We start from the raw sequence: 115,343 nt of genomic DNA, 5'->3' as shown, positions 1-115,343 counted from the left end.
GAAAAAGATCATGAGCTGGGAAGAAGCCATTTATAAAATGACCGGTTTGGCAGCAGAACATACAGGAATTAAAAATCGTGGTATTATTGCGCCGGGATATTTTGCTGATCTTGTTTTGATAGATCCTGCAACAGTAAAAGATAATGCAAGCATTAAAGATCCAAGAGCATTATCAGATGGTATTTTAAAAGTATGGGTGAATGGTGTGCTGGTGTATAAAGACAAAACTTCACAACAGAAATACCCGGGAGAGTTTATTAAACGGTAATTAGAAACAGTCCGGATATTATTGAAAGAAAAAGCAAACGATCAAATAAAAATGACAGGTAAACCAAAAGCAATTGTATTAACAGATGGCATGCTGCATGATTCAGATGCCAAAACAGCTCACGGACTCATAAGAGGAACAGAACGTTTTGAAATTGTTGCCATCATTGATTCATTGCATGGAGGGAAAGATGCAGGTGAGGTATTAGATGGAAAACACCGAAGCATTCCTGTGCTCGGAAATATTGAGGAAGCAACCACATCCATTCAGGATATTAAATATTGTATCATTGGTATCGCCACTGTTGGCGGAATTCTTCCTGCACATTTTATTCCTGTATTGGAAGCATGCATCAGGAAAATATTTCATTGGTGAATGGCCTGCATGATTTCTTATCAAATATCCCTCGCTTGCAGCATTGGCAAAAGAGTACAATGTTGAATTGATTGATGTACGCAAACCAAAAACAGAAAGGATTTGCATTTCTGGAATGCAGAAATCTATTCTGTGAAAGCACCCATCATTGCAGTCATCGGCACCGATTGTGCATTGGGCAAACGAACAACCTGCCGTATGGTGAAACAGGCTTGTGCTGATGCAAAGATCAATGCGCAGATGATCTATACCGGCCAAACAGGCTGGTTACAGGGCGGACAATATGGTTTTATTTTTGATTCAACGCTGAACGATTTTATTTCGGGTGAACTGGAACATACAATTGTTTCCTGCTGGAAAGAAACCAATGCTGATGTGTTATTAATCGAAGGACAGTCAGCCTTACGTAATCCCAGCGGGCCATGCGGTGCTGAAATGCTGGTGTCAGGTAATGCAAAACATGTTATTCTTGTGCATGCACCAAAGCGAAAACATTATGAACATTTAGCTGAGTGGGGAGCCATTCATTCTGTTGCTTCAGAAATTGAATTGATAAAAATGTACGGATCTAATGTAATTGCTGTTGCGTTAAATACTGAACAATGCAGTTTGGAAGAAGCTTTCCAATTTCAGAAAGAATATGAAGCAGAGTTATACATCCCTGTTTTATTACCATTGCAACAGGGAGTGGAAAAAATTATTCCAGTTATTCAATCGCTGCTTAAACAACCTGTATGAAAATTAAATCAATCAATGTATGGTTGCAGCAATTGCCTTTAACCAAACCATATACCATTGCTTACAAAGTAATTGATGATACAGAGATTATTTTTCTTGAAATTATATTAGAGAATGGCATTACTGGAATCGGAGCTTCCAATCCATTTACTGAAGTAGTTGGAGAGTCACCCGCAGATACATTAAGGAATCTGCAAACAGATTTTGTGCAGCAGATGGCTGGAAAAGATATCAATGACTTCAATCAACTCATTGATGAAGCTGTCACCCACTTCCCGCATCTGCCCGGCACAGTCGCAGCCATTGATCTTGCATTGCATGATGCGTATTGTCAGTTGAAAGGAATTCCTGTTGTAGATTTATATGGACGAAAGATTGATGCACTCCCGACATCCATCACCATTGGTATAAAAGAAACCGCTGCCATACTTGCAGAAGCAAAAGAAAATTATGCAGCCGGTTTCAGGATCATCAAGATCAAAACAGGATTGAATGTAGAAGAAGATATTGAACGGGTTACAAAACTCAATGAATTGTTTGGCAACAGAATGCTGATCCGTGTTGATGCCAACCAGGGTTATGATTTGCCTCAACTGAAACAGTTCATTAATAAAACAAAGCATCTTTCACTTGAACTGATTGAGCAACCTTTACCAGTTGGTAAAGAACATGAGTTGGCAACCTTAGATGAAGCCGACAGGAAATTATTAGCTGCTGATGAATCATTGATTGATGCAGAGTCAGCAACAACTCTCTCCCGCTCTCCTCAGCCCTTTGGTATTTTCAATATTAAACTAATGAAAAGCGGCGGTATAAAAAGCGCCAGGAAAATTGCTGCAATTGCTGCCAATGCAAATATTGATTTATTCTGGGGTTGTAATGATGAAAGTATGGCAAGTATCACTGCTGCACTTCATGTGGCTTACAGTTGGAGTAATACAAAATATCTTGATCTCGATGGAAGCTTTGACCTCAGCAGAGACTGGGTGAAAGATGGATTTATTTTGAGAGACGGATATATGTACTGCAGCAATCAACCCGGTCTTGGGCTGAACAGAATCTAAATACAAAAGAGTAAAACTGACCATCATCATTTTACAGTACTACTTTTGATTTTACTTTTCCGGTGCTTATTGAACCGTTATGCTCCGGAAAAAAATATTTGACCCGCTCAACCGTGAACCTTTCCGTCACAGAAGTATTGAAATAGTAAGAATAGAAGCATTGAGTGATGCTGTATTTGCTTTCTCTGTTTCCTTATTGGTTGCTTCACTGGAAGTGCCGCAAACTTTTGAAGAATTAAAAATAATTGTACAGGGCGCCCTTCCATTTTTGCAACTGTTGCAATTATATTTCTTCTGGTACCAGCAGTATATGTATTTCCGCCGCTATGGTTTAAATGATTTGCCAACGATTGTTCTGAACCTTTGCTACCTCGCTATTATCCTTTTTTATATCTATCCTCTAAAGTTCCTGTTTTCTGTTCTGCTTACAAGCTGGACAGGTATTGACCTCTTTCCAAAAGCTGCAGAAAAAGGACTGGCTGTGCTTCACACAGAAGATTTTGCTCAGTTAATTATTTTATTCAGCATTGGTTATTTTTTAATCTGGATGATTATTTTCCTCCTGTACAAAAGAGCTTTGCATTTCTCCAGTAAACTCGAGTTAAATCAATATGAAATACTTTTCACCAGGAAAGAAAAAAGAGGTGCATTATGGAATGCCTTGATTGGGATATCAGCAATTATCCTGGCATGGTCAGGAGCAGAAGGGATTGCAGGTTTATGTTATTTATCTATACCCATTCTATTATTCCTCAACCAGCAGTTATTCAATCATCAACTGAAAAAGAAAATTAAACCAGGAAAATAAGTAAATAGTTGAGGCTGGCTAAATGAACTACCTTGTTTCATTAACTGAAAAAATGAACAACCCGTTTGACTTACTGATTGACAGCTACCTCGATAATAAGATTGGAATTGATCCCGGCTTTATGTCAAAGTCACTTTCCGATGGTCTGCAGCAAAATATTCTGCAATTGCAAAACGATAAGATGATGACCGTTGCCGGAATCGGAAATGAAGCAATGAAAGATCAGCATCAGAAAATGCGGAGCGATAAAATTTACTGGATGGACAAAAGTCACAACAATCAATACGAACAGGAGTTTTTACAACTGGCTGAAGATTTTATTGACCGGCTGAACAGTACCTGCTATACCGGCATCAATGGATATGAATTTCATTATGCCGTTTATGAAGAAGGCAGTTTTTACAAACGGCACAGGGATCAGTTTCAAAACGACAGTAACCGGAAGTTTTCACTGATCAATTATTTAAACAACAACTGGCTGGAAGAAGATGGCGGACAATTGCGGGTATATCAAAATGAATCAACTCAAACAATAGAACCCCACGCACAAACAGCAGTATTCTTTAAAAGCGATGAAATGGAACATGAAGTATCAAAAGCAAACCGCAGCAGAATGAGCATTACCGGCTGGTTGAAGAGAATGTAATGTTTCTGCTGTGTTACTTACAATTTTCTTACTTCTTTCAGATAATCATACTGCAAATCTTCATGCAGGGTTTCAATGGCTTTATTCACTTTCTTGAGTTGGTTTTGGTAGATATTCGTAAGCACGGGATTTTTCTCAATGGGAATATTCAATCCCTTCATTGTTGCCAGGAAATAAATCAACAGTTCAATTTCCACAGTAGCAAGCCCACTGTACCGGGTATATTTAGCGGCAGTACGGATGATCTTCCGCAAAGTTTTCTTCACAAAATAAACGTTGCTTTTGTTCATTCCTTCAAACTGAGAATCCATCTCCTCTTTTACACTTTTAATATAGTCAGCTGTATCATGGGCCTCAAAAAGCAAATAGGTCAGCAGTTCTTTATTCTCCTTTTTAAACCGGGCAAGCCGCAGGCAGAGTTCAGTTAACTGCGAGGACGGGCTGTTACTTAGCTCCTGTTTAATTTCATTAATTGTTGCAGCTTTCATATTATCAATTTTTCCTGTCTGTTACCTGCTAAAATACAGATTCCCAGTTATTATTTGATACTGTGGAAAAGCAACTAAGAAATATAACTCCCCTGAGATAGGGCTTTAAATTTCCTGCCAAAAAAATCATGAAATTCTTATATTGTGGGCATAACGTTGTTTCCCACAGGCATTTATCTTCAACAAACAATCAACCAAAATACAACAAACACCCTTTTCAATGCAAAATTTCACGAGTGAAGCCGACCAGATCAAATCCCTGAATGAGAATGAATTCAACTCCAGGAACCGTTTAGCAGAACTGATGTTCAAGGCTCCCATTCCCAAAGAGGAATTAATGAACAATGTTGGTCTGTTTATTGACCGCAGACTGATCTCCCGTATGCTGTTTATTAATGAAATGTACACACAGATAGTTGGCTTACATGGCTCTATTATTGAATTCGGAACCCGTTACGGCACCAACTTATCTCTCCTAAGTTCTTTACGTGGCATATATGAGCCCTTTAACCATAACCGCAAGATCATTGCATTTGATACATTCAGCGGCTTTCCAGAAGTTGGAGAGCATGATGTAAACAGTGTACAGAAATGGTCAACCGGCGATTACAGTGTTCCTGATCAATATGAGAATTTCCTGGAAGATGTATTACTTACATGAGCAACTGGCTCCTTTACCAAACATCCGCAAGTTTGAACTGGTAAAAGGCGATGTAAATCTCACACTCGGACCCTATCTTGAAAGCAGACAGGAAACCATCATTGCAATGGTATATATTGATTTTGATATTTACAAACCAACCTATACAGCACTGGAACAAATTGTTCCTTATTTAACCAAAGGTGCAGTGATTGGTTTTGATGAAATTAATGTGCGTGAATGGCCCGGCGAAACAAAAGCATTACGTGATGTACTGGGAACAAAGAATTTCAAAATACGTCATTCAGCCTTCCGTGCTAACTCAGCATACCTTATTTACGAATAAGCGTATCTCAAAATTGATAATTTTTATATAAAAATATTTTCAAAATCGTCTTCAAAGAAAGAGGTCCGCTTTAAAGCGGACCTCTTTAGATTTCATGAGTTCCCTTTAGTTTTTCACCAACCCTTTTAAAGACAGAGCATAATAAAACCATATATGAGTGAAAAGGAAAAGAAGTTATACTTTGTATTAAACTCAGGCAAATTACCGTATGAGCGTTACCGTACCTTTTCTGAAATAAATTTTATTGTCAATGCCCACACCTTTCATATACCAAACATATACACCGGGTTCCTGCTGAATATTTTTATAGGTACCATCCCAGTCGGTATCGCTTTTACCCATTGAATAAACCTCACGGCCCCAGCGGTTTACTACACTGAATGAATACATTTCTTTAATGCCAATTGTTACGGGAAAAAAAACGATCATTCAGCTGGTCGCTGTTAGGGAGTAAATGCCGTTGGCACAAATACTTTTACTTCTTTAATGGATCTTACAATCTGTGTATCTGTTGTAAAACATCCGCCAACTGTAATGAAGTCGATGAGATATCTCTGGATTGTTTCACTGCTTGTACTGAAATTTGGGTTATAGGTTAACGGCTTATCCAGGTATACAGCCGGCCTCCATAACACCGACACCCCTATCGATCTCGCCTGAAGAGGTAACTGAGTATCTAAGAAAGTATATTGAATTGGATAAGTTATGCCGGGAATCGGATTTTCAATATTAATTACTACAGAACGTGTTGGCAAATTACATCCGTTCAGGTTTGTTACTACTGCATAATAAGTACCAGACTCTGTTACTCTGAACCGGAAAGGTTGAAAACCGGATAAAGCTGTTCCATTTCTATACCATTGAATTTTATTTGTATTGGATAATACCAATACTGCACTGTCTGATGATTGACTGCAAAAGTCAGTCTTCCCGAAAAACCGCATGGTGGTGTCGGGTATAGAAGTTGTGACTATAATTGAATCAGTATGACTGCAGCCTCCTCCTCCGCTGGTTGCTGTTACATAATATTTTGTAGTAACAGACGGGCTTGCAAATGGATTTGAAATATTTGGATCTGATAAACCGGGCAGCAGGTGTCCATTGATAACGGATACCCGGCTTGGAATTCTCACCAATTAATACAGGCTCAGGCGCACAGTAAACAAGATCAGGCCCTGCCTGTGCCCTCACTGTTAATGTATCTACAAGTCGGGCATATAACGTGTCTTTACATCCATATCCATTATAAGGAGTTACTTCAACTGCCAGTAATGAACCAGCTGCTGGTGCCGGCTGCAACCTGAGCGTTTGCTGGCTACCCAATACCTGTGTAAATCCATTGTTAAACCATGTATATGATTGAAAACCGAAAGGCGCCACAACACTTACAGCTGTATCTCTTGGGCAAAAAGTTGCACCTGTAAATTCACCGGTGCATTCAGAATTAACGTCAATGTACGCATACCCAAAATGCCGTCTGAATGTGCAATCAGCTGTCTTAAAAAAAAGACGGATCGTTTTTCCGGCTTTCCCATTTAAATTAATGGTAACAGCAGTCCAATCCTTACACCATACAGCAGTTGTATCAATACCCTGTGGTGATATAAAAAAACCGGGCAATGGTGAGCCGAATGGAATAAATGTAAAAGAAGAACAATCGATCAACTGGTTGTCGGTTGTATTCATTACTTCAATTTCAAGCCTGGGCTGTTCATATATCTGATGCCTGGGATCCTGAAATACAACCGCATAGTGATAGGTTAATGAATAGGTATTCATGTTAGCAGGAATCGTAAACTCATAAGATAACCCATCGGCCTGTGCACCCCCCTGGTTATTACCAAGCTTAACTGAATGACCGCTGCCATTGGGACACAATACAGGAAACCCGCCATAATAATCTGTAACGCCTGTATGGTTTGCACGGGAAAACATTTCATGCTGATCGAAAACAGGACCTCCGGAAGGACTTAGAAAGATTTGATTTTGTCCGGTAGCTGCAGATACATTTCCTGTATAGGTTGTCCAGTTTGAAAAATCACCTTTTTCAAAGTCAATGTTTGGTGGACAAACCTGTGCATTCGTGTGAAAACATGACAGTAAAATAGCAAGGGTGCTTAATAAAAATCCTCTATTTTGTAAGGGTTGATTAAATCTCATATTAACTTGTAGCTTTCTGTACACACACAACTGAATTTCCCGGAAACTAACATAAGCAAAACTATCTATCTGTAATATACAAATTTACTGAGTCGGTACAAAGAGTTGTTGAACCGGCCAGATTAAGCCGCTGAGAGGCATTTTTTGTGTTTTTTGAGGAATTCCGGGAGTTGCCGGATTGCTGTTAATTAATTCAGAAAACAGCCAGCTTCAACAAAACCTGCCTGACTGTATTATTTTTCAGTAAAATCCAGATCCCTACTAAATGTTTCTTTTGTTTTTCCAGACCGTTTCACAAAGCAATACAATCAGGGATACAGCAGGTATTTCTTCCGCATGGCTTTATACTTTGATAACCCGGGTTCCCAGGAATCCTGAATTTCTTTGATTGATTTGCCTGCAATGATTTGCTTCCTGAAATCAGAACTGCCGGACAATTTATCAATATCACCCATCTCCTTACTCTGGCTCCTGTCAAAAAACTTTTCTTTGGCGGGAAAAGCTGCGTACAGATCTTTCATCCATTGAATATTGATCCGCTTTGCTTTACGGAGCTTGTTGATATCATAAGCCCTGAGGTCAAGTCCATAACAAACTGTATTCATATGCAAAGGCGTTTCACTCATACCGGGAATACTTACCGGTGTATAAGAAAAACTGAATTTACCTTTTAAAAATGGGCTGCCGAATACAGTAAAAGGAAAGTAAGTACCACGTCCATGATTCAAGGCAGTTCCTTCAAACAAACAGGTTGAAGGATACAGCATAATACTTTGCTGCGTATTTAAATTGGGAGAAGGTTTTACCGGCAAAGTATAAGCCAGATCATGATTGTAATTGGCAACTGTGATAATTTTCAGTTTGCATTTCATTTTTCCGGGCAACCATCCCTCTCCGTTGATCATTTGAGCAAATTCCGCAATGGTCATTCCATGGGCAACAGGAATTGGAAACATACCAATGCCCGATTTCAGTTTCATATCCAGCACAGGGCCGTCAACTAAATATCCATTGGGATTGGGTCTGTCAAGAATCAGAAGTTCCTTATTATTTTCTGCACAGGCTTCCATGATATGACTCAGCACATTGATGTAGGTATAAAACCTGCAACCAACATCCTGAATATCGAAGATCATAATATCAACATCGGCCATATCCTCTTTGGAAGGTTTGCGTTTCGGGCCATATAATGAAATCACTTTTACTCCTGTTACGGGATCTTTTTCATCTTTTACTTTCACACCTGCACTTGCATTTCCACGGAAACCATGTTCAGGCCCGAATACTTTCACAATATTGATACCTCTGGTAAGCAAACTGTCAACCAAATGTTTTTGCCCGATGATAGTGGTTGGATTAGCCAGCACAGCAACACGCTTATCTTTCAGGTAAGAAATATATTTATCGGTTTGATCGGCACCTGTGAAGATCTGATTTTTAGTTGTTTCAATCAAGTGCCTGTCCTGCTTAACAGCAATTGATTGAAACATAAACAAACCTGCAACTCCTGCTATCAGTACGTATATAACTTTCATGTAAAAATTTTGAACAACTAAAATATTGATGTTTTGTGAAACTTGATCTGCCGCTAAACAAAAACATCAGTTAAACTTACATAACACCCGGGTATTGTATCATCAGCCTTTACCTGCCTGCCAGATAAAGAAAGTATTTAAAAGAATATATACAAACAAAACAAGTATAGCTATCCGGTTATCAAATCTTACGGCCTTTTCAACCTTGTTCTTTTTTATCAGTTTCAGCGAATAGGCATTTGCTGCTATAATTGCCATAATAAAAAACAGTGTAATACCATGCAGAGTATCAACCAATGTAAAAGAAGACGATTCAGGCAGAGAAGAATCAATAATATATTTATTACCAATTACTGCAAACAATGAACCAACACTTAATCCAAAACGGGAATCCATACTGTCTGCATGAATATAGAAACAGATAAAGGCAATAAGAAAAGCAATGTACATACCTAAAAACATTTTCCAGAATAAACCACCGGCATCTCTTGTAATCACCAGTCTTGTACGGTAAGCACTGTACTTAGCCTGTGGTTTTTTAGGCTTTCATCACCAAACCCTGTTTCATATGTTTTAATGTTGCTTGATATAATACAACTGTCAATCGTCCACCCTCTTAATGTGAACCGTTTATCAAAATGCTGACCAACTGTATCTGGAATAAAAATCAGTGAACTTGAATCGAATTGAGAATTTTCAATCGATAGCCTGAGTGTTTGCCTGTCAAAAGGAAAATTCTCAATCCTCCATGAATCTTTCATTACACATTGAAGTTTCATTTGCATCGACACACGTTCACCTGAGCTGTCAATTGTAGAAAAGGATTTGTCAACACTTTTTGCCTGGGGTACTTCAAGATTGTTCACGAAGTCAAAATCCCTGTTTTTGTACTTAAGCCACAACCAGAATGTAATTGTATATTCCTTTTGTTTGAAATCGATATCATGAATACTGGTAATATAAATTCCAACCCTAACGGTATCGGGTGGAGCATCCTGTGCATTGGATTTGAAACTGATACTCAGAAGAAAAACAAGAAACAAAGAAGAAACCAACTGTAAACTTTTCATAGAATTATTTTAACAATGGAAAGATAGAAAAGAGGTAAGGAAAAAACAAAGTATTCTTACCCGATTGAGGCTCTTTTGCTATTTTCACCGCATGCATCTGCACATCCAGACATTATTACAATGCATCAGCCTGGAGGAAAAAGAACAGGCACAGCGTTACAGCTTAGATCAGCAACACACGTTAAAGCAACTGAAAGCCGAAGGACTTGCCCTGCACCCCATCATTGTTACGAGGAAAAACTTTGGCTACGCCGACTATCCGGAAATCAGTTTTAAACTCAGCTTTCCACCCGAAGCAAATATGTTTAAAGATGGTGCAGCCATTGAATGTTTTATTTCTGGTGAAGACCCGGTGAAAGGAATATTGATCAGTTTAGATGGCAAGAATGGTGAGTTCCGTTTGTTTGCTCCCGATTTTCCTGACTGGATTGAAGATAATGGTGTTGGAATTAAACTGGCACCTGATACAAGAACCAGCAGCATCATGAAAAAAGTGTTGAATGAACTGGACAAGAATCAGGCACTGTATAAACTGTTTGAGCAGTTGCATGAAGATGCATCAAAAACTTCTGTATCACCTGTAATTAAAAATGCACAACTCACTTTCATAAATCAAAAGCTGAATGAAAGTCAACAGCAGGCAGTTACTGCAATTACTCAAAATGAACAGATCACTATTGTACATGGCCCGCCCGGCACAGGAAAAACAACCACTTTAATTGAAGCCATTCTTCAATTAATTAAAAACAGTGAGAAAGTGTTGGTATCAGCACCAAGTAATACTGCCGTTGATAATATTTCTAAAGGGCTCATTGAAAAGGGAGTGAAATTATTAAGGGTTGGTAATACAAGTAAAGTTGATGAAACTATTTTTCCTCATACACCTGAAGGAAAGCTATCAAACAGTAAACAGCAGAAAGAAATTAAGCAATTAAAAATAAGAGCAGAAGAATTCCGTAAGATGGCGTTGAAATATAAACGCAGTTATGGCAAGGCTGAACGGGAACAACGGAATCTTCTGTTTAAAGAAGTAAAAAACATCCGAACAGAAATAAAAAAACTGCAGGCTTACAATGAAGAAAAATTATTTGAAGAAGCTGATGTAATTGCAGGTACCCCAATTGGATTGTATGATGCAAGACTGAATCATCTCCTCTTTCAAACCATTGTAATTGACGAAGCCGGGCAATTTATTGAACCATTAGCCTGGTGTATTTTTCCAATGGCAAATAAAATTGTTTTGGCAGGTGATCACTGGCAACTCCCTCCTACTGTATTAAGTAATGAAGCAGCAAGGCTTGGTTTTAACCGATCAATTTTAGAAACAGCTATTGAAAAAGTAAAAGCTGTTTTTCTGCTGAACATACAGTACAGGATGCGGGAGGTAATTGCAGGGTTCAGCAGCAATTATTTTTACAATAGTCTGTTATTAACAGCTGCTCATTTAAAAAACAAAGGAGTTCATCTAACATTTATTGATACAGCTGGCTCAGGTTTTAATGAAGTGCACGGACCTGATGGAAGCAGTTTGCAAAACAAAGGCGAATTGCAGATTATTCAGAAATTAATTGAAACAGAATCGCTTGATCTGTCAACCACTGCAGTCATTTCTCCCTATGCCGGACAGGTAACAGCCGCCAAAGAATTATTCCCAAAACAACTCCGCATCAGCACCATTGACAGTTTCCAGGGACAGGAAAAAGAAACCATTATCGTATCACTTGTACGCAGCAATGATGAAGGGATCATTGGTTTTTTAAATGATTACAGAAGAATGAATGTTGCCATCACCCGTGCAAAAGAACAATTGTTTGTAATTGGCGACAGCGCTACTCTGGGTGGAGATAATTTTTATAATTCTTTTTTAACTTACATTGAAAAGGCAGGTATGTACAGGACAGTTTGGGAATTTGAGCTGTAAAAGAATCATCTGTTACAATCTGCATGATTTCACTCATTCCATAAATTGACAACACTCATCTCAACGTATCAAATAAAACATCAATTTTACAGTTGAGTTACTGAAACAGCTTCATCCTTTAAATACAAAATCATTGAACTGTTTCCTGATTAAATAAACAAAAAAATATGACTACTATTCTCGACACGAAATTGATGCACCCAAGAGACCAGATTACATTAGTAATTGCAAGGATATACGGCATGGGTTTAACAACCACCAGCGGTGGTAACATTTCTGTAATTGATGATGATAAAAATATCTGGATCACACCTTCCGGTATTGATAAGGGTTCATTAAAACCAGATGATATTATTTGTGTAAAAGCTGATGGTACAATTATTGGGAAACATAAGCCTTCTTCTGAGTTTCCGTTTCACCGGTCCACTTATAATATCCGCCCCGATATTAAAGCAGTAGTTCATGCTCACCCGCCTGCATTGGTATCCTTCAGTATTGTACGGGATATACCCAATACCAATATCATTTACCAGGCAAAAAAAGTTTGCGGTGAAATTGGTTATGCTCCGTATGCTTTGCCGGGCAGTGAACAGTTGGGTGAAAAGATAGCTGCCGAATTTGCCAAAGGATTTTCTGCTGTTATTATGGAAAATCATGGAACTGTTGTTGGCGGATCCGATTTATCAGATGCCTTCCAGCGTTTTGAAACACTGGAATTTTGTGCAAGAACACAGATCTATGGAAGCCAGATCGGCAAGCCACGCTTTTTAACAGAAGCTATGATTGCTGAACACAACACACATATGCGTCTTGAATTTCCGGAGATGAAAGAAGTTTTTTACCCAAGCCTGGAAAGAGAAAAGAGACTGGAAATTTGCCAGATTGTTAATAGGGCCTGTCAGCATGGATTAATGAAAAGTTCATACGGAACAGTTTCTGCAAGGTGGCAGGGAAATGATTTTTTAATTACTCCAAACGGTGTTCCAAGATGGGATTTAAAAGCAGAAGATATTGTTCAGATAAAAGATGGCAAACGGGAACCGGGAAAACATCCAAGCCTTACAGCTTTTCTGCACCAGCAGATTTATGCACTTCACCCTGAAGTAAATGCAATCATCCTTGCTCAGTCACCGTATCTCATAGCTTTTGCTGTTACAGGTGTTGAAATTAATGTAAGAACCATTCCTGAAAGCTGGATCTTTTGAAAGACATGCCGCAGTTAAAATTCGGTGCACAGGATAATGGATCGAATGAAGTTGCAAAATGTATTTCAAGAGAAAAGCCTGCGGTCTTAATTCAAAATGAATGTGTGGTAGTTGTAGGTGATAAACTGTTGCAGACTTTTGATTATTTAGAAGTGGCAGAATTCAGCGCCAAATCAATTGTGATGGCATCTTCATTGGGACAAATGGTGCCTATTAACGACGAACAAACAGAAGAATTGAGGATAGCCTTCTTAAAATAATGGAACACTTGTCAGATTGTTCCCGGGTTTAAATTGAATATGATAAAAATGGTTTCCTCCCGGAAACCATTTTCTATTTTAATGTATTTCTGCCCACTCCTTCAAAACTGATCTTAACCGGTTTGATGAATCCTTTTTCATCAAAATACATTCTGTCAATACAGGTTGCCCTGTGATTGTGGTGTGTTTCTCCCAATGGTCTTCTGTGATAAACAATATACCAGCTGTTATCTTTCGGATTATGTATTACGGAATGATGCCCGGCTCCTGTTGCAACTGCAGAATCCTGCTGCAGAATTTTATCAATGCGCTGAAAAGGCCCGAAAGGTGAATCAGCAATTGCATAGGCAACTGAATAATTGGGCCCACCCCAGCCTCCTTCACTCCACATAAAATAATACTTATTTTTACGGATAAACATGATGGGGCCTTCCACATAATTATCAGGAGTAATTTCTTTAAACACTGTTCCATCTTCAAACGGAATAAAACCGGTGAAATCATCTTTCAGTCTTGCAATATTGCAATGCTTCCATCCCCCATAGATGATATAATATTTCCCGTCTTTATCTTTAAATACAAACTGATCAATTGGCTGTGCTCCATTGTGAAATTTATCAATCAATGGTTTGCCCAGGTAATCACGGAATGGGCCTTCAGGTTTATCTGAAACTGCTACACCAATTCCACCATACTCATTGTTGTTTTGAATATCATTGGCAGCAAAAAACAAAAAATACTTTCTATCCTTTTTGATGATTGCCGGTGCCCATACTGCACGCTTTGCCCATTTGATGGAAGACGTATCAACAATGCGGCTGTGTTTTTTCCAATGAACAAGATCAGTTGAAGAAAATGCATCAAAGAAAACCTGTTCTTCATACGCAGCAGAATACGTTGGATAGATCCAGTATTGTTTCCCAAACACTGCCGCTTCAGGATCGGCATACCAGCCTTTTACAATTGGGTTACCTGATGTTGCAGGTTTCATTTGTTGTGCAGGTAAAATTTTTACAGCAGTAAGCAACAGAATAACGCTAATTATTTTTTTCATGGTTCATTATTATCTAAAATACCGGTTCCACACAACTGTTTTACCTGTTTTTGCAGAAAGCTTTGCAGCCTCCAGTATCTTCATCACAATTTCATTGTTCATTGGCGATGAAAGATCATAATTGTCAACCTTTATTTTTCCATTAATCACATTGGCAAAATATACAAAAGGATCATTCCTGTCTTCTGGTAATTTACCTGCTACTAAAGTTTGCGTTTCTTTCTTTTCATTTTCTTTCCAAAGCATGTTCGTACCATCTTTACAAAACACAAAACCGGTTTTTCCATATACTTCCATGTCTTTACGGCTGTAGGGCCAGTTCCATGATGCCTGTATAATAACCTGTGCTTTTTTATACGTTAATAGGATAGTTGCTTCATCTTCCACTTTTGGATAAAGACCAGGTTTCATCTGCTGTGTAATGGCTGTTACTGTTTCAGGGGTTTCGCCTTTCATCATCTAGGTGCTGATGTTGGCTCCATAACATCCAAAATCAGTTAATGCTCCTCCTCCATTTAAAACAGGGTCAGTCAGCCATTCAAGAAATTCAGGATTGCAGCCAATTTCAATTGGCCCGGGATGACCGGTATGAAAAACAATCTTCACAATATCGCCGATCTGCTGTTTTTCATGCACGATCTCATATGCCCGGGCATTACTTCCATACCAGCTTGTTTCATAATTGGTGAGTAAATGAATCTTGTACTTCGTAGCAAGTGAAAGCATTTTTTCTGCATGATTCATGTTTACAGCCAGTGGCTTTTCCACCATTACATGAATACCACGTGGAGCACAATACTCCACCACTTTTAAATGATCATAAATGGTATTAAAAGCAAGTACAGCATCTGGCTTTGTTTTTTCAATCATCTCTTCCATTGAACTGAACACCAACCCCATGCTGTACCCATGCTGTTTTGAATACGCTTCAGCTAATTTCCGGTTGGGTTCAGCAATCCCCACAATTTCTACATCTCCCCTGTTTTCCCGGCCAAGTATCCAGTGTACATGGGTATGTACCAACCCAATTACTCCAATCCGTAAAGGTTTTTGCCGAACAGAATTGTTTTTAGCAGTGAGATGAAAAGCAATACCCTGTACCAGGAGTATCATGATAATTAATCTTGGCAGCATGGAAAAGGTTTTAACAAAAGTAGATAAAGCGATGGTTAATCCTGATACAAATCATCAGCAGTTCGATTCAGCATCATTGTTTATTGCTGATACCATAGTTTATATTTAAATGGAATAAAACTTACCACCCTTTCCATAAATAATTACACAGCGTTAAAAGATATTTCAATTACTCCTTCACTTAATTCTTAGTGTATGAAAATTAGATTTATAGCCGTTTCTCTTTTATTCATTGCAATAAGCAGCACCCAAACATCAGCCCAGATACTCAACCCTAAAAAAGTGCTTGAAAGAAAAGCCATTAATAAAACCAACCAGATCATTAATAAAAAAGCCGACCAGGTGGTTGACAGTGTTTTCGACAATAAGAAAGATCCTAAGGCAACTGTAAAAAAAGACACAATAGTCAATCCTTCACAGGGTGAGCAGGCTTCGCTGCAGGCATATTCAAAATTTGATTTTGTACCCGGAGAAAAAGTAATCTATTTCGATGATTTCAGCCAGGATGCAGTGGGTGATTTTCCTGCCCTATGGACTGCAAATGCTGCCGGTGAAATAAACACATTGAATATTGCCCCGGGAAAATGGTTTAACCTGAACAGTACAGATGGAAATTATTTCTATTTAAAAAGCATTGAGTTCCCCAAAAACTTTATCATTGAATTTGATATTGTTCCTAAAAAAACCGGAGGCCGTATTGCCGCAGGTCTCATACTGTATGGAGAAAGTACACCTAAGGAAATGGATAACAGTCCTCATCCCGGGAACGGCGGTCTGTTTATATCCATCGAAAAAGCAAACTGGAACACGATGGGATACAAAGCAGGGGCAGTTGAACAACTCAGAGGGTCGTCTGTATTAAATCCAGTTGAACAGGAAAAAGTGAATCATGTCATTATCTGGGTACAGAACCGGAGAGTCCGGATTTATCACAAAGCAGCAAAAGTGCTTGACATGCCAACGAATATTTATGATGGAACCAAGTTTAACCGCCTTTGCTTCCGGCTATCAAGAGGAGCTTCTTGTGGATCATATATTTCCAACTTCAGAATTACCGATGCATCACCTGATATGCGCAGCAAACTCATTACTGAAGGAAAACTTGTGAGCTACGGAATTTATTTTGATGTGAATAAGGATGTGGTAAAACCTGAATCATATGGCACACTCAAAAATATTGCGGATGTGCTTACTGAAAATCCGGATGTTAAAATTAAAATCATTGGGCATACTGATGCCGACGGAGCAGACGCAGCCAACCTTGATCTTTCAAAACGCAGGGCCGCTTCTGTGAAAAATGAACTGGTGAAGATTTTTGGTATTGATGCAGCCCGCATTGAAACAGACGGTAAAGGTGAAGTACAACCCGTGGCACCAAATGATACCCCATCCAACAAGGCACTCAACCGAAGGGTGGAATTTATAAAACAGTAAACAAAAAGATCATGAAACCACTGCAACTCCTGATTGCTGTTTCCGGTATATTTCTTTTAACCGCAGCACTAACTTTCAATAAAACAGAAAGCAGCAGTTTAAACACTCAAACAGATCTTGCATTGATGCAGATTCAATACATCACTGCCAACAGTGCCAGCTGTGAGTATGTCATCAGTGGAACTGACATAGCCTCACACGGTGTTTGTGCTAATGAAAATGGCAGCCCGAATATCAATTCAAAATACAAAGCCACGGGTATGCAGCAATCCACTTCAGGTGCAAAAAAAATTTACAAAGCTTCCCTTAAGGGATTGACACAAAAGACAAAATATTTTGTCAGGGTCTATATCAAAAAACAGACGGCACCGTCATTTACAGTGGAGAAAAAAGCTTCACCACTTTACCTGCAAAATAAAACAAGATGAAACGGTTTCTTAAACTGCCGGCACCTGATAAAAAAATACTGGCATACAATAAAACTTATTGGCTGTTTTTATTCCTCCTCCTGTTTTATTGCACTTCTGCATCTGCCCAAAAGAAATTTAAACCGGCGCCTGATGCACCGGGCAAATGGAATTACACCTATCTGAACGAAGCAAGAGGAGGTTACAGAAGCGATGCCAATTATGTACTGTCTGCTACTGAATTAGCAACATTCAAAAAGAAAATAAACCAGGTGGTGGAAACCCTGAAAAAAAATCCTGTAACTACCAATCCCGTTGGTTATGAGCCTACGGTAACCGCCGGTATTTTTGCCAATATGTATCGCTACAAATATAACCCGGCTAACATCGCCGGGAGAATTCCACAGTCTGAAATCGTTATCCGCTTTTGCATCCTGCACCAGGAAATAGCTACGGGAAAGCTCACCAAAGATTGTATAGAAGTGCAACATTGTGATGTATGGCTCAATTGTATGGACAGAACTATGAGCAGTAGTGGATATCATTCCTATGAAACTTTAGGAGCTCCCAAACCCATTGATGAAGCTTTTGGCAAAATGAATGAAGTATTTCAGGCGCCGGAACCATTTCAAACACTCGCTGAAGGAGTAGTTCTTTATACGAATGGCGTGATAGTGGTTGCCCGAAAAGACCGGCCTTACTGGATACCCGTAACTGCCGGTGAATATTTTGATCTGCAGATCCGTTACTGGACATTAAAATCAGTTGAAGATGGAAATTCATATTTCCTGGATATGCTGAAGCAGGAAAAAGAAAGCTTTTCGGAAGCTAATTTAAAACTACCTGCCTACAACGGAGAAAACCCGGCTTCCTTAATTACAGTGAGCCCCAACAACAGGCCTTACATGCGTTTCAACCCCAATTACTTTGATAAAAAAATACCCCGCACCGCCCTGCAGCTTCTTACTATTAAAATAAACGACGATCTCTTAATTAACAACTTCAATCCAAAACAATACCTCGCAGGTGAACACTATATGGACATCCTGCGTTACTTCGAATTTTCAAAAGCTATTGATGCTGTTGAAATGAAGGCTTTGTTAGATGTGAAATAAAAAGATTCCGCCTCTTCAGTGAATACAATTTGAAGCAGGGGTATTTGGTTAACTTTTCTACAGTGAGAACAATAGCATTTGTTTCATTACATTTATTAAATGGAACAAGCTTATATCATCGCCCGACTTAAAGAAATTACAGTGCCTGAATTACTGAATGCACTTGCTGAAGCAAATGCCGGTAAAAGAGTGGATATTTATGAACATCTGGATCCGGGTTTAATTGACAAAATAACCGATACACTTTATGAATTTATTGATGCAGTAAAGCTGATAAAAAACTAATCAACCAATCTTCAAACCTTAACATCAAAAAAATACATTCCATGACTGATCGTATAAACATTCTTAAAACCGAAATCCTTTCCGACAACTGGTATGTGCTGAAAAAAATCACTTATGAGTATACAAAAAAAGATGGCAGCACCCAGGTACAGAACAGGGAAGCATACGATCGTGGAAATGGAGCAACCATTTTGCTATATAATAAAGAACAGCAAACTGTTATTCTCACACGGCAGTTCAGGTTACCTACTTTCATTAATGGGAATGAATCGGGAATGCTGATTGAAGCATGTGCTGGTTTGTTAGACAAAGATAACCCGGAAGATTGCATCCGCAGGGAAACCGAAGAAGAAACCGGTTACAAAATCACTGATGTACGTAAAGTATTTGAAGCCTATATGTCGCCGGGATCTGTAACAGAAATCCTTTATTTCTTTGTTGCTGAATATCATCATTCAATGAAGGTTCATGAAGGTGGCGGTATTGAACATGAACAGGAAAATATTGAAGTGCTGGAACTGCCTGTTGCGAAAGCAATGGAAATGATCAGCACAGGTGAAATTAAGGATGGCAAAACAATCATGCTGCTGCAATATATTAAGCTGCATAACCTCTTATAATAAGCAGAAGCAAAAAAGGATGATTACTATCAGACCCATACAAAGATTCAAAATCAATATTTAGAATTACTTTTAACTGCAGTAAACTTACAATTCTCCTCTGCACATCATTAACTAAAAAAGTATACAATGAAAAAGTCAGCATTGCTCCTCATGACAGTTTTTACCGTTTTTTCTTTTACTGCCTTTGCGCAGGACACTTCAAAGCATAAAGAAAAAATGAAAATGAAGATGGAACAGTCAAAATACAGCTGTCCCATGCATGCTGATGTTACAAGTGACAAGCCGGACAAATGTTCCAAATGCGGAATGGATTTAAAGAAGAAAGAAATGAAAGCCTATTCCTGCCCCATGCATGCTGATGTTGTAAGTGATCAACCCGGCAAATGTTCTAAATGTGGAATGGACCTGAAGAAAAAAGAAGTAAAAACTTATATATGCCCCATGCATGCTGATGTTACCAGTGATAAGCCCGGCAGCTGTTCCAAATGCGTGATGGATTTAAAAGAAAAGAAAAAGGACTAAACTCAACTGTATATTAAAAATCCCGGAGCCATTTAACTGGCCCGGGATTTTTTGTTCCCCCTAAAGCTGACCAGAATCAGCTATCTGCCGGTTTTTTACATTTCCGATAACAGCTCAATGTTTTACTTTTGTGCTGAACATGAAAAAGCTGCTGGTATCGATATTAGTGTTACTGTATGGATTATCCTCTTCGGGGATGTCTGTGTATGTGCATTATTGCTGCGGCAAAATTGATAAAGTAGATTTTTCTGCTGATGGAAAAATGAGTTGCCCTGCAGGTGACGATCCCCAAAAAAAGGCTGTTGCGACAGCAAAGAATTCAGTCTTAAAATAAAAGACACCTATACCAACAGCGCATTACAGTTTTCGTTTAAGCAACTGCAACCGGAAATGGTTCTTGCTCCCGTTTACATTAAAGCTCCGGTTCTCTTTAGCGGCAGCAGGCTTTTCTGCAGCAACAGTTCCCCACCAATTCTTCCCTGCCCTGATCTTACCGTTTTATACAGTGTATTCCGCATTTGATTGACAGATTGATTTTTTTGTTAACAGGAGTTCCTGTTGACAGATGAATATTCAATTGTATCAATCAAACCATTTTTTATGAAATCATTTATTTATTCAGCGCTTGCAATGATGTTTCTGTTCTTTTTACAGCAACCACTCATTGCTCAACAAGTAAACAGCACTAAAGACACTACGATAATATTTAAAGTATCAGGTGCCTGTGAAATGTGCAAAGATCGCATTGAAAATGCGGCAAAGGGAAAAGGTGTTATTAACGGCACATGGGATGTTAACAGTAAACTTTATACACTGGAATATAACCCGGCACTCACATCTCCCGAAAAAATTAAAAACAGAATTGTATCTGTTGGTCATGATATAGAAAATAAAAAAGCAAATGATAATACTTACAAAGCTTTGCCCGCATGTTGCCATTACCGTGAAATGCAGGAGGTAATTCACCAGGAGAAAAAAGATTCAGCAGCAATACAGTATGCAGACAGTTCTCACATAAATCAGCCCGCTGCAATTGAAGTACATATTATAAGAGGCGTTGTGCTCGAAGAAAATTCAAAAGGAGATTTAAGTCCTTTACCCGGAGCAACGGTGCAGTGGCTTCAATCGGCAATTGGCGGAGTAACCGACAGTTCAGGAGTTTTTTCAATTAAACACGATGGCAGCAGCAGGTTAATCATCAGTTATACAGGTTATAAAGCTGATACTGTTTCCATCACTGATATGAAAGAACTGGTAATAGTACTGGCGAAAGGAAAACAACTTGGTGAAGTGGTTGTTACTGCTAAACAGCGTTCGATGTACATCGCAGCATTGAGCCCTGTGCGTACACAGATCATGACCGAAAAAGAATTATTCAAAGCTGCCTGTTGCAATCTCAGTGAAAGTTTTGAAACAAATCCTTCTGTTGATGTTTCGTATAACGATGCAGTAACAGGATCGAAACAAATTCAACTGCTTGGATTAAGCGGTAACTATACACAATTAACTATTGAAAATTTACCCGGCCCGAGAGGGATAGCAACACCACTGGGTTTAAATTTTATTGCCGGACCATGGATTGAAAGTATTCAGCTCACCAAAGGAATCGGTTCTGTTGCCAATGGATTTGAAAGCATTGCCGGGCAGATTAATATTGAATTAAAAAACCGGAAAAAGCAGAGAAGCTCTACTTTAACCTGTATGAAAACAATATGGGTAAAACAGATCTGAACCTGAATCTTTCACAAAAGCTTGGAAAGAAATGGAGCACTACCCTGTTACTGCACAATGATTTTTTATACAATAAAGAAGTTGATTTCAACGAAGATGGTTTCCGTGATATGCCAACCGGTGCATTATGGAGTGGTGTTAACCGCTGGAAATATGAAGATGGCAAAGCATGGATCATCCAGTTTGGAGTAAAGGCTTTGATTGATAAAAGAACCGGAGGTGAAACTGCATTTGATCCGGGCAAAGATAAATTTACCACCAATCATTATGGCCTGGGCATTAATACCAGCCGGTATGAAGCATTTGCAAAAACAGGTTATGTATTTCCTGAAAAAAAATATAAAAGTATCGGTTTACAGTTAGCAGCATTTAATCACAAACAGGATTCCTATTTTGGCTTAACAAAGTATAATGCACAGCAGCAAAACTTTTACAGCAATTTAATTTATCAATCTATTATTGGAACTACCGCTCACAAATTCAGAACAGGTTTGAGTTTTATGTTTGATAAATACAATGAAGATTTCAATACTGCCAATTACAAACGTACTGAAGCAGTGCCGGGTGCATTTTTTGAATATACCTACGACTATCTTACCAAGCTGAGTATTGTTGCAGGTTTACGTGCAGACGATAACAGCTTATACGGTTGGTTTGTAACTCCACGTTTGCATCTGCGTTATGAACCCGTAAAAGGAACAACGATCAGGATCAGTGCAGGACGTGGTCAACGCACTGCAAATATTTTTGCTGAGAACACAGGTGTGTTGGTGAGTTCACGGCAGTTGCAGATTATTCCTTCAACTGCAGGTAAAGCCTATGGATTGAATCCGGAAGTGGCATGGAACAAAGGCATCAGCGTTGATCAGCAGTTTAAACTGTTTGGCAGAACTGCTTCTTTAGCTCTGGATTTTTTCAGGAATGATTTTCAGCAGCAGTTAGTTGCTGATCTTGAAACTGCGGGACAAATAAAATTCTACAACCTAACCGGTAAATCTTATTCAAACAGTTTCCAGGCTGAATTGAATACACAACCAATCCGCAACCTTGAAGTACGTATAGCTTACCGTTTATTCGATGTGAAAACAACTTATGGTAATACACTTCTGCAAAAACCTTTTACTGCAAAGAACAGGGCATTTGTCAATCTTGGATATGAAGTAAAAGGATGGAAGTTTGATTATACTGTTAACTATAACAGTCAAAAAAGAATTCCATCAACAGCTGCCAACCCGCCGCCCTATCAACGCAGTACGACATCGCCTGATTATGTATTGATGAATGCACAGGTAAGCAAAGCAGTTGGGAAAAAACATCCGGTTGAATTTTACCTGGGTGGTGAAAACCTCACGAACTTCTTTCAGAAAGATGCCATCATTGCCGCAGAAGATCCGTTTGGATCACACTTTGATGCATCACTGGTTTGGGGACCAATTGCAGGCAGACAGTTTTATGGAGGACTTCGTTTTAAATTGAAATAAAATGATGATGGAACAGGTGTGAATAATAACGATATTTGAACAACGGTTTCATCAACGAATTATATATACATGCATAAGAAAAAAGTACTCTGCTTTGGCGAATTATTGTTCCGCATTTCACCTGCATCCAATGAAGATATGGTAGATAAGAATCCGATGCAGTTATACATAGGTGGCGCAGAAGCCAATGTTGCTACTGCACTTGCCGGCTGGAATGTACCGGTAAAATATTTTACAGTACTGCCCGATAATTTTATGAGCAGGCATGTAATTGATTATTTAGAGTACAAAGGAATTTATACATCTTCTATTTTGTTTTCGGGCAACAGAGTTGGCGTGTATTATCTTGAACGTGGTGCAGATCTGAAAGGTAAGATGGTGTATGACCGTGACCATTCCTCTTTTTCAGAATTAAAAAGAGGAATGGTTGATTGGGACAAAGTGCTGAGAGATGTAGAGTGGTTCAACTTAACAGCTATCAGCCCGGCATTGAATGAAAATGTTGCTGATGTTTGTCTCGAAGCACTGGAAGCAGCTTCACAGAAAAACATCATGATTTCTATGGATCTGAATTATCGTGCACGACTATGGAAATATGGGAAAAATCCTGTTGACATTATGCCAAAGCTGGCTGCTCATTGCGATGTTCTGATGGGCAATATCTGGAGTGCAAACAGCTCGCTGGGTACAAAAATTGATGACCACATTCATGAAAAGAAAAGCAAGCAGTCTTATCTCGATCATGCAGAAGTAACATCAAAAGAACTGATGCAGATGTTTCCCAAATGCAAAGTAGCCGCCAATACATTTCGGTTTGACGGAGATAATAATCACATCAACTATTATACGGCTTTATTCATGAACGGAAAGCTATACCACTCTCCCGAATTCTCCTGCCAGGGAGTAATGGACAGAAGCGGCAGTGGCGACTGTTTCATGGGCGGGGCTGATCTATGGCCTCTATCATCAGCAGGAACCGCAGGAAATACTGGATTATGCAACAGCCGCTGCTTTTGGTAAACTCCAGGAAAAAGGTGATGCTACCGGCCAGGATATCTTTACTGTAAAAAAACTGAAACAGGAAGCAGAAGATTAACTGATTATTCCAGTCTTTAAAATTGATTTATCTTAACCGCAAATTCATGCAACATGAAATTTGCGGTTTCTTTTTTGCTTTACTTTTTTATTTGCACTCATGCCGTTGCACAAAACAGGCTTATTACAGCCGGTATGAAGATCACTAAATCTGCAAGTTTCAAAAAAAGTAATTACGCTTTTACTACTGGCAAAGAAAAATATGTGATATTGATTGAAGGAAATAATATCGTTATTGATTTCAATAATGCAACACTGAAAGGAAGCAATCAAACAACCAGGCCGGATGAATTTTCCGGCATTGCAATCCTGGTACAGAACAGCAAACATGTAACCATTAAGAACCTGAAAGCAAAAGGCTATAAAGTAGCATTACTTGCAAAGAATGTACAATCGCTTACACTGGAAAATTGCGACCTCAGTTATAATTACCGTCAGCATTTAAACAGCACGCAGGAAAAAGAAGACATCTCCGACTGGATGAGTTATCACCAGAATGAAAAGATGAATGGCTACGCTATGGTGCAGCTATCTATTTATCGGGTTGCGATTCTGCCATCATCAAAAACTGTAAAGTAACCGGCGGACAGAATGGATTGATGATGACGAACTCAAACAACGGAATGATTTACAACAATGACTTTTCATTCAACTCAGGTATTGGCATTGGTTTATACCGCAGCAGCAATAACAGGATTATGTACAACCGTGTTATTTTTAATGTGCGTGGTTACAGTCATGGTGTGTACAACCGTGGCCAGGACAGCGCCGGTATGCTTGTGTATGAGCAGAGTAACAACAACTTTTTTTATGGAAACAATGTAACACATGGCGGAGATGGCTTTTTTCTCTGGGCCGGACAGACAACAATGGATAATGGCAAAGGAGGCTGTAATGATAATGTATTATATCAAAACGATTTTTCTTATGCTCCCACCAATGGCATTGAAGTAACATTCAGCCGTAACAAAATTATACAGAACAAAATGATTGAATGTGATCACGGTATATGGGGTGGTTACAGTTTTGAAACAATGATTGCTGAAAATCAATTTGGTCAGAATCGGATTGCAATTGCAATTGAGCATGGATTACATAACAGTATTCAGCAAAACAGTTTTACAGCAGATAAAGAAGCGATCAGGCTTTGGGCAAGAAAAGAACAGCCTGCGGATTGGGGTTATGCAAAATACCGTGACACAAGAAGTGCAGCATATCATATTACCGGAAATACATTTACAAATATTCCGCTTGCCTTTAATCTCAACAGAACGGATTCGCTTTTTGTCTTTGGCAATTCATTCAGCGGAACAATCAATACAAAATATAAAACTGATTCAACTGTGCTGCATTTGGACACATCGTCTGTAAGCCCGGTTGCTATTCTAACCCCACCCATCAAAGAAATAAAATTACCTGCCGGCGAAATTCCAAATGATGTTTTTTCTGACTCAAAACAACTGGCAGGCAGAAAAAATATTCACATTACAGATTGGGGACCTTATGATTTCCGTTACCCCATCATCTGCAATATTAATCCGACAGACAGTTCAGGTATCATGAAATTTGATTTGATGGGGCCAAAAGGTAACTGGAAAATAAAATCAGCAAAAGGTGTAAAAAACATTTCGGCACTAAGTGGAAGCTTTCCTGCAACCATTACTTTAGAGAAAATAAAATCAACAGTTACCGATATCCAAATTGTACTTGAATATACAGGTGAAGCATTTACAGATGCATTTGGAAAATCAATATCAGCAGGGCAAACTCACAGCTTTTCTTTTTCAAAGTTTTTTCAGCCAATTGACTGGGCAGTTCGCTTTTTTGCACTTGACACTTCCAGCTATAATCCCATCAGAGAAAAAATTTTGTTTGCACCCAATGTAAGAATGCGGCCTGTTAAAACAGAACAGGTGAACAAAATTGACTATGCATGGTGGGGAGGCATTAAGGCTGATGAGCTGCATAAACAGTTCATTACATTGTCGGAAGCAACAGCAAAGATTTTACCCGGTATGTATGAACTCTCAGTTACATGGGATGATGCAGTTCGTATTTATATTGACAACAAACTCGTACTGAACGAATGGAACCCTGCCTTATATAAATTCGACGAATCACCCAACAGGAAAATAAAAATCAAACTGGGAGGAACACATTCTTTCCGTGTTGAGCATCTTGAGCTGGGAGGTTTTGCAACTCTATCGGTTAAGCTGAACCGTTTGAAGTAGACTGCTATTGAGATTTCGTTGATAAAAAAATTATGAAATCATCAAAAGAGAAACTATCTTACTTTATCGATTATAACTACCTCTGTTTATCTCCGGGCCCTCTTACTTTCTGTACAACTTGATTTACGACATCCAATCCTGACCGTTTGTAATTGTTTAATTGTCTGTTGTAAAACAGATTTTATTTATAAACCAAAATAACCAGCCATGCGTAAACCAGTTCTACTGGTGGCAATCACTGTGATTGTCATCTTCCTTATTAATTCCTGTAACACCCAGCCGGTTGAACAAAAAGAAACAGCCGCAGCCCCCAGTGCTGAAGACAATTTAAAAGAAGGTGAACGTCTTGTTGCTGCTCTTGATTGTGAAATCTGTCATTCGCCCAAGCGTATGGGGCCGAAAGGTCCTGAAGTGATTCCTGAATTTCGTTTCGGCGGACATCAGGCCGGCACACAGCTTCCTCCTATTGAGGAAAAGGCTTTAAAGTCGGGCTGGGTATTGTTTGCCCCTGATTTCACTTCTTTTGTTGGCCCATGGGGACAGTCATACTCAGGCAATATCAGCAGCGATTCAACCGGTATTGGCATGTGGACAGAAGATCAGTTTAAAAAAGTTATCCGTGAAGGAAAGTTCAAAGGGCTTGATAATACAAGACCTATTTTGCCCCCCATGCCATGGGAAGCTTACAAAAATTTAACAGATGACGAGATCAGTAAAGTATTTGCATTTTTAAAAACAACCAAACCGGTTAAGAATGTTGTACCCCAGGCAAAGATTAATCCTCCGCCGAAAATGTAATAGCAGGGAAACAGGTTAATATAAAGGGGATCGCATTCTGCGATCCCTTTATATTGTTCAGAAAATTATTTCATCAAATCTTTTGTTGCCTCAATAATTGGATGCCTGTCGATGTACTGTGCAATAAAATCAACCTTACCCACATCATTATAGTGCGTTGCATTATGTGCCCAGAATGTAATACTCTTACCGTTCTTATATTTTGCATCAACTCTGTGCCACGACAGCATCCATTTGCCGGTTTGAGCTATGCCGTTAGGACTTTGATTTGCCTTGATGGGTAACCAGATATCCTCAGAAAACTTTAATGTTTCCAGTAATTTCCATCTGCCTTTGTAATAATCAGTAATAGCCTTTTTCCCTACGAGAGTATCGCCCCCGCTAAAATTGATCCGGGCATTGTCATCAAAGTTGGCAGTCATTGCATCAACATCTCCTTTGGAAAAGTTGTCCCAGATGGCTTTGTAACCTGCATTGAGTTCATCGCCCAGTAATTCAACGGGGGCCTGTTTTGCAGCAGCTGCTGTGTCAGTTCCTGAAGTAGTGGCATCAGTCGTTTTGTTTTCGTTGTTGCAGGCAGTAAACAGGAATGCAATCAACAGAATCATGAAGATTTTTTCATGCTTTTTGTTTTAAAGTGAGTAAATAAAAGGTACTTCAGCTAATCAGGGGAAGGATGGCAAGGATTGACCCGGTGCGGAGAACAGGAACCAATGTAGGAACAATATTGAAAGATTGCAAATGCGGTTGTAAACAATTCAGCTGATTTTTTACATGATTCAGTTTACTGTTCTATATTTATAGGCCATGTAAAATCAGTAACCCCGCTTTTTAATATCCTGAACAACAATGGAACGGATCAGATCACAATACAACAGCTTAGCAGCAATTATTTTTGCACTGTTAATTATTGCTGCACACCTGGTGGCTCCGGCCACTTACGACATGGTTAAAAATACCATCAGTGATTTAGGATCACAGGGCTACGAATACAAAGCCATAATGCAGACGGGCTTTATCCTCTTCGGTGTAATTCTGATGATGGGCATCAGTTTAAATGAAATAAGTCTGCGTACAATGCCCCTTTTAATTTATGCTTTGCTGGTTGCCTTATCAGGGATTTTCTGCGCCAGGCCAATTTTAAACGAAGAAGCGCTTATCTCCTCAGAAATGCAATCGATCCTGCATCCAATTTTTGCACAGGCCGCAGGTGTTGCATTTAGTATAGGTATTTTACTGCAGATCTTTTATGCAGAAAGTAAAAAACGGAAAACAATTCATTTTCTTTTTTTGATAGCGGTCATTGGTCTTTCCATTGCATTTGGATTGAATCATGAGTTCCCCGGTATTATTCAGCGGGTTTTGTATTTGGTGAGTTTACTATGGCTGGCGGTGTTTTATAAACCATAATTAAAGAACTCAACTTTCATAAAATAAAAAAGACCGGCATTACTTACTGCCGGTCTTTCTATTAAAACCTTTTATCTTTTACTGCCCTGCCTGTTTTACCATCAGTGCCTGTATCTGTTTCATTGTATTTTCCATACCGCTTGCACTTCCATCTAAGAAAATAATATTTCCTTTTCCGTACTCGGCAAAATTCTTCACAGCTTCTGTCCACATACTGAAGAGGATCACATTGGTATCAAGATTGGCCTGCTTCATTTGCTCAGCCGCTTCTGTCATACCCTTGGCCACTTCCTGGCGGAAGAGAGCAACACCCTGTCCACGCAAACGGGCAGCTTCACGTTCTGCTTCTGCAGCAATTTTAATGGCATTACCTTCTGCTTCTGCACCTTTTGTTTTGGTGATGAGCAAAGCCTGTCCTTCATTTTCTGCAGCAGCTTTTAAGTTGTTACTTGCCACTACACGGCTCATACTTTCCATGATCTGCTGATCGAACGTAATATCATTGATCTGCAGATCCTGCAGGTGATATCCCCACTCTTCGAGTGAATGATCAATCTGTTCTTTTACATACTCCACAATTTCACGGCGGGCAGTTAAAATTTCTGCCTGGCGCTTTGTTGCAACAAATGCACGGATAGAACCTTCTACTGTGCGGATCAACGCCTGCATCAGGTCTTTATCACTTACGAATTTGAAGGCTACTTTCTTAATCGTTTCTTCATCAGGATTCTGAACGGAATAAAGCAACATACTTTTGAAATACACATTCGCCTGGTCAACGGTTACCGCCTGGAACTCCAGTTCCACGCTGCGGTTCTGAATACTGATCCGCTTATAAATCTGCTCCAGCACCGGAACTTTAAAACCCAAACCCGGGCGCAGAATACGGCGGTATTTTCCAAAAAGAGTAATAACGGCAATGGTTCCCTGGTTAACTGTTACCAACCCGCTGAAAATGATAAACAGCAGAACAAGAACCCACCAATAACTGACAAGAAATTGCATAACTTAAAAATTTGATCCAAAGTAAATCATTCCGTTTGATAAATGGAAAGAAACTCTGGTTCATGTTCATTAATTTTATAGAAACAAACCTGCTATGTCAAAGAGTAAAAAAATCTGGATTGGTATATTATCCTTCCTCCCGCTTTTCTTCGCTGCAATTTTATTGATTTACATGTTTACAACTTTTTTACCTACCATATTTGAGCTGGATCGTCACGGAGACGGCGATATTCCACCGGCATTGTTTTTCAGTCACTTTATGCCGTTTATTTTACTGTGCATTTTCCTTGGCATACTTCATCTCGGCTTAATGATTTACTTTATCATTAGTGCCATCAATAATCCAAGGGTAAAAAGTGAAGAGCGCATCATCTGGGTACTGGTCTTCATCTTTACCAGCAGCATCGGTTTTCCTATTTACTGGGGAATCCGCATCTGGCCGGAAGAAAAGCCGGAAAGCAATTTTGTGAAGATGTAATTAAGTTTTTTCTTCCCATACCTGTACAAGCCGCACCAGCATGTTGGCACTTTGTTCCATGTCTTCTACTCCAATCCATTCATGTTTGGAATGAATTGCCTGCATACCCGTAAATAAATTGGGGCAGGGCAAACCCATATAACTGAAACGGCTTCCATCAGTTCCGCCACGGATGGGTTCTTTTACAACTCTCTTACTATAAATTCAATGGTTGCCTTTTCAGCAATTCCATTCAATGCAAGCGGATGTACAAAGCCTTCACGTTTTTCTGTTGTTTCAGGGCTCCATTCTGTTTTAGGAAGTGCTGCTAAAATTTCAGCTGCAATCTTTAATGCATTCACCATAATTCCTTTTGCATAACCCGGGTGTACAATTACTCCGTGTACAGTAATCTTTACTCCGTCAGCACTGAATGTTTCATCTTCCAAAGTTCCCAGTTCTCCGCCATCTAATGTATAACCAACAGTTGCGCCGAGTTTTTTAAGGTCGGCTTTATCAGTTCCTTTCCCAACTTCTTCATCGGGTGTAAATAATAATTTAATTTCTCCGTGTTTTATTTCCGGATGCTGAAGCAGGTAATTCGCCATGCTCATGATGATGGCAACTCCGGCTTTGTCATCTCCTCCAAGCAATGTTGCTCCGCTGGCGGTGATGATATCTTTTCCAATATGTTTTTTGAGATAGGCATATTTAGTTGCGCTGATGATCTGTGCCGGATCATCGGGCAAAACAATATCAGCACCGTTATAATTTTTATGCAGAATGGGTTTTACATTGGTGCCGCTGCAATCAGGAGCTGTATCTACATGGCTGCAGAAACAAACAACCGGAACTGCCTTAGTGCTGTTAGATGCAATGGTTCCGTACACATATCCAAACTCATCCATATGGGCATCAGCAATCCCCATTGCAATCAATTCAATCACCAGTATTTTTGAAAGATCCTTTTGCTTCTCTGTTGTAGGTGATGTGCTGGAATTGGGGTCACTCTGGGTATCAACCTGTACATAACGCATCAAACGATCTGCTGTTCCGTAATTGTTTTGTAAAACCATACGCTTATTTTTGAGGATGTAAAGTAAAAGAGTTCCGGGCTCTTACCAAAATCAACTGTATGCAATCTGCTTCTATTATCAAAAAAGGCTGGCTCAGGGTTCTCCTGTTTCTTATTGCGTATTTTCTTGTAACTGTTTTTGGTGCAACACTGGTTGGAATTGTTGCAGCTTTTGCATTTCCCAATCCCGGAGAACTGAACCTGTTTTACACAACTATCCTTCTTAGTTTTTTTGTTGGATTACTCCTGGTCCTTTTTTTCAGAAAAACATTCGACAGGCAGAGTTTCAACAGCCTTGGTTTTGAATGGAAGGGTTTTGGTAAAGAAAGATTTGCGGGTTTTGTTGCAGGCATTTTATTAATCACAACTATGGCTTCGATTTTATGGCTGATGAATTTATTGCAATGGTTTACAGTTGATGCAGATATACAGGGCATGTTCCTTGTTATTGGTTTGCTTATCATTATTGCTGTTGGCGAAGAACTTGTGTTTCGTGGATATATCCTTAACAACCTGATGCAATCCATGCCAAAAGAAGCTGCGCTTATACTGTCGGCTGTTTTATTTGCAGTATTTCATTCACTCAATCCCAACTTCAATCTCATTGCATTTATTAATATTTTCCTGGCGGGTATTTTACTCGGCATCAATTATATCTACACAAAAAATTTATGGTTTTCCGTCTTCTTTCATTTCAGCTGGAATTTTTCCCAGGGACCGGTACTTGGTTTCCAGGTAAGTGGTATTGAGTTACCGACCTTATTACAGCAAAACATCAAGGGATCAATTTTATTAACCGGCGGACAATTTGGTTTGGAAGCATCCTGGCTTGCAACAGTTGCCATGAGTATTACAGCAATCATTCTATACTTCATTTTTCAGAAGAAATACAGTATAACGCCTGTTGAATAATAGTTTCCTGTTTACTTGTTATTGCTGAACAGATTCTCTAATTTTCTATTTCATCAAAACCAACTTAAATGAAGAAGATTCTTATCGGCGGCCTTGTAGGCGGCATTTTATTATTTGCATGGCAAACCGTGTCATGGACAGTTGCTAATCTTCATGTGAAAGGACAACAGTACACTCCGAAACAGGACAGCATTTTAAATTACCTCAACAACAGCGGTCTTGCTGAAGGTTCATATTACTTACCTAATTCAGCTCCGGGCACTTCCATGGATGAGATGCAGAAGCAAATGGATGCAAGTATGGGCAAGCCCTGGGCCATGATCCGTTATTACAAAGAGATGAATTTTAATATGGGTATGAATATGGCAAGAGGGGCCATTTCAAACATCATCATTGTTTGCTTGCTCTGCTGGATCTTTGCAAAGATTGGTTCAGGAAGTTTCAGCACATATTTAATTGCAAGCATTGCAGTTGGAATTATCTGCTTTACCAACGGTGCTTATACCGGGCATATCTGGTACCCGATGCACGACATCAACGCACACTTTATTGATGCACTGGTTTCATGGGGATTAGTAGGCGTTTGGCTGGGTTGGTGGATGAGCAGAAAGTAGATAGCCATTAGCCGGTAGTTGTAAGTAAGAAATACAAAAAAGTCCACAGTAGAATTAAATTCTGCTGTGGACTTTTTTACTATCAGCTAACTACTAATAACTATCGGCTGTTCTTACGGCATAATAATTAATCCTTTCGAATCAATCTCTACCATTTCAATATCAAATACCAATTCTTTTCCTGCCAGTGAATGATTGGCATCCAGGATAACCACTTCTTCACCTACTTCAATAATGGTAACAGGGAACTGCTGTCCGGCACTGTTATTCATCATCAACTGCATCCCAACTTCAGGAGCCATATCATCGGGGAAGTTTGAACGGGGGAAATCAATCACCATCTGATCATTGCGTTCGCCATATCCTTCATGAGGAGGAATATTAATTGTTTTTTTATCACCAATGGTCATACCCACCACTGCGTCATCAAAACCTTTGATCATCATACCTGCGCCCACTTCAAATTCAAGTGGTTCACGACCAGTGCTTGAATCAAACTGCTCGCCACTTGTTAATTTACCGGTGTAATGCACACGTACGGTATCACCTTTTTTTGCCTGTTGCATAAACGTTTAAATTTTGTGCAATTTACTGCCAAAAGCAGCCCGTACCAACAATTTTTTTACCCAAAACATTTCTGCAACTTTGCCCTTATAATTGGATAAAAAATGAAACAATTCCTTCTCCTGGCAGCATTGTTTATTTCCTTTTTCAGCAAGGCCCAGGTTCAACGGGGAACCGGTGGTTATACCCGTGGAAATATAAAAAATCAGGGATTACAAACCGGTGCTGAAAACATGACTCAATATCTTTCTCTGCTGAAGGGAAAAGGGGTTGCTATTTTTGCCAATCAAACTTCAACTGTTGGTAACTCGCACCTGGTTGATACCCTGCTGAAACTTGGTATCAATATCAAAGTAATCTTTGGACCCGAACATGGTTTTCGTGGTACTGCTGATGCAGGCGAAAAAATCGGCAACTATACCGATCAGCAAACGGGGGTTCCTGTTGTTTCTTTATACGGCAGCAAACACAAGCCTTCTAAAGAAGATTTGGCAGGTGTTGATGTAATGATCTTTGATATACAGGATGTGGGTGTCCGTTTCTATACATTCATTTCATCGCTGCAATATTATATGGAAGCAGCCATGGAAAATAATAAACACCTGATTGTATTGGATCGTCCAAATCCAAATGCACATTATGTGGATGGTCCTGTATTAGAACCTGCTTACAAATCATTTGTTGGCATGCAGCCAGTGCCTATTGTGTATGGCATGACGATTGGTGAATATGCACAAATGATTTATGGCGAAAACTGGTACGATAAGAATGCCTATAAATGGAGTAATAATAAAGGTGAATTTGAATTAACAGTTGTTCCCTGCAATAATTATACGCATACAACGAAGTATGAATTACCGGTAAAGCCTTCACCCAACTTACCTAACAATCAATCTATTTATCTCTACCCTTCCACCTGTTTTTTTGAAGGCACAGTATTAAGTGAAGGAAGAGGAACAACAAAACAGTTCCAGTTATTTGGTCATCCATCATTAGCAAAAACATTAATCTCATTTACACCACGCAGTATGGATGGAGCAAAAACACCCAAGCTGCAGGATCAGTTATGCTATGGCTGGGACCTCAGCGGAACAAATGAAGAAGTATTGAAAAAAGTGAACGGCAGAATTCAATTGAAATGGTTACTGGAAGCGTATAAATCATTTCCCGATAAAAATGCATTCTTCATTTTACCTAAAAGTGGTAAAGAAGAAGATTGTTTTTTCAACAAGCTGGCCGGCAACAGTACATTAATGCAGCAAATGAAAGATGGTAAGAGTGAAGAAGAGATCAGGAAGAGCTGGGAACCTGCACTCAGTAACTTTAAAAAAAACCGGAAAAAATATTTGCTGTATAAAGATTTTGAATAACGTTAAAAGGTATGCCATACTTTTAAAGTATGGCATACCTGATTATAAAAGATATTGAATAGCTATAATAACTGTAATTGTGCGGCAGTTTTAATTAACGAAGCAGTATTTTTCACATCAAATTTTGCCAGTAGATTTTTCCGGTGTGTATCAACAGTTGATGTGCTGATAAATAATTTCTGTGCAATTTCTGCATTGGTCATTCCTTCTGCAATCAGCTCCAGTACTTCTTTTTCACGACGGGTAATGACAGGTACATCTGATGCTGCATACTTCCGTAAAGAGGTAGCTGCCTCATCGCTTAAATACGTATTGCCTTTTGCAACGGCTTCAATCGCTTCCATCAATTCTTCCTGCGATGCATTTTTTAATACATAACCGGATGCACCATTATCCATCATCTTCTGAATAAAACTCTGCTGGTTAAAGGTGCTTAGACCAATCACAAATACAGAAGGATATTTTTCTTTTACTTCCTTACACAATTCAATGCCGCTTTTACCTGGCATGTTAATATCCATTAAAATGATATCAGGCAGTTGCTGCTGTAAAAAAGCAAGACAGGAATCTGCATTCGATGCATGACCAACCCATTCAACCGATTCTTCATTCTGCAACAAAGAGCGGATGCCTTCCACCACCATATAATGATCATCCGTTATAAAAACTTTAGTTTTCGTCATACCGTCAGTTCAATTAATACCGAAGTTCCTTTTCCAGCTTCTGAATTTACATCTAATTTTCCTTTTAGGAAGTCTACACGGTTCTGAATATTTGTCCAGCCAATGCCTTTTGACTGGTTCAGTATAGCAGTATCAAACCCTTTTCCATCATCTTCCACTGTAACCGAAATTTGATTACCGGATTTTGTTACCTGTACAATGGCAGCTTTAGCAGCTGCATGTTTCATTGTATTATTAATGAGCTCCTGCACAATACGGTAAATGGTAATGGCTGTTGTTTGATTGATCTCCTGACCTTCCAGTCCAATTGATTGATACGTTAAACTTAAAGCTCCTGTTTGATTGATATCGTTGCAGAAATCTTTTAACGCAGTATCCAGTCCAAACTTCACCAGCGCTTCAGGCATCATGTTGTGTGCCACTCTGCGCATTTCTTTTATAGAACTGTCCAGCATATCCATGCTGCGTTCAAAAGCCTGTGCATTGTCAGGCGTCATGATCAGATTTCCTTTCATGGTATTGAATGAATATTTAATTCCTGATAGCATTCCTCCCAGCCCATCGTGCAGATCTTTTGCTAAACGGGTTCTTTCCTGCTCTTCACCTTTTAATACTGCTTCGGTTGCTGTTAACTGTTGTTGAGTTTCCAGTTCACTGATTCGCTGCTGCTGCAACTTTTGTTTTTGCCTGTAAGTACGGAAACTGAGAAGTAAAATCAACAACAGTGATGCAAATCCTCCAATGAGAATATAGTTGAAAATGTTTTTTTGTTTGATAGACAACTGCTGCACTTTTTTTTCTGCTTCCAGTTGTTTTATCTGTGATTCTTTCTTTTCTGTTTCATATTTTTTTTCCAGGTTGGCAGAACTCTCCGAGAAAACATCTTTGATCATTGCCTCTAAAATGTTCAGTCTCTCCTGGTCATATTTTAATCCATTTTTTACATCATTTTCGCATAAGCAAATTACTGAAAGAACTCTCAACACCGCAGACTCTTCCTTTTAAATTTGTTTTTCCTGTCAATTAACAATGCCTGCTCTGCAAACTCTTTTGCCTTTAGCAAAATTTCTATCCTGCAGATTACAAATAGCCAATGCCCTGAGTACGCTGGCTACCCCATCAACTGAACCAATTTGTCTGTGCAAAATCAAACTGCGTTCAGCATATGTTTTCAATTGTACATAATCACCTTTTTTGAGAAATATACCTGCCAGGTTCTGCAATGCAGTTGCTTCATATCTTACATCTTTCAACTCCACTGCAATTTGTAATGCTTCTTTAACCAGCTCCTCCGCTTTTTTCAGAATCTTTTTCCCTGCATAGCTCAAAGAAAAGTTGATCAGCGTTTGGGCAAGAAATAGTTTCAAATTTAATTCCCTGCTTTGCTGAACTGCTTTTTCTCCAAATACAATTGCCTTATCATATTCAGTACGGGCTGCGTATAAAACCTGCAGTGCATCATTCATTTGTACTTCTATCTTCTTATTACCTTTTTTTTCCATGATGATCCTGCCTTCCAGGCAAAAGTGCATGGCTTTTTCAAAATCAGATTTCTCCCTGTAAGCAACACCAACATTAAATAAAGAAATCCCAATACTCAGGAATCATTCAATTCTCTGGCAATGAGCAAGCGCCTGTTCGCTGAAAGCATTGAATCCTGTATTGCCCTGAATAAGAAACGTATTACCTATTCTTGAAAGCGATTTGTAATACCAGTTCCTGTCTTTTATTTTTTGCTTAATACTGAATAGCTTTCCGGTAATATTGCCTGGCTGTTTCAGGTTCATTATTTTCATACTCATTGGCAATTTCGATATATAATTAACTTTTGAAGTATCCTCTTTTGCAGCAGGCAACAGCTTCAATAAACTGTCTGAAACAGCTGTCTGCGCATCAACTGCCAGTGAACATAAAATATAGAAACTGGTAAATAATAAGTTCTTTCTCATACAGTAAAATAATCCTTTACTCCCGATTTACAAATAAAACCAATTGGCAAAGAATAACGCCTCCCCTTTTTACATGATTTTTTAAAACAGAGCCTAAATAAATTAAAAGGTTCATTCATTTACAGGAATGAAGAAGCTGCCACTTTGCTGCTTTATAATGCTGCTCTGCTTAGTAAACATTAAAGGAGCCTGAAGCAATCAACAAAATTATGGCAAGTAACCACTTAGTGGTAGTAATCTTTTTTTATATCTCCCCTTTTTTAGGGATTGACTGCTGTTGAACAGAATAGCAATTTTACAGCCATTAATAACTGTAAAATTTTTTTTATGAAAAAGATGTCAACTCTTCTTCTTGTTCTTTCAGCACTTTTCCTCTCTTTACAAACACAGGCTAAAGTGTGGCGGATTAATAATACGCCGGGTGTGAATGCTAATTTTACCACTGTTGTGGCTGCTTTGGCAAGCGCTTCCGTAGTAAATGATGATACCTTATATGTTGAAGGAAGCAGCATAGCCTATGCTGGATTTACATTAAACAAAAGATTAGTCATTATTGGTACCGGCTATTTTTTAAGTGGTGCAAACAGCAATACCGGATTGCAGGCCAATCAATACCCGGCAACATTTGCCAGTGCTGCCATTGCCTTTGACTCAACTGGTTCAGGCTCCGTCATAATGGGGCTGGATAATTTTTTTATGGGCATTGGTCCAAACCTTGGTTCTGCTACAGATAACATTACTCGCCTGCAGGTTTCACACCTTATGTTGGTACAAATGGAAATCTGAACAACCAAACAGATGCAGCACTCTTTCAGGGCTTAACAGGCAACAGCACAGATGGGCAATGGCGCTTAAAAGCAGGCTCACCAGCTATTGGATCGGGCCTTACAATTGGCACAGTTGTAAGTCCTGATTGCGGTGCATATGGTGCAACAGATCCATATATACTCTCCGGCATTCCGAATATTCCAACAATTTATTCTTTAACTGTACCAGCTTCTATTCCCGCAGGTACTGCTACCATGAATATAACAGTGAGTACAAGAAATAATAATTGATCTGTTTCAAGTGGCAGTTGTTCCACTGCCGTATATGTTGTGCGCTCTAATGTAATGCATACTATAATTCTTCTGCAATACATACAGAGTGAAAAATTGCATGCATGACTTTGCCTGCAAGATGTTGCGTACTGTTAAAAAAATAACAATGAAATCTTTTCTCATCATACTGATGTGTTTTGTGTGCAGCATGACTGTGTTTGCACAAGACCCGGCCTATCCAACTGCACCGGCTGCTCCTCAAAATATTGTGGCAGCAGAATATTTTATTGATAATGATCCGGGGGCTGGAAATGCAACGCCCGTTACTGTAACCGCCGCTGTTGATATCAACAATCTTGCAGCAGTTATTAATGTAAACGGTTTAAGTAATGGTGTTCACCGTTTGTATTTACGTACCAGAAGTGCGGAAGGACGATGGAGTCTATCAGGAGTGAAAGAATTTCTGTACGATTCTGACCCGGTATATGGTTCGTCACCGGCAGCTGCACAAAACATAATTGCAGCAGAATATTTCATTGACACTGATCCGGGTTTTGGTAATGCAACAGCCATTTCAGTTACACCCGGTTTAGATCTAAACAACGTACCTGTAAGTGTTAATACAGCAGGTTTATCAAACGGAGTACACCGTTTATACATCCGTACAAAGAATGCGGAAGGAAGATGGAGCTTAACCAATGTTAAAGACTTTATTGTTGATTTCGATTTTGCTTATGCAGCAGCGCCGGCAGCTGCACTGAATATTATTGCAGCAGAATATTTTATTGATACTGATCCGGGTTTTGGCAACGCAACAGCCATCACTATTAACTCCTGCAACAGATATCAGCAACCTAACTGTTTCAGCAAACACAAATGGTTTATCAATCGGCACACACCGAATTTATATCCGCACAAAAAGTGCGGAAGGAAAATGGAGCTTAACCAATGTAAAAGATTTTATTGTTGACAATGATCCTTCTTACCCTGCTGCACCCGTTGCTGCGCTGAATATTATTGCAGCCGAATATTTTATTGATACTGATCCCGGCTTCGGTAATGCAACAGCCATCACTGTTACACCCGCAACAGATATCAATAATATTGCTGTAGCTGCCAACACAAATGGATTATCGATCGGCACACACCGTATTTATATCCGTACAAAAAGTGCGGAAGGAAGATGGAGTTTAACCAATGTAAAAGATTTCCTTGTTGACAATGATCCGGCTTACGGACCATCCCCTGCAGCTGCACAAAACATTATTGCAGCAGAATATTTCCTTGATACAGATCCAGGCTTCGGCAATGCAACGCCTATTGCTGTTACAGCAGCAACTGACATTAACAACCTGGCAATAGTTGTAAACACAACAGGCTTAAGTAATGGTCAGCATAATTTATTTGTCCGTACAAAGAACCAGGAAGGCAGATGGAGTTTAACCAACGTTGCCTCTTTCTTTACTGACCTGATGGCTGTATCAACAGATACACTTGCCTATGGCAATGTTCCTGTAAATACAACCAGCACAAAGAATTTAATTATTACCAATAACAGCAATGCCAGTCAAACAATTAACGCTGCTATTGTAAATACTCCTTTTACAACCAATGCATCAGGTGTTATTACAATTCCTGCAGGTCAGACACATACATTGCAGGTAAGCTTTACACCAACAGCTGTTGCTGATTATAATGAATCATTGCAACTGCAAACATCGTCCGGAAATTACAATGTTAGATTACTTGGTTCAGGTATTACACAGGTTGCATCATGGACAATCAGTCCGGCTGCAGGTTATAACTATGGCAATATACCTGTAAACAGTTCTTTCAACGTTGGATTTATTATACAAAATACAGGCAATGTTCCGGTTACCCTGAGTAATGTAACCAGCACCAATGCAGCTTTTGTGCCCAGCTTTACTCCAGGCAGTGTGATACCTGCAAATGGCAGCCTTACCGTCTATGTTTTATTTACTCCAACTGCGGTAACTGCCTACAATGCACAACTGAAAATCGAATCTTCTACAGCGGGTGTAGGTTTTGTAACAACCGCTTTATCGGGCAATGGATACAACCCGGGAGCTCCACCAGTATTGCAGTTTGCATCTGTAACTCCATACAATGGAACAACAGGAGTAAACCCTGCTGCCGGACAAACAGGTAACTATACATATAAGATTTTATACAAATCATCTAATAACAGGGCACCACAGGCAGGCTCTCCTTCAGTAAGCCTTGACTTAAATGGCGACCAGGATTTTGTTGATCTGAATGAAGGAACATTCACGATGACAAAAGAAGGCAGCAGCACCGACTATGTTACAGGAGTGGTTTATACATATACCTATTCACATCTCAACAATACCAATACAGCGGGTTATAAATTTGCAGCTGTAGATGATAATGGAAACACTGCAACAGGTACAAATACAAATTATGTAAGCGGGCCGGTTATAACCGATCAGCAAATTGATCTGCGGATTTTTGCAAATGATATTACATTCAGCAAATCAAATCCAGTTCCGGGCGAAACATTTACAGTGTTTGCAAAAGTGACAAACACTACAGCACTTCCTGCAACCAATGTTCCGGTGAAATATTACAGAGATACTATTCTCATTGGCAGCGATGTAATACCATCCGTTGCTCCATTCTCAAATACAACCATCAGCCGTACACTGAATTTTGCAGCAGAAGGTTTCTATCCAATAAAAGTATGGATCGACAGCAGCAATACACTGGGCGATATTAATGTGCTCAACAACTATGCAATCAGACCAATTGTTGTCGGCTCACCAAATTTACCGGGCGGTATTACTGTTACAACCAATGCAAGTATACAGGTATGTCCGCAGGTAAAAGTGTTGATCACAGGTAATGCAGTTTATTATGGAACAGGCACTTCAACAAAAGTTGCAGGAGCAGAAGTTACCATTAACACAGGTACACAACTCATTACCACTACCACCAATTCAAATGGCGACTTCAGTTACCTGTTAACAGGTGTAACATGTGGTGGCAACTTCACTTATACAGTAAGTGTAACAGACTTCACATTTACAAGCAGCCTGCTCACCAACAGTATACCATTGCCATGCCCTGCACCAAATGCATGTACACCAGCACCTTCACAGGGAGGAATATATGCATCAGCAAGCAGTAATCCATGCAGTCATGTTGTAGGCAGCAGCAGTACAGTCGATATCAAACTAAAATACAGGGAAAGAAACCTGGCTAATTTCTGGAATGCCTTTGATGAAATTATTAAAGACACACTGAAAGTATTCCAGGATGGAGTATTGATAGCAACTTATCCAAGTGCAGATTATTCCCACGGGCCTGGCAATGAAGTAACTGTTCCGGTGAATATACCGTTAACATCAACAACTCCGGTTGTGATTTCAGCCGAGCTTACTTATGTATATGTTGAGTATACACAGATTCCAAGTTCATTATATCATGGCAATCATATTCAGATGTCGGCCTCAGGTTCAACAACAATTCATCCGGTGGAAAATAAACCTGATTTAACCATTCAGAGTTTTGCACAGACAGGATTTACAGCATTCAGTTTTAATAATGCAAACATTAAATGTGTGACAGCAGGTGCACATACAGTGAAAGTGTACGATTCAATACCGGGTGGTTCATTCACACTGATTAAAACAAGCAGCTTCGGTTCACTGGGTGCAGGCAGTGCATCATCAATCAGTTACAGTGATCCAACCATGACAGCAGGCACACATTTCATCAAAGTAATAACAGATGCAGATGCAACTGTAACAGAAACCAGTGAAACAAATAATGAAGCCCTGTTTACTGTAGTGGTTCCTGAATCAGACTTAACCATTACAAAACTTGTCCCTTCTACCACAGCATTAAGCATTGGCAGCAGTGTACGGTTTACAGCAACAGTGAAAAACTCAGGACGGCGCACAGGAAGTTTTGATGTAAGGTTTAATGTAAATGGTGTACAACTGGGTGCATTAAAAACTATACCGTTGTTAGGTGAAAACAGTTCCGTAACTGTAATGTCAGATGCATACATTGTAAACAATGCAGATAGTGATTGCGGAGTAATCGTTGAAGCAGTTGCAGATATCAATAACCAGGTAACAGAATCAAATGAAACAAATAACAACCGGCAAATAAAACTGGGATCAGATCTGGCACCTTACCAGTTACCTGCTGAAGTTGGTTCAGCATCAAACCCCGCTATTGTAAAAGTGAACATAAGCAAACAGTTCTACCCTGCCGTACGAAATATCGGCGAAAGAGATGTAACCAAAGTAACTGTACGTTTCACACTCAATGGTAACTGGCTGGCAGCAGATACAATCAACAATGTAAAAGCAGGTGAAATCTTTGCAGCACATGGTTCCTTTACTCACACATTCACTGCTGTTGGAGATTATGTTGTAAAAGTAATTGCCGATACATCGAATACAATTTGTGAAAATAATGAAGCTAACAATGAAGGAAATTTCTATATCCGTGTAATAGACAGCAAGGCCGATCTCGAAGTATTATCACAATACATAAATCCAAGCAGTTTAAATCCGAATATCGGGCAAACTGTAACCATTGTTGGTACAGTTAAAAACACAGGCGGTAAAGTTTCAACAGCAAATGTGATGCGCTTCCTGGTTGATGATATACAACTTGGTGCTGATGTACCGATCAATGCAATACAGCCGGGAAGAGATACAACTGTTGCGGCAACGGTAACTTATTCATCCATTATCTCAGGTGTGAAGATCATGAAGATCGTTGTTGATCCTGCCAATACAATTGATGAAGAACGGGAAGACAACAATGAAGCAACACGTGCCATGATTATTGGTGATGCGCCGGATATGTCAAGAAGTTTTGCAGGTGCCATCAGCTTTAATCCAAATGGATTCAGCAGCGGCGACAGTGTAACTGTGAACTGGAGCATTAAAAACAATGGTCCGCAGCAGGGAACAGCCTGGGCAAGATTTATGATACTGGATGAAAATGGAATACTCACCGCTATTGACAGCATTCAGTTTACACTGGCATCAGGTGCAAGCACATCATTAAGCAGACGCATGTTGTTTACGCTTACTGAAGGTGATGTTGTAACACAAATTGTAAACTGTTCACCAATGGAGTTTGATTTGCTCAACAATAATGACACGTTGCATTTTTCAACTGTAGCAAAAATGAAGAGCAATCTAACAGTGAGTGGCGACCTGGATATGAAACAGGGAGTTGCATCACAATTGCCGGGCTGGATTGGCGGTAAGATTATGTTAGGCGATTATGATTTAACTGTCAATGGAAGTATTCTCAATTTCGATACAGCGCATTTCATTATAACTAATGGTATGGGCAAATTGAAACTGGTGAACAATAAAGCTGAGAACCTCTTCCCAGTTGGCACGTCATTATACAATTCAAATTTTGCAAAGATCAACAATACCGGCACGCAGGATAACTTCAGTGTTCGTGTTGTTCCTTATGTACTGCTCAATGGAATTACAGGCGATACATTGCAAACAGGCAATGTAAAACGCACCTGGTTCATTGATGAGCAAACAGCAGGTGGAAGCAATGCAAGTGTTGAACTGTTCTGGTTTGCACCTGATGAATTACCGGTGTTTAACAGGAACACAAGCCGGGTATCGCACTACACAACATTGTGGCAACTGGGCGATATTGCCGCTGCCGCAACAGATACATTGCCGGGAAGATACAGCAGGTTACAGACAGGCTACTCAACGTTCTCACCATTCTCCGTAAGAAGGGGTGGAACTGCAACATCTCTTCCGCTGAAGTTCATATCCTGTACTGCTGTGCCTGCAGGAAAAGATGCACAGCTTACATGGGTAACAGATAATGAAAGCAATGTTTCGCATTTTGAAGTGGAAGTAAGTACTAATGGTTTATCATTTATAAAACTGGGAGAAGTAACGGCAACGAATACCGGCAACAGGCAACTGTACAAATACACACACGTATCACCTGCAGCTGATCTTATGTATTACCGAATCAGGCAGGTTGATAACGATGGCAAATACACATTCAGCAGTACTGCAAAAGTGAACTTTGCAAAACTCAAAGAAGTGAAACTGTATCCAAATCCTGCTGCATCCTTTATTCAGCTGTCAAATGTAAATGCAGCAGAGCTGAAAGAAGTACAGATACTGGGTGTTGATGGAAAACTGGTGGCTCTATTGCCGGTTAACTTCCAACTTCAATACAATATCAGTTATCTAAAGCAGGGAAGCTATTTCATACGGTTACTGAAAAAAGATAAAACCATACAAACCATCCCGTTTATAAAACAATAGTTGGTCCCTTTTAAAAATACCTTTGAAGCGGTGCGTAATGCACCGCTTCTTTTTTTCCTATCCAGCTATTGATGAATATAGAATTTACTTACCTGTTCAACGATCAGGTGTTCTGCAAAGAAATACAAGTCGTTATTGAAAAAAATCTATCCGGAAGAAACAGGAAATAACTTAAACCAAATTATATTTCGCTGCCAGTTTAATTAAATTGGCAGTATTGTTCACAGCAAATTTTGTAAGCAGGTTTTTCCGATGACTGTCAACAGTATGCAAACTGATAAACAGTTTTTCAGCCATTTGCGGATTGGTAAATCCATCAGCAATTAATTGCAGCACTTCTTTCTCCCTGCTGCTGAGAACCGGTATGGTATTTAAGTTCTCCTTGCCAGCCAGAGAAACGCTGATATCAAGACTCATATAAAGCTTCCCTTCATATACACTCAGAATAGCTTCCTCTATCTCTTCTTTGGAAGCACTCTTTACCAGATAACCGGCTGCTCCGTTCTGTATCATTTGTGAAATATAGCTTCGTTCTTTAAACGTACTCATCGCAATTATTTTTACTTTTGGAAATTCTTTTTTGATTTTTAATGCCAGTTCTATTCCGCTGATCTCGGGCATATTAATATCTGTAATCACAATATCAGGTGCAGTCAATTTTATTTGCTGCAACGCCTCATATGCGTTGGGAGCAATCCCTGCAATTTCCACAACCTTAATTTGCGCCAGCATTGAACTCATTCCTTCCAATACCATCGGGTGGTCATCCACTATCAATACTTTTATCTTATCCATTATGATCTATTATGCAGTCAATATGTACAGAAGTTCCTTTACCCTCTGTTGTCTTAATATCCAGTTGCCCTTTGAGATAATCTACCCTTGAACGGATATTTTTCAAACCTGCACCCTGTTGCACAGTTTCTTTATTAAAGCCCTTGCCATTATCCTCTACAGTTATTGAAAGACTATCATCATTCCGCATTACCTGTGCCAGTATGATGGTTGCACCGGAATGTTTTACTGCATTATTCAGTAACTCCTGTACAATACGGTACACCACAATTTCAACAGAAGATGCCATTCTTTTTTCGAGGCCATAAAACTCACCGTTAATTTTAAAGGCTTGTGATGCAGACAGCCCATCGCAATAATCCTGTAATGCCTGTTGCAAACCTAATTTCATTAACGCTTCAGGCATCATGTTGTGTGCCACCCGGCGCATTTCACTGATAGATTCATCTAATTTTGACAATGCATGATTAAATGTTCTGCCATGCTCTTCTGATAAAATTAAATTTCCTTTCATAGCTCCTAATTGAAGTTTTACACCACTGAGCAATCCACCAAGACCATCGTGCAGATCTTTTGCCAATCTGCTTCGTTCATCTTCCTGGCCTTTTACAATTGATTGTGTGGCGAGTAATAATTTTTCTTTTTCCAGCTCAGCAATTTTTTGTTCCTGCAGTTTTTGTTTTTGCCTGTAGTTGCGGTAAGAAAGTAATGAGATAATAAGTAAGGTGGCGGCACTGCCAATTAAAATATAGTTGAGTGTGTTTTTCTTTGTGATTGTTGCCTGCTGTTGTATCAATTGCCTCTCTTTCTTTTCAGTTTCATATTTTTTCAAGATTGGATGATTGCTGTGAAAGGGTTTCTCTTACATAGTCTGCCATTAATGCTTCAGATTTCAAGGTAAACCTGGCTCCCTCATCCAGCTTTCCTGATGCGTAAGCTATTCGTGACAAAATCGTTAATATTTCAGATTCCTTCACTTTAATTTTAAGTTTTTGACTTAACAAAAGCGCTTCTCCTGCAAATGATTCTGATTTACTAAATTCTCCCTGTTGCAAATAACAAATTGCAACAGCACCCAATCTGTCACCTCCATATCAGCTGCACCACTTTCTCTGCTAAGTAATAAAGAACGTGTAGCATAAGGTAGTATTTTTTTATATTCAACTCCTTTCTTTTCCCATATACTTGCGATTGCAAGCAAAGCGGCAGACTCTACCCGTATATCTTTTAGTTCTTTCGCTAACTGCAATGCTTCTTCAGCCAGTTCCTCTGCTTTCGGTAACATTTTCTTTTCTCTGTAAGAAATTGATAAGTTGATAAGTATCAGGCAAAGGGATGATTTATCATTCAATTCTTTGGCAGTTATGATTGCTTTTTCGCCATAAAAAATCGATTGATCATACTGCGTACGGTCATTGTACAAAGATTGTAAAGAACTGCCCATCTGCACCTGCACACTTTTACTTTGAGCGTTATTATTTTTTTCTATAAGTTTTACGCCCTCCAAAAAGTAAGGTAATGCTTCTTCTGGCCTCGACATCTGTTGATGTGCAGTTCCAATATTAAATAAGGTAATGCCAATAAAAAAAGTATCTTTTTCCAGCCTCGACAATTCAAGAGCTTGTTGGCTATAATATATGCCAGAATCATATTTTCCCGTTACGTACATAACAGAGCTGTAATAAATATTTGATTTGGCGATCCCTTTTTTATAATTTATTTTTTCGCTGATTACTTTTGCCATTCTATAATAGTTGGCTGCTTTAACGGGATCACTATTTTCAAATGCAGAACCTGCTTTCAGATAAACCTCAACACCTGTGCTGTCCTGTTTTACTGTTGCAAGTACCTTTACTAAGCTATCTCTTGCTGCATCATTTTGTGCATATAAAGATTGTACCGTTGTAAATAAGTATAGTATTAATATCCGCTTCATTTTTTCCTCAGACTGTTTATTGATATTAAAAATAGAACATCATTCAGCACATTTCCAACTTTCTATCTGAAATCCCCTGTTCGGGGGATTGCAAAAACAGGTGTTCAGGGGATTGTTTTCCTTTCCATTTAATTGAAGTTTTGTGTTCACTTAAACATCTGTCATGAACAAGATTTTTTACTCCCTGGCTTTTCTGCTGGTTACAACCATTCAAAGCAATGCACAATGCTGGCAAAATATATCAGCAGGTACTTTACATACCCTGGCTATAAAAAATGATGGCACACTCTGGGCATGGGGAGATAATACTTATAGTCAACTGGGTGATGGTACCGGTATTGCTAAAAACATACCTACCCGGATTGGCACCACTAATAACTGGAGTAAAGTTGAAGCAGGCTATTATCACAATATGGCCATAAAAACAGATGGCACCCTTTGGGCATGGGGACTTAATAGCAATGGTCAACTGGGTGATGGCACTGATGTTGACAAAAATGAACCTGTACAAATTGGCTCCGCTACTGACTGGAGCCAAATTTCTGCGGCTTATGATTTTACCATTGCACTAAAAAACGATGGCACATTATGGGCATGGGGAAGCAATTTTTATGGACAGTTAGGCGATGGTACAACTATTGACAAAAATGTACCTACCCAAATTGGCACTGCTACTGATTGGGTCAAAATTGCTGCAGGTTTTCGCCATACTATTGCAACAAAAACGGCTGGAACAATTTGGGCATGGGGAATTAACCCTAGTGGCCAATTGGGTGATGGAACCAATGTTGTAAAAATTATACCCACACAAATTGGTACAGCAACTGATTGGAATCAAATAAGCGCAGGAGTTGAACACAGCCTTGCCACAAAAACAAACGGTACAATTTGGGCATGGGGAAGTAATTTTTATGGTCAATTAGGTGACGGTACTAATACGGATACTAATGTGCCCATTCAAGTTGGGACTGCCAACAATTGGATTAAAATTGGTGCAGGTGAATATCATAGTATGTCAATAAAAACCGATGGTACGCTCTGGGGTTGGGGTACAAATTTTTGGGGCCAGCTGGGCGATGGTACTGCATTTAATGATAAAAATATTCCAACCCAAACAGGTACAGGCGCCACCTGGAATCTGGTTGTAGCAGGAAATGGCCATACAATAGCTACACAAACGGATGCCAGTTTGTATGCTTTTGGAAGAAATACTGACGGTCAATTAGGAAATAGTAATAACGTAATGCAAGCTACTCCGGCAGTCATCAGTTGTGGCACCACACTTCCTCTTATCTGGCTCTACGTAAATAGCCAATGGCAAAACAATGCAATAATTATAAAATGGGCCACGACATCAGAAACCAATACTAAACATTTTGAAATTGAACACAGCAGTAATGGAATCAATTATTCTAAAATTGGCACAGTAGCAGCTTCAGGAAACAGCAGCCTCACAGAACACTATGAATTTTTACACCACTCCCCTGTTGCCGGTAAAAATTATTACCGCATCAAACAAATTGATCTGGATGAAAGGTTCAGCTATTCTTCAACTGTATCAGTTACTAAAACAACTGAAGAAAATAAAATTGTGATTATGCCTAACCCGGCACAAAACCACATCACTCTTTTCCTGACTAAACCAAACAGCAATACACAGGTGCGATTAATCAATCAGCAGGGCCAGGTATTGCTGCAGCAAAATTTGCAGCCAGGCACTATGCAACAATCTTTTTCTATTTCAACATTACCTGCCGGCGTATATAATGTACTGCTGATTATGAATGGAGAAGTAAAAACAATACGCTTCGTAAAACAATAACACGTATGAAACAGCGGTTCGTTTCTATAATCATTCTCCTTTTGCCGGCTTTACATTCAGCAGCGCAGAGTATGAAAACCTTTGACATCTTTTCTTATACAACTCCTTCCGGCTTTGTATTAAAAGACAGTAAAGACAAATTGTTTTTTCAAAAAACAGAAGGCAAAAATTATTGCCAGTTGTTTTTATACCCGGCCACTTCCGGGCAAAGTGATGCTGAAAAAGATTTTACAAAAAACTGGGATTTCTTTGCCCGTAATCCTGATCAAAAAGTAAACGATCCTGAAACAAAGGAAACGGGTTCGTTAAACGGATGGCAAAGCATATTTGGCGCCGCAAAAGGAATTTTCGGCAGGCAAGTTTTTTTCATCACTGTATCTACTTTTACAAAAAATGATATTACCTATTGTATTGCTGCAGTATTCACCGACAAAAAATTTATACCTGTTGCGCAGGAATTTATTGCAGCCGTAGTGCCTGATGAAAATAAATTTGTACGTACTGAAAATAATACTCAACAGCCATCGCAGGATGTAAACACCATTACAACTGTAACCACCAGTTCTTCGACTATCACGAAATCCATTACCAACTTTGATGATGACTGGACTGCTACCCTCACCAATGATTATGTAAAACTTACCAAAACAGGAACAGAGCTGCGTCTTCATTATATCGACAAAGCATTGGATGATGCCCGGCCCAATACCATTGATGCACCTGAATATTACTGGAGCAAATATGTAGAACCCTATTTTACTGTAAGCAATCTGCAAAAATGGAGTGGTGTACAATACCCTGTTATCTATCATCTGCAGGCCAATGCTATTGAAAAACAAACGGGCAAAACTTGTTTTGTTGCTATTAAAATTGTGTACGGTGGTGGGGCAAGACCCGTTGTAGTCATTGCTTCTAATCAAAACAGTTATCAGCAACTGTTCACTCATCCCAATGATATAGACCCGATGCTAAACGCCAACAGGTTTGCCGTAACTGCCAATGATATTATCGGTACCTGGAAAGGCAGTGGTGGTGGCGGAGTAGAATATTATAATGCGTACAGCGGTACGTATGCAGGCATGAGTGCAGTATCAAGTACCGATGAATTTACATTTAACAGTGATGGTACTTACAGCAGCATGTATCGTTCAGCAAGTATGACTAATGGCGGTGCACAATTTGGCGGACAGGATTTTAAAGGAAATTTTTCTGTGAAAGACTGGAGTATTACTGCTACGAACCGTTACAAAGGAAAAACAACAACATACAAAGCCCAACTCATTGCAGTAAAGGGCGGTTACCTGCTTTATATCGAAGATGCGGAGAACGCATCACTGAATTATACTTTATTTAAAACAAAATAAAGATATCAAAATTATGAAACAAGTAATGATATGCCTGGCTTTATTCATCACAATACAAAAAAAGCTTTCGCAGGAAAGACCTTATGTTCAGTTTAATTATATACTTCCTGAATCGTACCAAACCGCTTATGAGGCCGACAGGCTGCTGGTGTACAATGAACAAAAAAAGATTTGCGTTATCATTTATTCCCCTTACAAAGCAGGTAATAATATTGCTGAGAATTTTATGCAGCTATGGAATACGCCTCAAAAAAATATAGAAGGATATTCTGCAGGTGAAGTGTATAAAAGAAATAGTACGAAGGTAAATGGATATCAAATGATGAGCGGAGAGTTTGAAGGAGAATCAAACGGAAGGCTATTCAAAAAAACAATTCAATTGTATCAGGATGGAAATAGCTGTAATGCAGTAATTGTATTTGCTGACAAAGAAACAAACGAACAGCTTCAGTCGTTCTGGAAAAGCCTGCAAATCATTCCAAAGGCTATTCCGCTTACCCCACTGCAGAAGGCCCATAGTTGGTACAGCATCGTTAGAGGTACAGATGCGTCCTTTACTCCACAGGCATTTCAGTCTTTGAACAATTTAAACTTTACTGGATTTTTTACTACGAACGCTTTTTACATGCAAACCTTGGGAGACAGTTTATATCACCTTCGTGTGCTGCCTAATCTTCAAATATTATCCATTGGCCAAACTCAGTTTACTACTGCGGCAGCCATTAACATTGGCAGCTTACCTGCATTAAAGCAAGTAGATGCCGTTAATCAGGGAATGCAAATACCCATGTCTGATGCCGGCTTACAGGGATTGAGTAATTCATTAACTCTTGAAGAAATACGATTGATAGCACCTTCTATGCCCAATGTTACAAATGCAGGGATGGTTCACCTTTCCAGAATGACAAAACTAAAAACATTATCGCTTGGAAGGGCAGATGCTGTAACTATTATTGGCTTAGAACAATTAGTTTCATTGAAACAGCTTATTAATCTTGACCTTTCAGGCGCTGGTTTAACCGACGCTGATATCCCCCGAATTATAACTGCTCTTGGCCAAATGACTTCATTGCAAGTGTTCATAATCAGATATACAGTAATTTCTGACGCAGGTGCAGAACAGATAAGAACAGCAAGGGCACCACTTGTTGTAATCAGATAAAAAACAGTCAAAAAAAAATACAAATACTAATTCTTATCTAAATACATTTGATATAAATACAACACCCTCTCTCTCATAGTTACTCTTTCCTGCTTTGCACAAAAACCAATTGACGAAGAGAAAGTAAATAAAGCAGTTGTGCTTATGCAAAAAATGATGACTGATCCCGGCCAGATGCAAAACGTGATGACCGAACTGCAGGCATTAAAATTAAATAGCGCCGAAGACAAGGAAGCAAAAAAAAGAATGCAACAACAGGCCGTTGCTAACTCAGGAAAACTCAAAGAAGAAGTAACCAAAAAGGGCGGCATTACTGAAAAGCAAATTACAGAGTTTAAAGAAAACAAAGACCGTATTGTACCTGTACGGGATGATGCAAGAATTAATGCTGTACTAAAAAGAGATCTTAACCGATCATGAAATAAAAAACTTTTGCAAAGCAGTACATGAAGCAGTTAAAAAAAGAAATGAACCCGGCTGCTGTTTCGCAGGCAGAAAAAATTTATGAAAAACTAAAAGCAAAATATCCTGCTACTGCTGCAATGGGTAATGGAGCCATCAGTTGTTATCTCAGGAATCTTACCCAGCAAAGTGTTTATATCATGGGCAAAGTGTGCAGTGAAGATGCAGGCGATGCCAATAACCTCAATAACTATTCAGCATTATTAACCAATCATGGCGTGGAGCAGGGAGCAATTCCTATACTGAATTATCTCAACAGAAAGTTTGCAAAAAGCCCTGTTGTAATGAGCAATCTTTCTTTAGCATGGATGGGTTTAGGTGATCTGAAAACTGCTGAAAAATATGCAGACAGCTGCATCCGTTTTTTCCCGGGCAATGCAGCACAGGCACATTATGTAAAAGCAGTAGTGAAAGAAAGCGAAGGCAACCGCCAGGGAGCAATTGAAGAAATGAAACAAAGCATCGGTGAAAGTTACAGTGCAGAAAAAGAAAGCCTGCTGAAAAAAATGGGAGGGAAACTTACTGCCGCAGATCATAAAAAAAAGCTACCCGCCGATGCATTGGGTTTATCCAGATTTCATTTCCCCAGCCTGCCCAGAACTTATGAGGCAGCCATCAATTCCAAATTGGAATGGGAAACTTTTTACAAAAATCTGGAAAGTAATATAAAAGAATTAGAGGTAAAAACAGAAAGGCTCCGAAAAGAGTATGATAAAAAAGCAGCAGCAGATGCAAAGGCAGCCATCAATTTCGCAAAACAAAAAGCAGGGAAACCAGGTTATGCTTTTGCCGCCAATAACACCAGCAACCAAAGCTGGAATAATTTTTACCAATTACTGGAAGAAGAGTTTGTAAAAAAAGAAGAAGCATTTATGAAAGAAGCCAGGAAGCTTACAGAAAAGAACAGCAAAATGCAGGATGAACTGGATACAATTGTAAAAGTGCATTTGGCAAAAAGATTTGAACAGGATGCGCTGGGGAAAAAGTTTACTGATGCTGAAGCATGCAACGCTTACAAGGAAGCTTATGACAACTATATGCAACCGGCTAATACGATGTTTGAAAAGTTTTATTCAGCCTACATAGACCATAAAAGAAAAATGACCAATGAACTGCTGTATGCAGGAAAACAGTTTATGGATAAGGAGTACTATGAATATTATGCAAGCAATTCAAAACTTCAGTTTCTATACGCATTGCAGTCTGTAAGTTATGAAATGCCAAGCTATGCACTGGGCCTGCCGTATGCACAGGCTTGCATCAATACAAAAACAAATCCGTTTACAAACAAAGGGTTATCTAAATGGGAAGATGTGCATTGCCCTGAGCCATGGGAAATGAGTTTTGTGGGTGGCACATCAGTTAGTACAGAATGCAATAAGATTACCTTGAAATTGGACTTTCAGGTTTTTGAGGTAAGTGGCACCCAGGATATGATTACTGGCGAATGGACGAACTTTACACTTGAAGGAGGCATTGATCTTGGAACTAAAAGAGTTTTGGGTGGCGCAGGTAAAAAGGTTTTTGATGCAGGTGTTGAGGGGGGCTTTTTTGTAGAAATTGGCACGTCAGGAGTAAGTGGCTGGGAAGTAAAAGACTATGGCGGAAAAGGGAAAATTTCAGCAGGCGGCACTACCGGCACAAAAGGCAATGCAGGCTCCTCACCTACCTTAATAGAAGGAGAAGGTAAAATATCCCTCAAATCAGGCAAGGCCTCTTTTGAAGTAAAGGCGCTTGGAAGTAAAACAGTTATAGAATACAAATAAAGTATGAGAAAAAATAAAACATTACTTACTGTTCTTGTTGTCTTCTTTTTTTAAAGGTGCGGCACAGGTAAACTGTAACACTCTTGATGTAAATAAAGTACCCGGCAAATGGGTATGGGCAAGTGCTGCATCTTCTTTTGAAGACCCCATTCCGGCAAGCCAATGGAAATTTTGTGAACCCCTGAGAAAAGAAATGCAACGCATCATGCCTGTTGCAATAGATGGCTTGTATGCCACTAACAGCATTGCATTTCCAAAAGGAAAAGCTTTTTGGTACGCAGCCAATAGCCCTTCTGCCTATGAAAATTATTTAATGCTGAAAAAATATGAATGTCTGAAAGGATACAATGAACTGAAGCCGGAAGTGGTAACAGGATGCTGGGTGTATTTTTCAGTAAATCAAATAGAGGGAGAAAAATTCCCTTTGCCTGAACAGGGCACAGAGTTAACTTTTAACGAATCGAAAATCAGGGTTACCAATATTGAGGTACAAACGGATGCTGCAGGGAACAAAATAATTTACAGCAACTACAGAGCTGAAGAAACATTGAAACATTGCTACTTTTTTTCTGCCAGAAAAGATCTGCCCTTGAGAAAGTTAACTAATAAAGAATTATTTACTGCGTACAAAATTTATCATGAAAAAAGGTTGAGTGCCGAAATAGTAAGGCATGAAAAGATTGTAGCTGATTATGAAAAGACTTACAATAGTCTCAGTGCTGCAGAAAAACAAAAGGGAGATTACAGAACACAGCAATTTCAAACCGGTTCAGCTTTATTAAAAAATCTAAAACTGGAAAAAGAAAAAATCACACCATGGTTTACTGCAGCATTAAAACAGGCAACTATTAATGAAGCAGCTGTTGTTAAAAAAATTAACTCCTATAATTTTCTTCCCCGGGAATTAGAAGCCACAGATGGCAATGGCTACAATGTATGGGTTGACAACCTTGATTTTTTTGATAAAACAAAACCAAAGGACCAACCGCAATGTATAGCATTGTATATAAGAAGACAGGATGGAGATCTGCCCAAAAAGAATTTTATGGATCTTTTTCACAGCCAGTTTAACTTAGATGTGCTGGCCAAACTGGTGGGAGAAGTTGCTAAAAAGCCGAATGGAGTCAATACCATGAACGCTTCATCAGGCACTGCAAAAACAGATTCAAAAACTAATCAGAACAATCTATCCGCCTACAAATACAGTTTTGATGCAGCAGTAGGAAATGAATTTCCAAAAGGATGGAATGGCATGAGAAATACTGCCGTAAAGCAATTTGAAAATAAAAATTGGCTAGCCTTTGCCAAAGATGGATACTGCTATCCGCAACAATTCAACAAAGAAATAAAAGACAACTTCAATCTTTCTTTTGAACTGTCATGGAATAAAGATATTGCTTACAACAGCGGATTATTTACGGTGAGTTTTTCAGAAATACCGTATGATAATGCAGGAGAAAGATACAAGATGGATGATAACCAAAACCAGTACTGGAGTTTTTACGATAGCTATGTGGGCAAATTCAACCGGGTGGTATTATGGTTCGACCCGTACGCAAACAGCGGCGGCACAGTTACTGTTTATTCATATGACAAAAATGAAACCATTGCTGTGAACAAGCGGATAACGTTGCCTGATTTCTATCTCACAAAAAATAACCACAATATAAAAATTCAGCGAAAAGGAAATTCATTGCTTGTTTTTTCAACAATAAAAAAGAGGCAGAAATTGAAAATGTATTTCTTCCAGCTGTAAAATACAACCTCTATACCTTCAGCCGGTATAAAGGAAACAACAGTGATAATAAGAATGATGTCTTTTATCTGAATAATATTCAAACAAACTACTGAATTACGGCAGTGCAGCTCCATTTAGTATCCCCTTTTTCAGGGATTGTCCCGTATTTAATTTCGTTTCATTTTTACAAATAATTATCTTACTGTTCTATCCGGGCAACCGGCAGCAAAAAACTTCATCAAACAAAATCAAACACATGAACCAGAAACTCATCCTGCTTGCAGCAATTTGCTTAACCCTTTACAGTTGCTCAGGCGGATTCAGCAAGGGCGTAAAGAAAGATATGTCAACAGGTTTATCTGCCAGTTATAATGGATTTGCCCTGGAAGATATTTACCTGACGGATACTAAAGGAACCCGTCTCAGCGATAATAAGATTGCAATGGGATCACCATTGGCTGTTGTGGCAACAGGTGTTGATCATTTTGTGGAGATGAACGGAAGAGTGTACCCGGGCTGCACCATTATTCTTACTGATAAAGCGGGAAAAGAAGTGCTGAACCTGCCCGATGCATTTGCAGATATGAAAGATGGCTATACCGCTGCCGAAGCAAAAGTTCTGCAGGCAAGCCTTAATACAGGCAGCCCGATGGTTGTTGGAGAAACCTATCATTTAAGCGTTCGGTTTTACGATAAGAATAAGAAAGAAAGTGAAATTGTATCCAGTGTGGATCTGCTCATGAAAGAATAACTGCAATCAACACAGTAATTCTGCCCTTTATTATACCTTTACGGTGATGAGAAGCTCATCACCGTTTTTATTTCTATCAACCAAAGCAAAACACATTACAACAGAAACATAAAACCAGCCATTTAAAACATGAAGAAAATGATTACCGTATTACACCCTTGGCATGGCGCACATTATGGACCCAAAGCTCCTGAACATGTAACCGCTTTAATTGAAATTTCCGAAGGCAGCCGCAGTAAATATGAACTGGATAAAGACACAGGATTACTCAAACTCGACCGTGTTATTTTTTCTTCGTTTATCTATCCCATCAACTATGGTTTTATTCCGCAAACCTTAGGACAGGATGGCGATCCGTTGGATATTCTGGTCATCTGTTCTCAATCTATTCAGCCATTATGCCTGGTGGAAGCAACCGTAATCGGTAATATGCAGATGATTGACCAGGGCGAACGTGATGATAAGATCATTGCCGTAGCATCAAACGATCCTACTGTAAATCATATCACCGACATTGAAGAATTACCACAGCACTTCTTTCATGAACTGAAACATTACTTTGAAGAGTATAAAAAATTAGAAAACAAAGTAGTGGAGATTGATAATTTCCAGAGTAAATCAGAAGCATTTGCAGTTATTAAGGAAGCCATTGATTATTACAAGGAAAAGTACAGCAAATAATTTCTGTTCATGCAAACAAAGAAAATGGATACAACACTTCTTGTTACTATTTTAATCATCGGTTTGTGTGCAGGTGTGCTGAGTGGAATGGTGGGTGTGGGTGGCGGATTGATCATTGTACCTGCACTGGTGTTTTTTCTCGGAATGAGTCAGCACTCAGCACAGGGAACTTCATTGGGACTGTTACTTTTACCCGCAGGTATTCTTGCAGTAATGAATTATTATAAAGCCGGGCATGTTGATCTGAAAGTAGTCGGACTGCTGGCTCTTGGTTTTATTGCCGGCAGTTATTTCGGCAGTAAATGGAGCCTTGCATTGCCGCAGGATACAGTACGTAAAATCTTTGCTATCTTTTTATTTTATACTGCGTTTAAAATGATTGGCTGGGAAAAAGCGTTGGTGAGTTGGGTAAAGGGATTAATGTGAAGAAATAGAAACGCTGATGACGCTGATTGCTATGGATGAAAACGGATTAAAAACTAAATCATTAAGAAGCATCTTTCTTCTTTCTCCCTTCTACCTTTTCACTTCTTTCTTTTTCTTCCTTCCCGTCTTACCGGCACACTACACCCGTTTCAACACTCTCAGTCTATGCGTCCTCAACCCCGTTTCACGGCTGATGATTCCTTCCCCGTCAATACTGTCTATTTTCACCCTTCCTGCCGCATGCATAATTTCATGATCATTCAGTAACAAACCAACATGAATGATCTTTCCGTCTTCATTATCAAAAAAAGCAAGATCACCGCAACGGGCTTCCTGTAAAAATCCAAGATCCTCTCCCACCATTGATTGATTCGACGCATCCCTCGGCAAATGTTTTCCAAAGAAACGCATCAGCAACTGAATAAAACCACTGCAGTCGATTCCAAAAACAGAACGTCCGCCCCAGAGATAGGCAGTATTTAAAAATGTAAAAGCCACCTGGCGGATATTATTTTCCTCAAACACATACGCACCTTCCATTACTAATTTGCTGCTGCTGCGTATTTTATAATCGCCCCAAACAGCTTCGCCATTTTGTAATGCAGGTACTGCACTTCCAAACGGAACATGCATCGGCAAATCATTCACCATCATTACACCGCTCCATGTATTCACTAACGGCAACTGATCCTGCGATGCAATTTCCTTGCTTATTTCCACCAGCTGGTTACGCATACAGTAACCCGTGTATCCATCATACACACACATAATTTCCACCCACTCATCATGCTGGGCAATCAGCTCAACAGCTTCGCCAAATAATACTTGAGAAGTCAATTCCGCCTCATGACGGGGTTCTTTACGTACGGCACATACAGGTACTAAACAAAGGGCGGTATTCATTCAGGTTTTACTTTTTGTGATAGTTACTACTGCTCTCAGCAGATCAGGCGAATTTACAACTTTCCCTTTCGCCTCAACTACGAAGTACAAAGTATGGAATTTCAATTCCCGGCGCATCTATACTGTAAATTAACTAAATTGTCTTTGTAAACGCAATTTGTGCAGTTGCCCCACTCCACCATACCCGACAGCGAACTCCTGAACCATTACTATAAAGATGGCGACAGCAAATGGCTGGGCATCCTCCTGCAACGCTATACCATGCTGCTTTTTGGTGTTTGTATGAAGTATTTAAAGAATGAAGAAGAAGCCAAAGATGCCGTGCAGCAGGTGTTTGAAAAAAGTATTAAGGAACTGGGCAAGTACAAAGTGGATTATTTTAAAAGCTGGATCTACATGGTGGCCAAGAACCACTGCCTCATGAAGCTGCGGGATAAAGGAAAAGTGCCGAAAGAAATTACCGAACGCATGATGGCCACTCCCGCCGAAGAAGACAGACATGCCGAACTGCTGGAAAAAGATGAACTGCTCGACAGGCTGGGCAATTCTCTGCACGAACTGATTCCTGAACAACGCTTATGCATCGAACTGTTTTACCTGCAGAAGAAAAGCTATATTGAAATTACCGAACAAACGGGTTTTACCCTGATGCAGGTGAAGAGTTATATTCAAAACGGAAAACGTAACTTGCGAACGCTATTGCTGAAACAAATCAATCATGAGAGATAAGCTTCTTGACATATTAAAGACTGAAGCTGATATCAGTGAACAGGAAATGCTCAATTACCTGGAAGGAAAGCTTACACCCGAAGAGCGCCAGTCGGTAGAAGAACGGATTGCCACTTCTGAAATGCTGGCCGATGCGGAAGAAGGATTAAGTCAGCTGAAAAATAAAGAGGAAATTAATAAAGCAGTTGCCGGTCTTAATAAACAACTCGCCAATCAATTGGTAAAACAGCGCCGCAAACGCAAACGCCGTGAACTCCCCAACCAATCCCTTATTATTTTAAGCACCTTTATTATTCTGGTGTTGATTGTAATTGCCTTTGTGGTGATTTATAAGATGCAGAAAGGATAACTGTTTTTTTGTAAAAAATAGATTTATGTTTCCGGCCATGTTTTTCATGGCATCGTCTGTTGCCACGCTCGTTTCAGTTCCGTTTTCATAGCAGCAGCCAAACCGGTCGGCACGCCCAAGCGGTCTGAACGATTTGTTCAACTGTAGAATTATATTTCCAAATGCACCATTCGTATGTTCACAAACTCGAAAGATTTTTTAAGGTTGTAATTTCAATTGATTTTCATTGCCTTTTTCTTTTGAGGACTGCATCTTATATCATAAATTATCTGGTTATGCGCTATTTATTTTCTAACTTAAAATGATGGAAGAGCTCGGAAATGATCATAATCGCAGACTATTCTTTGGACTTCAAAACGGCAAAATAAAGCATATATCCGAGGTAATTAATGGGCTGAAGTGCGAGTGCATATGTCCTGCCTGCGAAGAGCGATTAGTTGCGAGAAATGGAGGCACAATACGAATCCATCACTTTGCGCACTATAAAGGGAATGAATGTAAATACGGATTCCAAACATCAATACATTTAGTGGCGAAAGAGATTCTTGAAAAATGTGGCAAAATAAAAGTCCCGGGCATTTCAACCTACATAGATGTCGGATTAGAAGATGTAGAATATAGAGATATGTCTATTTCAAAAATTCATGAATTATCTAAGGAATTCTATATCGCCATTGACAAGGTTATTCTTGAAAGGAAATTGCACAACTATATCCCAGATGTACTGATTTTTCAAGAAACAAGAAACTAATAGTCGAGATTGCTGTAACTCATTTTGTAGGCAGAAGGAAACTTGACAAAATAAAAGAATCGAAGATATCAGCACTTGAAATCGATTTAAGTAAAATAAAAAATGACTTTAATCGAGACGAACTAGAATCGTTAATTATTGAAGATTTATCATTGAAATCATGGTTATACAACCAATATGAACAAGATCAAATTCCTATAAAACGGGATGAACTTATAAAAGAAGTACAGAAGATTAAAGCCCAAAATCTAAAAGAAGAAAAAGATAAAAAAAGAAAAGAGCGGGAAATTTGGTATGAAGCCTACTATAAAAAAGTAATTAGAAGAGAAAATTCGAAAAAAGAGGTTTATAGACAGGTTGAAAACTGCCCATTAAAAAAAAGGGTATATAATGACCAATACTATGCAAATGTAGCCGTAGACTGTGTGAATTGTGAACATTCAAGAGGAACTCGAGAAAACGAAGAATTCTTAATTTGTCTATATGAGTACCACATGAATAAAAGAAATTGCGATTTCTAGATTTCGTCAGCCCGGGGTCTGGCCTTAGCCGACCCCCGGGAGTTAGAAAACTTTTCTCGTATAAAGAAAAGACCTATTTTAGAGCTGCGCCAGCAAGTGAAACTGCAACCGTGAACCACCGGAACAGCCGAGCTAACCCAAACTCCACGCTTTACCCCGGACAATTTTATTTTGATTGCTGCGCAGGAGAAAAGCAGAGATTATGTGCCGGGGATACTCCAGAAAATTTTAGTGAAGCCTACGAGCGACCGTACGAAATTCGACATTGTCACTTTTACTAAACCCAATGATACAAGCTATACAAATCAAAAATGTCGCAACTTATGACGACCCAGGCATAGTAATCGACGGTTTGAAGAAAATTAATTTTATCTATGGTGCAAATGGTTGCGGAAAAACGACCATTTCAAATTTTGTTCATGATACGACAGACCAAAATTTCATATCGTGCTTACTGACTTGGCAAAGTGGGTTGCCAATCAAGGTTTTGGTGTATAATAAATCATTTAGAGATAGAAACTTTGGAAAAGGAAAATTAAACGGAGTGTTTACACTTGGAGAAGCAACTGCAGAGCAAATCAAAACAATCGAAGACAAAACTGAAGAATTAAAAACTATAAAAGCGGATGGAGTAAAAAAAAGAGAAACACAAGATGCTCAGATTGAAAAGAAAGAAAAATTAGAATCGGATTTCAAAGAAGCAACTTGGACTAAGGTTTACAAGAAATACGAAACGTCTTTTAAAGAAGCATTTGTAGGCTCCCTGAATAAAGAAAATTTTAAAAGCAAAATTTTACTTGAATTTTCAAATAACACGGCATCTTTAGAAACTGTTGAAAACTTAAAGGAAAAAGCCAATACGATATTCGGTGAAATACCGCAATCAATTCCTTCAATTAGTCAAGTTTCATTTGAGAGAACTACTGAAATTGAAACAAACGCCATTTGGAAAAAGATTGTTGTCGGAAAAGGAGATGTTGACATTGCAAAGCTAATTCAAAAATTAAGCATTAATGATTGGGTAAATCAAGGGAGAGATTATATTCAAGAAAATATATGTCCTTTTTGCCAAGAAAAACAATAACTGAAGATTTTTAAACAACAATTGAAAGCTTTTTTGATGAAACCTATATAAATGATATCAAGCTGATTAAAGATCTAAAACAAGAATACAACTCTCTAACTCAAAACCTAATCAACTTACTTAATACAATTGAAACAAATCAAAAGGATTTTAAGGACACAAAACTAGATATAGACAAATTCTCAGCTTATCTTAAAACACTAATAAGCCAAAACGCAACGAATAGTGAATTGCTTAGTAATAAAGTAAAGGAACCGAGTAGAAGCATAGAGCTAATTTCATTGAAAGAGCAATCCGGTTTTTTAACCAATTTGATTAGTCAAGCAAATACTGAAATTAAAAGCACAATGACATCGTCACCAATTATACTACTGAACGTAGCATTTTAATAAAAGCAATTTGGAAATTTCTTATTGAAGAGTATAAGTCGGAAATAACCACATTCAACACTGAGAGAAATGGCTTAGAAAGAGGAATTGCAGCTTTGCAAGTTCAAATAAATGCTAGATTGGCAGAGTATAAAGCATTGGACGCTGAAATAAAAAATCTCAGCAAGAATGTAACAAGTATACAGCCTGCGATTAATGAGATTAATAGACTTTTTAAAATCTTACGGATTTTTAAATTTTGAAATTGTACCAGCAACCGAAGAAGGCTTTTATCAAATACAACGTCAGGACGGTTCAATCGCTGAAACAACTTTAAGTGAAGGGGAAATAACATTTATTACATTTCTATATTATTTACAGCTAGCAAAAGGAGGAATTTCAGAAGACGTTGTCAATGAAGAACGTGTTTTAGTTATAGATGACCCTATTTCGAGCTTGGATAGTAATGTGCTTTTTGTTGTAAGCACACTCATTAAAGAATTAATTAAGAATGTTAAAGCTGATATCGGAAATATTAAGCAGATAATTTTACTAACGCATAATGTTTATTTCCATAAAGAAGTGTCGTTCATTGATGGAAGAACTAAAACCTGTAACAAGACTAATTTTTGGATTTTACGTAAAAACGACAGAATTACAACTCTGCAAAATTTCTTAATGGTAAACCCTATTCAATCCTCCTATGAACTGTTATGGCAAGAATTGAAAAGTGAAGGAGTTAAATCAAGCCTTACAATTCAAAACATAATGCGACGGATAATTGAGAATTACTTTAAACTTCTTGGCAAGTACGGCGATGATGACTTAATTCTTAAATTCACCACAAAAGAAGAACAAGAGATTTGCAGATCACTAATCTCGTGGATTAATGACGGCTCTCATAGTATAAATGACGACTTATATGTTGAACTTCAGGACAGGACGATAGAAACTTACAAAAAGGTATTTAAGGACATATTTGTATTGACTGACCATGAAGGCCACTATAAAATGATGATGAATATTAATGAGAATTAAAATACCTGCAGCAAAACCTATTCCTTGTACGTCCCCCAATAGTCCAAGTATGTCAATCGTAAACCTGGCGCAAGAATGAGGCTTAGCCATGTGTGTTGGTTTCTTGTGCCTGAGTATAGTAAGGGTAAATGATTGCTGTAACACAAATAACCTGCAAGGCACAAGAAGCACGGCTTCAATACCAACGCCTCATTCTTGCGCCAGCGTACAGTCTGCAATTCCAGGTTACAACCGGCAAATTTCTTGCTTCTCCCTCTAACTTTTCTCTCACTTTCCCCATAAAAACCTCATTCACACTCTCTTAAACCGTATTCTGCAGTCTCTTTAACGATAGCTGCAGCGTCTTGAACGATGTCTGCACTGCCTTTTTTTCATTCTGCGCTGCCTTTATTACATTCTACGGCGTCTTGAACGATAGCTGCAACAGCTTTATTCACATCCGAAGTTTCTTTATTCACAGCTGCACTGTCTTTTTTTCATTCTGCACTGTCTTTATTACATTCTGCAGCGTCTTGAACGATATCTACAGTCGCTTGAAGAAAAACAAAAATCAATTTTAACTAAAGTAGTCTCAACTATCAATGTCGTTGGTGATAACTCATCTGGGGCAGGTCTCCCCGCTCGTTACAGGCAACCCAAACAACTGACCTCATCCTGTTATTTTTTCTTCCAGACAACTTTAGCTGTTATTGAGCCGCCATTCGTAGTATTGGTAACAATATAACTTAACGTATTGTCTTCAAGTGTAAATGAACGCACTTGGACTGTACCTTCCCAGTTCGGATAGAATGCACGCTGCACATTAAATGTAACGGTACGCTTCATTATATCCACTGTGTAATTGCCAAAGTGAGAGTTATTGCCTTGTACCAATGCAGCATTTTCATCGTTAGTAGCTTTGTTTTTATCATTGGCAGCTACTTTTGGACGAACTGACTTTAGTATTTGAATTGCGTAATCGCCTTCATTGGTAAAAACAAGCAAACCCACAGGGCTTTCACCATAAGGCAGTGTTTTGCTGCCATCAGCATTGGTGTTTTCAACAGCTATCAATGACCATGTGCCTGCGAATTGTTTTCTTACTTTTTTAGACGGCCTGTTATCCTGAGCATGCAGTGATACAAGTAACAGTAGAAAAATGGAAATCATTAAATATTTCATAACCTTAATTTTTAATAGCTTTAATTAATGTGTCAATAAACGTCTGTTACAGATGCCAACACGTTACTTCATTCAGCAAACCAAGAATTTCCTTTTTATCCCCCACTCCTCTATTCACTCTTTATTATTTCGTTACAGTTCCAAACAAATCGCCTTTGTTCCATGTTGGCCGTTCTGTTGTTTGTGCAATGGAATAACTAATAAGAAAATTTAATTGCACATAGGTTTTGGCCGCAGTAAAATTAAAGATGCCGTCTAACCCATCTGCACTCTGATGATAATATTTCGCACGCCATTGTTTTACAAAAGCAACCATATCAAAACCCGGGATATTTGTTTTGTTGCCATACTTAATATGCAATGCAGGAATGCCATTCATGACAAAGCTGTACTGATCACTTCGTACAAAACGGTTTTGTTCAGGTTCAGGATCTTTCTCAACATCCAGACCAAGATAGCCTGCAGCAAACTGTACATTGTTCATAATGCTTGAATGTTCTGCACCCAATGGAACTACTGCCAGTAATGGTGCAATCACCGTTGGCATATCTGTATTTACATCTGCAACAATGGATGATTTTGGTACAGTTGGGTTGGCGGCAAAATAAGAAGAGCCGATCAATCCCATTTCCTCACCGGTTACCATTACAATCAATACGGAACGTTTTGGTTTTGCTCCGGAAGTTTTATAAATCCGTGCAATCTCCAGCAACGAAGCAACACCCGATGCATTATCATGTGCACCATTATAAATTGAATCGCCATTTACTGCACGGCCAATACCCACATGATCGAGATGAGCAGAATGTACCACATATTCATTCTTCAATAGTTTATCACTGCCCGGTATCAATCCCACCACATTATAACTTTCAAAATCGGTATGCGTAGTGGTATAAGATGCAGCAATTGTATAAGGCAGATCAAAAGAAGAGTTCTTTCCTTTTTTATGATGACACCTGTTGCTCCTTTTGCAAAAGCAGTAGTCGCTTTGTTTCCTCCATTGGAGAAATGTGCAGTGAGTGTAGATAGTAAACCATCGGGGGCGCCGCTTACAAGCACCACAATTTTTCCTTTTACATCAATACCTGTATAATCAGAATATACACCGGGAATCTCCACACCATAACCGGCAAAAACCAGTGATCCGTTTGCAGAAGCAGAGGTCTGCATGGGGTGCGGTACAACTGTATAATCAACTGCAAAGTCTAATGAATCAATATTGCCCTGTTTATCTTTTACTACTGCAACAGCCGATTTATTATTTACTACTGACTTACGCAAAATCAGCTTTTGTGTATAGCCACCATTATCTCCACCGGGTGCCACGCCCATTTTTTTATACTGATCAACCACATAGTCAACTGCCAGTTGGTAACCTTCCGTACCGGGCAGTCGGCCTTTTAATTTATCATCGGCCAGGTAAGCAATATGCGAACGGATCGTATTCGTATCGATCCTGTTCATAGCCTGTTGAATATTTTTTGAAATTTTTACCTGTTGTGCAGAGGAGTGGTGTGCTGCAAAAATCAGCAGCAGAAGTACATATTGTTTCATGCAGACAAGATAATGAAAATTCGTGAGGGGGCATTTCACAGTTGCAGAAGATTTTTGTATTCCCAGTCGGTATAGCGAACGACGGCTGTCACTCTAAGAACTCCGTTTATGAGTAATTGTGACTTTTTCATAGATTTGCTGATCAATGACATTAATAGATCAACATATAAATGACATCAGAAGGCTTTGTACTGATCACAAGGTGAAACAGCTGTATGCTTTTGGATCAGTTCTCACAGATCAATTTAATAACGACAGTGATATTGACCTGGTTGTTGATTTTGACCCTATGGACTTCTCAGTTTATGCTGACAATTACTTTGATTTAAAGTTCTCATTACAAAAGGTATTTAACCGCTCTATTGATTTACTGGAAGAAAAAGCGATCAAAAATCCTTATTTCAGACAAAACCTGAATCAACAAAGACAACTTATCTATGGACATTGAGATCAAAGCCTGGCTATACGATATTTTGAATGCCATCAATGAAATAGACAGTTTTTTTGCCGGCACTCCCAAAGATTTTACCTCCTTTCAAAGTGATATTCGTACCAAACGGGCAGTTGAAAGAAATATCGAAATTATTGGCGAAGCAATGAATAGAATTCTGCAAAAAGATAATTCGATTGAGCTTTCACATGCAAGGAAAATTGTGGATACAAGGAATAGAATTATTCATGGTTATGACTCGGTTTCGGATAATATAATCTGGTCGATCGTTATTTCTCATTTACCTGCATTGAAATTGGAAGTTGAGATGATGCTGGGTGAATAGCACAGACTCCACCGGCATAAATGTCACAACCTGATGCCAGGCGTTACTTCATTTAGCACTACAAAATCCCGATCTTCATTCTACTTTAAAAGAGCAAAAAAATGAGAGCAGCCATCAACACAAAATACGGTCCGCCTGAAGTGGTTACTGTGCAGGAAGCAGATAAGCCTGTTCCAAAAGACAACGAAGTGTTGATAAAAGTTCATACCTCAACAGTCAACCGCACTGATTGCGGATTCAGAAGTGCCGAGTATTTCATCAGCCGTTTTTTCAGCGGTCTATTCAATCCAAAAAACAAAACTCTGGGCAATGAATTTGCCGGAGTAATTGAAGCAATAGGAAAAGATGTAACATCCTTCCGAATTGGAGAAAACGTATTTGGTTACAACGATGTAAAGTTTGGTGCACATGCAGAATACATGACAATGGGTGAGAACGATCCTATTGCAACTATGCCAATCAACTTCACGTATGAAGAGGCTGCGCCACTCAGTGAAGGCGGGCATTATGCTTTATGCGATATAAGGGCAGCCAAAGTAAATGCAGGACAAAATATACTGGTCTATGGTGCAACAGGAGCTATTGGTTCGGCAGCAGTACAACTCATCAAACAAATCGGCGCAAGAGTTACGGCCGTGTGCAGTACGAAACATGTTGAACTGGTAAAATCATTAGGTGCAGATGAAGTAATTGATTACACCCAACAGGATTTTACAAAAACAAACCAGCTGTTTGATTTTATTTTTGATTCGGTTGGTAAAACTTCCTTTGCAGTTTGTAAAAAAATTCTCACACCAAAAGGGATTTATATTTCTACTGAATTGGGAAAAAGCTGGGCCAATGTTTTTTTAGCATTGTTAACACCGTTATTTGGAGGGAGAAAAGTTTTGTTCCCTTTTCCAACCATCAGTAAAGAAGATATTCTTTTCCTGAAAGAACTGGCCGAAGCAGGAAAGTACAAACCAATCATCGACAGAAAGTATTCACTGGAACAAATTGTAGAGGCGTACAAATATGTTGAAACAGGACAGAAGACAGGAAATGTAATCATCAGCATTGCTGGTTGACCGAAACATCCTTAGCAAATCAACAATACAGGTTTATGAAAACAGCAATCATTTTTCTCAGCTCTGGTATTCTTTTCTTACTTCTGTTATCACTGTTGCTGAAGATTTCATTTACAACATCCTCTGTTGATCTTCACATCAGTGATACTTACTACATCATCAGTAAAAAAACAGCAGCACTTTCTGTTCTGTTGTTTCTGGTGATTCTGTTTTTAATTGGGCGGGCTACAGGATCAAAGAGGATTCAAAAATGAGACAATGATCAAGCATAGCTCATCAGTCTGCCTCAGAAACACGTATATTTAAGGTTCATCCGAAACAGTATGATCCGCATTACCATCATTTTATCAACGCTTCTTTTATTCATTTCCTGCAACAGGGTTCGGCAGAAAGAAGTGTACACCAGTGAGCCAAAACTTTCACCAGTTCAGAATTATTCAACGGAAAATTTCGATGAGCAATTTTTTCTGAGAATCACTATGGCTATGCACAGTTTATGAAATTTGACAGCAGCGGAAAATTAACTTATCAATATCCCGGCGGTCTCAACAATCAATTCGTTGATTCAACCAAATACTATCACAGTGCCGAAGTCATTCTGCAGATTGATACATCCACATATTATTTCAGAAACTGCAAAGCAGTGAAAAGCGGCGATACAATTGCACTGTCCTTCAGCGACAACCCTTTTTCAAGAAACCATTATGAATTAAAAGCATGGAAGGGTCAGTCATCTGTCAGCTTTCAATACAATCAGAATTTTACAATAACCGACAGTTCATACAAACCCTCAACCTATTCTGTTGTTAACCCCGGTTTAATTTTTGATAAAAAAGAATATGCAAAAGGCGACCGCATGAAAGGGAAACTGCATGTAACAGTGATTGGCAATCATACCTGGCCAAAGGTTTATAGTGACACTGTAATTATTTACGGATTGTTTAAAACAGTTATTGAATAAAGAATCAAAACTATTCTTCATGAAAATGCTTTCAACATACAGGATCAGTTCAGGATTGATTGCAGCATTCAGCCTCGTCGGCTTATTTGTATCTGCTCAAAATCATTATCTCTATATCGGCACCTACACAAGAGGCACAAGTGAAGGCATTTATATTTACCAGTTTAACAGTAAAACAGGCGATCTCACTCCCGTAAGCATTGCAAAAGGTTTTACCAATCCATCCTTCTTAAGTATTTCAACTGATCATCGGTTTCTGTATGCATTGGGTGGAACAAGAGGAGATACAGTAAGAGCATTTGCCATTGAACAGCCATCGCACAATCTTCGTTTCCTCAATGCACAATCAATAGCTCCCGGTTCCGGAGCTGCACATCTGCAGGTGGATCAAACAGGCAAATGGCTCATCACCGGAAATTATGGAAGTGGTGGCATTACCGTTTTACCTGTTCTGCCTGATGGATCAATCGGAGTTGCTGTTCAAAACATTCAGCTGCAGGGAAAAAGTATCGACCCTGAGCGGCAGGATAAACCGCATGTACATTCCATCAATATTTCACCTGATAATAAATATGTATTTGTTCCTGATCTTGGCACTGATAAGATCATGACCTATATGCTCAATGCACAAACAGGACAATTGGTTGCAGCTGACAATCCATTTACAACTGTAACTGCAGGTTCCGGTCCGAGACATTTTACCTTTCATCCCAACGGAAAGTTTGCGTATGTAATCCAGGAAATGTATTCTACCATAACTGCATTCAATTATAAGAAGGGAACATTAACTGCTTTTCAAACAGTACAAACTCTGCCTGCTGATTATACAGGTCGTAAATGGTCGGCTGATATTCATATTTCACCCGATGGAAAATTTCTCTACGGTTCAAACAGGGCACATGAAAGCCTGGCGATCTTCCGCATCAATCAAAAAAACGGCAGCTTAACATTTGTGGGACATGAATCAGTAAGAGGAAAAACACCCCGTAACTTTGCAATTGATCCAACAGGTAATTATATTCTGGTTGCCAACCAGGATTCAAATAATATCACCGTGTTTAAACGGGATAAACAAACCGGCAGGCTTACTTATACAGGTAAATAAATTTCAGTGCCTCAGGCTGTTTGTTTAAAATATATAGAGTAATTATTACAAACCGAAACATATTAATACAATGAACAACAAATCAACCACCGCAGAAATAAGAGAACGTTTTGATAATGATGTAGAACGTTTTTCCAACTTAGATACAGGGCAACTTTCCACCATTGATGCAACCTTATCATTGGAGTTGATTACAGAAGCTGCCAAACGCATCAATCCTGACGCAGTAAACTTATTAGACATTGGTTGCGGTGCAGGTAATTATTCATTGATGATGTTATCAAAGATCCGCAACCTCAACTGCACACTGGTTGATTTAAGTAAACCCATGCTCGATAAAGCTTTTGAACGTCTTTCAGCTGAAACAACCAACAGCGTAACTGTCATTCAACAGGATATCAGGGAAGCTGAGTTGAAAGAAAATCATTTTGACATTATTCTTGCCGGTGCAGTTCTGCATCACTTAAGAGATGATGCTGACTGGGAAAAAACATTTGCCAAAATATATTCATTGCTTAAACCGGGCGGCTGTTTCATGATCTCCGATTTAATTACACAGGATACAGACGTACTGAATGATTATATCTGGGAAAAATATGGTGAATACTTAGAAGGTTTTGGTGGTGCCGACTACCGCACAAAAGTGCTGACCTATGTTGATAAGGAAGATTCTCCACGTTCACTCAATTACCAGTTAGACCTGATGAAGAAAGTTGGTTTTACAAGCGTTGAAATTTTACACAAGCATATTTGCTTTGCTGCTTATGGAGGGATAAAATAAATTGCCTCTGTTGGCCGCTGACCACAAAAGATTATTTACAACTTTCCTTTCTTCAACTGATCCACTGCATAACTGCAGGCCCTTGCTGTTAATGCCATATAGGTAAGCGAAGGATTCTGACAGGCAGTGGAAACCATGCAGGCACCATCTGTGATAAATACATTTGGCGCATCATGGCATTGATTGAATTTATTAAGCACTGATGTTTTTGGATCATTACCCATTCTTGCCGTTCCCATTTCATGAATGGTATTGCCGGGTATAGAAGGGTCATTGATTTCTGCCACCCATGTCGGCCCCGCACTGTTCAGCATTTCCTTGGCAGCATTGATCATATCACTTCGCATGGCTTTTTCATTTTCACCATACTCCATATCAATATTCAGCACAGGCAAATCCCATTGATCTTTCTTGTTTGCATCTAAATAAATCCGGTTTTTATAATCGGGTAAACATTCTCCATATGCATACATGGCTGCATACCAGTCGCCGGGCTCTGATAATCCATCTTTCCATTCTGCACCAACACCTGCTTCATTATAACCTCTTGTCCACTCTCCTCTTGATACATATACTTCATACGCAAATCCTCTTGTATAATTCCTGTCTTTTTGTTTCAGGTTTTGAAATCTCGGTACATAAACGGAAGTCGAACGTTGCCCGAAGTAATACTGGTCTTTCATTATATCAAAACCTGCCGCTGCACCGGGACCTGAATAATGATCCATTAAATAATGACCAAGTACACCACTGTTGTTGGCAAAGCCGTTGGGAAAAGTTTCTGATGTTGACTGCATCAGAATTTTTGTTGTTTGCAATGCAGAAGCATTTAAGAAAATGATGGGTGCTAAATATTCAAAGGTTTCTTTTGTTTCTGCATCAATCACCCGTACACCGGTTGCTTTGTTTTTTTGTTTATCCCAGATAATACTGTGTACAATGGAATGCGGACGTAAGGTTAAATTACCTGTAGCATAAGCCGCAGGAAGTGTGGATGAATTACTGCTGAAGTAAGCACCAAACGGACAGCCACGGTGACAAAGATTTCTCGACATACACTTGCCTCTTCCGTTATGTGGCTGCGTTAGTACCGCCATCCTGCTTTCAATTAAGTTCCGTTCTTTAAAAGCTGCTTCAATTTTTTGCTTGAGATGTTTTTCCAAACAGTTCATTTCAAAAGGTGGAATAAATTGCCCATCCGGCAATTGAGGTAAGCCCTCATTCTTTCCGCTTACACCAATAAAACGTTCCACATAATCGTACCACGGTTCAATGTCTTTATAACGAATGGGCCAGTCGATGCCAACTCCCTCTTTTAAGTTTGCTTCAAAATCAAGATCACTCAAACGAAACGTATGCCTGCTCCACAACAATGATTTTCCACCCACCTGGTTTCCCTGTGTCCAGAGAAAAGGTTTTACCTGCCCGTAAGTATGCTCGGTATCTTTTACAAAGAAATGTTTGTCGTCCTGTCCAAAATGATACACCCTGCTTTGTATGGGATATGTTTTTTTATCTTCTTCCGTTAATATATTATGATTGGGTAATTCCCATGGATCAAGTGTGGCAGTGGGATAATCCTTTACATGTTTTACATCACGGCCTCTTTCAAGCAATAATGTCTTCAATCCTTTTTCAGTTAATTCTTTTGCGGCCCAACCCCCTGAGATACCTGAACCAACTACAATTGCATCGTACAGCATAACCGGTCGTTTGTTTTGAAGAAATATATTTTACCAGTACATTAAAAATGTTTTAGCCAAAGCCTTGTCACCTTTTTTATAAGGGATGCATGCTTTATAATCGGCCGGCACTTTTACATAGTTTAATGCTTTACTCATTCCTTCCTGCGATGTAAAGTATCCGATAGTGGTAAGCTTCTTAAAAAACCGGAACCAGGTTTTATCTGCTGCATCTTTAAAAGCAGCATCATCTGTCTCTTTTATCCATTTCAGTTTTTCTTCTGCAGAAAGTAACGTGAATTTTCCCTTTGCGTCCTCATTCAGTTGTTTTAATCCGGCCTTAATTGATTGCTGATCTTTTCATTCATGCAATCTTTCACAACCATATCAATAAAATAGGGCACCCTTGCTTCCAGTGCGCCGGGTGTAGAAGTTTTGGGAATCAGGATATCAGTAAGCTCTTCAATTAGCTGAAACTCATCTTCCGAAAAGAAACGGGTTTGGAGTTCTTTTCCTGAAACATTACAGGAAGAAATAAATTCGGTGAGTACTGCGGGGAAGCTGCTGTACAATGTAAGTACACTCATTCCTTTCAGCAGGTGGCGACGGTTCATGGCAAAGTTTTTACATGGCTAAAGGTAATTACAAATGATATCCGGCTGTTGATGTTTTTCCTGTTTTTCAATGTTGGGCAAAGTATAAATGAAGTAACTTTCAGCAACTGATTTGCCTGCAAACCTGTTACATTAGTCAGGGTGATAAAAATAATCTGAAATGGAAAAGCCATTAGTCAATAAAAAATACCTGCTTGAAAAGTATCCCGGCAAAGGCGGCTGGACCTATGCTGCCATTCCTGAAGTATTACAGGATAAACATGCACCATTCGGCTGGGTTAAAGTAAGCGGAAGCATTGATGATGTGGAAATAAAAAATTATCGGTTAATGCCGATGGGGTACGGCAAATTATTTCTACCCGTTAAAGCAGAGATCAGAAAAAAGATTAATAAGAAAGCCGGCGATTGGATAAAAGTTGTTTTATACGCAGATAATACTCCAATGGAAATTCCGGAAGAATTACTTCTTTGTTTGCTTGATGAACCAACAGCACATGAAAAATTTATGCATTGTACAGAGGGTGAGCAAAAAGCCTTTATTGACTGGATTTATACTGCAAAAAAAGAAGAAAAAAAAGTGGAACGGATTGCAGAAACTATTAAAAAAATAATGAAAGGAGAAAAAAATATAAAGGAGGCCGAAAAAAAATGAAAAGCATTTTTACAGACAAAGAAAAAAAACCAACAGAGGCTGATTTAAAAAAAGCAAATGGCCGCACTTACAGCAGTTGGAAATCGCTTGCGGAGTTTACTTATCAATCTTACCCTTCTGCAACAGAAGGCTGGAATTTTTCAGGAGATAAGTATGGCTGGAGTTTCCGCATCAGCGATAAGAAACGGGCATTGATTTATTTATTACCCCGTGATGGCTTTTTTAAAGTGGCTTTTGTATTTGGACAGAAAGCAACAGATGAAATTTTAACTGCTGATATTGCAGATGCAATCAAAACAGAATTGAAGAATGCAAAAGTATATGCCGAAGGAAGAGGTATCAGGTTAGATGTAAAGGATCAATCAACCCTTAAGGATCTGAAAAAACTGATCAGTATAAAAATATCACATTAAAAAAGCTGTAACAAATACATGTTACAGCTTCTGAATCATTTATTCACTTCTTAATTACTGTTGATCCTGAACTGGTAATTTAAACAATCCAGCTCCTGTTCAACATCAGCAAGTGCTTTTACAAACTCTTTCCTGTTTGCAGCAGCTACTCCCGGTAACTGTTGATAATATGCAATCCCGTTCCTGAGATTTGTATAAAAGGTTGAAATATATTTCTTCTTTTTTACATCCTGTTCTGCTTCCGGATGCTCACCCAGCTGTTCCTTCAGGTAATCAATATATAAATACAGTTCGGCTACAAACATATGTGGCCGGCTCTTATGTGCCAGGATATCTTCCCTTCCGTAAATATGATCGGTCATTGTTTGCAACGAAACAACTTTTGAAAAATTCACAATATTCGGACCGGAACAAATAGTTACTGCATTCATTTTCTTAACAAAGGTTTTTTCATAGTTGATCGCTGCCGAATTACTAAGCCCAACACATAAACATTCTTTGTCCAAGACTTCATTCAGTTGCCTGTTAAACTCTGCTTCAGGTAATTGCAGCGACTGCAGTTGTTCAATTTTTAATTGCTGGTATTTTTTAGATGCCGTGCAAATTGGTTCTTTTGTAAACTCTGTATTAAAAGCCAACAGTTTTTCCGTACAGGGGCTGCCGGGACTTCCTTTGCTGATCCGCCCTGCTTTCTCTGTATCGGAACTGGTTCCTTTTAAATAATGAAACCTCACTCCTAATGGAGAGTTATGACTCAACACTACATCTTTTTCTTCAGCAGCACATAATAACTTCATTGTATCATCATCAACCGTTGTGGCTTCAGGTACCAGTAAAAAAGGTGTGCCCCAACCTGTACTCTGTATATCATAATGCTGATGTAAAAACGCATCTTCTTCATGTGTACCAATTCCGCCCTGTACAGAAAAAATAATTTCAGGAGCAGCCTCCAATGAACGGCCTGTTTTTTTCTGCAATGCTGCATTGTAGATGGCAAACAGTTCATCACTCAGTTCCTGCTTACTGGCTTTGAATTCTTCCAGAATTGGCCCAAGTAAGAAACCATCTGTTGCAAATGCATGCCCTCCGCAGTTTAAACCCGATTCAATTCTGAACTCACTTACCCAAACTCCTTTCTTGGCTAAATATTTTCCCTGGATCAATGCACTCCTGTAATCACTTACTTTAATCACAACTTTTTTTGCAAAAGCACCCTCTTCATTTATAGTAAGCTCTTTGCAATTTTCCAGGTAATTATATAATCTCGGGTTCATACCCGCAGAAAAAATAACCGATGAGTTGCTGAGGTTACTATTGGCAAAACCTCTTAATGCTGTAACAGCATCAGAACCGTCTTCCACAACTTCATCCTTTTCATTATAATTGTTGCGGTCAATTTTGGTCATGATGTTTACATCAATACTGCCAGGTACAATCTGTGTACGTAAATAATTTTCGATTTTTTCCTTTTCCGGCTGATTAGTAAGACTCAGCATTTGCCTGTACATTTTTTTCACAGTACTGTCCTCAGGCAGCATTTCAAAATATTTCACAATTTCAGAGCCCTTTTCAAAAGCAGTTGTCTTCATCTTCTCCACCTGTTCCTGAACAATGGTATTCACAAGATTGAGATAATCGGTGATCCGTTTTGCACGGTAATCCTCTTCATGTACAGTGATTGGCTGGTACTCAAGATTAAGTGTTGCATAATAATGACTGCGCATCATTTCCACCAGCCTGTCTTCAACAATGGAAATAACAGAAGAAATTCCAAACCTTGCGACTTTAATAGGACTGTCAATGGTGTAAGCCAAACCCATTACCGGGATATGAAATTTATGATGTGTTGAATAATTATTCATGCGATACAATAAGTTGGTTAAATGTGTAAAGACTTTTTTCGTATTAAGTGCAGTAAAACAAACAGTTGTGAGCAGTTGCTCATTCACTGCTTAAAACTCTCCCCAAGCAAAGGTTTCCATTATTTCATTGAAACTGTCTGACCATGGTCATAGGTTTCTGTGATCATAAACATCAAACAGGGGGAAAAGAAAAAATAATTTGCATTCAAATCAATTCCATGAAAGCCTTTTGAGAGGTGGATAGTGTTTCCACGAACCACAATTTTTCAGCAAAACGATCTGAAATAACAGAAAAAGCATTTAGCCGTCATTCCTTTGAAACAAATCAACCATTGATTCATGTCCAAATGAATGACCATGCTTGTACGATTTCTGAATGACGACCAGTATATTTTTCTTGTGCTTAATTTCCTTGCTGTGGGTTTACTTGCCGGAATCAAGATTATGTGGCACGAATCAAGGAAAGTAAAAAAAGATTTTTAATAAACAATGTAAAACTGAATTTCACGCAGTTTCATGAATATCTGGAAAAATATTATCAGCAGGCCTTCTTAATACTCTCCCTCCTTAAACAGTATTCATTTTTTTTCCAAACACATTTACTTTAATTCATTGTTGCATGAACACAATTATAGAACCGTTCCGGATCAAATCCGTTGAACCCATTTATTTCAACACAGTTGCAGAACGTCAGCTCATTTTAGAAAAAGCCTTTTACAATTCCTTCCTCATCCATTCAAAAGATGTACTGATTGACTTACTTACCGACAGCGGAACCAGTGCCATGAGCAGTAATCAATGGGCAGGTATAATGCAGGGCGATGAATCTTATGCAGGCAGCCCCAGCTTTTTCCGATTTGAAGAAACAGTACAGCAAATAACCGGCATGCCATTGATCATTCCAACCCACCAGGGAAGAGCAGCAGAAAAAATATTATTCAGCATACTCGGTGGCAAAGGAAAATATTTTGTCAGCAATACCTTGTTTGATACCACAAGAGCCAATATTGAATTCTCCGGTGCTGAAGGAATTGATTTGATTTGTGAAGAAGGAAAACATCCTTCAATTCCTGCACCGTTTAAAGGGAATATGGATACTATTGCTTTAAAAAAAATCATTGCAGAAAAAGGCACTGAAAATATTCCGCTTTGTATTATTACTGTTACCAACAACTCAGGTGGCGGACAACCGGTGAGTATGGAAAACATAAAAGCAGTAAGAAAAATTTGTACAGAACATCATATTCCATTGTTTATTGATGCCTGCCGCTTTGCAGAAAATGCATACTTCATTAAACTGCGTGAAGAAGGTTATGCTTCAACATCAGTACGTGAAATTGCAAAAGAACTTTTTTCATATGCTGATGGATGTACCATGAGTGCAAAGAAAGATGCCTTCGCCAATATTGGTGGATTCTTAGCTATGCGCAATGAAGAACTGGCGCAGCAATGCCGCAACCTGCTCATCATGACGGAAGGATTTCCAACCTATGGCGGACTTGCAGGAAGGGATCTCGAAGCAATTGCGATTGGATTGAATGAAGTATTGGATGAACATTACCTGCAATACCGCATCCGCAGTATTGAATATCTTACCAACAAATTAATTGCTGCAGGAGTGCCTGTTATGCAGCCAGCAGGAGGACATGCAGTATATCTCGATGCAAAAGAATTTCTTTCACATATTCCCGTTGATAAATATCCGGGACAGGCGTTGGTAGCAGCATTGTATGTACATGGTGGGATCCGCAGTGTGGAAATTGGTTCGTTGATGTTTGGGAAATATGCCAGTTCAGAAAAAGATGGAGGCGCAGATAAAAAATTAATCCCTGCTGCATTGGAACTGGTTCGTTTAGCCATTCCGAGAAGAGTATATACCCAAAGTCATATTGATTATGTAGCCGAAGTAATCATTGAGGTATTCAATAAAAGAAATGAAATAAAAGGGTTGGTGATTTTTGAAGAAGCGCCAACACTTCGTCATTTTACTGCAAAACTCAAACCGATAGAATGATATCTGGCTAAAGCCAATTCATACATAATTACTAACCCCGGACTTGGTCCGGGGTTAGTAATTAGAACACTGAGGGCTTTAGCCCTGAAAAAATATATTGTCAGATCATTAAGGTGCTAACCGCTCCACTTTCCAATCACCTGTTTCTGTTTTTGTATACAGCATCCGGTCGTGCATACGATCGGGACGGCCCTGCCAGAATTCAATACGGTTTGGTTTTACACGGTAACCTCCCCAATGCGGTGGTTTGGGAATAGAACCATGCTTGAAACGTTCTTTATAAAAATGATAGGTTTCTTCCAGCCATGTTCTTCCTGATACAACCAGGCTTTGCGGTGATGCCCATGCACCTATTTTACTTCCTTCGGGCCGGCTGTCGAAGTATTGAATACTTTCCTTAACGGATATTTTTTCTGCCACGCCATTAATCCGTACCTGTCGCTCCAGTTCTTTCCAGTGAAAAAGCAGGCAGCAGCCTGGATGATCATCGAGCTGTTTACTTTTGCTGCTGTTATAATTGGTAAAGAATACAAAACCATCCTCATCAAAAGCTTTGAGTAATACAATTCTTGCATCCACCAGTCCGTCAGTACCATTTGTTGCTAAGGTCATTGCATTAAATTCGTCGCCTTCTGCATCAGTTATTTGATGCCACCAATGCTCAAACTGATGAAAAGGGCTACCCGCCAGGTCTGTTTCATTTAAGCTGTGCAGTTTATAATCCTTTCGTAATGCGGCAATATCATTTGCTTCCATTTTCGCTTTTTATGATTGAAGAACAAAATTCATCTTTTTTATCAATGAACGCTGCAATTTACTCTGTAAATACCTCTTTTCAGGAATTAAACCCTCACATATTAAAAAACATAGCTATGATTGTTTTGTTTAGAAAAATCAATAATATTACACGCTGAAGATTAACAACGTATTTACCTAAGTCTTATTAAAACCAATGTCATCGTCCAATCCACTCCTCACTGAATCCCTGTTTTCAGAATTACCGGGAATCCTGTACCGTTGCAGGATAACCAACGACGTTCCTTTACTCATTAATGTTTCACCCGGCGTGGTTGAACTTACCGGCTACAGTGTAGAAAAAATCCTCAGTGAAAAAACTACTTCTTTTTATGATATCATTCATCCCGATGATAAGGAAAGAGTATACAAAGAACACCGGAACTTTTCCCGAACAGGCACTGATCTTACCACACAATACCGCATCATCGACAGTAATGGAATGATCAGGTGGGTAAAAGAAATTGCCGTTTCTGACTATAATGGAAATGAACCATTTCACATTGATGGATATGTGATGGATATTACCGGCAAAAAACAATTCTCAGAAGTTGTAAAAACATTGAGAGCTTACCAGCTTGCCCTAAACGAAAGTGCCATTGTTTCCCTTACCGATAAGCAGGGAAAGATTATTTATGCCAATGAAAAATTTATTGAAACATCAAAATATAACAGGGAAGAACTGATTGGCAAAACACACCAGGTCATTAACAGCTCCCATCATCCGAACGATTTTTTTAAACAGATGTGGGAAACAATTCTGTCGGGCAGCCACTGGCGTGGAGAAATTAAAAACCGTGCAAAGGACGGCACACATTACTGGGTTGATACTGTCATTACACCTGTGCTGAATGAAAACAGGGAAATAACACAGTTTCTTTCTGTACGAAATATCATTACAATACAGAAAGAGCAGGAAGAAATACTGAGAGCGAACGAAGAAAAATTCAGAGATCTGATTGAAAACACTTCCGACCTTATTCAGAGTGTGGATGGAAAAGGCCAGGTTGTATTTGTAAATGAAAGCTGGAAAAAAAGGCTCGGTTATACCGATGAGGAAGTGATTGGTAAAAACATTTTCAACTTTATACATCCTGCAAACCGTTCGCATTGTGAAGCCATTTTTGAACGGATCAAAAACGGAGAAGAAGTCCGTTCAGTGGAAGTTGCTTTTCTGTCTGCAAATGGTGAACAGGTTTTTTGTGAAGCCAATATCAATGCCCGCTTTGATAATTTTCAGATGGTGCTGTCAAGAGGCATTTTCAGAGATGTAACAGAAGCACGCAAGTACCAGGCAATGCTGCAACGGGAACAGACCCAGTTAATATCAGCCCAGCAAATAGCCAAACTCGGAAGCTGGTTCTTTGATATAAAAAATGATATCCTCGAATGGTCTGATGAAGCACGCAGGATCTTTGATGTACCCTTTGATATAAAACCCAACTCGAACGATTTTTATAAAAAAGTACATCCCGAAGACATCGCTTTTGTTGTAAAAACATGGCAGGATGCAATGAAAGGGGAAAAATATGATATTGAACACCGCCTCCTGATAAATGGAAAAGAAAAATGGATAAGGGTATTAGCTGTTGTGTCTTTTAACGAACAGAACGAACCCCTGCATTCGAACGGTTCTGTACAGGATATTACTGAAAAAAAGAAGACAGAGATAAAACTGTTAAGAAAACAGCAACAGCTCAACGAAGCGCAAAAGATTGCCAAAGTAGCCAGTTATGAATGGAATACAGAAACAAATGAATTGCACTGCAGCAGTGAAATGTTTACTATTCTCGGACTGAAAAAAACAAAAAAACCAATTTTGTTTGATGAGATTTTTTTTTGGTACATCCGGAAGACAGATCTTTTGTTGCAGAAAAACTTGCAGCTTCAAAAAAAACAAGAACCGCTTTTTCCGTACAGTTCCGTTGTATTACTCCTGATGGCACCATAAAATACCTGGAAGGAAAAAGACAAAAACCGGAAGCAACTGAAACGGATCATATTTCTTTCAAAGGAACGATGCAGGACATCAGCAGTTTTAAGCAATTTGAAAAAGAGCTCTTTAATTCCATTATTGAATCAGAAGAAAATGAACGCAACCGTATTGCTGCCGAATTGCATGATGGTGTTTGTCAGTACCTCGCTGCGGGTAAACTGATTATTGAAACAATACGGACAATGTCCGCTACCGAAAATCCTGAGTTACAGCAATTGATTGAAGATTGCTATCATGTAGTTAATGAATCATTTCAGGTATCACGGCATATCTCACACCAGTTGGTTCCGCAATCATTGTATGACAATGGGTTTCTTGAATCATTACATGAAATGATCAACCTGCTAAATAAAGTAGATAATAAACGTTACAGGCTGTCAGTAAGTGGAATGGAAAAGGAACCCGAATCACATATTGCTGTAAATCTCTACCGCATCATCCAGGAATTTACACGCAACAGCCAGAAATATTCCGAAGCAGACAAAATAAAAATCAAAGTGCATTATACAGAATCTGCCATTGAAATTGAACTGTCTGATAATGGCAAGGGCTTTGATCTGGATAAAGTAAAAGAACAGAAAGGGATCGGTATTTTTAATATGATCAACCGCATTGAATCAATTGGCGGTAACTATTCATTCACATCAAAGCCGGGAAATGGTGTACTCTTAAAGATTCACACAGTACTTGCTATTTAGCAGTTGGCCAATCATCTGCACAATATCTCAATCCATTTATAATGTTGCGGATATTCTTTCAGTAATTCGTTTTTCTCCACCAGTTCAAAATCTGCAAAATCAAAACCCGGTGCAACAGTACATCCTGCAAATGAAAATCCATTTTCAGTAATTGGTTTCGATGCAAACCAGCATCCGGCTTTTACTACCCGCTGAAAAGAAAAACCATTGCTTAGATCATTACCAAGCTTCAGTATCTCTCCTCTCCCATCCGGATGAATGACATAAATCAGTAAACCATCGCCAGCATAAAAATGCCAGAGCTCGTCACTTTTAATGCGGTGAAAAGCAGAGAAATTTTTCCCATCCAGTAAAAAATAAATCGCCGTTGATATCAAACGGTCTGTACCAAACCGTTCGGGTAATGCATTGGCAGGAATCAATTCTTCACTTTCATAGCTGCGGCTGTAGTAACCGCCTTCCGGATGCGGAAGCAGTTGATATGTTTCAATAAGCTGTTGTACAGTGATCATAAAAAAAGGCTGTAATAATTACAGCCTTCAATTTAGTTTAATTGCCCGGATTTTTTTTCGGCGGCTCTTCGTCACCGTCAAATTTGTCTTTTACTTTATCCCACAAACCTTCAGCTTTTACCTTCAGGCCATCAATCACATCTTCTGCCTTGTCTTTAAATTCTTCAAACTTTACTTCTGCTTTTTCCTTCAGTTCTTCGAGTTTGTCTTCTGCCTTATCAGCATAAACAGCAGCTTTTCCTTTCAGATCCTGCAGGGTGTCTTCTGCTTTGTCGGCCCAGCTTTGTTTTTCGTTGTCGGTGGTGTTTTTGTTCTCGTCCATGATTGTAAGTTTTAATTGTGAAAAATCATTGGACAACTAATTTACTGCATCTGCACATCAAAGCAGTTGATGTGACAAAAAATAACAGTTCCATCATAGAAGTGAAACAATGTGCTTTCTGTTCAGTAAAAGAATCAGGTTCGTCCAATAAGTTTATACAAAATATAACCGGCAATTCCACCGGTGGTATTCAGGATCAGGTCATCCACATCAAAAGAACCAAGCCCTGCCAGCAGCTGCACCAGTTCAAAGGATAAACTGATAAGGAGTACCATTCCTGTTAAAGCGAAAAAATTCCTGCAAACCGGAATCAGGAAGGGTAACAGTAATCCAAGCGGAATAAAGCCCACAATATTTCCCCCGATATTTTTATAACTGTATTCGGATGTTACATATTTGCTTTCAGCAAATAATCGGATACTGGAAAATGGTTTGGTGTTGGCATGCTTCCATCCCTTCTTCACAGAGTAAGCATGGTATCCATGAGCAAAATATTGTTTATAATAGCCGGGAGATTTTTTAAAGAGAATAAATTTCGACAGAATCAAAAGGCAACAGAACAGCGCTATCCACAAAATAAACTTCGATGCTTTTTTTTCCTGTTTCATTGATACAAGACCGGGCTTTGGTGGTTACAATTGAAATTTGATTCTTAAAGGTAATGGTCTTTCCAAATATCCATTCCTGTAAACAGTTAAATCATGATTCATTTATCTGTTGTATATTACCTGCACCAAAATCTGCGCTATGTTCAAACGTTTCTTTTTCCTGCTTTTGACAGCTATACTTGTGCTGTCGGCCGTATTGCTGTTCAACACAATCCGCTTCAGTAAAATAATTCCGGTTTATCCATCTGTTGCCGTAACAGGTATCAGTGATTCGGCTGCCCTGCACCTCAGCCAGGCAATCCGGATCAAAACAGTTTCTTTTGGCGATACACTTCCCATTGATACAACTGAGTTTCTGAAATTCCGTGTGTTTTTAGAAACTACCTATCCAACAGTTCATCAAAAATTACCAAGACAAATTTTCAGTGAGTTCAGTTATCTATATACATGGAAAGGAAAAGATACAAGCCTGAAACCCTATGTGATCATGGCACACATGGATGTGGTGCCGGTTGAAGCTGTTGCAGAAAAAAACTGGAGCGTTCCATCCTTCAGTGGAACAATTAAAGGCGATACAATTTGGGGAAGAGGTGCAGTAGATGATAAAGCTTCGGCCATTTCTATTTTTGAAGCAGCCGAACAATTGCTCAAAGAAAATTTTCAACCCGAACGTACGATTTACTTTATGCTTTGGTCATGATGAAGAAATTGCAGGAAAAAGAGGTGCTGCTAAAATTTCTGCCTGGTTCAAAGAACAGAAGATTCACCCTGAACTGGTACTCGATGAAGGCGGCCAGGTAGACAGGGAACATTTTAAAGAATTGCAACGACCTGTTGCAGTAATAGGTGTGGGTGAAAAAGGTTATGTAAATATTGATCTAACCGTTGAAATTCCCGGCGGACATTCTTCCATGCCATTTCCAGAAACGGCCATTGATATACTAAACAGTGCCATTGCAAAAATCAGGGCACAGCAGATGCCGGCAAAAATAACTCCTCCTATCCAGGAATTGTTTTTACGCATTGGCCCCGGCGGTGGATTACTGAACCGCATGGCATTAAGCAACCAGTGGTTATTCAGAAGTATGCTCATTACTGAACTGGAAAAAACCAAACAAACCAATGCATTGATTCATACAACGCTTGTTCCTACAATAGTAAAAGCAGGGATCAAAGACAATGTAATTCCATCTGTTGCAAAAGCAACGTTCAACAGCCGCATTCTTACCGACGAAACAAGTGATGATGTAGTAAATTTTGTAAAGAAGGCAATCAATGATGAACGTGTAACAGTAAAGAAACAAACCATTTCACTGATGGAACCTTCTGCATTAACTTCCTCTGAACACCTGATGTTTAAAAAAGTAGAAGCCATTACGTACAAGATAGTCCCTGAAGTCATTGTATCACCATACCTGATGGTTGGAGCAACTGATTCACGGTATTTCCGTCCTTTCAGTGATGCAGTGGTCAACTTTGCTCCGATGACCGATGCAAAAGGTTTTCATGGCATTGATGAACGCATTCCCATTACTGATTTAAAACGGATGATCTTCTATTATAAAATGCTGATGACAGATAAATAATCTTTCAACCGTCATTTCGAATCCTGCTTGCAATATGTTTTTCTATGTGCAAAACATTCGCAGGATGAGAAATCTCAATCCATTCTTATTGATGAGTACAATGAGATTTCTCCCTCCGGTCGAAAAGACGTTCTAAGATGATCTTTATGATTTCGCCGTCCGCATTTGTTTATGCAATGCATAATACGCAACAATGGCACTGGCCAGCATAAACAGAAAGCCCAGGAAAAAAGAAGAACCCGGAAAATAAACAGGTGCCGATTTTGAAGTGAAGTAAGCAAAAATATTCGTCATCATTGCCGGACCAATAATAGTAGTTGCACTCATCAATCCTGCAAGTGATCCCTGCAGTTCACCCTGTTCATTAGCAGGAACATGCTGTGCCATGATGGATTGCAATGCCGGGCCACAGATCCCACCCAAACAGTAAGGAATTAAAAACACAAACATCATCCAGCTCTGTGAGGCAAAAGCAAACAGGAACATACCCAATGTATATAAAGCAAGACCGATATAAATACTTTTTTCATTCCCAAGTTTTGGATTAATCACTCTCGTTAATCCACCCTGCACAGCACCAACCAGTAAACCAACAGCCGCTAAAGAAAAACCAATCATCTTCGAATCCCACTTAAACTTTTCAATGGTAAAGAAACTCCAGTTACTCTGCACCGCATGTGAACCGAGATAAACAAGAATTAATGCAACAATTAAACCGCCAATGGCTGGATATTTTTTCAGGTTCATTAAACTCACACCCGGTATCGCTCTTTTCCATTCAAACTTTCTTCTGTTCTCCGGCTTCAATGATTCAGGCAAAATAAAATAGCCATACAAAAAATTCAGCATACACAAACCGGCTGCAACCATAAACGGAACCCTTGCACCAAAGCTGCCAAGCAATCCTCCCAAAACAGGACCAATTACAAAACCTAAACCAAATGCAGCTCCAATCATACCAAAATTCTTTGCACGGTTTTCTGCATTACTGATATCAGCAATATAAGCAGTGGCAGTAGAAAAACTTGCACCTGTAATACCGGCTATAATACGGCCGACAAATAACCAGGCCAGTGTTGGTGCAAAAACAAGAATAATATAATCAAGAGAAAAAGCAAACAGCGATGCAAGCAATACGGGGCGACGGCCATATTTGTCACTTAAGTTTCCCATTAGTGGAGAAAAACAAAACTGCGTGGCAGCAAAGGAAGACATCAACCATCCGCCAATTTGCGAAGCCTCACTTACACCCACATGTGCAAGCTCTTCAATCAGTTTTGGGATTACTGGAATGATGATACCAAAACCAATCACATCAATTAATAAAGTGATAAAAATAAATCCAATTGCTGCTTTCTGATTGCCTGCCATAAATTTAGAATAAGCTGTAAAGATGATTTTTTTCTTACAGAGAAATCAGAGTTTTTTTTCACAGCAAAATAACTGCAAACAAAAAGGCAACAACTCTTACAAGCTGTTGCCCCTTCTAAATTCTATCTTCTGTATTCTTCTTACATCGTACTTCTTACATCTAACACCGTACATTATCCTACGCTCTCTTCTTCGCCGGTGCTTTCTTTGCTTTCGACAGTTCATCAATCACCTTACTGAATGCGCTCAGGTTGATGGGACCTTTATAAGGCTCATCATTGATATAAAAGAACGGTACATCTTTAATTCCTTTGTTCGCACCTTCCAGTAAGTCAACTCTCACACTCCATCCGTAAACAGAGTCAACCAGTTTGCTTAAAAAGTTTTTATCTGTAACACCGCTTTCTTTAGCATATCCTTTCAAGCTGATGGTTCCCAATTGTCTGCGTTTGGCAAATAACAAATTATGCATTTCCCAAAACTTTCCTTCCTGCGCCGCACCAATAGAAGCTTCTGCTGCTTTGTGTGCACGCTGGTGAATCCTGGTTAACGGAAAATGACGGAAGTTGAATTGCAATTTACCTTCATACTTCTCCATCAGCTGATTTACTACCTCATTGGCTTTTGCGCAGGGCTCACTTTCGTAATCACCAAACATCACCAATTTTACCGGAGCTTCTTTATCACCCACCCAGATATTCTTGGTTGGGATAATCTCAATTTCCGGTGCTTTACTATGTGCCATATATTCCTCTTGTTTTTTGAAATGATGAATAGATCCTTTCTTTCTTCTCTTTGTTGCTTATTCTATTATAACAATCCAGTTCTTATGTTGTTGCCTTTTCGTTCTTAATTGTTGGTATATGCTGACCAGCGGCCTCATTTCTGAATACCACTACTCCGTCAAATACATCTACAACTACAGTTTTCGTTTTATCAACATCCCCGGCTAAAATCTTCCGGCTCAATTCGTTAACGATCTCCTTCTGGATCAATCGTTTCAAAGGTCTTGCGCCAAATTGGGGATCAAAGCCCTGTTCCGCTAAGAAATCAAGGGCATAATCTGTAAAATCCAGCTTTATTCCACTTTCTGCAACCAGTTTTTGAAGGTTGCCCAGCTGAATTCGAACGATGGATTTAATTTCCTTACGCAGTAGCGGCGCAAACATAATGATTTCATCCACACGATTCAAGAATTCGGGCCGAATTGTTTGTCGCAACAACGTCATAACATCGGTTTTGGCCTTTTCGGTTGCATTTTCGATCTGTTCTTCCGTTTTCACCCCCTCAAATGCCTCGCTGATCAGGTGGCTCCCGATATTACTGGTCATAATGATAATGGTATTCTTGAAATTCACTGTCCTGCCCTTATTGTCGGTCAGGCGGCCATCATCCAGCACCTGCAAAAGGATATTCCAAACATCAGGGTTGGCTTTTTCAATTTCATCGAGCAGCACCACACTGTAAGGCTTGCGACGAACCGCTTCGGTTAACTGTCCACCTTCATCATAACCCACATATCCCGGAGGCGCACCAACCAGTCTTGAAACCGTATGCTTTTCCTGGTACTCACTCATATCAATCCTCGTCATCATACTCTCATCATCAAACAGGTATTCAGCTAAGGCTTTCGCAAGTTCTGTTTTACCCACGCCGGTTGTACCCAGGAAGATAAATGAACCGATTGGTTTTTTCGGATCACTCAACCCTGCCCTGCTTCTGCGGATGGCATCGGCAACTGCAGTAATCGCTTCTTCCTGTCCCACTACTCTTTTATGTAATTCATCTTCCAGGTGCAATAGTTTCTCCCGTTCGCTCTGCAACATCTTGGCAACAGGAATCCCCGTCATCTTCGCAATGTTGGCGGCAATATCTTCTGCATCCACTTCTTCTTTCAGTAAACGTTTTTCACCGCTTGTTTCAATCTGTTCAGTTAAGGATGCAATCAATGCTTCCTGTTCTTTCACCTTACCATAACGGATCTCAGCCACCAATCCATAATTGCCTTCACGTTCTGCACGTTCGGCTTTCATCTTCAGGTTTTCAATTTCTGCTTTTGCATTCTGCACTTTCTCCACCAATTCTTTTTCTGCTTTCCATTTCGATTTCAACGTGTCACGTTCAACAGAAAGATTAGCGATATCCGTATTCAGCTCTCTTAACTTCGGTTCATCATTCTCCCGCTTGATGGCTTCACGTTCAATTTCCAATTGACGGATCTGCCTTTCAAGTTTATCCAGCTCTTCCGGCATACTGTTCATTTCCAAACGGAGCTTGGCTGCACTTTCATCAATTAAGTCAATTGCTTTGTCGGGTAAAAAACGATCGGTGATATAACGGCTGCTCAATTCAACCGCAGCAATAATCGCTTCGTCTTTAATACGAACATGATGATGTGTTTCATAACGATCCTTCAATCCACGTAAAATAGAAATCGCATCTTCCACACTTGGTTCATCAATCATCACTTTCTGGAAACGGCGCTCCAATGCTTTATCTTTTTCAAAAAACTTTTGATACTCGTTCAGCGTAGTTGCACCAATCGCTCTCAGTTCACCTCTTGCCAATGCAGGTTTTAAAATATTCGCTGCATCCATGGCACCTTCGCCACCACCTGCACCAACAAGTGTATGAATTTCATCAATGAATAAAATAATTTCTCCATCACTGTCGCCCACTTCTTTCACCACACTTTTCAAACGCTCTTCAAACTCACCCTTATACTTTGCACCGGCAATCAGCTGACCCATATCCAGTGCATAAATGATCTTCGATTTTAAATTATCAGGTACATCACCATTTAAAATACGCATGGCCAAACCTTCAGCAATGGCTGTTTTACCAACACCCGGTTCTCCAACTAAATGGGATTGTTTTTACTTCTTCTGGTTAAGATGTGCAATGTTCTGCGGATCTCTTCATCACGCCCAATCACCGGATCAAGCTTTCCCTGTCTTGCCATTTCAATTAAGTTCTTCGCATACTTGTTCAGTGCATTGAACTGTGTTTCCTGGGTTTGACTTTTTACTGTATCACCCTTCCGCAAATCTTTAATAGCAGTGAGTAATCCCTTCTCGGTTAATCCTGCTCCTTTTAAAATCTTCGCTGTTGAATCATTTCCCTGTACAATGGCTAAGAGTAAATGTTCAGGTGTTACAAACTCATCACCAAAACCTTTCAGTGCTGCACCTGCACGCAGAATAACGTTGTTGGCCCCACGCCCAACCATCTGTGCAGCTTCACCACCATTCGTCTTGGGTAAATTAGCAATCGCTTCCGCCAGTTTTGTTTCAACCAGGTTCAGCGTTACATTATTTTTCTTCAATAAATATTCCACCGGACTATCCTGCTGATCGAGCAATGCCTTCAGCAAATGTTCTGTTTCAATATTTGTGTTCTGTGCATTAAATGCCAGTTGCTGTGCCTGCTGCACTGCCTCTGCTGCTTTAATTGTAAAATTTCCTAAGTTCATATAGTGTGTTTTTGGCCTCACCTTCCATCTTCCTCTCCTTCAGAGAGGAAGCGGTGCTGCATGTTTTTAATGATCTATTTGTTCTTCCATTTCAACACTTGAATATGGATGAAAAATATTCAACTGCTCAAATGCTTAATTACAACTGTTGATTCAATTTCTTTTGCCTGGCCTCCCTCTCCTTCGGAGAGGGACCGAGGGTTAGGCCTTATTATTCTTCCACTTCAACTCATATTCATTTTTCTAACACTCTCTTCAACCCTCTGTGTATCTCATCACCTCCATTCCTCTGTGTTTAACTGCCTTCCCTCTTTGCCTTTTGGCTGTTCCCTCTTTGCCTCGTTGCCTTTCTTCCTCTTTCCCTTTCTTCCTTAATCTGAAATAAGTAAATTCGTTCAGCCTCGTTGCCTTTTGGCTGTTGCCTGTGCCTCCGCCTCTTTGCCTCGTTGCCTCTTTGCCTTATCCCTCAAATCACTATCCAACAAAAAAAAGCAGTAACAATGTCACAGTTCGCCTTCATAATCCGCCCCAAAGTCAGTACAACGCTGCTTTTCCTGTTATTCTTTCAGTTCGGTTTTGCACAGCAGGACTTTACCAAACTAACCGACTGGATCAACAGCAACCTCCCCGATCTCGGAGGCCGTGCCGTCATGCTCGTTTATAAAGACGGAAAGATCGTGTACAACCAGAGTTTCAATAAACTCAGTAAGCAACAGGAGAACCGTGCCAAGGTTCGTTCTAAAATAACCGGTGCCGATGAAGATTATCTGTTACGGGAATATGCCGACACCACCCGTGAACGCATTGCCAGCTGCAGCAAGTGGCTCACCGCCGCACTCGCCATGACCTATATTGATGAAAACAAATTCCGCCTCAACGATTCTATTGGAAAGTTTTTACCCATCATGACCAAGTATGGAAAAGGAGGCATCCGTGTATGGCATTGTCTTACCCACCAAACGGGCATCAATGCAGGCGGACTCCGTGAAATGCTCGAAGGCATGAAGAGTGTAAAAAGCATGGCCGATGCAATGGACAAAATTGCCAACGCACCCATGGAAGGAACACCCGGTAAAACCTTTCATTACAGCAATGCAGGTTTGCAGATCATTGCCGCCATTATTGAAAAAGTAAGTGAGAAGGATTTTGAAACCGCCTTTCATGAACGCATAGCCGAACCATTGGAAATGAAGAATACCGACTTTGGAAAAAACGGAGTACCATTGGCAGCAGGTGGCGCTTTCAGTACACCCTTAGATTATATGAACTTCCTCACCATGATATTGAATGAAGGTGAATACAAAGGCAAACGCATTATCAGCAAAGCACTCATCAATGAAATGCAGAAGAACCGTGTTGGCCGTGATGTGGTGATCATGAGCTCACCCGAAGAAGCAGGCACCTGGGGTTATGGTTTTGGTGAATGGATGATGGACTCACCCCTTGCCATTGCCGATAAAAAAGATGCCATGCCCGACAGTAAACGAAGCAACGCCGTCAGCAGCCCCGGACTCTTTGGCTCCTTTCCCTGGGTGGAGAATGAAAAAAAATACTGCGCCTTTTTATTTGTATATAATCTCAAAAACAAAGGACGCAACTCAAAGTATAAAGAGCTGAAGGGAATTGTGGATGGGGTGATGAGGTGACTGATACCTCGTCTGACGCCCACGTCGGCCGGGGATTGATAAGAGGGAACGTTTATAATCGATTATTAAATTTATATTGAAGCTGTAACAATTCAAAATATAGAACGCCTTTTGATTGATTATTAATGTCACATTTTGAGAGCTACTTCTTATAGCATAATTTAGAGATTTGAATACTTTTTTAGAACCCGCACAAAATGAACTGTTTTCATATTTTACAAGGAACCTTTTGGGATTTCATGCCAAACTGGTTTGACTGGTTTTCGGTTATCATTGGGATATTAAGCATATTTGGTGGTTATTGGATAGCAACCAGAATTTACTCAAATGAGAAACGAGACAAACGTATTGAGGAAAAGGAACTACTTTCCACAGAAGTTAGCTTATTTAAAAACAGTTTGGCACAGTTAAACTCATCAGTCGCAAATCAAATACAAAACCTAAAAGAATATATAGAAAAACAGGACTTCAGACTTGAGTTTAACCAAGGGATTAATGCGGATTTTCTTCATTTTATCGATGTGAAATTTCTATACAAAGACACAGGAGTAAACAAACAGGAAGAAATCCAGAAACTCAACGAGCTTTATCAAGCCTATACACACTTAATGACTTTAGAACTTCTCTTAGAGATGAACTTAGAACATATATTAAAAAGTATAATTTTCATGAAGACAAATTTTATTCATATAGAAAACTTCTTTATACTAAATATTTTGAGTTATGTAATCAACGAGGCGTAGACTTCGAATTTGAAAATGGAATAAAGAAATGGAAGTTTCGAGATGACGATTTGTTTATGATAAATTATAGTGAAAATAGAATTAAATTTTTGAAGACACTGAGGTTATTACTGACAACGGCTTAAAAGACAGAGCAAAATTCATTGAGAGATTTGTTATCCCATTAGTTCAAATTTCAGCTCCCCATATTCCAGAAGATTATAATGCAATAGAAATAAATGATATTGCCAATGAAGTAAACTCTGCACATACAGATATGACCTATGTAACTACTACTCATTTTCAAGCGGTCAACTCATATTTGGACATCTTAGAAGATATAAATAAAAAAATTACTGAATACATAAAATAAAAGCACAGTCATCAAAAGTGTTTGAAATAGTGGGTTTGACAATCAACAAATTACCTGTCTTCCAAATGCTTGATCGATATTTGCAATTCATGAAACACTTAAAAAGTATAACAGAGGAGTTCGTAAATTATGTACTTGGAAGTGAATCTTCGAAGGGTAACTGCTTTGGAATGTGTTATACTTTATCGCTGTTTTTAGAAAAAAAAGGAATTGAAAACTTGATAAAATCAGTTCTTGTCAACAATCATGACCATCACTATATATTAACACTTAAAAATAATGAAGAAATCATTATTGATCCCACTATACAACAATTTTATACCCATATGCCCTTAGTATTTATTGGAAAGAAACCAATTAACTATGGAACCCTTAACTCATTTGACCTTAAGTATGTTTTTAAATTTTGGGGCTCTCCCTTTTCTCAATTATAGGCGTCGAGAAAAATACAGTACTCCTTATAATCCTCATGAATATGACCAAGTAGCAGATATAAGGAACCTACTAAAGGTGCATATAAGAGCAGCTAGTATTCTTGAGAGTCAGCAAAACTTTTCGACTTGTTCTGTCAATTATAAAATGTATTTTGACACTATCTATAAAATGGCATTAAAATACGATGCTGAAAAAGTAGAGTTAGTTGACGTTTTGCTACTTGAAAAATTCAATAGGCTTTTATTTGCAGCTCATAAACACTTCGCAAAACATAAGGTTCTTTAAAAAGGCCAGGCAGACGAAATTTCATTTTTCAGCATCTGCAAATATTTGTTTGTTGCGAACTACCTTGGAAAGGCAAAAGTTCACTTTATACTAATATTATTAAATAAACAATCAGTGGCAAAATGTTATATATGTCAAGTAGACATCACTTCAACTAACGAAACAGAAGAACACATAATTCTTAATGCTTGTGGAGGGCGTCTAAAATCAAAAGACCTGCTTTGCAAAAACCACAACTCTCTGTTTGGCGAAAGCTTTGATTCTGAACTTGCTAAGCAAACGAACGACTTAGCAAACTTACTTTTGATTAAAAGACATCGTGGTGAACCACAAGCAATAAAAGGTAAACTTGAATCTACTGGTGAAGATTACTACTTGCAATATGGGGGTAAGCCAGTAATGACTAAGCCGATCATTAACGAGGATATTGATGGTCAACAAATCCAACTCTCAATAACAGAGAGATGAAAAGAAATGAAGACCATTTTAGAGGGGCTAAAAGAAAACGTTATCCCGAACTTGATGTTGATCAGGCGATGGCAACAGCTGAGCATAGAAATGAATATTTTGACGAACCTATTCACTTTCAAAGCTTCAATTTAATAAAGAGGTTTTTAAATCAATTACTAAATCTGCAATAAACTATTTCATTCTTAAAGGTGGCGATAGAAAATACATTACTCACTTATTCCCATATTTAGGAGGAACAGTAGATTTAGACGTTGTATGGATGCACTACCCAAACTTAACAATTTACACACCACTAGAAAATGAAGTAAGCCACATTATAAGACTTTTAGGCAACCCTACAGAGAAAATATTATACGCTTATATTGAACTTTTCAACACGCACAATTTCATAGTTAGGCTTAATGACAACTATGATGGAATTGCTTTGGATGAATCCTATGCCTTTGATCTAATTGAAATAAAAGAATTAGTGAGAAGCATTCCTCTAAATTATACAAAAGGACAATTTTTGGAATTATTTACGAATAAAGACGGGGAACCATTTGAAAAGGTACAAAAAAAGGTTTGAGAGAGTTTTGTCCATCGCAATGAAACGACAGTCATCAAATCATAATCAAGAGTTAATTAGCCGGGCTATCAACAACTCACTTGGAAAACACCCCGAAGGAATTCCTATTACAAAAGAAATGATTGACGAGTTAGTGAAAGAAACAATGAAGGAAATTACCCGATGATACTACATCAATTTAAACGGAGAGAACGAAATGAAGAATAATAAGTCAACAAAGTCTAACACCTCCTCCACTGGCTCCTGCCTACTTCTTTCCCTGCCGAGAGTCTACTTATAAAACATAAACCTCTTTTTCTTTCGCCGCTGTTGTGTCTTATGACCAACAGCAAATAACTTCAGCAACCCCTCTATCAATGTCGTTGGTGATAACACACAACGACGGCGTGCTCCTTATTGTAACAGTTTGAAATAACTACCACTCAGAGTTAACTTCATTGAAATCTCTCAACCTATTAGTGTGCATAAGAAAAAAAAACACGCCGCTGTTGTGTCTTATGACCAACAGCATATAACTAAGGCAACCCCCGCTATCAATGTCGTTGGTGATCCCGATAGCTATCGGAACACACAACGACGGCGTGCTGCTTTCCGCAAAGTCGTTTAAAGAATATTACTCCCGCCAATGAGTGATGAAACCAAACAGATCAATTTCCTTCTCATAAAATAACGCTGAAGAATATTTGTATTCCTCCGGGTATTGGCACAAACCTTCAACAACAGGATTTGCATGCAGATAATCCATCTTTTGAAAAAATACTTTCTCTGAATACAAATCAATACTCAAAGGATTTCGCTCCCAGAACTGGTATTCCCTGTCTGCTGCATCAACCCGGAACTCTTCAAGAAACGCAGGATCATGTTCCTGTAAATCAAATTTGATCTGCTGCGCTGTGTACCGTAAAAAACTATGTTGAACCTGTTGTGGTGTAAATCCATTAACGGTCTGCCAGATGATGTGCAGATGATTATCCATAATTACAAAGGCTGTAACAATTACACGCTGTTCGTTTACCAGGAACTTTAAACTGTCAATGATGGTCTGTTTATACTTATCCGGTTGAAGCAACTTCTTCCATTCAAGAATAGTAGCCGTAAAGAACTGTGGATGGTATTCGGTGGCAATCATACAGTGAAATACAAATGTATAAATTATGATTGTGCTGACAACTGCTGCAATCAGAATCAAGTCGCCCTTCGGAAGACTGGCGCCAGAAGCATGAGCAGAATTACCAACCCAATTTGTTTTACACTTTACCTGATTTCTATCTGCTATCTACTCAATATTAAATTTATAACCCCTGCCATGCACATTAATAAATTTAAAGGAGTTATCATCGCTTAATTTCTTTCGTAATTTACTCACCAGTACATCAACATTCCTGCTGATCACCACGATACCTTCATCTTCCCAAATTTCTTTCATCAGTTTCTCCCTGTCTACAGTTTCATTCATATTTTCTGCAAATATTTTCAGTGCCTTTGTTTCCTTTTCCGAAAGCGTAATAGTTTTAGTCTCACTTGTAAGAACATTGTTAGTTGTATAAAACCGAAAGCTTCCTAATTGTATATAATCCGTATCATCCAGGATTGGTTCTTTTACTTCTTTTTTCCGAAACTGATCCTTCATAGAATAACCGGCAAAACCCAAAGGAATCATCAACAGCAACAGCCAAAAGAAATTAAATTGATTTTTCTTCAGCAATTCAATTTCAATCACATAACAACCAGGCTCCAGCGTACGACCCCTGCAGGGTGTTAAATCGCCTGTTTGGTTATTTATTTCGAATGCAAACACCGTTTCATTTTGTTTGCAATTCCTCAAATTCACGATATAATCCTTTCCCATTCCATTTTGTTGAAATGTTCGCTGCACTAAATTGATAAGTGTATCTGAAATAAAACCAAAGCTGTTTTGAAAGGCAATCTGGTAGGTATGTTCATTTAATTTCTTAACCGGCATCACCCGGGATGAAGAATCCTTGGCTGTAAGCAACAGCTGATGTCCTAAATTACGTAATACCACTTCTGCATGCTTCTCAGGAATATCCTTCTTTTGATTGCTGAATGCTGCAGCAGAAATTAAAACAGCAGTTATTATGATGGAAGATCCGAGCAGAATAAATGGCTTCATGTGTGCAAAATAATTGATTAAACCTCAGTTTTTACTGGCTTTACAAACCTTTTACATCTCTTTTACAGTTCTTTACCGTTAAAATGCTTCAGGTTAGTGCCCGCCCGATATCTTTACTTCATTGTTTCACCAAATCATCATCATCATGAAAATCTACAGCCTTGCTTTTTTGCTCCTTCTTCATCCGATAGCAATCGGATTCCACTTTGTTTTTCCAGTCACGCATAGTGAGCAAACAACAAACAAAAATAAGCCGGCCGTTGCAAACCTCGTTTTTAAATCTACTGACGGCGGACAAACATGGCAGGACATCAGCGAAGGACTGCCCGGAGATAAGCTGGAGGGTAGTCTCTTTGTAAATGATGCTGGGTTCTATTTACGTACCGGCAATTATATTTATTACAATAAACCAAACAGCAAGGCTTCTTTTTGGGAGAAAGAGATTTTCCCTGACGATCATAGCAGCATTGCCCCTGGTAAGAATGGGATGTTTGCATACGATTACCACCAGGGACTGTTTAGGCAAAAAATAAACGGATCGGGTGAGTGGTCGCCTGTATACGGGAATTTTCAGTTGAAAGGGATCATCGACGTTGTTGAAACTGCCGGAGGCACTGTTTTCATTGTTTGCGACCGGGGCCGTGGCCTTTTTAGATCCACAGACAAGGGAAAAAACTGGAAAGAAGTTACCCGTGGCGTATGGAAATTGGTAGAGTCAAACGGTGTGCTGATGGCGAACACCGTCAATGGGACCATCAGATCCGCCGATAATGGTGAAACCTGGGAGACGGTGATCAGTGAGGGCGGTGTGGGAATCAATATAGCAAAGATCAAAGGTGGGTTCGCTTCGATTACGTTCAATACACAGTCGAATACAAGGAGGATTAGAGCATCGTACGACGGTGGTAAAACCTGGCAGCCCATTGATGCCGGTCTTCAAACGCAAGACGTTGTAAACTCAATGTGGCGGCCCATTAATACCAGCTGTTCGGTGCAGGGAAGTGCTGACTCAGTTCAGCATGCTCAGGCAATGTAATTTATGCCATACCCAGTTCGGGAGGATGTTGAAAAATGCAGGTGAACATTTTACGTAGCGGTTGCTGTATAAGCAAACGAAAGAAAATTATAAACAGCTGGTTGCTGAGGGCAGCAACCGGTAAAAAAAGCGATGCAAAACAGCATCGCTTTTTGGTTTCGCCCCTGTTGGTATGCATAAGAAAAAAACACGACGCTGTTTTGTGTCTTCCTGCTTGAAGCTGGACGGGCATGACCAACGGCAATAATTTTTCTCCCTGCCTTCTCCCTGTCTTGTTCCGGAAGAAAGCCGTTACTGTCATCAGCTGTTCATTCATAAAAATGCTTACCTGTATATCAGCGCACTATAATGATTACTCTCACAGAACTGCATGATGAATATCACGAAGTGATAGTATTACCGGTCTTACATTAGTCTGTTCAAAAAAACGATGCTCTCAATACTGAAATGCCATACATGTACTGTATAAAAAACAGCACACAGATTTTTCATGCATTGCCTGCATCATTACTTCTTCTGCCAGTATTTTAAAATATACAATATCTAAACACTCTTAACCCATTTAAAAGGAGGATCAAATTATGAAACGAATTGGTATTCTAACAGGAGGTGGTGATGTGCCCGGTTTAAATCCGTGCATTAAAGCAGTTGTTAACCGTGCAGTGGACGAAGGATATGAAGTGGTTGGTATCCGGCGTGGCTGGGGCGGATTACTTGAACTGGATGCATCAAACACTGAATCAATCAACAAACATACAGAAGTGCTCACCCGTGAAAAGGTTCGTACCATCGACCGTACAGGCGGTACCATTCTGCATACCAGCCGTACAAATCCGGGTAAGGTAAAAGCGAAAGCAGTTCCTGAATTTTTAAAGGATCCGAAGCACCCGGAAGCAGAAGCAGCTGATACCAGTCTGCGAGATTTTACTCCACATGTAATGAAGAATCTGGAACTCATGGGCATTGAATACTTAATTCCCATTGGAGGTGATGATACGCTCAGCTATGGTGAACGTTTGCACCGTGAAGGAATTAAAGTGGTTGCTATTCCTAAAACAATGGACAATGATGTATATGGTACAGATTACTGTCTTGGTTTCAGTACAGCTATTACACGCAGTGTTCAGTTTATTCACCAGCTGCGTACAAGTACAGGTTCACATGAACGTATTGCCATCATTGAATTATTCGGACGTAACTCCGGTGAAACAAGTTTGATCAGTTCATACCTCGCAGGTGTTGATCGTGCATTAATTTCAGAAGTACCCTTTGATCCTGAAAAACTCGCTGAATTAATTATGAAAGATAAAAGGGATAACCCAAGCAACTATGCAATGGTATCAGTGAGTGAAGGCGCACATATGGTTGGCGGCATGGTGGTTGAATATGGTGAAACAGATGCTTACGGTCATCAGAAATTAGGTGGCATTGGCGAAATAACAGGTGAAGCATTGAAGAAGATCACCGGCGAAGGAATCATCAATCAAACAGTGGCTTATCTCATGCGTTCAGGTGCACCCGATGCGCTTGACCTGATGATGGCTACCAACTATGCAAGCCTCGCTGTAAGTTTGATTAAAGATGGAGCAAGCGGACGCATGGTAGCTTTGCGTGAAGGTAAATACACACATGTACCAATGAGTATGGTTACAAGCGGAGTGAAACGTGTGGACGTGGATGAGTTTTATGATGTTGCACAGTACAGGCCAAGAATTCGCAGTGTGCTGGGTAAACCAATGTTTTTGTATTAATAACAAACCTGTTTCGTGAGACACGAACCAGGGCGTAAACAAATAAAAATAACTTACAATTACTTTAAAAACGAATAGTATGCCAGTAAAAAAATTAACCGAACTGCTTGGCGACAAAGCAGAATATTTATTGAATCATCAGTCTAAAACAATTTCTAAAGACCAGTTACACTTGCCCGGTCCTGATTTTATTGACCGCATCTGGATTAACAGCGACCGTAACCCACAGGTATTACGCAACCTGCAGGGAATGTATAACAATGGAAGATTATCCAACACAGGTTATCTCTCTATTCTTCCGGTTGACCAGGGAATAGAACACAGTGGTGGTGCTTCCTTTGCAAAGAATCCAATCTATTTCGATCCTGAAAATATTATCAAACTCGCAATAGAAGGCGGCTGCAATGCAGTAGCAACTACTTACGGCGGTTTGGGTTTTATGGCCAGAAAATATGCACATAAAATTCCTTTCATTGTTAAAGTAAATCACAACGAGTTCCTCACCTACCCTAATAAGTTCGATCAGCTCATGTTTGCTTCTATTAAACAAAGCTGGAACTTAGGTGCTGCTGCTGTTGGTGCTACTATTTATTTCGGAAGTGATGAATCTGCAAGACAGATCCAGGAAGTAAGCAAAGCATTTGAAATGGCACATGAACTCGGTATGGCAACAATTTTATGGTGCTATCTGCGTAACCCTGCATTCAAAACAAAAGAAAAAGATTTTCATGTATCAGCCGATCTTACAGGCCAGGCCAATCATTTGGGTGTAACCATTGAAGCAGATATCATTAAACAAAAATTGCCGGAAAACAATGGCGGTTATCTTGCACTCAATACAAAAGAATCTGCCTACGGTAAAAATGATAAACGCATTTATGAAGAACTCACAACAGATCACCCGATTGATCTTTGCCGTTACCAGGTAGCCAATTGTTATATGGGCCGTGCAGGATTGATCAACAGTGGCGGTGCATCATCAGGTGCAAGCGATATGGCCGAAGCAGTTGCAACAGCTGTTGTAAACAAACGTGCAGGTGGTATGGGACTCATCAGCGGACGTAAAGCATTCCAACGCCCAATGAAAGAAGGTGTGGAAATATTGAATGCCATACAGGATGTGTATTTGGATAAGGAAGTAACGATAGCATAACCCACTCTTTATATTTTCAAAATCCCGTTCGAAAGGACGGGATTTTTTTATGACTACTGTTTGTGAAAATATCCTTACTGGAAGCTCGGGCTTTTGTATTAAATTTAGATGTGAATGAATTGGATTTTATACAAATTAATATCCATCATAGCGTTACATACCGCATTTATGAGACAGATCACGTTCTTAGTAATTATTGTCATTGCGTTTATTTCTTGTAAGAACGAAATTCCGAAATAAAAAGGTCAAATCACAATGTATGGACATAAGAATGCCATCAAAGACAAAATTCTTCATTGATAGTTTTTCGTTTTCACTCCTGACGATTTTCAATACCTTCTTTGGAATCAACGATCAATTTTGCGAGTTTTATGAATGAACAATATCCTGATCTCAAGTCAAGAAACAAATATGATCCATTTATTTATGCTTTAGAAGAGCCTTATGTTGACACAACAATAATTGACACCTCAAAACATTGGTTTAGCGTTAACAGTTAACCCAGCTTGCAACCCATCATTGTCTAATTGTGAAAAGAAAGGTGACAAAAGTTTTATGAATAAAGTAACTAATGGTTAAGGGGGATATTATACCGGAATTTTCGGTAGTACTAATGAAATTTCAGTATCGGGATACGTTATATACCAATCTTGTTAATTCTATAGAACAAATCAATTTTTGGAATATGCCTTTGCATGATACAGCATGTGGACCAGGAACGGACGGGGAAACATGGACCTTTGAACTAATTGAAGGAGGAAGATATCATTTGCTCGGACGTTGGGCTCCAGAAGTTTGTGGAGACAGTAATACAAGAAGACTTGCACAGGTAGGACTAAGAATTCGGGAATTAAGCCGACTTGATAAAGTATTAACAGCACTTGGTGAACAGAAAAGCGGCCTGTAACATGAAGTATTATATACCATATTTTATCGGTTGGTATCCCTACCAACCGATACAGCAATGAACGAACTTACTTGCTATTTTTAACAAGCTTAACAAGTTCTAATCCTATGAAACAACATGAATTCAAAACAGTTCCAGAAACAGATTCTTTTTATTGTGGCAATTATTACATGCTTCACAACAAAGACCAGTTTCGGACAAGACACAGTCAGCCCAAAGCAAATAATAAAAGAACAGCTCACTGTTCCTTTTGGAACACTGGTGAAAATGACGGGTGAAATTGTTGATGGAAAAGAACTGCAATGTCAATTCTTTCAAAGCAGATTATCTTTTCAGAATTCAAAGGTGCATTTTACAGTATTTTACTTTCTACACCTTTTCATGATAGAATTCAAAGACGAAACAGGCAATTTACCATCGGATGATGATTTTAAATTATATAAATACTTATACGGTAAAAAAACTGGCACTCTTTCTTCAAAAGAAACTGAGCAGATGAAAATAGACCTACGCATTGGCAGGCAATCTGCTCAAAGAAAATTGCTGCAAATCTAAACTCTATGAAACTGGGACATTCAGAGGAGTTCTTGCATGTAACTTGCTATTTTAAGTAATCTGTGAGTCAGACAAGACTATGGATCATTCATTTCAAAACTATCTTATTGTTGTCTGATCTAAACAAAAGAAAACAATAGAGTAATTCCACCCCTTATTATTGACTGGTATCCTTACCAACCAAACACGTTGGCAAATTCTATACTATCAACAAAAAAAAGCGGCCCGTTAACGGGCCGCTTTTGTATACCAAATAATAATTGACTTTAATCAGTTCATCAAAACCGGTCAAGATTCATCACCTTGTTCCATGCAGCTACAAAGTCTTTTACAAACTTTTCTTTTCCATCTGCACATCCATATACTTCGGCAACTGCACGAAGTTCTGAGTTGGAACCAAAGATGAGATCAGCACGGGTGGCTGTCCATTTCACCGCACCTGTTTTACGGTCGGTACCAATAAAGCCCTGTTGTACAGGATCGGCTGCTTTCCAGGTAGTACCAAAATCGAGCAGGTTCACAAAGAAATCGTTGGTAAATGCTTCCGGTGTTTTAGTAAACACACCATGTTGTGATCCATCGAAGTTGGTATGGAGTACACGCATGCCACCAACCAGCACCGTTAGTTCAGGAGCTGTTAATGTTAAGAGCTGTGCCTTATCTATCAGCAACTCTTCCGACATGGCAGTTGCACGCCTGCTCAAGTAATTACGGAAACCATCTGCAAGAGGTTCAAGTACGGCGAATGATTCTACATCTGTTTGTTCCTGTGATGCATCAGCACGGCCTGCAGTGAAAGGTACGGTTACATTAACACCTGCATTCTTTGCAGCCTGTTCAACAGCTGCACATCCTGCCAATACTATCAGGTCTGCAATGGATACCTGTTTACTACCACTGTTGAATTCTTTTTGAATAGCTTCCAGTGCAGTTAATACCTTGCTCAGTTGTGCAGGGTTATTCACTGCCCAATCTTTCTGTGGTGCAAGACGGATGCGTGCACCATTGGCACCACCACGTTTATCAGAACCACGGAAAGTGGATGCAGATGCCCATGCTGTTGATACTAATTGAGAAACCGATAATCCTGAAGCAAGGATCTTGCTCTTCAGTGCAGCGATATCTTTATCATTGATCAGTTCATGTAACAGCCGGAACAGGATCCTGCCAAATCAGTTCTTCCGCAGGAACTTCTTTACCAAGATAACGGGAACGTGGTCCCATATCACGGTGAGTGAGTTTAAACCATGCACGTGCAAACGCATCAGCAAATTCATCCGGATGTTCAAAGAAACGCCTGGAAATTTTTTCATAGGCAGGATCTATTCTTAAAGCAAGATCAGTAGTCAGCATTACAGGAGTATGACGTTTGGAAGCATCATGTGCATCAGGCACTGTACCGGCACCCATGCCATGTTTGGGTATCCATTGTTGTGCTCCAGCCGGGCTCTTGGTGAGTTCCCATTCATAACCAAAAAGATTCCAGAAAAAGTTATTGCTCCATTTTGTTGGAGTGGTTGTCCATGCACCTTCCAATCCGCTGGTAATGGTATCACCTGCATTACCGGTGCCGAATGTATTCTTCCAGCCAAGGCTCTGTTCTTCAATACCTGCAGCTGCAGGTTCTTTGCCTACATATTTACCAGGATCAGCAGCACCATGTGTTTTACCGAATGTATGTCCGCCGGCAATCAATGCCACCGTCTCTTCATCATTCATTGCCATACGTCCAAAAGTTTCACGGATATCTCTTGCTGAAGCAAGCGGATCAGGATTTCCATTAGGTCCTTCCGGATTCACATAGATCAAACCCATCTGCACTGCGCCCAATGGATTCTCTAATTCACGATCACCTGTATAACGTTGATCGCCTAACCATTCCTTTTCAGAACCCCAATAAACATCTTCTTCAGGTTCCCAAACATCTTCACGTCCGCCACCAAAACCAAAGGTCTTAAAGCCCATTGATTCAAGAGCACAGTTACCTGCGAGAATCATCAAATCGGCCCAGGATAATTTCTTTCCGTATTTCTGTTTAATGGGCCACAACAGTAAACGGGCCTTATCAAGATTTGCATTATCGGGCCAGCTGTTCAATGGTGCAAAGCGTTGTGTACCTGAACCACCACCACCACGACCATCAGAGATTCTGTAGGTACCTGCACTATGCCAGGCCATACGAATAAAGAAAGGACCATAATGTCCGTAATCTGCCGGCCACCAGTCCTGTGAGGTTGTCATTAAATCAACAATATCTTTTTTCACGGCATCAAGGTCAAGACTCTTGAATTCTTCTGCATAGTTGAACGACTCACCCATTGGATTGGAGAGAGTAGAATTTTGACGGAGGATATTTAATTTCAACTGGTTGGGCCACCAGTCACGGTTTCCAGTACCACTGCCGGCACTTTGTTTTAATGCTCCTCCATGAAAAGGGCACTTGGCTTCACCGTTAACTTTAGAACTTGTTGTACCTGCTGATTCAGCGAGATGTTTGTCCTGATCCATATGTGATTGTTTTTATTTTATTGGCTTAATGAGGGCTAAATTAACGATGAATTTACCAACGGGCTTATCTATTTAATTTATTTTATCATAGATAAAAACTATGACCTCCTTCCGGCGGAGGTATTCCGCAGAATGGCCGCCTCAATTGTTTACCACCTGCTGCAAATAGTCTGCTGTTTTACTAAGCACAAAAAAAAGACGAAGCAATTTTCACTGCTTCGTCTTTTCAGTATAGATAGACTGTAAGTTATCTCGGTAAGGTAATTGTTTGACTTAACACACCAACAGTTAACAGAGCCTGGTTATCGCAGGTACCATCTCCAAAGTTCAGTGAACCGGAAATAGTATTATAAGTGAACTGTTCAATACCTGATGAAATGTTGCGGCATGATCCTGCTTTTACAAGCGGTGTTGTAATGTTTACAGTAAGACTGTTGCCAGCAGAAGAAGTAGTGATGCCATTTCCTGTTACAGAAAAATTATCATCAGCAAATGTTACAGTGCCGGCTCCGCCTGTTTGTGCAAGTGTGTGTGTGCCTGTATAGGTGTACCAGGTTGTTCCATCGGGGTAAGTAAGTTTTCCGTTGCTTACCTGCCTGGTGAAATTTAATCCTGTACCACCATTGTTGGTGAAGTAGAGGGTTTCAGAAGTACCGCTTGCTATAGATAAAGCGATTGCATCTGCCGGCTTTGTATCAACAGCTTCTTTTACTTTATTGCAGGAAAAAAAGACGATGGTTATTGCTAGGGCTAATAAACCGGTTGTCTTCATGATTGTTGTTTTACTTTTCATAGTACTGATCTTTAAAAGAGGTTTGTCTGTGATTAAACAGGCAATTCATTATTGCCTAGGGTATGCACCGAAGCCTAAACGCTGAAATACGCTTCGGAATTGTTCTGACAGGTATTTTTTGCCCGGCTTTGGCTGTTTCCCGTCATCAGACTGAAGCAACAGGGATAGGTTTAAAGCACCGGTTGCTTTACAGAAGCGCCTGTAATTGTTTCAGAAAAGAGGCCGTATTGTAATTGGCCACACCTTCATGTTTAAATACAATTTTCCCTTCTTTATCAAGTATAATTGTAGTGGGCAGCGTACCACTGTATATAGCATCAGGTATATTTCCTGAATGTGTATACAAAGGAATAGTCAGTTTGTCTTTTTCAAGATAGGTAATGGCTTTTGCCCGGTCATCATCTTCATTGATAAACAGAAATACATAACGGTTATCCTTACCCAGTTTTTTATACAGTGCTTCCAGCGAAGGCATTTCAGCACGGCATGGGGCACACCAGGATGCCCAGAAATTTACAAGAACAACTTTCCCTTTTAAATCGGCAGTTGACATTGTTCTTCCTTCGGCATTGGTAAAAAGAAATGAACTGTTAGAGCTTTCATTCTTTGCAGTATCCTTTTTGATTTCTGCTTTAAATAACCCAACAGAAAACAAACGCTGCAGCATCCATGCTTTTGCATCGGGATTGAAGAACATCAGCAATACAAATGCAATGAGCAGAACATTCAGCCATTGGGCTTTTACGATACGGATAAGTTTAGTGCGGTCCATTTTTTTTGATTGATGCGTTTAATAACTGCTGTCATCCATTTTTACCTTCCCTCTGAATGTCCAGAATACAAATGTCGTATATGCTGCTACCAGTGGCACACCTATAGCTGCAATGGTTAACATGATGCCTAATGATTTTTGTGAGGATGACCCGTTATAAATGGTGATATTGAAAGCAGGGTCAATAGTTGAAAGTACAATGTTGGGAAACAGGTTGATGGTAACTGTGATTAATAACAACGCTGATGTTAATGCAGATGACAGAAAGGCTTTAAAGTAAACACCTTTTTCTAAAAGCCTTCTTGTATTAATAATGGTTAAGATGGTAAGAACCGGTACAATAAATAAATAAGGATTGGCCCTGAACTTATCTGCTGTTTGCGGCAGGTAAATTAAGGTTGCCATCGTTAATGTTACATAAGAAATTACAAAGAAGCGGCTGGTGTTCTTTGCCAGTATGATCAGTTTGGTGTGCAGCCTTTTCTCTGTTTTCATAATGAGATAAGTGGCTCCATGCATCATAAACAAAGCCAGTACTGTAACACCTGTAATCAATGCATACGGATTTAATAAATTAAAAAAACCTCCTTCATACTCAAAGTCTTTATTAATAGGAATACCCTGCATTACATTTCCCAGCACAATACCCAGCAGCAATGAAATCAATATACTTGCTGCAGAGTAAGTGATATCCCATGTCTTTCTCCACCATAACATTTTCTCCTTACTCCTGAATTCAATGGCAATCGCTCTCAGTATCAGTACCGTTAAAAATAACATGAATGGAATATAGAAGGCAGAGAAGATCGTTGCATACACTTCAGGAAATCCTGCGAACAAAGCACCACCTCCAATCACCAGCCACACTTCATTGCCATCCCAAACAGGACCAATTGCATTTAAGGCAATACGCCTGCTTTCTTCTTTCCTGAAAAACAAATGCAATGCACCTGCGCCTAAATCAAAGCCATCTAAAATAGCATAGCCGGTAAACACAGCTCCCACTACTAAAAACCACCAGATTGGATAATCGATACTTAAAAATGTTTGCATATTATTTCAGTATGGGGTTATTACGTTTGGAATAGTCAGGTATATCTTCATCAGCTATTTCATCAAACCCATGCTGTATTTTTTTATTCAACAGGTAAATAAATAATACAAAGAGCACAGAATAAATGAACGCAAATAAAATCAATGAAAATAATACCTGTTCTGCTTTTACTGATTTTGATAAAGCATCACTTGTTCTTAATAAACCGTACACCACCCATGGTTGCCTGCCCATTTCGGCAGAGAACCAACCAACCTGGTTTCCCAGCTGTGGCAATAAAACTGAAAAAGAGAAAACAAGCAACAGCCATTTATAGCTGAACAGTTTACCACGCCACCAGAGAAACACAGCAAACAATGTTAAGCCGATAATGATCATTCCAATGGCAACCATAATATGATATACCTGGAAAATAGCATTGACGTGTTTAGGCCGGTCATTAACAGGAAAGGCATTTAATCCTTTTACAGGAGTTGTAAAATCATTATGCAGTAAGAAAGAAAGTCCGCCGGGAATTTTTAATCCGCTTACTGTTTGTTTTTCCTGGTTCACTTTTCCAAACAGGTACATATCTCCAGCCTTCAGGCTATCATAATGTCCTTCAAACGCTGCCAGCTTTGCGGGCTGATTAACAGCAACTCCATTGGCAGAATGATGTCCGGTTACCAACTGCAGTAAACCTGAAACTGTTGCAACAATGAGCGCCATCTTAAATGCTTTCTTTGAAATTTCTACATGCCTGTTCCTGTATAAATAATACGCATGCACACTGAGCACTAAAAAAGAACCTGCTAAAAATGCTGCAACTAATACATGCGATAACCTGTCAACAGAAGATGGATTAAATACCATAGCCCAAAAATCAGTTACCTCTGCTCTTGCTTTTATTCCTTCGCCCACAATATGAAAACCGGCAGGTGTTTGCTGCCAGGAGTTGGCAACTACAATCCAGATGGCAGAAAACATCGAACCCAGTGCCACCATTATAGTAGAAAAGAAATGAACTTTGGTTGAAACCCTGTTCCATCCAAATAACAGCAATCCAAGAAACCCACTTTCTAAAGCAAATGCAAAAATGCCTTCGGCTGCCAATGCACTGCCGAAGATATCACCCACATATCTTGAGTAAGTTGCCCAGTTCGTGCCAAATTCAAATTCCATAACAATACCGGTGGCAACACCAATACCAAAGATGAGTGCAAAGATTTTGATCCAAAAGCGGGTCATGGTTTCATAAATCTTCAACCCTGTTTTTACATACATGCCTTCCATAAAAACCAGCATCACTCCAAGACCAATACTTAACGGCGGATAGATATAATGAAAGCTGATAGTAAAAGCAAACTGAATCCGGCTGAGTGTTTCAACATCCATACTTTTTATTTAGAACTGCCAGGAAGAATTTCTTTTCAATAATGATGTAAAGTTAGCCAGCGAATTGTAAAAATAGTAAAACGAGTTTTGAACAATCGTTTCAATTTGAACCATACCTGCATCTATTCACAGAAGAGTTTTCTTTTTTCAGATAGAGTTGTATATTTAAAGAATCCTGCCCTGTTTTAACTGCATCCACATTTTAACCAACTAACAAACAGATCAATGGCAGATAACCAAGATACTGGTGATGAATCATTTGAGCAACCGGTAAATACCCCTCCCGAAATTCCCCCTGAGGAAATCATTTCATCAACTTTACCCGATTCAGTAATTCCCAACAAAGAAACAGAAAATATGGAAGTACATCATCATGCCCACGACCCTGCTGCACCACATCACAAGAAAAACTGGAAATCTTATTTCTGGGAATTTTTAATGTTATTCCTTGCTGTGTCATTGGGAGCTTATGTAGAAAATCTCAGGGAAAGTATGCTGCATAAAAAAGAAATGAACACACAGTTGAACTCGATGTTATCCGACCTTCAATCAGATATCACTCTTTTTGATTCGGTAACAGACCGTAATAGTTATGGCGCTTTGATGGCCGATTCATTGGTTGAGATGCTGCACTCGGATATTACAAATACTTCTGAGATTTATTTTGCCGCCCGAACTGTTACTGCCAATCTTGGATATTATTATACCAACTCCAAGTCTTTTGACCAGCTTAAGACTGCAGGATTGCTCCGGTACATAAAAAACAAAGAATTGCTGGATAGTATCGGCACCTATTATGCATCTTTTCAGTGGCTGGTCAATCAGATAGACCTGTTGCGTTTGAAAATGGATGAAGTTCACAAAGGGAATACCCGGTTGTTTGACAGTTATGTTTTTCAGCAAATGACGATGAATATAAAAATTGCTTCTATTAGTGGTTTGGGTGGCCAAAGAACAGCTATCAGCAAACCTTTGGTAAAGCCATTGCTGCTTTCTGCTGATGTAAAGGATATAAACGCCGTATCGCTTAACTATCATTACTATTCCACTACCATTAAGTTTTATATCCGTAATGCTATTGCCCTTCAAAACCGGTCAAAAGGGCTTATTGAAATGATTAAAAAAGAATATTCCTTTAAATAAATCATGGAAGAAAACAAACCCATAACTACTCCGGAGGATGCAAAGCCGCCAAACAATGAACAACCGTTGAACACAGCTTCAACTGACGAAACCATTGTGCCTGCTGAAACAACTCTCGAAGCTGAGCAACCACAAACTATAAACTACAAACCTGAAACGGAAGAAATGGAAGTACATCATCATGCACACGACCCGTCAGCACCTCATCATAAAAAAAACTGGAAGTCCTATTTCTGGGAGTTTTTAATGTTGTTCCTGGCTGTGTTCTGTGGATTTTTAGCAGAGTACCAATTGGAGCATAAAATAGAAAGGGATAGAGAGAAACAATACATTCAATCCCTCCATAGTGACCTGGATGCAGACATTAACCGGCTTACTGCTATAGTACAATTAAGAAATGAAAGGGCCCTGATGCTGGACTCTTTCAGCGTGTTACTGAACAGCAAAAAAGCATTGTTGCACAGCAACGATTTATATTATTATAATTCATTTGCCACCCGTGGTGTGGCATTCCGTTTTACCCCAGTTGACGGCACCATGCAGCAATTAAAAAATGCAGGCAACCTCCGGCTTATCCGAAAAAATATTGTAAGCGACAGTATCATTTCTTATGATGTATCTGTACGGGCATTAATGTGGGGCACACAAGATGAAGAGGATATGATGGGCACCTATAGAAATATTGCCGAAGGTATTTTTGACGGTGTAGTGTTAAACAACATGAGGGATGATGATAATAATGTAAACCGTCCTGATTACAATCCTTCGTTACGCCTTTCAGATGATTCAAAACACAGACTGAATTACAGGATACACATGCTTACGGTTTTCAATAAAACCATGCGAAAGGAAGCAAGAAAGCTGCTGGCCCAGGCACAACAGCTAAGCGAATTGCTGAAAAAAGAATATCATCTAAAATAATTTATGGAAGAAAATAATCCTGAAGTTGAGCGAATAGAAATAACACCTTCAAGTGAAGCAGTTACTCCTTTGGAAGAAAATATTTTACCTGAGGAAGAAGCCAATACAACAAATGAACAATCTTCAACTATCAACTCTCAATTATCAACTGAACAAGAAATGGAAGTACACCACCATGCCCACGACCCTGCTGCACCACATCATAAGAAAAACTGGAAGTCTTATTTCTGGGAATTTTTAATGTTGTTTCTGGCGGTTTCACTTGGCTTTTTAGCTGAAAACCAAAGAGAACATTATATCGAAAATGAACGGATGCACCGCTTTTTGAAAAGTATGGTGCTTGATATTGAAAGCAATAAAGTTGTTCTTGATTCCGCCATAAGAGAAAACAGTAAAATGATTGTGGCCTACAACACGCTTGTTAATGAGTTAAATAATAGTTCTGCTACTTTTGATCGTGCCGCATTTGTACGTAAACATGGGGCAGTTTGGTATCGTGGCTTTATTAACAGAAATGAAACTTTTGAACAGATGAAAACATCCGGTTCACTGCGTTATATCAAAAACTTCAACCTTCTTACAGCCATTCTGGATTACCAGCGTAAATGCAATTTTGCCCAATACCGTACAGAGCATTTTGAACAAAAATATTATACCGAATTTTTCCTTCCTTCACTTTATAAAAACTATGATATTCCCTGCCTGCAAATGCTGGATACTGCCACTACCAACAACCCTTCCTTTATTACTGAGCAATTAATACATTCAGATATTCTTTCAGCAGCCGATGCAAAAAAATTCAGGGATGAAGTTGGAAGTGCTTTTCTTTTAAGACTGGAAAGGATGAGGGTATGTAATGTTGCATACCGCATTGCAAAAGATACGGGGAAAGAACTGATTACATTAATTGAAAAAGAAATTGATTAATAAATAATACTACTGAAATAAGAATTAATTGAATACTTGCATAAAGAATATCATCGGCATCAACCAAAACCATTACCATGCAACTGCAACCATCATTAACTGCCAGCTCAAAACGAATCGAATCCATTGATTTACTCCGTGGATTAGTGATGATCATTATGGCACTGGATCATACCCGTGATTTTTTTCATAAAGAAGCGTTCACCGGTGATCCGCTTGATCTTGCCACTACTACCCCTTTTCTGTATTTTACAAGATGGATCACCCATTTCTGTGCGCCCATTTTTGTTTTTCTTTCAGGACTTTCTGCCTGGTTGCAGAGCCAGCGGAAAACAAAAAAAGAACTCAGCCGCTTTTTAATTACCCGTGGGCTGTGGCTGATACTGATAGAAATAACACTGATCACTTTCGGTATTACCGGTGATATTCATTTTGAATTGATTGTGCTGCAAACCATCTGGTCCATCGGCATCAGTATGGTTATTCTGGGCCTGGTGATCTGGCTTCCCTTTTCCGTTATTCTTACACTGGGCTTATTGATAGTGTTAGGGCACAATACAATTGATTTTGCTGAAGCGGCCAGTCAGGGCAAAGTACCTGTATGGTGGAATTTTTTACACTTACCCACTGTTGTTCCTTTATGGGGTAATCATATGCTGGGTATCTTTTATCCTTTTCTTTCATGGGTGGGATTAATGATGCTGGGTTATTGCTGCGGTAAAATATTTACATCTGCTGAACCGCAACGCAGAAATAAAATTTTACTCGGCATTGGTACAGGTGCATTATTCTTATTTGTTGTTCTTCGCTTTATTGATCAATATGGCGATCCCGGTCATTGGGTAAAACAAAAAAATGCGGTGTATACCTTTCTTGATTTTATGGATGTACAGAAATATCCTCCTTCTCTTTTGTATACATGTGCCACCATTGGTGTTGCACTTATTTTTCTTGCCCTTGTAAAAAACAGCAGCAGCAGGCTGGCAAAAATAATTACGATCTATGGCCGGGTTCCTTTCTTTTATTACATCCTGCATTTTTATTTACTCAATCTTCTGCATGTAATTGTTTTTCTAGCCAGGGGGCATTCGTTTGCTGAAGGAATGAAAGGTTTCCCTCAGTTACCAATCAAGTTTACCATACCCGGTGAAGGATTTAGTTTATGGATGGTGTATGTTATATGGCTGGCAGTTGTTATTGTACTGTACCCATTATGTAAATGGTACGATACTTATAAAACAAATCATAAAGAAAAAAAGTGGCTGAGTTATTTATAACCCAATCAGAAAATATTCAGATTACATAAACAAACTAAATTTTAAACGATCATATAATGAGAAGAATACTATTGTTGTTTTTTATAAGCCTCTATGCAATTAGCATTCATGCGCAGCAATTGTATTTCCCCGATGCTGAATGGCAGATCAAAAAACCGGAAGATCTGAAGATGAATAAAGTGTTGCTCGACAGTGCCGTATCGCTTGCATTGAAAAGTGAAAACAAGGTTGAACGGGATTTACGAATTGCCAATATGAAATCCTACTCACGGGAGCCAGGTTATAAAATTGTGGGTCCAATGAAAGAAAGAGGCGGGCCTGCCGGGCTTGTAATTAAGAATGGATATATCGTTGCACAATGGGGTGATGTAAACCGGGTTGATATGACCTTCAGCGTTACTAAAAGCTATCTCTCCACTGTTGCAGGTTTAGCAGTCGACCAGGGTTTGATTAAAAATGTAAATGATAAAGTAAATCAATATGTGTGGGGCAATCTTTTTGAAGGGCCTCACAATGCAAAAGTTACCTGGGATCATTTGCTTACACAATCAAGTGACTGGAGTGGCAGCCTGTTTGGCTTAGATGATTGGGCCGATCGTCCACCAAGAGAAGGAACAATTGACGATTGGAAAAACCGCAAGCTGCTGGAACCGGGAACAAATTATGAATACAACGATGTTCGGGTAAATCTGCTTGCTTATTTATTGTTACAGGTTTGGCGCAAACCTTTACCTGTTGTGCTGAAAGAAAAGATCATGGATCCCATTGGCGCTTCCACAAAATGGCGTTGGTTTGGTTATGAAAATTCATTTGTGACCGTGGATGGACTGAGTATGCAATCGGTTAGCGGTGGCGGTCATCATGGTGGTGGTATTTTCATTAATACAATTGATCATGCAAGAGTTGGGTTGCTGTTTTTAAGAAATGGCAAATGGAAAAATCAACAGTTGCTTTCTGAAAAATGGGTAACGACTGTTCAACAACCATCAACAGCCAATAAAAATTACGGCTACCTGTGGTGGTTAAATACAGAACAGGGATGGAAAGGCATTTCTCCAAAAGTTTATTATGCGGCAGGTTTTGGTGGCAACTATATTATTGTTGATAAAGAACATGACCTTGTAGTCGTTGTCCGGTGGATGGATGACAGTAAAATAGCAGATGTACTGAGGTTGATCATACAATCAGCTGAGTTGAAATAATACCACATCATACTTAACCCAAAAACATGAACCCGATTTCAACAAAAGAAAACCTTAAACGAGAAATCGGAGTACGGTCACTTACACTGGCCATCATCAACATCACTGCAGGTTCAGGCATTTTTGTAATCCCGGCAATCATTGCTGAGGACTTAGGTGCTGCAGCTGTTGTTGCATATTTAGTTTGTGGGTTACTGATATTTTTAATCGGCCTCTGCTTTGCTGAAGTAGGCAGCAAAACAAGCGCAAGTGGCGGAGTTTACACTTATATTGAAACGGCCTTTGGACCTTATGCTGGTTTTTTAGCCAACAATATATTCTGGCTGGGTGGCTGCGTAGTATCAGATGCAGCCATTGCCAATGCATTAACAGATACATTGAAATACTTTTTCCCACTTTTTGAAAATGAATTGTTCCGTGCATTGTTTTTATTTCTTGTTTTTGGATTACTTACACTGCTGAATATCCGGAGTGTAAAAAATGGCGTACGGTTTATTGAATTTGCCACATTGGGAAAACTGATCCCGATGATTGCATTAGTTGTTGTGGGAGCAGGATTCATATCACCCAAAAATTTAGAATGGACAATCGCACCGGGTATCAGCAATATCGGTTCAGCTTCCCTGCTGCTGTTCTTTGCTTTCATTGGGCTTGAAGGTCCCCTCAGTAATGGCGGTGAAATAAAAAATCCAAAACGCACAGTGCCACTTGGAATCTTTTTAGGTGTTTCGGGGGTATTGCTATTGTACATAGCTATTCAATTGGTAACACAGGGTGCTCTCGGTGCAAACATTACAATACATAAAGATGCTCCCTTAGCTGCGGTAGCAAATATTGCTTTCGGCAAATGGGGGGCTATCATTATCATTGCTGCTACTGCCCTTTCCATGCTGGGAGCATTAGGTGGTGAAATACTTTCCATTCCACGTATATTATTTGCAGGTGCAAGAGATGGATTGATGCCGAAGCCACTGGCAAAAGTGCATCCACGTTTTTTTACACCACATATTGCCATTGCTTTTTATGCCGCCTTAGGTTTTCTATTAGCTGTTTCGGGAGGCTTTAAACAATTAGCAACGATTGCCAGTGCAGCTGTATTAATTATTTATCTCGGAGTAGTACTGGCAAGTATAAAACTCAGAAAAAAAGATACGGCATCAACTGAAAAAACATTTCGCATACCGGGAGGAGCTGTTGTTCCGTTGCTGGCTGCCTGCGGCATTATATGGTTACTGTCAAACTTAACCAGGCAGGAGCTCACAGGGATTGTCATTTTTATTTTACTGTTTTCACTTGCGTATTTAATGATGATACAGGTGAAGAAAAAAAACAATGGAAAATAACTGTGCGGCATTTAACCATGCCCGTTAAAAATAAAACCGATCAACATGAAACAATTACTTACCGCTTTTCTCATCATCCTTTCATTTACAGCTTTTGCTCAGTCAGGCATTGTATATGATATTGTACTGAAAGGTGGCCGGGTTATTGACCCCCGAAACAAAATTAGATGCCATTAAAAATGTAGGTATCCTCAACAACCGCATTGCACAGATCAGCAGTGAACCATTGCAGGGAAAACAAGTAATTGATGTAAGCGGATTAGTTGTAGCGCCCGGCTTTATTGATATGCATATACACGGCCGCAGTAATGTGGAACAGGAATACCAATTGCATGACGGTGTAACAACAGCTTTAGAATTGGAATGGGGCATTGAACATTTGGGTAAATGGTATGAATCCAGAAAAGGTAAAGCACTTATTAACTACGGCGCAAGTGTAAACTGGCCTTTTGAACGGTTTAAAGCATTCGGTAAATACCAAAACGCTGTAGATAGTTTATTGCAAT

Annotated in this window: 107 protein-coding genes and 10 pseudogenes (2 of these 117 running past the window's edge); 76 read left to right on the top strand and 41 right to left on the bottom strand. The window is 39.3% G+C overall.

Annotation, left to right across the window (positions count from 1 at the left end):
• From IPK31_14970 to IPK31_14950, 5 genes and pseudogenes are all read left to right on the top strand, one after another.
• Positions 1-268 (top strand): annotated as a pseudogene (locus tag IPK31_14970) (serine hydrolase); it begins 2,247 nt to the left of the window's first position.
• A 51-nt stretch (positions 269-319) separates the two neighbouring features.
• A pseudogene (locus tag IPK31_14965) lies at positions 320-1,381 on the top strand (DUF1611 domain-containing protein).
• A complete protein-coding gene (locus IPK31_14960; protein ID MBK8089131.1) occupies positions 1,378-2,445 on the top strand; it encodes a dipeptide epimerase in 1,068 nt (355 codons plus the stop codon). The pseudogene IPK31_14965 and the gene IPK31_14960 overlap by 4 nt, the downstream one beginning before the upstream one ends.
• Before the next feature lie 79 nt (positions 2,446-2,524).
• Positions 2,525-3,253, top strand: a complete 729-nt coding sequence (locus IPK31_14955) for a DUF1211 domain-containing protein (protein MBK8089130.1) — start codon at positions 2,525-2,527, stop codon at positions 3,251-3,253.
• 52 nt (positions 3,254-3,305) lie between these two features.
• Positions 3,306-3,899 (top strand): 2OG-Fe(II) oxygenase, encoded by a 594-nt coding sequence (locus IPK31_14950; GenBank protein MBK8089129.1) that lies wholly within the window; start codon positions 3,306-3,308, stop codon positions 3,897-3,899.
• Between the two features lie 17 nt (positions 3,900-3,916).
• On the opposite strand, the gene IPK31_14945 is transcribed toward IPK31_14950, so the two are convergent.
• Positions 3,917-4,387, bottom strand: a complete 471-nt coding sequence (locus IPK31_14945; protein ID MBK8089128.1) for a hypothetical protein — start codon at positions 4,385-4,387, stop codon at positions 3,917-3,919.
• A 220-nt stretch (positions 4,388-4,607) separates the two neighbouring features.
• Here IPK31_14945 and IPK31_14940 point away from each other — a divergent pair, with 220 nt between their 5' ends.
• Together IPK31_14940 and IPK31_14935 are read left to right on the top strand one after the other, a co-directional pair.
• Complete coding sequence (locus tag IPK31_14940) at positions 4,608-5,048, top strand: hypothetical protein (protein ID MBK8089127.1); 441 nt, start codon at positions 4,608-4,610, stop codon at positions 5,046-5,048.
• Positions 5,032-5,373, top strand: coding sequence for a hypothetical protein (locus tag IPK31_14935; GenBank protein ID MBK8089126.1), 342 nt, complete (start codon positions 5,032-5,034; stop codon positions 5,371-5,373). The genes IPK31_14940 and IPK31_14935 overlap by 17 nt, the downstream gene beginning before the upstream one ends.
• A 201-nt stretch (positions 5,374-5,574) precedes the next feature.
• Here the strand turns inward: IPK31_14935 and IPK31_14930 are convergent, their stop codons facing one another.
• The 6 genes from IPK31_14930 to IPK31_14905 form a co-directional block, all read right to left on the bottom strand.
• Entirely contained in the window at positions 5,575-5,802 is a 228-nt protein-coding gene (locus IPK31_14930) for a gliding motility-associated C-terminal domain-containing protein (GenBank protein MBK8089125.1), read from the bottom strand.
• Between the two features lie 14 nt (positions 5,803-5,816).
• Positions 5,817-6,317, bottom strand: a complete 501-nt coding sequence (locus IPK31_14925; GenBank protein MBK8089124.1) for a hypothetical protein — start codon at positions 6,315-6,317, stop codon at positions 5,817-5,819.
• A gap of 37 nt (positions 6,318-6,354) precedes the next feature.
• Positions 6,355-7,533, bottom strand: coding sequence for a hypothetical protein (locus IPK31_14920; GenBank protein ID MBK8089123.1), 1,179 nt, complete (start codon positions 7,531-7,533; stop codon positions 6,355-6,357).
• Positions 7,534-7,841: 308 nt separating this feature from the next.
• Positions 7,842-9,068, bottom strand: coding sequence for a DUF1343 domain-containing protein (locus IPK31_14915; protein MBK8089122.1), 1,227 nt, complete (start codon positions 9,066-9,068; stop codon positions 7,842-7,844).
• A gap of 102 nt (positions 9,069-9,170) precedes the next feature.
• Positions 9,171-9,566, bottom strand: coding sequence for a hypothetical protein (locus IPK31_14910; GenBank protein ID MBK8089121.1), 396 nt, complete (start codon positions 9,564-9,566; stop codon positions 9,171-9,173).
• Positions 9,563-10,138 (bottom strand): hypothetical protein, encoded by a 576-nt coding sequence (locus tag IPK31_14905; protein MBK8089120.1) that lies wholly within the window; start codon positions 10,136-10,138, stop codon positions 9,563-9,565. The genes IPK31_14910 and IPK31_14905 overlap by 4 nt, the downstream gene beginning before the upstream one ends.
• A gap of 91 nt (positions 10,139-10,229) precedes the next feature.
• Here IPK31_14905 and IPK31_14900 point away from each other — a divergent pair, with 91 nt between their 5' ends.
• Entirely contained in the window at positions 10,230-12,059 is a 1,830-nt protein-coding gene (locus IPK31_14900; GenBank protein MBK8089119.1) for an AAA family ATPase, read from the top strand.
• A 167-nt stretch (positions 12,060-12,226) separates the two neighbouring features.
• Positions 12,227-13,524: pseudogene (locus IPK31_14895) on the top strand (class II aldolase/adducin family protein).
• Between the two features lie 73 nt (positions 13,525-13,597).
• Here the strand turns inward: IPK31_14895 and IPK31_14890 are convergent.
• Both IPK31_14890 and IPK31_14885 read right to left on the bottom strand, forming a co-directional pair.
• Positions 13,598-14,578, bottom strand: coding sequence for a family 43 glycosylhydrolase (locus tag IPK31_14890; GenBank protein ID MBK8089118.1), 981 nt, complete (start codon positions 14,576-14,578; stop codon positions 13,598-13,600).
• Positions 14,579-14,587: 9 nt separating this feature from the next.
• Positions 14,588-15,712 (bottom strand): annotated as a pseudogene (locus IPK31_14885) (Gfo/Idh/MocA family oxidoreductase).
• A 195-nt stretch (positions 15,713-15,907) separates the two neighbouring features.
• On the opposite strand from IPK31_14885, the gene IPK31_14880 reads away from it, so the two are divergent.
• The 11 genes and pseudogenes from IPK31_14880 (at position 15,908) to IPK31_14830 (ending at position 27,434) form a co-directional block, all read left to right on the top strand.
• Complete coding sequence (locus tag IPK31_14880; GenBank protein ID MBK8089117.1) at positions 15,908-17,146, top strand: OmpA family protein; 1,239 nt, start codon at positions 15,908-15,910, stop codon at positions 17,144-17,146.
• A gap of 11 nt (positions 17,147-17,157) precedes the next feature.
• Positions 17,158-17,574 carry a hypothetical protein gene (locus IPK31_14875; GenBank protein ID MBK8089116.1) on the top strand — a complete coding sequence of 139 codons (417 nt, stop codon included), beginning with the start codon at positions 17,158-17,160 and terminating at the stop codon, positions 17,572-17,574.
• Entirely contained in the window at positions 17,571-18,668 is a 1,098-nt protein-coding gene (locus tag IPK31_14870; GenBank protein MBK8089115.1) for a hypothetical protein, read from the top strand. Before IPK31_14875 ends, IPK31_14870 begins: the two co-directional genes overlap by 4 nt.
• 99 nt (positions 18,669-18,767) lie before the next feature.
• Positions 18,768-18,953 carry a hypothetical protein gene (locus IPK31_14865; GenBank protein ID MBK8089114.1) on the top strand — a complete coding sequence of 62 codons (186 nt, stop codon included), beginning with the start codon at positions 18,768-18,770 and terminating at the stop codon, positions 18,951-18,953.
• Between the two features lie 41 nt (positions 18,954-18,994).
• Positions 18,995-19,573, top strand: a complete 579-nt coding sequence (gene nudK / locus IPK31_14860; protein ID MBK8089113.1) for a GDP-mannose pyrophosphatase NudK — start codon at positions 18,995-18,997, stop codon at positions 19,571-19,573.
• Between the two features lie 129 nt (positions 19,574-19,702).
• Positions 19,703-20,098, top strand: a complete 396-nt coding sequence (locus IPK31_14855; protein ID MBK8089112.1) for a hypothetical protein — start codon at positions 19,703-19,705, stop codon at positions 20,096-20,098.
• 630 nt (positions 20,099-20,728) lie between these two features.
• Positions 20,729-23,310: pseudogene (locus IPK31_14850) on the top strand (TonB-dependent receptor).
• Positions 23,311-23,379: 69 nt separating this feature from the next.
• Positions 23,380-24,406, top strand: a pseudogene (locus IPK31_14845) (sugar kinase).
• Positions 24,407-24,459: 53 nt separating this feature from the next.
• The gene (locus tag IPK31_14840; protein MBK8089111.1) at positions 24,460-24,984 is read left to right on the top strand and encodes a hypothetical protein; all 525 of its coding nucleotides are present in this window, start codon (positions 24,460-24,462) and stop codon (positions 24,982-24,984) included.
• 44 nt (positions 24,985-25,028) lie between these two features.
• Positions 25,029-26,636, top strand: coding sequence for a right-handed parallel beta-helix repeat-containing protein (locus IPK31_14835; protein MBK8089110.1), 1,608 nt, complete (start codon positions 25,029-25,031; stop codon positions 26,634-26,636).
• A gap of 207 nt (positions 26,637-26,843) precedes the next feature.
• Positions 26,844-27,434: a c-type cytochrome gene (locus IPK31_14830; GenBank protein ID MBK8089109.1), complete on the top strand. Its 591-nt coding sequence runs from the start codon at positions 26,844-26,846 to the stop codon at positions 27,432-27,434.
• Between the two features lie 65 nt (positions 27,435-27,499).
• On the opposite strand, the gene IPK31_14825 is transcribed toward IPK31_14830, so the two are convergent.
• On the bottom strand, positions 27,500-28,042 hold the full coding sequence (locus tag IPK31_14825) for a nuclear transport factor 2 family protein (protein ID MBK8089108.1): 543 nt from the start codon (positions 28,040-28,042) through the stop codon (positions 27,500-27,502).
• 241 nt (positions 28,043-28,283) lie between these two features.
• Here IPK31_14825 and IPK31_14820 point away from each other — a divergent pair, with 241 nt between their 5' ends.
• A complete protein-coding gene (locus IPK31_14820) occupies positions 28,284-28,844 on the top strand; it encodes a DUF998 domain-containing protein (GenBank protein MBK8089107.1) in 561 nt (186 codons plus the stop codon).
• A 78-nt stretch (positions 28,845-28,922) separates the two neighbouring features.
• On the opposite strand, the gene IPK31_14815 is transcribed toward IPK31_14820, so the two are convergent.
• The gene (locus IPK31_14815; GenBank protein ID MBK8089106.1) at positions 28,923-29,849 is read right to left on the bottom strand and encodes an SPFH domain-containing protein; all 927 of its coding nucleotides are present in this window, start codon (positions 29,847-29,849) and stop codon (positions 28,923-28,925) included.
• Between the two features lie 94 nt (positions 29,850-29,943).
• Here IPK31_14815 and IPK31_14810 point away from each other — a divergent pair, with 94 nt between their 5' ends.
• On the top strand, positions 29,944-30,327 hold the full coding sequence (locus IPK31_14810; protein MBK8089105.1) for a hypothetical protein: 384 nt from the start codon (positions 29,944-29,946) through the stop codon (positions 30,325-30,327).
• On the opposite strand, the pseudogene pepT reads toward IPK31_14810, so the two are convergent.
• Positions 30,328-31,382, bottom strand: a pseudogene (gene pepT / locus IPK31_14805) (peptidase T).
• 59 nt (positions 31,383-31,441) lie between these two features.
• Here pepT and IPK31_14800 point away from each other — a divergent pair.
• Both IPK31_14800 and IPK31_14795 read left to right on the top strand, forming a co-directional pair.
• Entirely contained in the window at positions 31,442-32,293 is an 852-nt protein-coding gene (locus tag IPK31_14800) for a CPBP family intramembrane metalloprotease (protein MBK8089104.1), read from the top strand.
• A gap of 68 nt (positions 32,294-32,361) precedes the next feature.
• On the top strand, positions 32,362-32,907 hold the full coding sequence (locus tag IPK31_14795) for a hypothetical protein (GenBank protein ID MBK8089103.1): 546 nt from the start codon (positions 32,362-32,364) through the stop codon (positions 32,905-32,907).
• Between the two features lie 113 nt (positions 32,908-33,020).
• On the opposite strand, the gene IPK31_14790 is transcribed toward IPK31_14795, so the two are convergent.
• Complete coding sequence (locus IPK31_14790) at positions 33,021-33,473, bottom strand: peptidylprolyl isomerase (GenBank protein MBK8089102.1); 453 nt, start codon at positions 33,471-33,473, stop codon at positions 33,021-33,023.
• 102 nt (positions 33,474-33,575) lie between these two features.
• On the opposite strand from IPK31_14790, the gene IPK31_14785 reads away from it, so the two are divergent.
• The gene (locus IPK31_14785; GenBank protein MBK8089101.1) at positions 33,576-34,841 is read left to right on the top strand and encodes a DUF1343 domain-containing protein; all 1,266 of its coding nucleotides are present in this window, start codon (positions 33,576-33,578) and stop codon (positions 34,839-34,841) included.
• A gap of 62 nt (positions 34,842-34,903) precedes the next feature.
• Here the strand turns inward: IPK31_14785 and IPK31_14780 are convergent, their stop codons facing one another.
• The 4 genes from IPK31_14780 to IPK31_14765 all read right to left on the bottom strand — a co-directional run bounded on the left by IPK31_14780 (position 34,904) and on the right by IPK31_14765 (position 37,473).
• On the bottom strand, positions 34,904-35,524 hold the full coding sequence (locus IPK31_14780) for a response regulator transcription factor (GenBank protein ID MBK8089100.1): 621 nt from the start codon (positions 35,522-35,524) through the stop codon (positions 34,904-34,906).
• Entirely contained in the window at positions 35,521-36,417 is an 897-nt protein-coding gene (locus tag IPK31_14775) for a sensor histidine kinase (GenBank protein MBK8089099.1), read from the bottom strand. Before IPK31_14775 ends, IPK31_14780 begins: the two co-directional genes overlap by 4 nt.
• 126 nt (positions 36,418-36,543) lie before the next feature.
• Positions 36,544-37,026 (bottom strand): hypothetical protein, encoded by a 483-nt coding sequence (locus tag IPK31_14770; GenBank protein ID MBK8089098.1) that lies wholly within the window; start codon positions 37,024-37,026, stop codon positions 36,544-36,546.
• 102 nt (positions 37,027-37,128) lie between these two features.
• Entirely contained in the window at positions 37,129-37,473 is a 345-nt protein-coding gene (locus tag IPK31_14765) for a hypothetical protein (GenBank protein MBK8089097.1), read from the bottom strand.
• Positions 37,474-37,800: 327 nt separating this feature from the next.
• Here IPK31_14765 and IPK31_14760 point away from each other — a divergent pair, with 327 nt between their 5' ends.
• Positions 37,801-38,259, top strand: coding sequence for a hypothetical protein (locus IPK31_14760; protein MBK8089096.1), 459 nt, complete (start codon positions 37,801-37,803; stop codon positions 38,257-38,259).
• 1,057 nt (positions 38,260-39,316) lie between these two features.
• Complete coding sequence (locus IPK31_14755) at positions 39,317-44,836, top strand: choice-of-anchor D domain-containing protein (protein ID MBK8089095.1); 5,520 nt, start codon at positions 39,317-39,319, stop codon at positions 44,834-44,836.
• A 171-nt stretch (positions 44,837-45,007) separates the two neighbouring features.
• Here IPK31_14755 and IPK31_14750 read toward each other — a convergent pair whose 3' ends face one another.
• From IPK31_14750 to IPK31_14740, 3 genes are all read right to left on the bottom strand, one after another.
• Positions 45,008-45,631, bottom strand: coding sequence for a response regulator transcription factor (locus IPK31_14750; protein ID MBK8089094.1), 624 nt, complete (start codon positions 45,629-45,631; stop codon positions 45,008-45,010).
• Positions 45,624-46,463: a sensor histidine kinase gene (locus tag IPK31_14745; GenBank protein ID MBK8089093.1), complete on the bottom strand. Its 840-nt coding sequence runs from the start codon at positions 46,461-46,463 to the stop codon at positions 45,624-45,626. The genes IPK31_14750 and IPK31_14745 overlap by 8 nt, the downstream gene beginning before the upstream one ends.
• A gap of 165 nt (positions 46,464-46,628) precedes the next feature.
• Positions 46,629-47,375 (bottom strand): tetratricopeptide repeat protein, encoded by a 747-nt coding sequence (locus IPK31_14740; GenBank protein ID MBK8089092.1) that lies wholly within the window; start codon positions 47,373-47,375, stop codon positions 46,629-46,631.
• Positions 47,376-47,730: 355 nt separating this feature from the next.
• On the opposite strand from IPK31_14740, the gene IPK31_14735 reads away from it, so the two are divergent.
• The 9 genes from IPK31_14735 to IPK31_14695 all read left to right on the top strand — a co-directional run bounded on the left by IPK31_14735 (position 47,731) and on the right by IPK31_14695 (position 57,739).
• The gene (locus tag IPK31_14735) at positions 47,731-49,389 is read left to right on the top strand and encodes a T9SS type A sorting domain-containing protein (protein MBK8089091.1); all 1,659 of its coding nucleotides are present in this window, start codon (positions 47,731-47,733) and stop codon (positions 49,387-49,389) included.
• Positions 49,390-49,460: 71 nt separating this feature from the next.
• The gene (locus IPK31_14730; GenBank protein ID MBK8089090.1) at positions 49,461-50,753 is read left to right on the top strand and encodes a hypothetical protein; all 1,293 of its coding nucleotides are present in this window, start codon (positions 49,461-49,463) and stop codon (positions 50,751-50,753) included.
• A 13-nt stretch (positions 50,754-50,766) separates the two neighbouring features.
• Complete coding sequence (locus tag IPK31_14725) at positions 50,767-51,915, top strand: hypothetical protein (protein MBK8089089.1); 1,149 nt, start codon at positions 50,767-50,769, stop codon at positions 51,913-51,915.
• Positions 51,916-52,059: 144 nt separating this feature from the next.
• Complete coding sequence (locus IPK31_14720) at positions 52,060-52,335, top strand: hypothetical protein (protein MBK8089088.1); 276 nt, start codon at positions 52,060-52,062, stop codon at positions 52,333-52,335.
• A gap of 26 nt (positions 52,336-52,361) precedes the next feature.
• Positions 52,362-54,143: a hypothetical protein gene (locus tag IPK31_14715; protein ID MBK8089087.1), complete on the top strand. Its 1,782-nt coding sequence runs from the start codon at positions 52,362-52,364 to the stop codon at positions 54,141-54,143.
• 34 nt (positions 54,144-54,177) lie between these two features.
• Positions 54,178-55,899 carry a hypothetical protein gene (locus IPK31_14710; protein MBK8089086.1) on the top strand — a complete coding sequence of 574 codons (1,722 nt, stop codon included), beginning with the start codon at positions 54,178-54,180 and terminating at the stop codon, positions 55,897-55,899.
• Positions 55,900-56,137: 238 nt separating this feature from the next.
• Complete coding sequence (locus tag IPK31_14705; protein MBK8089085.1) at positions 56,138-56,632, top strand: hypothetical protein; 495 nt, start codon at positions 56,138-56,140, stop codon at positions 56,630-56,632.
• 138 nt (positions 56,633-56,770) lie between these two features.
• A complete protein-coding gene (locus IPK31_14700; GenBank protein ID MBK8089084.1) occupies positions 56,771-57,313 on the top strand; it encodes an inorganic diphosphatase in 543 nt (180 codons plus the stop codon).
• A gap of 24 nt (positions 57,314-57,337) precedes the next feature.
• Complete coding sequence (locus tag IPK31_14695; GenBank protein MBK8089083.1) at positions 57,338-57,739, top strand: sulfite exporter TauE/SafE family protein; 402 nt, start codon at positions 57,338-57,340, stop codon at positions 57,737-57,739.
• 138 nt (positions 57,740-57,877) lie between these two features.
• Here IPK31_14695 and IPK31_14690 read toward each other — a convergent pair whose 3' ends face one another.
• A complete protein-coding gene (locus IPK31_14690) occupies positions 57,878-58,642 on the bottom strand; it encodes a C40 family peptidase (GenBank protein ID MBK8089082.1) in 765 nt (254 codons plus the stop codon).
• Positions 58,643-58,801: 159 nt separating this feature from the next.
• Here IPK31_14690 and IPK31_14685 point away from each other — a divergent pair, with 159 nt between their 5' ends.
• From IPK31_14685 to IPK31_14650, 8 genes are all read left to right on the top strand, one after another.
• A complete protein-coding gene (locus tag IPK31_14685) occupies positions 58,802-59,371 on the top strand; it encodes a sigma-70 family RNA polymerase sigma factor (protein MBK8089081.1) in 570 nt (189 codons plus the stop codon).
• Entirely contained in the window at positions 59,361-59,720 is a 360-nt protein-coding gene (locus IPK31_14680; protein MBK8089080.1) for a hypothetical protein, read from the top strand. Before IPK31_14685 ends, IPK31_14680 begins: the two co-directional genes overlap by 11 nt.
• A gap of 304 nt (positions 59,721-60,024) precedes the next feature.
• The gene (locus IPK31_14675) at positions 60,025-60,471 is read left to right on the top strand and encodes a hypothetical protein (protein ID MBK8089079.1); all 447 of its coding nucleotides are present in this window, start codon (positions 60,025-60,027) and stop codon (positions 60,469-60,471) included.
• Between the two features lie 152 nt (positions 60,472-60,623).
• Positions 60,624-60,992 (top strand): hypothetical protein, encoded by a 369-nt coding sequence (locus IPK31_14670; protein ID MBK8089078.1) that lies wholly within the window; start codon positions 60,624-60,626, stop codon positions 60,990-60,992.
• 286 nt (positions 60,993-61,278) lie between these two features.
• Entirely contained in the window at positions 61,279-62,076 is a 798-nt protein-coding gene (locus IPK31_14665) for an AAA family ATPase (protein ID MBK8089077.1), read from the top strand.
• A 20-nt stretch (positions 62,077-62,096) separates the two neighbouring features.
• Positions 62,097-62,465, top strand: coding sequence for an AAA family ATPase (locus IPK31_14660; GenBank protein ID MBK8089076.1), 369 nt, complete (start codon positions 62,097-62,099; stop codon positions 62,463-62,465).
• Positions 62,429-62,707 carry an AAA family ATPase gene (locus tag IPK31_14655; protein MBK8089075.1) on the top strand — a complete coding sequence of 93 codons (279 nt, stop codon included), beginning with the start codon at positions 62,429-62,431 and terminating at the stop codon, positions 62,705-62,707. The genes IPK31_14660 and IPK31_14655 overlap by 37 nt, the downstream gene beginning before the upstream one ends.
• Positions 62,661-63,482, top strand: a complete 822-nt coding sequence (locus tag IPK31_14650; protein ID MBK8089074.1) for an AAA family ATPase — start codon at positions 62,661-62,663, stop codon at positions 63,480-63,482. The genes IPK31_14655 and IPK31_14650 overlap by 47 nt, the downstream gene beginning before the upstream one ends.
• Positions 63,483-64,139: 657 nt before the next feature.
• Here IPK31_14650 and IPK31_14645 read toward each other — a convergent pair.
• Positions 64,140-64,643, bottom strand: coding sequence for a lipocalin-like domain-containing protein (locus IPK31_14645; GenBank protein MBK8089073.1), 504 nt, complete (start codon positions 64,641-64,643; stop codon positions 64,140-64,142).
• A 124-nt stretch (positions 64,644-64,767) separates the two neighbouring features.
• Positions 64,768-66,200, bottom strand: a pseudogene (locus IPK31_14640) (M20/M25/M40 family metallo-hydrolase).
• Positions 66,201-66,345: 145 nt separating this feature from the next.
• Here IPK31_14640 and IPK31_14635 point away from each other — a divergent pair.
• The 7 genes from IPK31_14635 to IPK31_14605 all read left to right on the top strand — a co-directional run bounded on the left by IPK31_14635 (position 66,346) and on the right by IPK31_14605 (position 70,890).
• Positions 66,346-66,648, top strand: coding sequence for a nucleotidyltransferase domain-containing protein (locus tag IPK31_14635; GenBank protein MBK8089072.1), 303 nt, complete (start codon positions 66,346-66,348; stop codon positions 66,646-66,648).
• The gene (locus IPK31_14630; GenBank protein MBK8089071.1) at positions 66,638-66,976 is read left to right on the top strand and encodes a DUF86 domain-containing protein; all 339 of its coding nucleotides are present in this window, start codon (positions 66,638-66,640) and stop codon (positions 66,974-66,976) included. The genes IPK31_14635 and IPK31_14630 overlap by 11 nt, the downstream gene beginning before the upstream one ends.
• Before the next feature lie 101 nt (positions 66,977-67,077).
• Positions 67,078-68,043, top strand: coding sequence for an NAD(P)-dependent alcohol dehydrogenase (locus IPK31_14625; GenBank protein MBK8089070.1), 966 nt, complete (start codon positions 67,078-67,080; stop codon positions 68,041-68,043).
• 35 nt (positions 68,044-68,078) lie between these two features.
• A complete protein-coding gene (locus IPK31_14620) occupies positions 68,079-68,297 on the top strand; it encodes a hypothetical protein (GenBank protein MBK8089069.1) in 219 nt (72 codons plus the stop codon).
• A 242-nt stretch (positions 68,298-68,539) separates the two neighbouring features.
• Entirely contained in the window at positions 68,540-69,004 is a 465-nt protein-coding gene (locus tag IPK31_14615) for a hypothetical protein (GenBank protein ID MBK8089068.1), read from the top strand.
• A gap of 25 nt (positions 69,005-69,029) precedes the next feature.
• Positions 69,030-70,109 (top strand): lactonase family protein, encoded by a 1,080-nt coding sequence (locus tag IPK31_14610; protein ID MBK8089067.1) that lies wholly within the window; start codon positions 69,030-69,032, stop codon positions 70,107-70,109.
• 70 nt (positions 70,110-70,179) lie between these two features.
• The gene (locus tag IPK31_14605) at positions 70,180-70,890 is read left to right on the top strand and encodes a class I SAM-dependent methyltransferase (protein ID MBK8089066.1); all 711 of its coding nucleotides are present in this window, start codon (positions 70,180-70,182) and stop codon (positions 70,888-70,890) included.
• 35 nt (positions 70,891-70,925) lie between these two features.
• On the opposite strand, the gene IPK31_14600 is transcribed toward IPK31_14605, so the two are convergent.
• Genes IPK31_14600 through IPK31_14590 form a run of 3 tightly spaced genes read right to left on the bottom strand, consistent with a single transcriptional unit; the run spans position 70,926 to position 73,186 of the window.
• A complete protein-coding gene (locus IPK31_14600; protein ID MBK8089065.1) occupies positions 70,926-72,593 on the bottom strand; it encodes a GMC family oxidoreductase in 1,668 nt (555 codons plus the stop codon).
• A 30-nt stretch (positions 72,594-72,623) separates the two neighbouring features.
• Entirely contained in the window at positions 72,624-72,917 is a 294-nt protein-coding gene (locus tag IPK31_14595) for a gluconate 2-dehydrogenase subunit 3 family protein (GenBank protein MBK8089064.1), read from the bottom strand.
• On the bottom strand, positions 72,902-73,186 hold the full coding sequence (locus IPK31_14590) for a gluconate 2-dehydrogenase subunit 3 family protein (protein MBK8089063.1): 285 nt from the start codon (positions 73,184-73,186) through the stop codon (positions 72,902-72,904). The genes IPK31_14595 and IPK31_14590 overlap by 16 nt, the downstream gene beginning before the upstream one ends.
• Before the next feature lie 160 nt (positions 73,187-73,346).
• Between IPK31_14590 and IPK31_14585 the strand changes: the two genes are divergently transcribed.
• Positions 73,347-73,838, top strand: coding sequence for a DUF1905 domain-containing protein (locus IPK31_14585; GenBank protein MBK8089062.1), 492 nt, complete (start codon positions 73,347-73,349; stop codon positions 73,836-73,838).
• Positions 73,835-74,251 (top strand): DUF3788 domain-containing protein, encoded by a 417-nt coding sequence (locus IPK31_14580; GenBank protein ID MBK8089061.1) that lies wholly within the window; start codon positions 73,835-73,837, stop codon positions 74,249-74,251. The genes IPK31_14585 and IPK31_14580 overlap by 4 nt, the downstream gene beginning before the upstream one ends.
• A gap of 50 nt (positions 74,252-74,301) precedes the next feature.
• Here the strand turns inward: IPK31_14580 and IPK31_14575 are convergent, their stop codons facing one another.
• Positions 74,302-76,200 (bottom strand): hypothetical protein, encoded by a 1,899-nt coding sequence (locus IPK31_14575; protein ID MBK8089060.1) that lies wholly within the window; start codon positions 76,198-76,200, stop codon positions 74,302-74,304.
• Between the two features lie 532 nt (positions 76,201-76,732).
• On the opposite strand from IPK31_14575, the gene IPK31_14570 reads away from it, so the two are divergent.
• Positions 76,733-78,127, top strand: coding sequence for a tryptophanase (locus IPK31_14570; GenBank protein ID MBK8089059.1), 1,395 nt, complete (start codon positions 76,733-76,735; stop codon positions 78,125-78,127).
• 108 nt (positions 78,128-78,235) lie between these two features.
• On the opposite strand, the gene pdxH is transcribed toward IPK31_14570, so the two are convergent.
• Positions 78,236-78,883 (bottom strand): pyridoxamine 5'-phosphate oxidase, encoded by a 648-nt coding sequence (gene pdxH, locus IPK31_14565; protein MBK8089058.1) that lies wholly within the window; start codon positions 78,881-78,883, stop codon positions 78,236-78,238.
• A gap of 196 nt (positions 78,884-79,079) precedes the next feature.
• On the opposite strand from pdxH, the gene IPK31_14560 reads away from it, so the two are divergent.
• The gene (locus IPK31_14560) at positions 79,080-80,873 is read left to right on the top strand and encodes a PAS domain-containing protein (protein MBK8089057.1); all 1,794 of its coding nucleotides are present in this window, start codon (positions 79,080-79,082) and stop codon (positions 80,871-80,873) included.
• Entirely contained in the window at positions 80,762-81,616 is an 855-nt protein-coding gene (locus tag IPK31_14555; protein ID MBK8089056.1) for a PAS domain-containing protein, read from the top strand. Before IPK31_14560 ends, IPK31_14555 begins: the two co-directional genes overlap by 112 nt.
• A gap of 11 nt (positions 81,617-81,627) precedes the next feature.
• On the opposite strand, the gene IPK31_14550 is transcribed toward IPK31_14555, so the two are convergent.
• The 3 genes from IPK31_14550 to IPK31_14540 form a co-directional block, all read right to left on the bottom strand.
• Positions 81,628-82,128 (bottom strand): cupin domain-containing protein, encoded by a 501-nt coding sequence (locus IPK31_14550; protein MBK8089055.1) that lies wholly within the window; start codon positions 82,126-82,128, stop codon positions 81,628-81,630.
• Between the two features lie 37 nt (positions 82,129-82,165).
• Positions 82,166-82,450 carry a hypothetical protein gene (locus IPK31_14545; GenBank protein MBK8089054.1) on the bottom strand — a complete coding sequence of 95 codons (285 nt, stop codon included), beginning with the start codon at positions 82,448-82,450 and terminating at the stop codon, positions 82,166-82,168.
• A 134-nt stretch (positions 82,451-82,584) separates the two neighbouring features.
• Complete coding sequence (locus IPK31_14540; protein ID MBK8089053.1) at positions 82,585-83,058, bottom strand: VanZ family protein; 474 nt, start codon at positions 83,056-83,058, stop codon at positions 82,585-82,587.
• Between the two features lie 139 nt (positions 83,059-83,197).
• On the opposite strand from IPK31_14540, the gene IPK31_14535 reads away from it, so the two are divergent.
• The gene (locus IPK31_14535) at positions 83,198-83,758 is read left to right on the top strand and encodes a M20/M25/M40 family metallo-hydrolase (protein ID MBK8089052.1); all 561 of its coding nucleotides are present in this window, start codon (positions 83,198-83,200) and stop codon (positions 83,756-83,758) included.
• Positions 83,685-84,644: a M20/M25/M40 family metallo-hydrolase gene (locus IPK31_14530; GenBank protein ID MBK8089051.1), complete on the top strand. Its 960-nt coding sequence runs from the start codon at positions 83,685-83,687 to the stop codon at positions 84,642-84,644. Before IPK31_14535 ends, IPK31_14530 begins: the two co-directional genes overlap by 74 nt.
• Before the next feature lie 144 nt (positions 84,645-84,788).
• Here IPK31_14530 and IPK31_14525 read toward each other — a convergent pair whose 3' ends face one another.
• The 3 genes and pseudogenes from IPK31_14525 to clpB all read right to left on the bottom strand — a co-directional run bounded on the left by IPK31_14525 (position 84,789) and on the right by clpB (position 89,487).
• The gene (locus IPK31_14525) at positions 84,789-86,015 is read right to left on the bottom strand and encodes a TCR/Tet family MFS transporter (GenBank protein MBK8089050.1); all 1,227 of its coding nucleotides are present in this window, start codon (positions 86,013-86,015) and stop codon (positions 84,789-84,791) included.
• 178 nt (positions 86,016-86,193) lie between these two features.
• The gene (locus IPK31_14520) at positions 86,194-86,760 is read right to left on the bottom strand and encodes a thioredoxin domain-containing protein (GenBank protein MBK8089049.1); all 567 of its coding nucleotides are present in this window, start codon (positions 86,758-86,760) and stop codon (positions 86,194-86,196) included.
• Positions 86,761-86,842: 82 nt separating this feature from the next.
• Positions 86,843-89,487 (bottom strand): annotated as a pseudogene (clpB, locus tag IPK31_14515) (ATP-dependent chaperone ClpB).
• A 500-nt stretch (positions 89,488-89,987) separates the two neighbouring features.
• Between clpB and IPK31_14510 the strand changes: the two are divergent.
• The 6 genes from IPK31_14510 (at position 89,988) to IPK31_14485 (ending at position 93,987) form a co-directional block, all read left to right on the top strand.
• Positions 89,988-91,133, top strand: a complete 1,146-nt coding sequence (locus IPK31_14510; GenBank protein MBK8089048.1) for a beta-lactamase family protein — start codon at positions 89,988-89,990, stop codon at positions 91,131-91,133.
• 197 nt (positions 91,134-91,330) lie between these two features.
• Positions 91,331-91,876, top strand: a complete 546-nt coding sequence (locus tag IPK31_14505; GenBank protein ID MBK8089047.1) for a hypothetical protein — start codon at positions 91,331-91,333, stop codon at positions 91,874-91,876.
• Positions 91,877-92,591: 715 nt separating this feature from the next.
• On the top strand, positions 92,592-92,948 hold the full coding sequence (locus IPK31_14500; protein MBK8089046.1) for a hypothetical protein: 357 nt from the start codon (positions 92,592-92,594) through the stop codon (positions 92,946-92,948).
• Between the two features lie 45 nt (positions 92,949-92,993).
• Positions 92,994-93,416 carry a hypothetical protein gene (locus tag IPK31_14495; protein ID MBK8089045.1) on the top strand — a complete coding sequence of 141 codons (423 nt, stop codon included), beginning with the start codon at positions 92,994-92,996 and terminating at the stop codon, positions 93,414-93,416.
• Complete coding sequence (locus IPK31_14490; GenBank protein ID MBK8089044.1) at positions 93,413-93,589, top strand: hypothetical protein; 177 nt, start codon at positions 93,413-93,415, stop codon at positions 93,587-93,589. The genes IPK31_14495 and IPK31_14490 overlap by 4 nt, the downstream gene beginning before the upstream one ends.
• 89 nt (positions 93,590-93,678) lie before the next feature.
• The gene (locus tag IPK31_14485) at positions 93,679-93,987 is read left to right on the top strand and encodes a hypothetical protein (GenBank protein MBK8089043.1); all 309 of its coding nucleotides are present in this window, start codon (positions 93,679-93,681) and stop codon (positions 93,985-93,987) included.
• Positions 93,988-94,600: 613 nt separating this feature from the next.
• On the opposite strand, the gene IPK31_14480 is transcribed toward IPK31_14485, so the two are convergent.
• Both IPK31_14480 and IPK31_14475 read right to left on the bottom strand, forming a co-directional pair.
• Positions 94,601-95,116, bottom strand: coding sequence for a transposase (locus tag IPK31_14480; GenBank protein ID MBK8089042.1), 516 nt, complete (start codon positions 95,114-95,116; stop codon positions 94,601-94,603).
• Positions 95,117-95,263: 147 nt separating this feature from the next.
• Entirely contained in the window at positions 95,264-96,121 is an 858-nt protein-coding gene (locus tag IPK31_14475; protein MBK8089041.1) for a winged helix-turn-helix transcriptional regulator, read from the bottom strand.
• A gap of 121 nt (positions 96,122-96,242) precedes the next feature.
• On the opposite strand from IPK31_14475, the gene IPK31_14470 reads away from it, so the two are divergent.
• The 5 genes from IPK31_14470 (at position 96,243) to IPK31_14450 (ending at position 101,523) form a co-directional block, all read left to right on the top strand.
• Positions 96,243-97,157 carry an exo-alpha-sialidase gene (locus IPK31_14470; protein ID MBK8089040.1) on the top strand — a complete coding sequence of 305 codons (915 nt, stop codon included), beginning with the start codon at positions 96,243-96,245 and terminating at the stop codon, positions 97,155-97,157.
• A 581-nt stretch (positions 97,158-97,738) separates the two neighbouring features.
• Positions 97,739-98,908 carry an ATP-dependent 6-phosphofructokinase gene (locus IPK31_14465; protein MBK8089039.1) on the top strand — a complete coding sequence of 390 codons (1,170 nt, stop codon included), beginning with the start codon at positions 97,739-97,741 and terminating at the stop codon, positions 98,906-98,908.
• A gap of 79 nt (positions 98,909-98,987) precedes the next feature.
• Positions 98,988-100,061, top strand: a complete 1,074-nt coding sequence (locus IPK31_14460; GenBank protein ID MBK8089038.1) for a class I fructose-bisphosphate aldolase — start codon at positions 98,988-98,990, stop codon at positions 100,059-100,061.
• 685 nt (positions 100,062-100,746) lie between these two features.
• Positions 100,747-100,968 carry a hypothetical protein gene (locus IPK31_14455; GenBank protein MBK8089037.1) on the top strand — a complete coding sequence of 74 codons (222 nt, stop codon included), beginning with the start codon at positions 100,747-100,749 and terminating at the stop codon, positions 100,966-100,968.
• 267 nt (positions 100,969-101,235) lie between these two features.
• On the top strand, positions 101,236-101,523 hold the full coding sequence (locus tag IPK31_14450; GenBank protein MBK8089036.1) for a hypothetical protein: 288 nt from the start codon (positions 101,236-101,238) through the stop codon (positions 101,521-101,523).
• A 278-nt stretch (positions 101,524-101,801) separates the two neighbouring features.
• On the opposite strand, the pseudogene katG reads toward IPK31_14450, so the two are convergent.
• From katG to IPK31_14425, 5 genes and pseudogenes are all read right to left on the bottom strand, one after another.
• Positions 101,802-104,031, bottom strand: a pseudogene (katG, locus tag IPK31_14445) (catalase/peroxidase HPI).
• A gap of 247 nt (positions 104,032-104,278) precedes the next feature.
• Positions 104,279-104,824 carry a hypothetical protein gene (locus tag IPK31_14440; GenBank protein MBK8089035.1) on the bottom strand — a complete coding sequence of 182 codons (546 nt, stop codon included), beginning with the start codon at positions 104,822-104,824 and terminating at the stop codon, positions 104,279-104,281.
• A 187-nt stretch (positions 104,825-105,011) separates the two neighbouring features.
• On the bottom strand, positions 105,012-105,596 hold the full coding sequence (locus IPK31_14435; protein MBK8089034.1) for a TlpA family protein disulfide reductase: 585 nt from the start codon (positions 105,594-105,596) through the stop codon (positions 105,012-105,014).
• Positions 105,597-105,614: 18 nt separating this feature from the next.
• Entirely contained in the window at positions 105,615-106,649 is a 1,035-nt protein-coding gene (gene cydB / locus IPK31_14430; GenBank protein ID MBK8089033.1) for a cytochrome d ubiquinol oxidase subunit II, read from the bottom strand.
• 1 nt (position 106,650) lies between these two features.
• On the bottom strand, positions 106,651-108,024 hold the full coding sequence (locus IPK31_14425; protein MBK8089032.1) for a cytochrome ubiquinol oxidase subunit I: 1,374 nt from the start codon (positions 108,022-108,024) through the stop codon (positions 106,651-106,653).
• A gap of 225 nt (positions 108,025-108,249) precedes the next feature.
• Between IPK31_14425 and IPK31_14420 the strand changes: the two genes are divergently transcribed.
• From IPK31_14420 to IPK31_14390, 7 genes are all read left to right on the top strand, one after another.
• Positions 108,250-109,167: a hypothetical protein gene (locus IPK31_14420; GenBank protein ID MBK8089031.1), complete on the top strand. Its 918-nt coding sequence runs from the start codon at positions 108,250-108,252 to the stop codon at positions 109,165-109,167.
• A gap of 3 nt (positions 109,168-109,170) precedes the next feature.
• Positions 109,171-110,088 (top strand): hypothetical protein, encoded by a 918-nt coding sequence (locus tag IPK31_14415; protein ID MBK8089030.1) that lies wholly within the window; start codon positions 109,171-109,173, stop codon positions 110,086-110,088.
• 3 nt (positions 110,089-110,091) lie between these two features.
• The gene (locus IPK31_14410) at positions 110,092-111,015 is read left to right on the top strand and encodes a hypothetical protein (GenBank protein MBK8089029.1); all 924 of its coding nucleotides are present in this window, start codon (positions 110,092-110,094) and stop codon (positions 111,013-111,015) included.
• A 77-nt stretch (positions 111,016-111,092) separates the two neighbouring features.
• Positions 111,093-112,292, top strand: a complete 1,200-nt coding sequence (locus tag IPK31_14405) for a DUF1624 domain-containing protein (protein MBK8089028.1) — start codon at positions 111,093-111,095, stop codon at positions 112,290-112,292.
• Between the two features lie 56 nt (positions 112,293-112,348).
• Positions 112,349-113,494: a serine hydrolase gene (locus tag IPK31_14400; GenBank protein MBK8089027.1), complete on the top strand. Its 1,146-nt coding sequence runs from the start codon at positions 112,349-112,351 to the stop codon at positions 113,492-113,494.
• A gap of 26 nt (positions 113,495-113,520) precedes the next feature.
• A complete protein-coding gene (locus IPK31_14395) occupies positions 113,521-114,837 on the top strand; it encodes an amino acid permease (GenBank protein ID MBK8089026.1) in 1,317 nt (438 codons plus the stop codon).
• Between the two features lie 133 nt (positions 114,838-114,970).
• A protein-coding gene (locus tag IPK31_14390) for an amidohydrolase family protein (protein ID MBK8089025.1) crosses the window boundary here: on the top strand, positions 114,971-115,343 show its 5' portion. It continues 1,016 nt past the right edge of the window; 373 of the gene's 1,389 nt are visible here — the first part of the coding sequence; the start codon lies at positions 114,971-114,973; the stop codon falls past the right edge of the window.

This window comes from Chitinophagaceae bacterium, from assembly GCA_016713085.1.
Taxonomy (GTDB): domain Bacteria; phylum Bacteroidota; class Bacteroidia; order Chitinophagales; family Chitinophagaceae; genus Lacibacter.
This window is presented reverse-complemented; position numbering and strand designations above follow the sequence as displayed.

Coding starts and splice junctions, on each gene's coding strand:
- IPK31_14960 (MBK8089131.1), top strand. CDS start 1,378: ATGAAAATTAAATCAATCAATGTATGGTTGCAGCAATTGCCTTTAACC.
- IPK31_14955 (MBK8089130.1), top strand. CDS start 2,525: ATGCTCCGGAAAAAAATATTTGACCCGCTCAACCGTGAACCTTTCCGT.
- IPK31_14950 (MBK8089129.1), top strand. CDS start 3,306: ATGAACAACCCGTTTGACTTACTGATTGACAGCTACCTCGATAATAAG.
- IPK31_14945 (MBK8089128.1), bottom strand. CDS start 4,387: ATGAAAGCTGCAACAATTAATGAAATTAAACAGGAGCTAAGTAACAGC.
- IPK31_14940 (MBK8089127.1), top strand. CDS start 4,608: ATGCAAAATTTCACGAGTGAAGCCGACCAGATCAAATCCCTGAATGAG.
- IPK31_14935 (MBK8089126.1), top strand. CDS start 5,032: ATGTATTACTTACATGAGCAACTGGCTCCTTTACCAAACATCCGCAAG.
- IPK31_14930 (MBK8089125.1), bottom strand. CDS start 5,802: ATGATCGTTTTTTTTCCCGTAACAATTGGCATTAAAGAAATGTATTCA.
- IPK31_14925 (MBK8089124.1), bottom strand. CDS start 6,317: ATGCGGTTTTTCGGGAAGACTGACTTTTGCAGTCAATCATCAGACAGT.
- IPK31_14920 (MBK8089123.1), bottom strand. CDS start 7,533: ATGAGATTTAATCAACCCTTACAAAATAGAGGATTTTTATTAAGCACC.
- IPK31_14915 (MBK8089122.1), bottom strand. CDS start 9,068: ATGAAAGTTATATACGTACTGATAGCAGGAGTTGCAGGTTTGTTTATG.
- IPK31_14905 (MBK8089120.1), bottom strand. CDS start 10,138: ATGAAAAGTTTACAGTTGGTTTCTTCTTTGTTTCTTGTTTTTCTTCTG.
- IPK31_14900 (MBK8089119.1), top strand. CDS start 10,230: ATGCATCTGCACATCCAGACATTATTACAATGCATCAGCCTGGAGGAA.
- IPK31_14890 (MBK8089118.1), bottom strand. CDS start 14,578: ATGAAAAAAATAATTAGCGTTATTCTGTTGCTTACTGCTGTAAAAATT.
- IPK31_14880 (MBK8089117.1), top strand. CDS start 15,908: ATGAAAATTAGATTTATAGCCGTTTCTCTTTTATTCATTGCAATAAGC.
- IPK31_14875 (MBK8089116.1), top strand. CDS start 17,158: ATGAAACCACTGCAACTCCTGATTGCTGTTTCCGGTATATTTCTTTTA.
- IPK31_14870 (MBK8089115.1), top strand. CDS start 17,571: ATGAAACGGTTTCTTAAACTGCCGGCACCTGATAAAAAAATACTGGCA.
- IPK31_14865 (MBK8089114.1), top strand. CDS start 18,768: ATGGAACAAGCTTATATCATCGCCCGACTTAAAGAAATTACAGTGCCT.
- nudK (MBK8089113.1), top strand. CDS start 18,995: ATGACTGATCGTATAAACATTCTTAAAACCGAAATCCTTTCCGACAAC.
- IPK31_14855 (MBK8089112.1), top strand. CDS start 19,703: ATGAAAAAGTCAGCATTGCTCCTCATGACAGTTTTTACCGTTTTTTCT.
- IPK31_14840 (MBK8089111.1), top strand. CDS start 24,460: ATGAAATTTGCGGTTTCTTTTTTGCTTTACTTTTTTATTTGCACTCAT.
- IPK31_14835 (MBK8089110.1), top strand. CDS start 25,029: ATGATTTACAACAATGACTTTTCATTCAACTCAGGTATTGGCATTGGT.
- IPK31_14830 (MBK8089109.1), top strand. CDS start 26,844: ATGCGTAAACCAGTTCTACTGGTGGCAATCACTGTGATTGTCATCTTC.
- IPK31_14825 (MBK8089108.1), bottom strand. CDS start 28,042: ATGATTCTGTTGATTGCATTCCTGTTTACTGCCTGCAACAACGAAAAC.
- IPK31_14820 (MBK8089107.1), top strand. CDS start 28,284: ATGGAACGGATCAGATCACAATACAACAGCTTAGCAGCAATTATTTTT.
- IPK31_14815 (MBK8089106.1), bottom strand. CDS start 29,849: ATGCAATTTCTTGTCAGTTATTGGTGGGTTCTTGTTCTGCTGTTTATC.
- IPK31_14810 (MBK8089105.1), top strand. CDS start 29,944: ATGTCAAAGAGTAAAAAAATCTGGATTGGTATATTATCCTTCCTCCCG.
- IPK31_14800 (MBK8089104.1), top strand. CDS start 31,442: ATGCAATCTGCTTCTATTATCAAAAAAGGCTGGCTCAGGGTTCTCCTG.
- IPK31_14795 (MBK8089103.1), top strand. CDS start 32,362: ATGAAGAAGATTCTTATCGGCGGCCTTGTAGGCGGCATTTTATTATTT.
- IPK31_14790 (MBK8089102.1), bottom strand. CDS start 33,473: ATGCAACAGGCAAAAAAAGGTGATACCGTACGTGTGCATTACACCGGT.
- IPK31_14785 (MBK8089101.1), top strand. CDS start 33,576: ATGAAACAATTCCTTCTCCTGGCAGCATTGTTTATTTCCTTTTTCAGC.
- IPK31_14780 (MBK8089100.1), bottom strand. CDS start 35,524: ATGACGAAAACTAAAGTTTTTATAACGGATGATCATTATATGGTGGTG.
- IPK31_14775 (MBK8089099.1), bottom strand. CDS start 36,417: ATGATCAAAGATGTTTTCTCGGAGAGTTCTGCCAACCTGGAAAAAAAA.
- IPK31_14770 (MBK8089098.1), bottom strand. CDS start 37,026: ATGGAAAAAAAAGGTAATAAGAAGATAGAAGTACAAATGAATGATGCA.
- IPK31_14765 (MBK8089097.1), bottom strand. CDS start 37,473: ATGAGAAAGAACTTATTATTTACCAGTTTCTATATTTTATGTTCACTG.
- IPK31_14760 (MBK8089096.1), top strand. CDS start 37,801: ATGAAAAAGATGTCAACTCTTCTTCTTGTTCTTTCAGCACTTTTCCTC.
- IPK31_14750 (MBK8089094.1), bottom strand. CDS start 45,631: ATGGATAAGATAAAAGTATTGATAGTGGATGACCACCCGATGGTATTG.
- IPK31_14740 (MBK8089092.1), bottom strand. CDS start 47,375: ATGGCAAAAGTAATCAGCGAAAAAATAAATTATAAAAAAGGGATCGCC.
- IPK31_14735 (MBK8089091.1), top strand. CDS start 47,731: ATGAACAAGATTTTTTACTCCCTGGCTTTTCTGCTGGTTACAACCATT.
- IPK31_14730 (MBK8089090.1), top strand. CDS start 49,461: ATGAAAACCTTTGACATCTTTTCTTATACAACTCCTTCCGGCTTTGTA.
- IPK31_14725 (MBK8089089.1), top strand. CDS start 50,767: ATGAAACAAGTAATGATATGCCTGGCTTTATTCATCACAATACAAAAA.
- IPK31_14720 (MBK8089088.1), top strand. CDS start 52,060: ATGCAAAAAATGATGACTGATCCCGGCCAGATGCAAAACGTGATGACC.
- IPK31_14715 (MBK8089087.1), top strand. CDS start 52,362: ATGAAGCAGTTAAAAAAAGAAATGAACCCGGCTGCTGTTTCGCAGGCA.
- IPK31_14705 (MBK8089085.1), top strand. CDS start 56,138: ATGAACCAGAAACTCATCCTGCTTGCAGCAATTTGCTTAACCCTTTAC.
- IPK31_14700 (MBK8089084.1), top strand. CDS start 56,771: ATGATTACCGTATTACACCCTTGGCATGGCGCACATTATGGACCCAAA.
- IPK31_14695 (MBK8089083.1), top strand. CDS start 57,338: ATGGATACAACACTTCTTGTTACTATTTTAATCATCGGTTTGTGTGCA.
- IPK31_14690 (MBK8089082.1), bottom strand. CDS start 58,642: ATGAATACCGCCCTTTGTTTAGTACCTGTATGTGCCGTACGTAAAGAA.
- IPK31_14680 (MBK8089080.1), top strand. CDS start 59,361: ATGAGAGATAAGCTTCTTGACATATTAAAGACTGAAGCTGATATCAGT.
- IPK31_14675 (MBK8089079.1), top strand. CDS start 60,025: ATGGAAGAGCTCGGAAATGATCATAATCGCAGACTATTCTTTGGACTT.
- IPK31_14665 (MBK8089077.1), top strand. CDS start 61,279: ATGATACAAGCTATACAAATCAAAAATGTCGCAACTTATGACGACCCA.
- IPK31_14650 (MBK8089074.1), top strand. CDS start 62,661: ATGAGATTAATAGACTTTTTAAAATCTTACGGATTTTTAAATTTTGAA.
- IPK31_14645 (MBK8089073.1), bottom strand. CDS start 64,643: ATGAAATATTTAATGATTTCCATTTTTCTACTGTTACTTGTATCACTG.
- IPK31_14635 (MBK8089072.1), top strand. CDS start 66,346: ATGACATTAATAGATCAACATATAAATGACATCAGAAGGCTTTGTACT.
- IPK31_14630 (MBK8089071.1), top strand. CDS start 66,638: ATGGACATTGAGATCAAAGCCTGGCTATACGATATTTTGAATGCCATC.
- IPK31_14625 (MBK8089070.1), top strand. CDS start 67,078: ATGAGAGCAGCCATCAACACAAAATACGGTCCGCCTGAAGTGGTTACT.
- IPK31_14620 (MBK8089069.1), top strand. CDS start 68,079: ATGAAAACAGCAATCATTTTTCTCAGCTCTGGTATTCTTTTCTTACTT.
- IPK31_14615 (MBK8089068.1), top strand. CDS start 68,540: ATGAAATTTGACAGCAGCGGAAAATTAACTTATCAATATCCCGGCGGT.
- IPK31_14610 (MBK8089067.1), top strand. CDS start 69,030: ATGCTTTCAACATACAGGATCAGTTCAGGATTGATTGCAGCATTCAGC.
- IPK31_14605 (MBK8089066.1), top strand. CDS start 70,180: ATGAACAACAAATCAACCACCGCAGAAATAAGAGAACGTTTTGATAAT.
- IPK31_14600 (MBK8089065.1), bottom strand. CDS start 72,593: ATGCTGTACGATGCAATTGTAGTTGGTTCAGGTATCTCAGGGGGTTGG.
- IPK31_14590 (MBK8089063.1), bottom strand. CDS start 73,186: ATGAACCGTCGCCACCTGCTGAAAGGAATGAGTGTACTTACATTGTAC.
- IPK31_14585 (MBK8089062.1), top strand. CDS start 73,347: ATGGAAAAGCCATTAGTCAATAAAAAATACCTGCTTGAAAAGTATCCC.
- IPK31_14580 (MBK8089061.1), top strand. CDS start 73,835: ATGAAAAGCATTTTTACAGACAAAGAAAAAAAACCAACAGAGGCTGAT.
- IPK31_14570 (MBK8089059.1), top strand. CDS start 76,733: ATGAACACAATTATAGAACCGTTCCGGATCAAATCCGTTGAACCCATT.
- pdxH (MBK8089058.1), bottom strand. CDS start 78,883: ATGGAAGCAAATGATATTGCCGCATTACGAAAGGATTATAAACTGCAC.
- IPK31_14560 (MBK8089057.1), top strand. CDS start 79,080: ATGTCATCGTCCAATCCACTCCTCACTGAATCCCTGTTTTCAGAATTA.
- IPK31_14550 (MBK8089055.1), bottom strand. CDS start 82,128: ATGATCACTGTACAACAGCTTATTGAAACATATCAACTGCTTCCGCAT.
- IPK31_14545 (MBK8089054.1), bottom strand. CDS start 82,450: ATGGACGAGAACAAAAACACCACCGACAACGAAAAACAAAGCTGGGCC.
- IPK31_14540 (MBK8089053.1), bottom strand. CDS start 83,058: ATGAAACAGGAAAAAAAAGCATCGAAGTTTATTTTGTGGATAGCGCTG.
- IPK31_14535 (MBK8089052.1), top strand. CDS start 83,198: ATGTTCAAACGTTTCTTTTTCCTGCTTTTGACAGCTATACTTGTGCTG.
- IPK31_14525 (MBK8089050.1), bottom strand. CDS start 86,015: ATGGCAGGCAATCAGAAAGCAGCAATTGGATTTATTTTTATCACTTTA.
- IPK31_14520 (MBK8089049.1), bottom strand. CDS start 86,760: ATGGCACATAGTAAAGCACCGGAAATTGAGATTATCCCAACCAAGAAT.
- IPK31_14510 (MBK8089048.1), top strand. CDS start 89,988: ATGTCACAGTTCGCCTTCATAATCCGCCCCAAAGTCAGTACAACGCTG.
- IPK31_14505 (MBK8089047.1), top strand. CDS start 91,331: ATGAACTGTTTTCATATTTTACAAGGAACCTTTTGGGATTTCATGCCA.
- IPK31_14500 (MBK8089046.1), top strand. CDS start 92,592: ATGGAACCCTTAACTCATTTGACCTTAAGTATGTTTTTAAATTTTGGG.
- IPK31_14490 (MBK8089044.1), top strand. CDS start 93,413: ATGAAAAGAAATGAAGACCATTTTAGAGGGGCTAAAAGAAAACGTTAT.
- IPK31_14485 (MBK8089043.1), top strand. CDS start 93,679: ATGCACTACCCAAACTTAACAATTTACACACCACTAGAAAATGAAGTA.
- IPK31_14480 (MBK8089042.1), bottom strand. CDS start 95,116: ATGATTGCCACCGAATACCATCCACAGTTCTTTACGGCTACTATTCTT.
- IPK31_14475 (MBK8089041.1), bottom strand. CDS start 96,121: ATGAAGCCATTTATTCTGCTCGGATCTTCCATCATAATAACTGCTGTT.
- IPK31_14465 (MBK8089039.1), top strand. CDS start 97,739: ATGAAACGAATTGGTATTCTAACAGGAGGTGGTGATGTGCCCGGTTTA.
- IPK31_14460 (MBK8089038.1), top strand. CDS start 98,988: ATGCCAGTAAAAAAATTAACCGAACTGCTTGGCGACAAAGCAGAATAT.
- IPK31_14455 (MBK8089037.1), top strand. CDS start 100,747: ATGCCTTTGCATGATACAGCATGTGGACCAGGAACGGACGGGGAAACA.
- IPK31_14450 (MBK8089036.1), top strand. CDS start 101,236: ATGACGGGTGAAATTGTTGATGGAAAAGAACTGCAATGTCAATTCTTT.
- IPK31_14440 (MBK8089035.1), bottom strand. CDS start 104,824: ATGAAAAGTAAAACAACAATCATGAAGACAACCGGTTTATTAGCCCTA.
- IPK31_14435 (MBK8089034.1), bottom strand. CDS start 105,596: ATGGACCGCACTAAACTTATCCGTATCGTAAAAGCCCAATGGCTGAAT.
- cydB (MBK8089033.1), bottom strand. CDS start 106,649: ATGCAAACATTTTTAAGTATCGATTATCCAATCTGGTGGTTTTTAGTA.
- IPK31_14425 (MBK8089032.1), bottom strand. CDS start 108,024: ATGGATGTTGAAACACTCAGCCGGATTCAGTTTGCTTTTACTATCAGC.
- IPK31_14420 (MBK8089031.1), top strand. CDS start 108,250: ATGGCAGATAACCAAGATACTGGTGATGAATCATTTGAGCAACCGGTA.
- IPK31_14415 (MBK8089030.1), top strand. CDS start 109,171: ATGGAAGAAAACAAACCCATAACTACTCCGGAGGATGCAAAGCCGCCA.
- IPK31_14410 (MBK8089029.1), top strand. CDS start 110,092: ATGGAAGAAAATAATCCTGAAGTTGAGCGAATAGAAATAACACCTTCA.
- IPK31_14405 (MBK8089028.1), top strand. CDS start 111,093: ATGCAACTGCAACCATCATTAACTGCCAGCTCAAAACGAATCGAATCC.
- IPK31_14400 (MBK8089027.1), top strand. CDS start 112,349: ATGAGAAGAATACTATTGTTGTTTTTTATAAGCCTCTATGCAATTAGC.
- IPK31_14395 (MBK8089026.1), top strand. CDS start 113,521: ATGAACCCGATTTCAACAAAAGAAAACCTTAAACGAGAAATCGGAGTA.